The sequence below is a fragment of the Streptococcus sp. 27098_8_91 genome (assembly GCF_041432385.1).
GTDB lineage: Bacteria > Bacillota > Bacilli > Lactobacillales > Streptococcaceae > Streptococcus.
On the sequence record NZ_JAPVZN010000001.1, the window covers coordinates 173,014 to 288,356 of the forward strand.

Annotated in this window: 111 protein-coding genes, 2 tRNA genes, 3 pseudogenes and 1 riboswitch (2 of these 117 only partly in view); of the genes and pseudogenes, 17 read left to right on the top strand and 99 right to left on the bottom strand. The window is 39.6% G+C overall.

The features are described from left to right. The 13 genes from whiA to rlmD all read right to left on the bottom strand — a co-directional run. Positions 1-758: the 5' portion of a DNA-binding protein WhiA gene (gene whiA / locus O3611_RS00790; protein WP_371607504.1), read on the bottom strand. The gene continues 154 nt to the left of window position 1, outside the view; the window shows 758 of its 912 coding nt (coding positions 1-758); the start codon lies at positions 756-758; its stop codon lies beyond the left edge, outside the window. Beyond that, positions 755-1,732, bottom strand: a complete 978-nt coding sequence (locus tag O3611_RS00795; protein ID WP_049527543.1) for a YvcK family protein — start codon at positions 1,730-1,732, stop codon at positions 755-757. Before O3611_RS00795 ends, whiA begins: the two co-directional genes overlap by 4 nt. After that, on the bottom strand, positions 1,729-2,619 hold the full coding sequence (gene rapZ, locus O3611_RS00800; protein WP_261067721.1) for an RNase adapter RapZ: 891 nt from the start codon (positions 2,617-2,619) through the stop codon (positions 1,729-1,731). Before rapZ ends, O3611_RS00795 begins: the two co-directional genes overlap by 4 nt. A 51-nt stretch (positions 2,620-2,670) precedes the next feature. Next, the gene (locus tag O3611_RS00805) at positions 2,671-3,051 is read right to left on the bottom strand and encodes a RidA family protein (protein ID WP_371607505.1); all 381 of its coding nucleotides are present in this window, start codon (positions 3,049-3,051) and stop codon (positions 2,671-2,673) included. Between the two features lie 9 nt (positions 3,052-3,060). Beyond that, on the bottom strand, positions 3,061-3,648 hold the full coding sequence (gene yihA, locus O3611_RS00810; protein WP_371607506.1) for a ribosome biogenesis GTP-binding protein YihA/YsxC: 588 nt from the start codon (positions 3,646-3,648) through the stop codon (positions 3,061-3,063). 8 nt (positions 3,649-3,656) lie between these two features. After that, positions 3,657-4,889, bottom strand: coding sequence for an ATP-dependent Clp protease ATP-binding subunit ClpX (clpX, locus tag O3611_RS00815; protein ID WP_006145154.1), 1,233 nt, complete (start codon positions 4,887-4,889; stop codon positions 3,657-3,659). Between the two features lie 31 nt (positions 4,890-4,920). Beyond that, the gene (locus O3611_RS00820) at positions 4,921-5,091 is read right to left on the bottom strand and encodes a hypothetical protein (RefSeq protein ID WP_004252181.1); all 171 of its coding nucleotides are present in this window, start codon (positions 5,089-5,091) and stop codon (positions 4,921-4,923) included. Then, positions 5,091-5,597, bottom strand: a complete 507-nt coding sequence (locus tag O3611_RS00825) for a dihydrofolate reductase (RefSeq protein ID WP_371607507.1) — start codon at positions 5,595-5,597, stop codon at positions 5,091-5,093. The genes O3611_RS00820 and O3611_RS00825 overlap by 1 nt, the downstream gene beginning before the upstream one ends. A gap of 127 nt (positions 5,598-5,724) precedes the next feature. Beyond that, a complete protein-coding gene (locus O3611_RS00830; RefSeq protein ID WP_371607508.1) occupies positions 5,725-6,243 on the bottom strand; it encodes a DNA starvation/stationary phase protection protein in 519 nt (172 codons plus the stop codon). Positions 6,244-6,392: 149 nt separating this feature from the next. Next, positions 6,393-8,174, bottom strand: coding sequence for an ABC transporter ATP-binding protein (locus tag O3611_RS00835; protein ID WP_371607509.1), 1,782 nt, complete (start codon positions 8,172-8,174; stop codon positions 6,393-6,395). A 10-nt stretch (positions 8,175-8,184) separates the two neighbouring features. Then, on the bottom strand, positions 8,185-9,921 hold the full coding sequence (locus tag O3611_RS00840; RefSeq protein WP_371607510.1) for an ABC transporter ATP-binding protein: 1,737 nt from the start codon (positions 9,919-9,921) through the stop codon (positions 8,185-8,187). Between the two features lie 124 nt (positions 9,922-10,045). Further along, positions 10,046-10,804, bottom strand: coding sequence for a triose-phosphate isomerase (tpiA, locus tag O3611_RS00845; RefSeq protein WP_371607511.1), 759 nt, complete (start codon positions 10,802-10,804; stop codon positions 10,046-10,048). A gap of 116 nt (positions 10,805-10,920) precedes the next feature. Continuing rightward, on the bottom strand, positions 10,921-12,288 hold the full coding sequence (gene rlmD, locus O3611_RS00850; protein ID WP_371607512.1) for a 23S rRNA (uracil(1939)-C(5))-methyltransferase RlmD: 1,368 nt from the start codon (positions 12,286-12,288) through the stop codon (positions 10,921-10,923). A gap of 37 nt (positions 12,289-12,325) precedes the next feature. Here rlmD and recX point away from each other — a divergent pair, with 37 nt between their 5' ends. Both recX and O3611_RS00860 read left to right on the top strand, forming a co-directional pair. Next, positions 12,326-13,102 (top strand): recombination regulator RecX, encoded by a 777-nt coding sequence (recX, locus tag O3611_RS00855; RefSeq protein ID WP_371607513.1) that lies wholly within the window; start codon positions 12,326-12,328, stop codon positions 13,100-13,102. Between the two features lie 87 nt (positions 13,103-13,189). Next, a complete protein-coding gene (locus O3611_RS00860) occupies positions 13,190-13,723 on the top strand; it encodes a DUF402 domain-containing protein (RefSeq protein ID WP_049504712.1) in 534 nt (177 codons plus the stop codon). Here the strand turns inward: O3611_RS00860 and O3611_RS00865 are convergent. The 8 genes and pseudogenes from O3611_RS00865 to O3611_RS00900 all read right to left on the bottom strand — a co-directional run bounded on the left by O3611_RS00865 (position 13,680) and on the right by O3611_RS00900 (position 22,905). Next, a pseudogene (locus O3611_RS00865) lies at positions 13,680-15,207 on the bottom strand (IS1182 family transposase). The gene O3611_RS00860 and the pseudogene O3611_RS00865 sit on opposite strands and share 44 nt — an antisense overlap. 445 nt (positions 15,208-15,652) lie before the next feature. Beyond that, on the bottom strand, positions 15,653-16,510 hold the full coding sequence (locus tag O3611_RS00870; RefSeq protein ID WP_371607514.1) for a helix-turn-helix domain-containing protein: 858 nt from the start codon (positions 16,508-16,510) through the stop codon (positions 15,653-15,655). A 12-nt stretch (positions 16,511-16,522) separates the two neighbouring features. Next, positions 16,523-17,296 (bottom strand): class I SAM-dependent methyltransferase, encoded by a 774-nt coding sequence (locus tag O3611_RS00875; RefSeq protein ID WP_371607515.1) that lies wholly within the window; start codon positions 17,294-17,296, stop codon positions 16,523-16,525. A 298-nt stretch (positions 17,297-17,594) separates the two neighbouring features. Then, on the bottom strand, positions 17,595-18,362 hold the full coding sequence (locus tag O3611_RS00880; RefSeq protein WP_045763552.1) for an epoxyqueuosine reductase QueH: 768 nt from the start codon (positions 18,360-18,362) through the stop codon (positions 17,595-17,597). A gap of 67 nt (positions 18,363-18,429) precedes the next feature. Next, positions 18,430-19,629, bottom strand: a complete 1,200-nt coding sequence (locus tag O3611_RS00885; RefSeq protein WP_371607516.1) for an MFS transporter — start codon at positions 19,627-19,629, stop codon at positions 18,430-18,432. 118 nt (positions 19,630-19,747) lie between these two features. Continuing rightward, complete coding sequence (gene asnS, locus O3611_RS00890; protein ID WP_045763626.1) at positions 19,748-21,091, bottom strand: asparagine--tRNA ligase; 1,344 nt, start codon at positions 21,089-21,091, stop codon at positions 19,748-19,750. A 150-nt stretch (positions 21,092-21,241) separates the two neighbouring features. After that, the gene (locus O3611_RS00895; RefSeq protein ID WP_371607517.1) at positions 21,242-22,420 is read right to left on the bottom strand and encodes a pyridoxal phosphate-dependent aminotransferase; all 1,179 of its coding nucleotides are present in this window, start codon (positions 22,418-22,420) and stop codon (positions 21,242-21,244) included. Beyond that, positions 22,417-22,905, bottom strand: coding sequence for a DUF5590 domain-containing protein (locus O3611_RS00900; protein ID WP_371607518.1), 489 nt, complete (start codon positions 22,903-22,905; stop codon positions 22,417-22,419). Before O3611_RS00900 ends, O3611_RS00895 begins: the two co-directional genes overlap by 4 nt. A 261-nt stretch (positions 22,906-23,166) precedes the next feature. Between O3611_RS00900 and O3611_RS00905 the strand changes: the two genes are divergently transcribed. Then, positions 23,167-23,715, top strand: a complete 549-nt coding sequence (locus O3611_RS00905; protein WP_371607519.1) for an NADPH-dependent FMN reductase — start codon at positions 23,167-23,169, stop codon at positions 23,713-23,715. 52 nt (positions 23,716-23,767) lie between these two features. On the opposite strand, the gene O3611_RS00910 is transcribed toward O3611_RS00905, so the two are convergent. Beyond that, on the bottom strand, positions 23,768-24,958 hold the full coding sequence (locus tag O3611_RS00910; protein ID WP_371607520.1) for an O-antigen ligase family protein: 1,191 nt from the start codon (positions 24,956-24,958) through the stop codon (positions 23,768-23,770). A 210-nt stretch (positions 24,959-25,168) separates the two neighbouring features. Here O3611_RS00910 and birA point away from each other — a divergent pair, with 210 nt between their 5' ends. Continuing rightward, complete coding sequence (gene birA, locus O3611_RS00915; RefSeq protein WP_371607521.1) at positions 25,169-26,104, top strand: bifunctional biotin--[acetyl-CoA-carboxylase] ligase/biotin operon repressor BirA; 936 nt, start codon at positions 25,169-25,171, stop codon at positions 26,102-26,104. Between the two features lie 56 nt (positions 26,105-26,160). Here the strand turns inward: birA and O3611_RS00920 are convergent, their stop codons facing one another. The 6 genes from O3611_RS00920 to O3611_RS00945 all read right to left on the bottom strand — a co-directional run bounded on the left by O3611_RS00920 (position 26,161) and on the right by O3611_RS00945 (position 33,530). Further along, positions 26,161-27,351: an acetate kinase gene (locus tag O3611_RS00920; protein WP_371607522.1), complete on the bottom strand. Its 1,191-nt coding sequence runs from the start codon at positions 27,349-27,351 to the stop codon at positions 26,161-26,163. 48 nt (positions 27,352-27,399) lie between these two features. Then, complete coding sequence (locus O3611_RS00925) at positions 27,400-28,353, bottom strand: class I SAM-dependent methyltransferase (RefSeq protein ID WP_371607523.1); 954 nt, start codon at positions 28,351-28,353, stop codon at positions 27,400-27,402. A 294-nt stretch (positions 28,354-28,647) separates the two neighbouring features. Next, positions 28,648-30,255: a CTP synthase gene (locus tag O3611_RS00930; protein WP_371607524.1), complete on the bottom strand. Its 1,608-nt coding sequence runs from the start codon at positions 30,253-30,255 to the stop codon at positions 28,648-28,650. A gap of 317 nt (positions 30,256-30,572) precedes the next feature. Further along, positions 30,573-31,148 (bottom strand): DNA-directed RNA polymerase subunit delta, encoded by a 576-nt coding sequence (rpoE, locus tag O3611_RS00935; protein ID WP_049502915.1) that lies wholly within the window; start codon positions 31,146-31,148, stop codon positions 30,573-30,575. A gap of 292 nt (positions 31,149-31,440) precedes the next feature. Further along, the gene (locus O3611_RS00940) at positions 31,441-32,640 is read right to left on the bottom strand and encodes an ABC transporter permease (RefSeq protein WP_371607525.1); all 1,200 of its coding nucleotides are present in this window, start codon (positions 32,638-32,640) and stop codon (positions 31,441-31,443) included. Further along, positions 32,637-33,530 (bottom strand): ABC transporter ATP-binding protein, encoded by an 894-nt coding sequence (locus O3611_RS00945; RefSeq protein ID WP_371607621.1) that lies wholly within the window; start codon positions 33,528-33,530, stop codon positions 32,637-32,639. The genes O3611_RS00940 and O3611_RS00945 overlap by 4 nt, the downstream gene beginning before the upstream one ends. A gap of 327 nt (positions 33,531-33,857) precedes the next feature. On the opposite strand from O3611_RS00945, the gene O3611_RS00950 reads away from it, so the two are divergent. Then, a complete protein-coding gene (locus tag O3611_RS00950; protein WP_371607526.1) occupies positions 33,858-34,763 on the top strand; it encodes an alpha/beta fold hydrolase in 906 nt (301 codons plus the stop codon). A gap of 115 nt (positions 34,764-34,878) precedes the next feature. On the opposite strand, the gene pheT is transcribed toward O3611_RS00950, so the two are convergent. The 11 genes from pheT to O3611_RS01005 all read right to left on the bottom strand — a co-directional run bounded on the left by pheT (position 34,879) and on the right by O3611_RS01005 (position 46,513). Beyond that, entirely contained in the window at positions 34,879-37,284 is a 2,406-nt protein-coding gene (gene pheT / locus O3611_RS00955) for a phenylalanine--tRNA ligase subunit beta (RefSeq protein WP_371607527.1), read from the bottom strand. 130 nt (positions 37,285-37,414) lie between these two features. Then, positions 37,415-38,461 (bottom strand): phenylalanine--tRNA ligase subunit alpha, encoded by a 1,047-nt coding sequence (gene pheS / locus O3611_RS00960; RefSeq protein ID WP_315639499.1) that lies wholly within the window; start codon positions 38,459-38,461, stop codon positions 37,415-37,417. A 276-nt stretch (positions 38,462-38,737) separates the two neighbouring features. Continuing rightward, positions 38,738-39,454 (bottom strand): LD-carboxypeptidase LdcB/DacB, encoded by a 717-nt coding sequence (gene ldcB, locus O3611_RS00965; RefSeq protein ID WP_315639506.1) that lies wholly within the window; start codon positions 39,452-39,454, stop codon positions 38,738-38,740. 11 nt (positions 39,455-39,465) lie between these two features. After that, positions 39,466-39,927, bottom strand: coding sequence for an HIT family protein (locus O3611_RS00970; protein ID WP_371559449.1), 462 nt, complete (start codon positions 39,925-39,927; stop codon positions 39,466-39,468). A gap of 53 nt (positions 39,928-39,980) precedes the next feature. Continuing rightward, on the bottom strand, positions 39,981-40,832 hold the full coding sequence (locus O3611_RS00975) for a hypothetical protein (RefSeq protein WP_371607528.1): 852 nt from the start codon (positions 40,830-40,832) through the stop codon (positions 39,981-39,983). A gap of 121 nt (positions 40,833-40,953) precedes the next feature. Then, complete coding sequence (locus O3611_RS00980) at positions 40,954-41,991, bottom strand: M42 family metallopeptidase (protein ID WP_371607529.1); 1,038 nt, start codon at positions 41,989-41,991, stop codon at positions 40,954-40,956. A 97-nt stretch (positions 41,992-42,088) separates the two neighbouring features. Further along, positions 42,089-43,414 (bottom strand): branched-chain amino acid transport system II carrier protein, encoded by a 1,326-nt coding sequence (gene brnQ, locus O3611_RS00985; protein WP_248035664.1) that lies wholly within the window; start codon positions 43,412-43,414, stop codon positions 42,089-42,091. 164 nt (positions 43,415-43,578) lie between these two features. Next, a complete protein-coding gene (locus O3611_RS00990; protein ID WP_371607530.1) occupies positions 43,579-43,860 on the bottom strand; it encodes a rhodanese-like domain-containing protein in 282 nt (93 codons plus the stop codon). After that, positions 43,857-44,447: a uracil-DNA glycosylase family protein gene (locus tag O3611_RS00995; RefSeq protein WP_371607531.1), complete on the bottom strand. Its 591-nt coding sequence runs from the start codon at positions 44,445-44,447 to the stop codon at positions 43,857-43,859. The genes O3611_RS00990 and O3611_RS00995 overlap by 4 nt, the downstream gene beginning before the upstream one ends. Before the next feature lie 50 nt (positions 44,448-44,497). Continuing rightward, a complete protein-coding gene (pepV, locus tag O3611_RS01000; RefSeq protein WP_371607532.1) occupies positions 44,498-45,898 on the bottom strand; it encodes a dipeptidase PepV in 1,401 nt (466 codons plus the stop codon). A 9-nt stretch (positions 45,899-45,907) separates the two neighbouring features. Continuing rightward, entirely contained in the window at positions 45,908-46,513 is a 606-nt protein-coding gene (locus O3611_RS01005; protein ID WP_371607533.1) for a nitroreductase family protein, read from the bottom strand. Between the two features lie 253 nt (positions 46,514-46,766). Here O3611_RS01005 and O3611_RS01010 point away from each other — a divergent pair. Both O3611_RS01010 and O3611_RS01015 read left to right on the top strand, forming a co-directional pair. Next, a pseudogene (locus O3611_RS01010) lies at positions 46,767-47,505 on the top strand (transporter substrate-binding domain-containing protein). Between the two features lie 132 nt (positions 47,506-47,637). Next, complete coding sequence (locus O3611_RS01015) at positions 47,638-49,023, top strand: IS1182 family transposase (RefSeq protein ID WP_371607534.1); 1,386 nt, start codon at positions 47,638-47,640, stop codon at positions 49,021-49,023. A 118-nt stretch (positions 49,024-49,141) separates the two neighbouring features. Here O3611_RS01015 and O3611_RS01020 read toward each other — a convergent pair whose 3' ends face one another. Next, a complete protein-coding gene (locus O3611_RS01020) occupies positions 49,142-49,975 on the bottom strand; it encodes a metallophosphoesterase (protein ID WP_371607535.1) in 834 nt (277 codons plus the stop codon). Positions 49,976-50,192: 217 nt separating this feature from the next. On the opposite strand from O3611_RS01020, the gene O3611_RS01025 reads away from it, so the two are divergent. Genes O3611_RS01025 through O3611_RS01040 form a run of 4 tightly spaced genes read left to right on the top strand, consistent with a single transcriptional unit; the run spans position 50,193 to position 51,849 of the window. Further along, on the top strand, positions 50,193-50,387 hold the full coding sequence (locus tag O3611_RS01025) for a helix-turn-helix transcriptional regulator (RefSeq protein ID WP_001082470.1): 195 nt from the start codon (positions 50,193-50,195) through the stop codon (positions 50,385-50,387). A gap of 15 nt (positions 50,388-50,402) precedes the next feature. Next, a complete protein-coding gene (locus O3611_RS01030) occupies positions 50,403-50,945 on the top strand; it encodes a DUF3278 domain-containing protein (protein ID WP_371607536.1) in 543 nt (180 codons plus the stop codon). A 10-nt stretch (positions 50,946-50,955) separates the two neighbouring features. Continuing rightward, positions 50,956-51,297: a hypothetical protein gene (locus O3611_RS01035; RefSeq protein ID WP_371607537.1), complete on the top strand. Its 342-nt coding sequence runs from the start codon at positions 50,956-50,958 to the stop codon at positions 51,295-51,297. A gap of 12 nt (positions 51,298-51,309) precedes the next feature. Then, the gene (locus O3611_RS01040) at positions 51,310-51,849 is read left to right on the top strand and encodes a DUF3278 domain-containing protein (RefSeq protein ID WP_371607538.1); all 540 of its coding nucleotides are present in this window, start codon (positions 51,310-51,312) and stop codon (positions 51,847-51,849) included. A gap of 180 nt (positions 51,850-52,029) precedes the next feature. Here the strand turns inward: O3611_RS01040 and O3611_RS01045 are convergent, their stop codons facing one another. From O3611_RS01045 to O3611_RS01065, 5 genes are all read right to left on the bottom strand, one after another. Then, positions 52,030-52,926: a TDT family transporter gene (locus O3611_RS01045; protein WP_371607539.1), complete on the bottom strand. Its 897-nt coding sequence runs from the start codon at positions 52,924-52,926 to the stop codon at positions 52,030-52,032. Positions 52,927-53,034: 108 nt separating this feature from the next. Then, on the bottom strand, positions 53,035-54,099 hold the full coding sequence (locus O3611_RS01050) for an acyl-CoA dehydrogenase family protein (protein ID WP_371607540.1): 1,065 nt from the start codon (positions 54,097-54,099) through the stop codon (positions 53,035-53,037). Positions 54,100-54,113: 14 nt separating this feature from the next. Further along, entirely contained in the window at positions 54,114-54,662 is a 549-nt protein-coding gene (locus O3611_RS01055; RefSeq protein WP_371607541.1) for a carboxymuconolactone decarboxylase family protein, read from the bottom strand. Between the two features lie 227 nt (positions 54,663-54,889). Next, the gene (locus O3611_RS01060; protein ID WP_371607542.1) at positions 54,890-56,068 is read right to left on the bottom strand and encodes a ryptide export MFS transporter; all 1,179 of its coding nucleotides are present in this window, start codon (positions 56,066-56,068) and stop codon (positions 54,890-54,892) included. Positions 56,069-56,461: 393 nt separating this feature from the next. After that, positions 56,462-57,784 (bottom strand): alanine/glycine:cation symporter family protein, encoded by a 1,323-nt coding sequence (locus O3611_RS01065; protein WP_371607543.1) that lies wholly within the window; start codon positions 57,782-57,784, stop codon positions 56,462-56,464. Positions 57,785-57,874: 90 nt separating this feature from the next. Next, positions 57,875-57,963, bottom strand: a riboswitch (glycine riboswitch). A gap of 407 nt (positions 57,964-58,370) precedes the next feature. Between O3611_RS01065 and O3611_RS01070 the strand changes: the two are divergent. Beyond that, positions 58,371-58,598: pseudogene (locus O3611_RS01070) on the top strand (helix-turn-helix domain-containing protein); the annotation flags it as partial. A gap of 579 nt (positions 58,599-59,177) precedes the next feature. Here the strand turns inward: O3611_RS01070 and O3611_RS01075 are convergent. The 15 genes from O3611_RS01075 to O3611_RS01145 all read right to left on the bottom strand — a co-directional run bounded on the left by O3611_RS01075 (position 59,178) and on the right by O3611_RS01145 (position 72,691). Next, positions 59,178-59,250, bottom strand: a tRNA-Thr gene (locus O3611_RS01075). Between the two features lie 47 nt (positions 59,251-59,297). Further along, positions 59,298-59,759 carry a GNAT family N-acetyltransferase gene (locus tag O3611_RS01080; RefSeq protein ID WP_371607622.1) on the bottom strand — a complete coding sequence of 154 codons (462 nt, stop codon included), beginning with the start codon at positions 59,757-59,759 and terminating at the stop codon, positions 59,298-59,300. Positions 59,760-59,797: 38 nt separating this feature from the next. Next, positions 59,798-60,583, bottom strand: coding sequence for an ABC transporter permease (locus O3611_RS01085; protein ID WP_371607544.1), 786 nt, complete (start codon positions 60,581-60,583; stop codon positions 59,798-59,800). 59 nt (positions 60,584-60,642) lie between these two features. Continuing rightward, a complete protein-coding gene (locus O3611_RS01090) occupies positions 60,643-61,461 on the bottom strand; it encodes an ABC transporter permease (protein WP_371607545.1) in 819 nt (272 codons plus the stop codon). A 1-nt stretch (position 61,462) separates the two neighbouring features. Beyond that, positions 61,463-62,455 (bottom strand): ATP-binding cassette domain-containing protein, encoded by a 993-nt coding sequence (locus O3611_RS01095; protein WP_371607546.1) that lies wholly within the window; start codon positions 62,453-62,455, stop codon positions 61,463-61,465. 284 nt (positions 62,456-62,739) lie between these two features. Next, positions 62,740-63,621 carry a class II fructose-bisphosphate aldolase gene (locus O3611_RS01100; protein ID WP_049549139.1) on the bottom strand — a complete coding sequence of 294 codons (882 nt, stop codon included), beginning with the start codon at positions 63,619-63,621 and terminating at the stop codon, positions 62,740-62,742. A gap of 113 nt (positions 63,622-63,734) precedes the next feature. Then, positions 63,735-65,087: a sensor histidine kinase VncS gene (vncS, locus tag O3611_RS01105; RefSeq protein WP_371607547.1), complete on the bottom strand. Its 1,353-nt coding sequence runs from the start codon at positions 65,085-65,087 to the stop codon at positions 63,735-63,737. Continuing rightward, positions 65,084-65,740, bottom strand: a complete 657-nt coding sequence (gene vncR, locus O3611_RS01110; RefSeq protein ID WP_371607548.1) for a response regulator transcription factor VncR — start codon at positions 65,738-65,740, stop codon at positions 65,084-65,086. The genes vncS and vncR overlap by 4 nt, the downstream gene beginning before the upstream one ends. Positions 65,741-65,810: 70 nt before the next feature. Then, on the bottom strand, positions 65,811-67,190 hold the full coding sequence (vex3, locus tag O3611_RS01115; protein ID WP_371607549.1) for an ABC transporter permease subunit Vex3: 1,380 nt from the start codon (positions 67,188-67,190) through the stop codon (positions 65,811-65,813). Positions 67,191-67,237: 47 nt separating this feature from the next. Further along, positions 67,238-67,885 carry an ABC transporter ATP-binding protein gene (gene vex2 / locus O3611_RS01120; protein WP_248035985.1) on the bottom strand — a complete coding sequence of 216 codons (648 nt, stop codon included), beginning with the start codon at positions 67,883-67,885 and terminating at the stop codon, positions 67,238-67,240. Between the two features lie 13 nt (positions 67,886-67,898). Next, on the bottom strand, positions 67,899-69,176 hold the full coding sequence (locus O3611_RS01125) for an ABC transporter permease (protein WP_281334751.1): 1,278 nt from the start codon (positions 69,174-69,176) through the stop codon (positions 67,899-67,901). 135 nt (positions 69,177-69,311) lie between these two features. After that, positions 69,312-69,397, bottom strand: a tRNA-Leu gene (locus tag O3611_RS01130). 81 nt (positions 69,398-69,478) lie between these two features. Beyond that, positions 69,479-70,054 carry an isochorismatase family cysteine hydrolase gene (locus tag O3611_RS01135; protein WP_281334752.1) on the bottom strand — a complete coding sequence of 192 codons (576 nt, stop codon included), beginning with the start codon at positions 70,052-70,054 and terminating at the stop codon, positions 69,479-69,481. Next, positions 70,054-70,842: a GTP-sensing pleiotropic transcriptional regulator CodY gene (gene codY / locus O3611_RS01140; RefSeq protein ID WP_248035987.1), complete on the bottom strand. Its 789-nt coding sequence runs from the start codon at positions 70,840-70,842 to the stop codon at positions 70,054-70,056. Before codY ends, O3611_RS01135 begins: the two co-directional genes overlap by 1 nt. 271 nt (positions 70,843-71,113) lie before the next feature. Continuing rightward, on the bottom strand, positions 71,114-72,691 hold the full coding sequence (locus O3611_RS01145; RefSeq protein ID WP_248035988.1) for a DEAD/DEAH box helicase: 1,578 nt from the start codon (positions 72,689-72,691) through the stop codon (positions 71,114-71,116). A gap of 339 nt (positions 72,692-73,030) precedes the next feature. Here O3611_RS01145 and O3611_RS01150 point away from each other — a divergent pair, with 339 nt between their 5' ends. From O3611_RS01150 to O3611_RS01165, 4 genes are all read left to right on the top strand, one after another. Continuing rightward, positions 73,031-74,347: an FAD-containing oxidoreductase gene (locus O3611_RS01150; RefSeq protein WP_371607550.1), complete on the top strand. Its 1,317-nt coding sequence runs from the start codon at positions 73,031-73,033 to the stop codon at positions 74,345-74,347. A gap of 87 nt (positions 74,348-74,434) precedes the next feature. Continuing rightward, positions 74,435-75,778, top strand: a complete 1,344-nt coding sequence (gene murT / locus O3611_RS01155; RefSeq protein WP_371607551.1) for a lipid II isoglutaminyl synthase subunit MurT — start codon at positions 74,435-74,437, stop codon at positions 75,776-75,778. Beyond that, on the top strand, positions 75,778-76,560 hold the full coding sequence (gene gatD / locus O3611_RS01160; RefSeq protein WP_248035991.1) for a lipid II isoglutaminyl synthase subunit GatD: 783 nt from the start codon (positions 75,778-75,780) through the stop codon (positions 76,558-76,560). Before murT ends, gatD begins: the two co-directional genes overlap by 1 nt. Positions 76,561-76,675: 115 nt before the next feature. Continuing rightward, complete coding sequence (locus O3611_RS01165; RefSeq protein ID WP_371607552.1) at positions 76,676-77,758, top strand: M24 family metallopeptidase; 1,083 nt, start codon at positions 76,676-76,678, stop codon at positions 77,756-77,758. A 46-nt stretch (positions 77,759-77,804) separates the two neighbouring features. On the opposite strand, the gene O3611_RS01170 is transcribed toward O3611_RS01165, so the two are convergent. From O3611_RS01170 to O3611_RS01260, 19 genes are all read right to left on the bottom strand, one after another. After that, entirely contained in the window at positions 77,805-78,347 is a 543-nt protein-coding gene (locus O3611_RS01170) for a GNAT family N-acetyltransferase (RefSeq protein WP_371607553.1), read from the bottom strand. Between the two features lie 57 nt (positions 78,348-78,404). Continuing rightward, entirely contained in the window at positions 78,405-79,229 is an 825-nt protein-coding gene (nadE, locus tag O3611_RS01175) for an ammonia-dependent NAD(+) synthetase (RefSeq protein ID WP_371607554.1), read from the bottom strand. Continuing rightward, positions 79,226-80,686: a nicotinate phosphoribosyltransferase gene (locus tag O3611_RS01180; RefSeq protein WP_371607555.1), complete on the bottom strand. Its 1,461-nt coding sequence runs from the start codon at positions 80,684-80,686 to the stop codon at positions 79,226-79,228. The genes nadE and O3611_RS01180 overlap by 4 nt, the downstream gene beginning before the upstream one ends. Positions 80,687-80,793: 107 nt before the next feature. Next, complete coding sequence (locus tag O3611_RS01185; RefSeq protein ID WP_281334761.1) at positions 80,794-81,282, bottom strand: DUF6773 family protein; 489 nt, start codon at positions 81,280-81,282, stop codon at positions 80,794-80,796. Beyond that, positions 81,272-81,481 carry a helix-turn-helix transcriptional regulator gene (locus tag O3611_RS01190; protein ID WP_070837358.1) on the bottom strand — a complete coding sequence of 70 codons (210 nt, stop codon included), beginning with the start codon at positions 81,479-81,481 and terminating at the stop codon, positions 81,272-81,274. The genes O3611_RS01185 and O3611_RS01190 overlap by 11 nt, the downstream gene beginning before the upstream one ends. Before the next feature lie 147 nt (positions 81,482-81,628). Next, on the bottom strand, positions 81,629-82,225 hold the full coding sequence (locus O3611_RS01195; RefSeq protein ID WP_371607556.1) for an HAD family hydrolase: 597 nt from the start codon (positions 82,223-82,225) through the stop codon (positions 81,629-81,631). A 56-nt stretch (positions 82,226-82,281) separates the two neighbouring features. Beyond that, entirely contained in the window at positions 82,282-82,692 is a 411-nt protein-coding gene (locus tag O3611_RS01200; RefSeq protein WP_371607557.1) for a GNAT family N-acetyltransferase, read from the bottom strand. Between the two features lie 100 nt (positions 82,693-82,792). Beyond that, a complete protein-coding gene (locus O3611_RS01205) occupies positions 82,793-84,166 on the bottom strand; it encodes an amino acid permease (protein WP_371607558.1) in 1,374 nt (457 codons plus the stop codon). An 82-nt stretch (positions 84,167-84,248) separates the two neighbouring features. Next, positions 84,249-84,731, bottom strand: a complete 483-nt coding sequence (gene greA / locus O3611_RS01210; protein ID WP_000818756.1) for a transcription elongation factor GreA — start codon at positions 84,729-84,731, stop codon at positions 84,249-84,251. 353 nt (positions 84,732-85,084) lie between these two features. Then, entirely contained in the window at positions 85,085-86,902 is a 1,818-nt protein-coding gene (gene mltG, locus O3611_RS01215) for an endolytic transglycosylase MltG (protein ID WP_371607623.1), read from the bottom strand. Positions 86,903-86,977: 75 nt separating this feature from the next. Then, the gene (locus O3611_RS01220) at positions 86,978-87,466 is read right to left on the bottom strand and encodes an N-acetyltransferase family protein (protein ID WP_371607559.1); all 489 of its coding nucleotides are present in this window, start codon (positions 87,464-87,466) and stop codon (positions 86,978-86,980) included. Further along, a complete protein-coding gene (locus tag O3611_RS01225) occupies positions 87,463-87,978 on the bottom strand; it encodes a GNAT family N-acetyltransferase (RefSeq protein WP_371607560.1) in 516 nt (171 codons plus the stop codon). Before O3611_RS01225 ends, O3611_RS01220 begins: the two co-directional genes overlap by 4 nt. Before the next feature lie 8 nt (positions 87,979-87,986). Beyond that, a complete protein-coding gene (gene murC, locus O3611_RS01230; RefSeq protein ID WP_371607561.1) occupies positions 87,987-89,321 on the bottom strand; it encodes a UDP-N-acetylmuramate--L-alanine ligase in 1,335 nt (444 codons plus the stop codon). Positions 89,322-89,332: 11 nt separating this feature from the next. Further along, a complete protein-coding gene (locus O3611_RS01235; protein WP_049528575.1) occupies positions 89,333-89,929 on the bottom strand; it encodes a hypothetical protein in 597 nt (198 codons plus the stop codon). A 58-nt stretch (positions 89,930-89,987) separates the two neighbouring features. Beyond that, on the bottom strand, positions 89,988-93,074 hold the full coding sequence (locus tag O3611_RS01240; protein WP_371607562.1) for a DEAD/DEAH box helicase: 3,087 nt from the start codon (positions 93,072-93,074) through the stop codon (positions 89,988-89,990). A 92-nt stretch (positions 93,075-93,166) separates the two neighbouring features. Next, complete coding sequence (locus O3611_RS01245) at positions 93,167-94,333, bottom strand: MalY/PatB family protein (protein ID WP_371607563.1); 1,167 nt, start codon at positions 94,331-94,333, stop codon at positions 93,167-93,169. 4 nt (positions 94,334-94,337) lie between these two features. Next, positions 94,338-95,432 carry a cystathionine gamma-synthase gene (locus tag O3611_RS01250; protein ID WP_371607564.1) on the bottom strand — a complete coding sequence of 365 codons (1,095 nt, stop codon included), beginning with the start codon at positions 95,430-95,432 and terminating at the stop codon, positions 94,338-94,340. Between the two features lie 145 nt (positions 95,433-95,577). Further along, positions 95,578-97,536 carry a peptide ABC transporter substrate-binding protein gene (locus O3611_RS01255; RefSeq protein WP_248034779.1) on the bottom strand — a complete coding sequence of 653 codons (1,959 nt, stop codon included), beginning with the start codon at positions 97,534-97,536 and terminating at the stop codon, positions 95,578-95,580. A gap of 200 nt (positions 97,537-97,736) precedes the next feature. Further along, entirely contained in the window at positions 97,737-99,359 is a 1,623-nt protein-coding gene (locus tag O3611_RS01260; RefSeq protein WP_371607565.1) for an oligosaccharide flippase family protein, read from the bottom strand. A 105-nt stretch (positions 99,360-99,464) separates the two neighbouring features. Here O3611_RS01260 and O3611_RS01265 point away from each other — a divergent pair, with 105 nt between their 5' ends. Next, entirely contained in the window at positions 99,465-100,910 is a 1,446-nt protein-coding gene (locus tag O3611_RS01265) for a UDP-N-acetylmuramoyl-L-alanyl-D-glutamate--L-lysine ligase (RefSeq protein WP_371607566.1), read from the top strand. Between the two features lie 26 nt (positions 100,911-100,936). Here the strand turns inward: O3611_RS01265 and O3611_RS01270 are convergent, their stop codons facing one another. From O3611_RS01270 to upp, 20 genes are all read right to left on the bottom strand, one after another. Next, positions 100,937-101,593 (bottom strand): DUF1803 domain-containing protein, encoded by a 657-nt coding sequence (locus tag O3611_RS01270; protein WP_371607567.1) that lies wholly within the window; start codon positions 101,591-101,593, stop codon positions 100,937-100,939. Further along, positions 101,577-102,089, bottom strand: a complete 513-nt coding sequence (locus tag O3611_RS01275; protein ID WP_371607568.1) for a YiiX/YebB-like N1pC/P60 family cysteine hydrolase — start codon at positions 102,087-102,089, stop codon at positions 101,577-101,579. The genes O3611_RS01270 and O3611_RS01275 overlap by 17 nt, the downstream gene beginning before the upstream one ends. 63 nt (positions 102,090-102,152) lie before the next feature. Next, the gene (locus O3611_RS01280) at positions 102,153-103,088 is read right to left on the bottom strand and encodes a manganese-dependent inorganic pyrophosphatase (protein WP_009731484.1); all 936 of its coding nucleotides are present in this window, start codon (positions 103,086-103,088) and stop codon (positions 102,153-102,155) included. A gap of 84 nt (positions 103,089-103,172) precedes the next feature. Next, the gene (locus tag O3611_RS01285; RefSeq protein WP_248034773.1) at positions 103,173-103,457 is read right to left on the bottom strand and encodes a GIY-YIG nuclease family protein; all 285 of its coding nucleotides are present in this window, start codon (positions 103,455-103,457) and stop codon (positions 103,173-103,175) included. Continuing rightward, positions 103,447-104,193 (bottom strand): tRNA1(Val) (adenine(37)-N6)-methyltransferase, encoded by a 747-nt coding sequence (locus O3611_RS01290; RefSeq protein WP_248034772.1) that lies wholly within the window; start codon positions 104,191-104,193, stop codon positions 103,447-103,449. Before O3611_RS01290 ends, O3611_RS01285 begins: the two co-directional genes overlap by 11 nt. A gap of 49 nt (positions 104,194-104,242) precedes the next feature. Next, a complete protein-coding gene (locus tag O3611_RS01295; protein WP_000689622.1) occupies positions 104,243-104,605 on the bottom strand; it encodes a S1 RNA-binding domain-containing protein in 363 nt (120 codons plus the stop codon). Position 104,606: 1 nt separating this feature from the next. Continuing rightward, the gene (locus O3611_RS01300) at positions 104,607-106,007 is read right to left on the bottom strand and encodes a bifunctional Cof-type HAD-IIB family hydrolase/peptidylprolyl isomerase (RefSeq protein ID WP_371607569.1); all 1,401 of its coding nucleotides are present in this window, start codon (positions 106,005-106,007) and stop codon (positions 104,607-104,609) included. An 81-nt stretch (positions 106,008-106,088) separates the two neighbouring features. Next, complete coding sequence (locus O3611_RS01305) at positions 106,089-106,598, bottom strand: GNAT family N-acetyltransferase (protein ID WP_371607570.1); 510 nt, start codon at positions 106,596-106,598, stop codon at positions 106,089-106,091. 296 nt (positions 106,599-106,894) lie between these two features. Next, positions 106,895-107,134 carry a 30S ribosomal protein S18 gene (rpsR, locus tag O3611_RS01310; protein ID WP_000068664.1) on the bottom strand — a complete coding sequence of 80 codons (240 nt, stop codon included), beginning with the start codon at positions 107,132-107,134 and terminating at the stop codon, positions 106,895-106,897. Between the two features lie 31 nt (positions 107,135-107,165). Beyond that, positions 107,166-107,636, bottom strand: coding sequence for a single-stranded DNA-binding protein SsbA (ssbA, locus tag O3611_RS01315; RefSeq protein WP_000609604.1), 471 nt, complete (start codon positions 107,634-107,636; stop codon positions 107,166-107,168). 11 nt (positions 107,637-107,647) lie between these two features. Beyond that, positions 107,648-107,938, bottom strand: a complete 291-nt coding sequence (gene rpsF / locus O3611_RS01320; RefSeq protein WP_001151786.1) for a 30S ribosomal protein S6 — start codon at positions 107,936-107,938, stop codon at positions 107,648-107,650. Positions 107,939-108,066: 128 nt separating this feature from the next. After that, positions 108,067-108,723, bottom strand: a complete 657-nt coding sequence (locus O3611_RS01325; RefSeq protein ID WP_371607571.1) for a CBS domain-containing protein — start codon at positions 108,721-108,723, stop codon at positions 108,067-108,069. A gap of 246 nt (positions 108,724-108,969) precedes the next feature. Continuing rightward, positions 108,970-109,680, bottom strand: coding sequence for an ABC transporter ATP-binding protein (locus O3611_RS01330; RefSeq protein WP_371607572.1), 711 nt, complete (start codon positions 109,678-109,680; stop codon positions 108,970-108,972). Beyond that, entirely contained in the window at positions 109,680-110,444 is a 765-nt protein-coding gene (locus O3611_RS01335) for an ABC transporter ATP-binding protein (protein WP_049503117.1), read from the bottom strand. The genes O3611_RS01330 and O3611_RS01335 overlap by 1 nt, the downstream gene beginning before the upstream one ends. Then, positions 110,444-111,400, bottom strand: coding sequence for a branched-chain amino acid ABC transporter permease (locus O3611_RS01340; RefSeq protein ID WP_371607573.1), 957 nt, complete (start codon positions 111,398-111,400; stop codon positions 110,444-110,446). The genes O3611_RS01335 and O3611_RS01340 overlap by 1 nt, the downstream gene beginning before the upstream one ends. 3 nt (positions 111,401-111,403) lie before the next feature. After that, positions 111,404-112,273, bottom strand: a complete 870-nt coding sequence (locus O3611_RS01345; RefSeq protein ID WP_000941435.1) for a branched-chain amino acid ABC transporter permease — start codon at positions 112,271-112,273, stop codon at positions 111,404-111,406. Between the two features lie 115 nt (positions 112,274-112,388). Further along, positions 112,389-113,549, bottom strand: coding sequence for an ABC transporter substrate-binding protein (locus O3611_RS01350; protein WP_153225537.1), 1,161 nt, complete (start codon positions 113,547-113,549; stop codon positions 112,389-112,391). Between the two features lie 87 nt (positions 113,550-113,636). After that, a complete protein-coding gene (locus O3611_RS01355) occupies positions 113,637-113,906 on the bottom strand; it encodes a YlbG family protein (RefSeq protein ID WP_000486587.1) in 270 nt (89 codons plus the stop codon). 75 nt (positions 113,907-113,981) lie between these two features. Beyond that, on the bottom strand, positions 113,982-114,572 hold the full coding sequence (clpP, locus tag O3611_RS01360) for an ATP-dependent Clp protease proteolytic subunit ClpP (RefSeq protein WP_000613459.1): 591 nt from the start codon (positions 114,570-114,572) through the stop codon (positions 113,982-113,984). Positions 114,573-114,744: 172 nt separating this feature from the next. Further along, positions 114,745-115,343: the 3' portion of a uracil phosphoribosyltransferase gene (gene upp, locus O3611_RS01365; protein WP_000517029.1), read on the bottom strand. 31 nt of this gene lie beyond the right edge of the window; only the last 599 of its 630 coding nucleotides appear in the window; its start codon lies off the right edge, out of view; its stop codon occupies positions 114,745-114,747.

The window sequence follows — 115,343 nt, forward strand, 5'->3', positions numbered from 1 at the left end:
TTATCCAAGCCAATTCTATCTTTGATTTTACTGATATTGTTGATGGTTTTCATACTCGCTGAAACCGTACGAGCGATATTTGCTGTCTCCGCATTATTAGCACGATTGAGATCATTCCGAGTTTCACGTAAGATTTTGATGCCTTCGAAAGTATCACGCGCCTGCATGGCTCCAATAACTATGAGAAAGTCCATGATATCCTCAGCACGCTGAAGATAGGTCACTGCACCTTTTTTTCGTTCGATAACCTTGGCATCTAACAAGAACTGCTGCAAGAGCGAAGCAATCCCTTGGGCATGGTCCACATAGACGGAACTTATTTCTAACTGATACTTGCCTGACTCAGGATCCCGAATACTCCCATTTGCCAAAAAAGCTCCACAAAGGTAAGAACGTCCAGCTTCCTCATCTCCTAAAATCTCTGGATCAATCCCAGTCTCCAAGCCAAAGAAAGAATCAGCCAAACGCAAATCTGCTAAAAGTTCTTGGACTCGCTCATCCGTAAATACAGTATACACGCGATTTTTCCGTAGATTACTTCTCTGGTGGTGACGAATCTCCGACTTGATACCATAGAAGTGTAAGAATGATTCATAGAGATGACGAGCCAACTTAGCGTTTTCTGTAATGACGGACAAGGTCAAACCAGAACTAGATAAGCCAATACTACCAGACATCTTGATAATAGCTGACAATTCATGACGACTCAGGTAATGCTGACTTAAAATTTCTTCTTTTACTGCTACTGTAAAACTCATTTTCTCACCTGTATGATTCGCATGAGCTCATCTACGATTAAATCACCATCGTGAAAGGCTCCGCCATTTTCCAAACGTAGGAAGTTGGATGAAATGACACGGGGGACTTGCTTACGTAAGCCTTCAAAATCATGCTCAACCTGAACTAGATACTCATCGAAACGGTTGGTGTCCATATAGTCTCTTGGAACCTTTTCGATATTAACAAGTACGGTATCAATAAAGGGGCGACCAAGATGACGATGCAAGACTTCCACATGATCACTATCTGTAAAATGCTCAGTCTCACCACGTTGGGTCATGATATTGCAAACATAAGCCACCTCTGCTTTGGTTTCAAGAAGGGCTTGTCCAATCTCTTCAATGACAATATTCGGCAAAATGGAGGTAAAGAGTGAACCAGGCCCTAAGACAATCATATCACTCTCAAGAATTGTATTAACAACTCGGCGACTTGCTTGGGGTTTCTCATCATTCAGGGTATTGGTGACATAAACATGGTCAATCATGCCTGGATGGTCTGCAATGTGACTTTCCCCAGCTACTTCTGAACCATCTTTAAAGACTGCATGGAGTGTCAAAGGATGATCACTAGATGGATAAATCTTTCCAGTCGTATGGAAAAACTTACTCAGCAATTGCATGGCGTTATAGGTTGAACCCTGCATTTCAGAAAGCCCTGCTATGAGAATATTCCCTAGCGGATGTCCAGCAAAGGCACCTGCATCTTCCGAGAAGCGGTATTGAAAAACCTTTTCATAGAACTTTGGCATATCTGACATGGCAACAAGCACATTGCGTAAATCTCCAGGTGGTGTCAACTGCTGCATATTTTTACGCAGTTCACCTGAAGAACCTCCATCATCAGCAACAGTTACAATGGCTGCAATGTCAACATCTCTTTCCCGCAAACTTTTTAAAATAACAGGGATCCCAGTACCTCCACCAATCACCGTTATCTTTGGTTTTCTCATGAACGGTTTACCGTTTCCTTTCTTCGGTCTTTGTCACGATGCCCTTCATTAACAGGCCAATTCTTGGATAAGTCCTGCGCCAAGCGTTTGGCAAAAGCCACACTACGGTGTTGACCACCCGTACAACCCATGGCAATGGTCAAAACAGACTTCCCTTCCTTTTGGTAACTTGGCAAAATCGGCTCAATCAAGGCCAACAAATGTTGATAAAAGTCTTCTGACTCAGGATGGTTCATGACATAATCATAAACAGGTTCATCCACACCCGTTTGGTTTCTCAGTTCTGGAAGGTAATATGGATTTGGCAAGAAACGAACATCAAATACCAAGTCAGCATCAATAGGAATGCCATATTTAAACCCGAAAGACATAACCTCAATACGGAAGGACTGAGCCTGTTCTTGATCTGAAAACTGCTCTGCAATGGTCTTACGGAGTTCACGAGGAGTTAACTCTGTTGTGTCAACCACGTTTTGACTCATATTTTTCAAGGGTGCTAAGAGTTCGCGTTCCAACTTAATCCCGTCCAAGATACGACCATCTGCTGCTAGAGGGTGACTTCTTCTAGTCTCCTTGTAGCGTGCCACCAATTCCTTATCGGCTGCATCCAAAAAGAGGATTTTAAAGTCCAAATCATCTTGGTTTTCCAATTCATCCAAGACAGCCTGAATCTCTGAGAAGAAAGAACGACTACGCATATCAACCACTAGGGCCAACTTGTGGTCATCATCCTTGGTCTCGACCAACTGTAAAAATTTTGGTAAGAGGGCAGGTGGCATATTATCAATGGTAAAATATCCTAAATCCTCAAAGGATTGAATAGCTACAGTTTTTCCTGCACCACTCATCCCTGTCACAATCACCAGGTGAAGTTGTTTCTTTGTCATCATTGTCTCCTTATATCAAAAGAAGTTTGGAAGAACCAAACTTCAACTCGCTTATCCAATCTCTGCGATGACTTCAATTTCGACTTTTACATCGCGAGGAAGACGAGCTACTTCTACAGCTGAACGAGCTGGAAATTCCTTGTTAAAGGCTGTTTGGTATACATCATTGAAAGGTACGAAGTCGTTCATATCACTCAAGAAACAAGTTGTTTTAACAACATGGTCAAAATCTGTTCCCGCTTCTGCCAAAATAGCTCCAATGTTTTTCAAAACTTGTTCAGTCTGTTCTTGAATCGTTTCTCCTACGATTTCTCCAGTTTCAGGAGATAGAGGAACTTGACCGCTAGCAAACAAAAGGTTGCCAACGATTTTTCCTTGAACGTAAGGTCCGATTGCCTTTGGAGCTTTATCTGTATGAATTGTTTTTGCCATTTGTATTCCTCACAATTTTTCTAAAATAGCATCCCAAGCTTGATCCATTCCTGCTTTTGTTACGGATGAAAAGAGGATAAAATCATCGCTTGAATCAAAGTTTAATTTCTTTTTAATAGCTGATTCGTGCTTGTTCCATTTACCACGCGGAATCTTGTCTGCCTTTGTCGCTACAATGATGACAGGAATCTCATAATACTTAAGAAATTCGTACATCTGTACATCATCAGCCGTCGGATCATGTCGAAGGTCTACAAGACTGACAACTGCTCTAAGATTTTCTCGAGTAGTTAAATATTCCTCAATCATACGACCCCATTTTTCGCGTTCCTTTTTGGAAACACGGGCGTAACCATAACCAGGCACATCAACAAAACGCATCTTATCATCAATGTTAAAGAAATTGAGTAGTTGTGTTTTTCCAGGTTTTCCTGAAGTACGAGCCAGATTCTTACGATTAAGCATGGTGTTGATAAAGCTTGACTTCCCAACATTTGAGCGACCTGCAAGAGCAATCTCAGGAAGTTCATCCTGCGGATAGTGGGACTTGTTGGCTGCACTCAGCAAAATCTCAGCATTGTGTGTATTGATTTCCATAGTCACCTCTAGGCTGTCTCTAGGATTGGCTTAGCTGTTCCGTCAACTGCTTCTTTTGTGATACGAACTGTTTTCACATTTTCTTGACTTGGAACCTCAAACATAACATCTAGCATAGTTTCTTCGATGATTGAGCGAAGACCACGCGCACCTGTTTTACGTTCGATGGCTTTGTTTGCAATTTCCTGGAGTGCTTCGTCGTCAAATTCTAACTCAACATCATCATAAGAAAGCAAGGTCTGGTATTGTTTGACCAAGGCATTTCTTGGTTCCTTCAAGATGCGAACCAAATCATCCACAGTCAACTGCTCCAAGGCTGCAAAGACAGGCAATCGTCCAATCAACTCAGGAATAATACCGAATTTTTGAATATCTTCTGCAATGATTTCTTGCATGTAAGAGCTGTTTTCGTCAATAGCCTTGTTGTTTTGTCCAAAGCCGATAACTTTTTCACCAAGACGCTGTTTGACTATTTCTTCGATACCATCGAAGGCTCCACCCACAATAAAGAGGATGTTTTTTGTATCCACTTGAATCATCTCTTGTTGAGGATGTTTACGTCCGCCTTGAGGTGGTACACTAGCTACAGTTCCTTCGATAATCTTGAGAAGGGCTTGTTGCACCCCTTCACCAGAAACATCACGTGTGATAGACACGTTCTCGCTCTTCTTAGCAATCTTGTCGATTTCGTCTACGTAGATAATTCCACGTTCTGCACGTTCGATATTAAAATCAGCTGCTTGCAAAAGTTTGAGAAGGATATTTTCCACGTCCTCACCCACATAACCAGCCTCAGTAAGGGCTGTTGCATCTGCAATAGCAAATGGTACATTCAAACTTCTAGCAAGTGTTTGAGCAAGGAAAGTCTTCCCTGAACCAGTTGGACCAATCATCAAAATGTTTGATTTTTGCAAATCCACATCTTCTGACTCTTCACGAGTGTCATGGAAATTGATGCGTTTGTAGTGGTTATATACAGCTACTGCCAAGGCACGTTTGGCACGATCTTGACCGATCACATAGTGGTTCAAGATGTTTAAGAGTTCGATTGGTTTTGGTACTTCAGACAAGTCTGCCAAGACTTCCTCAGCCAACTCCTCACGAATAATCTCCTGAGCCAACTCCACACATTCATTACAGATAAAGGCGTTGTTCCCAGCGATTATTTTTTTTACTTCTTCTTGGCTTTTGCCACAAAATGAGCAATAAACCATCATATCATTTTTCCTATTTGTAGGCATGATTCCCTTCCGTTCTAAATGATTTTTCTATCTAAAATAAGGTCATATAAAAAGCATGAATGCTATTCACCAAGTTTGTAAAAGCATTAAGCCAAAGCAGAGTAGCAAGTCCATAGCGCTTTTTACGAAAAGCGTGTGATCCAGCCACAAGACAGACAGCACACAAAAGAGCTGTAAAGAATCCAAAAATACTGCGCTCCATTAGACTTCCTTTCTCTTTCTATATTCGATGGTAAAATCATAGGCATTTTTCTCATCCTTGGTATAAGATTTACTTGCAACGGTCTCAAAAGCAGTCAAATCAAAATCCTCTGGGAAATAGGTATCTCCCTCAACTTGAGCATGAATTTGCGTCACGATAATCTCATCCAGATAAGGTTCAAACAGCTGAAAAATCTGCTTGCCACCAATGATATAGAGATTCTTAGCCTGATGATGATACCAGTCTAAAACATCCTCAACATTTTGGAAAACCAGTGCTCCTTCAATTGACTCTTCAGGATTGCGCGTCAAAATCAAGGTTTCACGTCCAGGCAACAAACGTCTGCCCATTCCATCAAAGGTTACACGACCCATTAAAATGGCATGATTCAAGGTTGTTTCTTTAAAATGTTTTAACTCTGCTGGCAAATGCCAAGGTAAACGATTCTCTTTCCCAATTACACCCTTTTCATCTTGAGCCCAAATGGCTACGATTTTCTTTGTCATGCTTTCATCCTTTTCATTGATAGTTCTATTTTATCAAAAATCTTCAAAAAAGACTGTTTTGGAATGCCCTCCTGAATAGAAAAAATCCGTAGAAAACTTCTACGGATTTTTAGAAAAATACAGTATCTTACAAACCAGGTGTTTGTCCTAATTCTGCTGCAAGCATCCAGACTGTTTTTTCAAGATCTGCCTTAGCACCAACGAAGATATCATTGGTTACATCATCACCTTCTTCATCAGTTACATCCAAAGCTCTTTGGAAAAGAGTGATGAGGTAACGATAAATTTCAAGAACACGCTCCAAGCTTTCTTCAACGTTACGGAATTCTCCTTCTTCTTCTTCGATTTCACTGTGTTGAAGGAACTCTGTCAGAGTAGAGTATGGTTTGCCACCAAGTGTAATCAAGCGTTCGCTGATTTCATCAAGGTAACCATCTAGGCTATCCATGTATTCATCCATCTTAGGATGCCATACTTGGAAACCACGACCACGCATGTACCAGTGTACTTGATGAAGAGCGATATGTGCTACATACAAGTCTGCTACTGATTGATTCAAAACTTCCTTTGTATTTACTAGCGCTTCTGCCGCTGGTTTAGATAATGTTGTTACATCTTTTAATGCATCTTTTTTCAATTCTACCATTTTTCTCACCTCATAATATTATTTTTGCAACCATATTTATTGATTACTATCCCAGTATACTACACCTAGTAGACAAAAGCAAGAAAATTAACCCATATTAAAAAAGTTCTAATTGACTGATAATTTAAGAAAATGAGTGGCTATTTATCCTAGCTATTTTCACTGTTTTTACTAGAAAATTGACTTTGATAAAGGTCATAATAGAATCCTTTTGCAGCTAAGAGACTTTCATGATTTCCTTGTTCGATAATCTGTCCATCTTTCAGCACCAAAATCTTATCAGCTTCCTGAATAGTAGAAAGTCGATGGGCAATAACAAAGCTTGTTCTTCCCTTCATCAAACGCTTCATAGCTTTTTGAATCAAAAGCTCTAAGCGTGTATCGACTGATGATGTCGCTTCATCAAGGATTAGAATTTTTGGATCTGCCAAGAGGGCACGCGCAATGGTTAACAACTGCTTCTGACCAAGAGAAATATTACTTGACTCTTGGTTCATTTCCATATTGTAGCCACCAGGAAGGGTGCGGATAAAGTGGTCAACATTGGCCGCCTTAGCAGCTTCAACGATTTCTTCATCTGTTGCCTCAAGATTTCCAAAGCGAAGATTTTCCTTGATACTGCCTTCATAGAGCCAGGCATCCTGTAAGACCATCCCAAACTGACGACGGTAGTCCTGACGAGACAGGTCACGAATATCTTGCCCATCCACTAAAATGGCACCAGCTGTCACATCGTAAAAACGCATGAGCAGGTTGATCAAGGTAGTTTTACCTGCTCCAGTAGGTCCAACGATTGCTACCATCTCTCCAGGTTCAACATCTAGGTTGAAATTGCGAATCAATGGTTTGTTTTCTACATATTGGAAATCAACATTCTTAAAGCTAACTTGCCCAGTCACTGGTGCCAGTTCTTTTACTTTACCAGTTTGAACTTCTTCCTGTTCATCCAAAACTTCAAAGACGCGGTCAAGCGAAGATTTAGCACTTTGCATTTGTCCCGCTAATTGAGTGATATTTTGGATCGGTTGACTGACTTGCCATACATACTGAACGAAAGCCTGCATATTACCGATGGTTAAGCGGCCTGCAATAACCTGCAAACCACCTAATACAGCAACAATTAAGTAAGTTAAATCAGACACGATATGAAGGGCAGGCATCATCAAACCTGAAATAAAGCTAGCCTTGAATCCAACTTGTTGCAATTCATCCGTAATCTTTTCAAATCTCTCTTGAGAGTTCTCTTCACGACCAAAAAGTTTGAGGACATTGAAACCTGTCAAGTTTTCCTGTACAAATCCATTCATACGTCCTAGAATGGCTGCCTGCTGTTTAAAGTATGGCTGCGAACGATTCAGAATTGTTTTAGCCCCAAAATAAGTTATCGGAATCGACAAGATAACAATGATAGCCAACTGAAGATTTAGATAGAGGACCATTCCCATAACAAAAAGAATGGTAAAGACTGCATTGACAATCTGTAAGAAGGATTGTTGAAGAGCATTGGAAACAGTTTCAACGTCACTGGTAAAACGACCTAGTAAATCCCCAAACTGGTGCTTATCAAAGTAGGACACAGGGATGCGGTTGATTTTTTCGCTCATCTCATTTCGCAGATCCTGTATCATGGACTGCACAGCATTGGTCATAAAGTAATTAGAGTAATAAGAACCTAATTCGTAGAGAAGCCCACGCAATAGATAAATCACTAGAATTACTGCGATATAGCTGGTATTGATACCCGCTCCTGCAACACCATTAGCCATGGCAAGGAGGTTGCTGGTTAATTCTGTGATGGCAAGCCCCAATACGAAAGGCTCGATAACACTCATAATGACGCTGACTATTTTCAAGAAGACTGCAAAGAAAACAGAGAATCGGTAGGCTTTTAAATAGCTCCATAGACGAGCTAGACTAGATTGTTGTTTCATCCCTTACCTCCTATTCTTCTGTTAGAGACGCATTTTTCAGCTGCGACTCAGCAATTTCTCGATAGATGTCATTGGTTTCCATCAATTCCTCATGACGGCCACGACCAACGATTTCACCCTTATCAAGGACGATAATCTGGTCAGCATCCATAATGGTTCCAACACGTTGAGCGACAATCAATACTGTAGCATCTTGAGTCACTTCCTTGAGACGACGGCGTAAGATAGCATCTGTACGGTAGTCCAAGGCTGAGAAAGAATCATCAAAGATGTAGATGTCTGGCCCCTTGATGACTGCGCGGGCAATCGACAAGCGTTGCTTTTGACCACCTGATAGATTGCTTCCCCCTTCAGCTAGATGCGTTGCAAAACCTTCTTCTCGACTTTCGATAAAGTCTTTGGCTTGGGCTACATCAGCTGCTTGGTGCAAGTCCTCATGACTGGCGTCCTCTTTTCCGTAACGGAGATTATCTGCGATAGTCCCTGTAAAGAGCAAGGCTTTTTGTGGAATAAATCCAATTTTCTGGCGGAGTGATTTGAGATGGTAATCCCGGACATCAACACCATCGACCTTAATTTTCCCCAGTGTAACATCATAAAAACGAGGAATCAATTGAACCAGAGTAGACTTACCTGAACCAGTTGAGCCGATAAAGGCAATGGTTTCTCCCGGTTTAGCAGTAAAGGAAATATTATGCAAAACAGGGCTTTCTGTTTCCCCTGGATAGGCAAAGGTCACATTATCAAATTCTAAATAACCATGAGTTTCTGTTTCTTGAATTCCATCCTCGTTTGGATCAATGGAAATTGGCATATCCATGATTTCCTTCAAACGCTCGCTAGATACGGCCGTTCTAGGGTACATTGTAAAGAGGTTTGACAAGAAAAGGAAGGACAAGAGAGCATGGAAACTATACTCGATGAAGGCCACCAAATCCCCAATCTGTAAACTTCCCTGTTTGAGAGGATCCAAAGCAAACCAAACGATAGCTACAATCATAGCGATAATGATTTGCACAAATAGTGGTTCCGTCAAACCAGTTAATTTGAACAAGCGATTGGAATTATCCGCATAGATTGCATTTTTCTCTTCGAAACGTTTTTCTTGGAAGTCTTCACGAGCAAAGGCACGAATCACTCGTAGCCCCATCAAATTTTCACGGACATACTGGTTAATCTTGTCCAGTGTTTTCTGTTGTTTTTCAGATAAAGGACGCGTTTTGACCGCCACATAAAGGACTACTACAGCTAGAAAAGGAACGGAAAAAGCGACAATCCAGGCTAGTGAAGGACTCGTCAAGAAAATCATGAGAATACTCGACAACATCATCATGGGAGTGATAACACCCAACTTAAGCGTTTGTTCCGCAAACTGCATGAGGACAAAGGCATCACTGGTAATACGAGTAACTAGTGAAGATACACCGATTTGTTCATATTCGTGATGAGAATACTCTTGTAATTTAGCATAGACATCATTTCGCATGTCCTTAACCATATTAGTGGTCAATTTACTAGCCGCATAAGCCAGAACAACCCGTCCAAATGTTCCCAAGACGATAATAACCAACATGATTACGGCCCAAAAATAGAGTTTATCCTGATCACCTTGGTTGATTCCCTGGTCAATCATGCGGGCCAAAACTGTTGGTAAACCTAGATTGACAATGACAAAGAAAATTGCCCCGAGAAAGTCTAACACTAGCCACTTGGGATAACGTTTGAGATAAGACCAAATATAAAGCATAATTCTCCTTTCTTTTTCATTCAAAATGCAGAAAAGAGCGTGCTTACGCACGCCTTTTTACTAAAAAGAAGACAGGCAGTCTTAACCTCGAGAGAGGGAACTGTCTGTCTCAGATATTTGATGCTTATTTTACAAAGTCAAGCAATGCCAAGAAGCTTTCTGGATCAAGTGATGCACCACCTACAAGAGCTCCGTCAACGTCTGGACAAGCCATGTATTCAGCAACGTTTTCAGGTTTAACTGAACCACCGTATTGAACACGTACTTTGTCAGCTACTTCTTGACCGAAATCAGCAGCTACAACGTCACGAACAACTTTACACATTTTTTGTGCGTCGTCTTGTGAAGCTGATTTACCAGTACCGATAGCCCAGATTGGCTCATAAGCGATAACTGATGAAGCTACTTGTTCTGCAGTCAATCCAGCAAGAGCAGCTGAAACTTGAGCACCTACGAATTCTGCTGCTTTTCCTGCTTCGTAAGTTTCAAGTGACTCACCACAACAGATGATTGGAAGCATACCGTTAGCAAAGATTGCTTTTGCTTTTTTGTTGATGTCTTCATCTGTTTCGTGGAAGTAGTCACGGCGTTCTGAGTGACCGATAACAACGTAGTCAGTACCGATTTCTTTCAAAACTTGTGGGCTAGTTTCACCTGTGAAAGCACCTGCTTTTTCAAAGTAGCAGTTTTGAGCAGCAACTTTAAGGTTTGAACCTTTAGCTGCAGCAAGTACAGTTGTCAAGTCAAGTGCAGGAACTGCGATACCAGCTTCAACAAGATCAGCTGAAGGAAGTTTTGATGCTACTGCTTCAACAAATGCTTTTGCTTCTTCTGGGTTTTTGTTCATTTTCCAGTTACCAGCGATAAATGGTTTACGTGACATTTCACATACCTCTTTTTTCATTTTATTTTCTATTATTTTATCATATTTATAGATAGCTTGCAAATCTTACTCTGTAACTAGAAGCCTTATTTTCAAAAACTTTCCAGTTGCCGTTTTTATCTGGAAGCTGGCTTTCTCCTAGTTAATTTGACCACTGCTTCTGTTCTAGCCGTGTGTGGAAACATATCAACGGACTGGATATAATGCAGGTCATAAACCTCTAGCAAACGGACTAAATCACGCGCCAAAGTAGACACATTACAGGATACATAAACCATCTTTTCAGGAGCGTATTTGACAATGGTATCCAAGAGCTTGTCATCTAAACCGGTACGAGGCGGGTCTACAATCAAGGCATCGGCACGATAGCCTTCCTTGTACCATCTAGGGATAATCTCTTCTGCTGTACCTGCCTCATAGTATGTATTGCTATACCCCATGCGCTGGGCATTTTCTTTGGCATCCTCAATAGCTTCTGGAATAATATCCATCCCTCTCAGACTTTTGACTTTTTTGGCAAAGGCAAAACCAATGGTTCCAACACCACAATAGGCATCAATCAGATGGTCATTCTCACTTACATCCAAGGCCTTAACGGCTTCACTATAGAGAATTTCTGTCTGTTCAGGATTGAGTTGGTAAAAAGCTCTTGGTGAAAGAGAAAATTCATAGTTTAGAACACCTTCGCGTATACTATCTTGACCCCAAATAATCTCAGTTTTGTCCCCATAAATCTCACTAGTTTTAGCAGTATTGGTATTGACTGCGACAGTCACTACTTCAGGATAATCCTTGACTAAATCTTTCACAAATTGAGTCAAATTCAATTGGCGATTGGTGACGATAATGATTTGAACTTGCCCAGTTTTCCGTGCTCGACGAACCATGATAGTCCGAACTCCAAGAATTTTACGTTCATCTGTAATCGGAATTTGATGATAAGTCAAGAGTTCAGCAATGCGATTGGCAATCGCTTGTGTCTCCTTGTCTTGAACAAGACAGTCCTTTAACTCGACTAAATAATGGGAATTCTGAGCATACAAACCTGCCTTGACTTGACCTTTAAACTTTCGCGTTTGGAATTGCAGTTTAGCCCGATAATACTTAGGTTTCTGCATGCCAATAGTTGGTCTAATTTCAAAATTTTCGTAGCCTGCAGGTGCAAATTTTTTCAGAGCTTGATGGAGGAGATCTGTCTTGAACTCCAACTGCTTGTCATAATGTAGGTGCATAATCTGACAGCCACCACACTCATTATAGATAGTACAGTCTGGGACTACTCGAAACTTGGATTTTTTATTGACCTCAAGCAGTTTAGCCTCAACGTAGTTGCGCTTGACAGAAGTAACCTGACAATAGATATCTTCTCCCTTGAGGGCACCTGGAACAAAAACGAGGGTTTTCTGAAAAAAACCAATTCCTTCCCCGTTAATCCCCATGCGCTTGATTTTTAATGGAATTTTTTGTTTGACTTTTAGATTCATATCCCTATCTTATCACAAATTGCGCTATAATAGAAACATGAAAATCACAAAACTTGAAAAGAAAAAAAGACTCTATCTGCTCGAACTTGATAGCGACCAAACCTGCTACATTACAGAGGATACCATTGTTCGCTTTATGTTAACAAAAGGGAAAGAGATCTCAGCTGAGGAACTAACTGAGATTAAATCCTTTGCGCAATTTTCCTACAGTAAAAATCTAGCTCTCTACCACTTATCCTTCAAGGCCCGTACTGAAAAAGAAGTTAGAGATTATCTTGCCAAACATGAAATTGATAAGAAAATCATTCCCCAAGTCATTCAGTCTCTAAAGGACGACAACTGGATCAATGACCGCCAATATGCACAAGCTATCATCAATTCCAATCAGCTTTCAGGGGATAAGGGAAGCTATATGCTGATGCAGAAGATTTCTCAAAAAGGAGTTGCTAAGGCCGTTATCCAAGACGTCTTACAAGAATTTGATATGACGGAAGTCGCAGAGCGCACAGCTAAAAAACTATTGAAAAAATACCAGGAGAAATTACCTGCCCGTGCTATACAGGATAAGATTATCCAAGGCCTAACCAATAAAGGATTTTCCTATACAGAAGCCAAGTCTGCCTTTGATCAACTAGATAACCAGGTCGATGAAGAAACTATTCAGGAGCTAATTTTTAAAGAGTTGGATAAGCAATACCCCAAATACTCACGAAAGTATGAAGGATACGAACTCAAGCAACGTTTGACCCAAGTTTTAGCTAGAAAAGGTTACGATTTTTCGGACATAGCAAGCGCTCTCAGAGATTATCTGTAACTTTTTCATGAAAAAATAGCGTTTTTAAGCAAATTTATGGTACAATAGTAAACGATAAACTTATAAATTGTAGAAAGTTGGTTAGTTATGAAACTTCCAAAAGAAGGCGACTTTATTACAATTCAAAGTTATAAGCATGATGGGAGTCTTCACCGCACTTGGCGAGACACCATGGTACTAAAAACAACAGAGAACGCTATTATCGGCGTCAATGACCATACACTCGTTACCGAGAGTGATGGTCGTCGTTGGGTGACTAGAGAACCGGCTATTGTTTACTTTCACAAGAAATATTGGTTTAATATTATCGCTATGATTCGGGATAATGGTATCTCCTACTACTGCAATATGGCAAGTCCTTACTATCTAGACGAAGAAGCTTTAAAGTACATTGACTATGATTTGGATGTTAAAGTTTTTACAGATGGTGAGAAACGCCTCTTGGACGTTGAGGAGTATGAACGACACAAGCGAAAAATGAAGTATTCTTCTGACTTAGACTATATTTTGAAAGAGCATGTCAAGATTCTTGTTGATTGGATCAACAATGAACGTGGCCCCTTCTCAGAAGCCTATGTCAACATTTGGTACAAACGCTACGTAGAACTAAAGAATCGGTAAAGTTGTCAGAGGTCAGGATTAAAATCCTGACCTCAGAACGAAGACAAACGTCATTGTTGGCGTTTGTCTTTTTGTATTTTCCAAAATAGTTTGTCTCATCATCTACTAATCTATCCAAAAATTTGAATTTGAGAAAAATAAAAAGGGATATTCTCTATCCATTTCACCAGTTTTTTGATATTTAAACACGCCAAAGTAAGCCCAACCTGATCCTCCATTTTGGACTTTCCTTTCTCTCTAGTGTATCTCAAATTATGGTACTCCTTAGCCGTCCCAAAGAGCCGTTCAATTGTTTCTTTGCGCTTCTTATAGAGCTCTTTCATTTCTCTTTGGTGACGAATCTCCTCACAAAATTCAAGGGCATCTTTCCAGACATGTCTCGTTACTACTTTTTGATGATTTTGGCTTTGGGTACAAACGGATAATAAAGGACAGGCAACACATACTTTGGGATTACTCTTATACTCACGGTAGCCTTCTCGAGTGGTTGTGCGATAGCTTAATACTTGATTCTCTGGACAAATATAAGAGTCATGACTTGCATCATAAACAAAATTACTAGGTCTTAAGTTCCCCTTTACTCCCTTTGGACGAGTATAAGGAAAGACAGGGATGATGTTACGTTCTAATAAATAATGGGCAATAGTTGGGGTCTTGTAGCCTGAATCCGCAATAATATAGCGTGGAGAGAAAGGTTCTAACTTTGAAAATAGGGCAGGGAAAGCCTGGCTATCATGAACATTTCCTGCTTCAACCGTATAAGCTAAGGCCCATCCATGCTTATCGCAAGCCACTTGGGCAGAATAGGCAAATACTTCCTTGTGTTCGCCCTTATGGAACCAACCACATTCGGGATCTGTCGTTGAGATTTTCTTTTCCTTAGCCTCACTTTCTTTTGCGGGCTTTAAGGACTTTTTTTCGTGTTTTTTCCGATCTAAATCAATCTCAATTTCCAATTGTTCACTCATAAACTTAGCTTGTTGGTTCACCATTTCCTTACGATACTTGTGACTATTAGCCGCTGCTTTGATATGGGTACCATCCACAAATATTTCAGAAGGATCAATTAAGCCAGCATACAAAGCTTGGTTGAGAACTTGGGAAAAAATCTCAGAAATGAGTTCTTTATCTTGAAAACGACGACTGTAATTTTTCCCATAGGTAGTAAAATGAGGAACCTTATCATCTAAAGTTAGTCCGAGAAACCAACGATAGGCCACGTTTACTTCAATCTCTTTCATGGTTTGGCGCATGGAACGAATGCCATAAAAACATTTGATTAAAGGAATTTTGACTAACATGACGGGATCAAGACTAGGACGACCGTTATTTGGACTATAGGTATCTTCTACCAAATCATAAATAAAGTCAAAGTCAACCTTGGAATCTACTTGTCGAAGAAAGTGATCTTTAGGGACCAATTCGTCTATTGTATAGAAACCATATTGCTTACGATTATAATCAGGTTTTTCTTTGTGAAACATAGGGATTACCTCACAACTCTTCTTACCTCTATTATACGACTTTACACAAAGAAAAGCCCTTAGAAACTTGAGTTCTAAGGACTTTGTCTTCAATCTGAGGTCAGGATTAAAATCCTGACCTTGTTTTTTTGGTTGTGTAAAATATGTTGTGTAAACACAAAAAAGGAATAAAACCGCTATAGTAGAGTTGCAATACATTACTAGAAAGAGATTTATGCAGAATTCACGTGATATACAAAACAAATAGATATACTGATATTTTTTAATTTCTTTGTTCTTGTAAGTTAAGAACAATCTTCTATCGTTTAATACAAAAAATACGAAGATAATCGGTATAAAAAATACAAATCACCTTCGTATCAAAATATTTAGTATTGTCTTTCTACATAGCATCAATCCTTTAGAACAATCTTTGGAAAAAATGACTTAACAGAGAAAATGCTATTTAATCTACCAGCTCATTTAATCGTTTTTGAAAATATAAAGCAATATTTTTAGACTCAATAAACTCAAAATATTTAATGACATTTTGCATTTGCTTAATTCCAGATTCTTTAGATTCAGTCAGATATATTTTATATCCTTCTACAAATTTGAATGTAGATTTTTCAAAAACTTTTGTGTCATCTTTTAATAATTTTTTTAATTTCATTTCAAAGTAGTCCGCATATATTAGATGTGAATTTTCAAGGCAACAGAACCAAAAATTTAAACAAGCTGACACAACTAAATGTCTATTCTTGCCGATTTTTTCGTAATAATGTGTACGCTCTAGTATTTCTTTTCCGACCATGTAAATATAATCTATTTCAAAAAGATGATATAAATTACCAATCAGCGTTATCTCATAGGACTCCCATCGTTCCTTCTGGAATAAATAGTCATATACTAAATTTAGATCATCTCTACTAACTACATGATTACAATCTATCTGATTTAATAATCCCTGAACCATAATTGTATTTATTTTATGAGTTTTTTCCCCACTCTTCTCAAAAAGTTTTTGTTGCTCATTTTTTATTACCTCCAATCCTTTAATATTCAAACTATAAAAATTTGGAGATAAATTAACCAAAAAATCATCACGCTCCGATCTTTTATAATGTTCTAGATGATTACAAAAATTCTCTATCGAAACATTGATATTTGATAATAATTCAAAAAATGTTGAAAGAGAAATTTCATTTTCTCCCCTTTCAAATCTAGAAAGTTGAGATTTTGATATAGAATCAGCTGCAGCATACTCTAAAGAATATCCGTTTAATTTTCTAAAATATCGAAAAGCTTCTCCGTAATTTTTCACACTTTCATTCCCTTAACTTTCTTTTCGAGCGATAAACATACCATATTCTTTAGGAATGATCAACATACCATTATTAAACTCACTTGCCAATCTTTTACGTATTATTTCCTCTTCTAGTGAACCTATTTCGGAAATTCCTTTAAACGATTGGATATATTTAACTAGGTCATCTATTCTAGTTACCTGTAACTCATCATCATAGAGTAATGTATCGACAGAGTTAAAATACCTACTCAGGTACCTTTTACCATTTTGTAAAGTAAACGTTTTATTTTCTAAATCTTGATTAACTTCATCTCTAAATAAACTTGCCAAATAATCTACAACCCCATTTTCACCAAATGTAGCACAGTAAAAAATGCCTCCTGTTTTTAAGACTCTATTCACCTCAGAAAGAGCTTTAGGAATATCATTCACATGATGTAGAAGCATATTAGCAATAACAATATCAAAGGTTTCATTCTCAAAAGAAATCTTTTGAATATCCATTATTTCATAGTTGACATTGTCTCTATTTCCAATCACTGATTTCGTTGTTTTTACCATATCTTTAGAAAAATCTGTAACAACCAACTGCTTCATTTTATCTATAGAATCACTATTACTTTTCCACAGTTCTCCTGTACCACATCCTAATTCTAGCACCTTCACTTCATCAGTGATTTGATAGTTAGAAAATATCCAATCATTAAATCCCAGTTTATTTTTTGAATACTTCGTATGCAATTCTACTCGAATATCAAGATTATCATGACTTTTATATTGTTCAATTACTTTATCAATCATTTTAAATGACCTCCACTCTATAATGTGACATTATATCACAAGAATAAAGGTAGTGTAAAATAAGTTGTATAAATGCAAAAAAGGAATAATTTTACCACAGTATTGAACTATTTTGGGGTCTTCTAAATTCCCAAAAGCTCCTTTGAGCAAAACTTCATTTTTCATCCACAAGTTTTAAGTCTCAACTGATTTATTGAAGTCTCGCAAGTCATGGGCTAGGAATTCATAGATCGGTCCATCGACTTCTCTCCATCACCTTTTTCTAGCAAAAAACCTGCCACATTGGGCAGGTTTCCCTTTAAATATCTAACTTCGTAACAGTGAACTTGATATGCGAATAGTCTTTTTCGATATCCTTATCTACCATAAAGGCTGTTGCATCCTTCTTGACCTGTACCAAGTCAATATTTTGGGCTTGAGCTGCATAGACACATCCACAGTAACATTGACGATAGATGTCATATTCTTCACACATTTCTACAGAGCGTTTATAGCCTTGATTTTTCTTAAAGTCACTCGGAAGATAATGAGTGGTGTAAATTTTCTGCACATCAATCCCGATACTATTGATAGTTTGCGAATTTTTGTGAGGACTGATGGTTAGGGCTGAACCAAAGTAATCAAACCCTAAGTCCATAGCCACCTGTGCTGTCTTATCCAAGCGATAGTCAAAACAAACCTTGCAACGATCGCCACCTTCCGGTTCTTCTTCCAAACCTCTAACCAGTTGACGGTATTCATTAGGCTCATAAGGTGCTTCTAGGTATTGGACATTATTGCCAGTTCGCTCATTGAAATCACTGACAAACTTTTTGGTCACATAAGCACGCTTGTGATATTCAGCTTTGGGATGAATATTTGAATTTGCAAAATAGATAGTCACATCCGCATACTTGGTCAAATACTCTAGAGTGTAAGTGCTACAAGGAGCACAACAGACATGCATGAGAATGGTTGGTCTCTCTTCATTTTTTTCCCAAACTTGGACCATCTTTTGCATGACACGGTCATAGTTGATCTTTTGATTGGGATTCATCTTGCTTAGAATTTCTTCTACATCGATCATACTCTTCTCCTTTTCCTCATGCTATTGTACCACAGGATGATACTTTGGGCAAATAGGGTTTCGTGCTTTATTCAGTTTTTAAGTCCTTATCTAATAGCTTACCCATCCTTGTCAGACTGATTATTAAGATAGGGGAGGTTAAAAGCAAGATAAGACCTAGAACTAAAAAGACAGCTACAAGACCCCAACGATCGATAAACCAACCTGTCAATGGGAAAATGACAATCATAGATAAACTAAAGAGCATAGAATTGATACTAAGCATAGTTGCTCTGACACTAGAAGGTAAATAACCTTGTAAATCATTGAAGTAGATTGGCTGATAAACTGCATAAAGTGTATCAGTTAAAAGATATACGAGAAGAAAGGCAAAGGGGGTCCCAGAAAACACCAATAGCATTGCTAGGCCTGTCAGTGCAACAAGCATCGGAAAAACTTGATTGCTATTCCATTTTTTCCCGATTTGACTGGCTATATAAACCGCCAATAGATTTAGCAAACTACCAATCAGCATAACCAGTGAAACCTGCCATCCTGCTAAGTCACTTATTTTCTGCTGATAGTAAAAGTAAAACATACACATGAGTGTCCCGACTAGCTGGTAAGTCAGCATCCAGTAAAAGAGTACTGGTTTTGCCTGCCATTCTTTACGAACTTGCTGGACAATCATTTTAAAGGTTAAGACTTCATTTTTCTCTCTCTTGGCCATTGGTTCTTTCATAAAATAAATCAAAATGATAGAAAGAAAAGATAATCCAATAGCAATTAGATAGGTCCAAGCCAATGCTCCGTGAATAAAGAAGCCTGCGACAACTGTACCTAGGGTTCGGGTGACTTCTGCCACACCAGACAAAAAGCTAGAAATCTGAAGATATCGGTCCTTTTGACCCGCTTCAACCGCCGAATCATATAAGAAAGCGGTACTGGTTCCCGAGTCAAAATTATAGGACCAAGCATTAACCATCATGGCAATCGCATAAATCCAAAAATTACCCTGACCAAACAAAATCAAGATAGAGGACACAATACTGGCCAAGCGAGCCAAATAGAGATTGGTCTTGTAACTAAATCGATCAGCCAACATACCAGAGGGGATTTCACACAAGAGACTTGTCCCATGAAAGATACTCTCTAATAGGCCGATTTGAAGCAAGGATAGACCATTTTGGATGAAAAATAAAATCCAAAAACTGGTAATCCCAAAATAAGAAGTGAATTCCAGACCTGCTAGGAGTGGAATATTGCGTTTGTAAGTTCTTTTAAACATTGTTTTCTCTCTTTCAATATGTAATATGAGTTTTTCTAAAAGACTTACTTAGAGTTGCCTACATTTTCTCCACCTCTTTCATTTAAAGTAAAAACGCCAGACGGCGTTTTTATGGTTATTAAGGTTTGATACGGTGCAACATACGTGGGAATGGAATAGCTTCACGGATGTGTTTTGTACCTGCTGCGAAGGTTACCATACGCTCGATACCGATACCAAATCCACCGTGTGGTACTGTACCGTATTTACGAAGATCAAGGTAGAATTCATATTCTGTACGATCCATACCAAGAGATTCCATCTTCGCTACAAGGGCATCGTAGTCTTCCTCACGCATTGAACCACCGATGATTTCTCCGTAACCTTCTGGTGCGAGCAAGTCTGCACAAAGTACGCGATCTGGGTTACCAGGAACTGGTTTCATGTAGAAGGCCTTGATGTCTGCTGGGTAGTTAATCACGAAGGTTGGTACACCAAAGTGGTTTGAAATCCATGTTTCGTGTGGTGAACCAAAGTCATCACCATGCTCGAGATGTTCGTAGTCTGCATCTTCATCATTTTCATGCTCTTGCAAGAGGTCAATGGCTTGATCGTAAGTGATACGTTTGAATGGCTCTGCAATGTAGCGTTTCAAAAGCTCAGTGTCACGTTCCAATGTTTCCAAGGCTTGTGGAGCACGGTCAAGAACGCCTTGAAGAAGAGCTTTGACATAAGCTTCTTGCAAGTCAAGTGACTCATCATGTGTCAAGTATGAATACTCTGCATCCATCATCCAGAATTCAGTCAAGTGACGGCGAGTTTTTGATTTTTCAGCACGGAATACTGGACCAAAGTCAAAGACACGACCAAGAGCCATAGCACCAGCTTCAAGGTAAAGTTGACCAGATTGACTCAAGTATGCTGGTGTTCCGAAGTAGTCTGTTTCAAAAAGTTCTGTAGAATCTTCTGCAGCATTTCCTGAAAGAATTGGGCTATCAAACTTCATGAAGCCATTTTTATCAAAGAACTCATAAGTTGCATAGATGATAGCATTACGGATTTGCATGACAGCTACTTGTTTGCGTGAACGAAGCCACAAGTGACGGTTGTCCATCAAGAAGTCTGTTCCATGTTCTTTTGGAGTGATTGGGTAATCTTGAGATTCACCGATAACTTCGATGTCTGTAATATCCAACTCGTAACCAAATTTAGAACGCTCGTCTTCTTTAACAATCCCTGTCACGAAAACAGATGTTTCTTGACTTAGACGTTTGATGGTGTCAAATTTTTCAAGACCTACTTCTTCTCCAAATTTTTCGATAAAGTTTGGTTTAAAAGCTACACCTTGGAAAAAGGCTGTTCCATCACGCAATTGCAAGAAAGCAATTTTCCCTTTTCCTGATTTGTTGGCAACCCAAGCACCGATAGTGACTTCTTGACCAACGTAATCTTTTACTTCGATAATTGTTACACGTTTTGTCATCATTTATCTTCCTTTTTTCGTTTAACTTGTCCAAAGACATTATTACCCACTATTGTACCACAAATAATGGCTGATAGCTAGCTTGTTTGATAGAAATTCATAAGTTTTTAGCTACAAAAACCTCCGCCAAAAGGACGGAGGTTTAACTTCTTATTTTTCCATAAATTTGTGCAAACGACGAATGGCTTCTTTAAGTGTATCTAGATCTGTCGCATAACTGAGACGAACATTTTCTGGTGCTCCAAATCCGGCTCCTGTAATCAAGGCCAGACCAACTTCTTCAAGAATAGCCGTTGTAAATGCTGTTACATCGCTATAACCTTTCATCTCCATAGCTTTTTTGACATTAGGAAAGAGATAGAAAGCTCCTTGTGGTTTGACAACTTCAAAACCAGGAACTTCACACAAGAGTGGATAGATGGTATTGAGACGTTCCTCAAAAGCTTGACGCATGGTTTCTACAGAGTCTTGAGGTCCAGTTAGCGCCTCGATTGTTGCGTATTGTGAAACAGCGGTTAGGTTAGAAGTTGTTTGACCAGTCAATTTGCTCATGGCAGCGATGATTGCTGGATCACCCACTGCATAACCTACACGCCAACCTGTCATGGCATAGGCTTTTGAAACACCGTTAATGACAATGGTTTGCTTACGAATAGCTTCTGATAGACTAGAGATTGGGACGAACTCATTTCCATTATAGACCAAACGACCATAAATATCATCTGCTAGGATGAGAATGTCATGTTCAACAGCCCAATTCCCGATGGCCAAGAGTTCCTCACGAGAATAAATCATCCCAGTCGGATTAGATGGGGAATTGAGAACCAAAACCTTGGTCTTATCTGTGCGAGCCGCTTCTAATTGCTCCACAGTTACTTTAAAGTGATTGTCTTCCTTGGCTTGGACAAATACTGGAACACCTTCTGCCATCTTAACCTGATCCCCATAGCTAACCCAGTAAGGAGTAGGAATGATGACCTCATCTCCAGGGTTGACTACAGCCATAAAGAAGGTGTAGAGAGAGAACTTGGCACCTGTAGCAAAGGTAACTTCGTTAGCTGCTACAGAATAACCATAATAACGTTCAAAATAGGTATTGACTGCTGCTTTTAACTCAGGCAAACCTGAAGCTACCGTATAGAAAGAAGCACGTCCATCTCGAATGGCTGCAACAGCAGCATCTTGAATATTTTCAGGAGTATGAAAATCGGGCTGACCTAAAGTTAAGAAAAGAACATCTTTTCCTTCAGCTTTTAACTTCTTTGCTCTTGCATCACTAGCCAGAGTGACACTTTCTTCCATTTCTAAGACACGTTTAGATAATTTCATAGCTTCTCCTTTTCGATTAGGGCACCAGTTTCAAAATCTACTAGATAATAGTCTCCTCCAGACTTGATTTCCCAAACAGGCTTTTCAGCATAGCGTCCAAAGGTAACCGTATCAATTTCAGTAGCTCCTTTTTCTCTAACAACTGCTTCTGCTTTTTCTTGTGAAATACCATTTTCTAGTTGATATACGTAAATATTGTTATTACTTTTCTCTATTAAAACAGCAACTTGTTTCTGATTCTTATCTTGACCAAGAACGCTATAATAGCTTTCTAAACCATTAAAGAAATCAACCTGACTGACCGTTTCTAGATTCGCATACTGCTTAGCCAGTTTTTCCCCTTCTACCTTTGCTGTCTGATAAGGCTTCATGCTAAGCCACACCAAATAGAGAAAGGAAGAAGTCACAACTAGAGCCAACAGGGTCAAGCCAATGCTGTACTGAAATAATAAGGAATTTTTTTCTTTTTTCTGTCTCATTTTCACTCGTCTATTTTACCATCTATCCAAGTGAATTACAAGTGAATAAAGGAGGAGGATTTTGCTCGGAACTTTTCTTATGACAGGAGTATATGAAGCTTGAATCATTGATTTCACAGACTTTTCATAATCTCTACTCCTAAAAATAATCTTGACTATCATCGATTTTTATTTTCTGAGCAGATTTCTTGCAAATGATTTTGTTTTGTTGTAACATTGTTTATAACAACAGAGATAACTCTGATTAAAATCTAAAGGAGACTCCCTATGTCTAAAAAAGTATTATTTATCGTTGGTTCACTTCGTGAAGGTTCTTTCAACCACCAAATGGCGCTAGAAGCTGAAAAAGCTCTTGCAGGTAAAGCTGAGGTTAGCTACCTTGACTACTCAGCAATCCCACTTTTTAATCAAGAACTTGAAGTTCCAACTCTTCCAGCTGTAGCAGCAGCTCGTGAAGCTGTTCTAGCTGCTGATGCTATCTGGATTTTCTCTCCAGTCTACAACTTCTCAATCCCTGGAACAGTGAAAAACTTGCTTGACTGGCTTTCACGCGCAATTGACTTGTCTGATACACGCGGAGCATCTGCTCTTCAAGATAAGATTGTAACAGTATCATCTGTAGCCAATGCTGGTCATGAACAACTCTTTGCAATCTACAAAGACCTCTTGCCATTCATCCGTACAAAAGTTGTTGGTGAATTCACTGCAGCTCGTGTCAATGATTCTGCTTGGGCAGATGGCAAATTAGTCCTTGAAGACAGTGTTGCTTCTTCCCTAAAACAACAAGCTGAAGACTTGGTTCAAGCTATTCAATAATTGAATTGAAAAAGAAAGATAGTAGAAAATGTTAGTTTCTACTATCTTTTTCTTAATCAACAAATTCATCAATCATACTATGTTTTAGTGGTAAACTACACATCACTAAAAGGAAAATAAAGGATGATTGAATCCAAAAGAGAGCCAAATCAAAAATTCCGTGCACAGCTACTACTGTCAAGAAAGAGAGGTAAAGTCCAAGGATAGGACGCTTACTAGGTACTTGACTCATATCAATCAACATTCGTACTGGAGTGGAAGAAGCAATCCCCAAGAGAACTGTACCAACAACTCCATAACTCAAAATCGTATCTATATAAATACTATGAGCATGTTCATGATAAGGTGCTCCAATACGAGGGAAAGAGTGCATATAGGTTAGCGGTCCTTCACCCCAGAATGGATTTTGCTTAAACAAGGCCATCCCAGCATTCCAAATAGAAACACGCTCTTCCATAGATGAATCTAAGGTTCCCATTCGAACACCCAAATCACTTGAAAATAGAAAGGCTAAACCAACCCCAAAAACTCCAACACTAAGCCAGAAAGCACGCCAGTTCTTAATAGTTGTGAAGAGATAAATAATCGCTCCAAAGATGATGGCTGGAAAAGCTGTGCGATTCTGCGTAAAGTTTAAACCGAATAAATTAGCAAAGATGGCAATCATAGAAAAGATTCGTAACCATCTTAACTTCGTTGTGCTAATCAGATAAAAACCAATCATGATACAGAAACAACAGATAATTCCATAGTAATTGGGATTAAAGAAGGCAACCTCCGCTCGATTCTGATGCCAAACCTGCATTCGTGGTGAGAGGAAGGTATAATCAAATTTCTTTACAATTTGGAAATGTTCCAAGGCTGCAAAGGCTGCTGCAAAGACACTTAAGGCTAATATTCCTTCAATCGTCAACCTGAAAAATTTAGGAGTCAACTGGGATTGATAGTAGTAAAAGAAGATGGTAAACAGAAACATGGCCACCGAAGAAACTACTCCCATCACATTTTGTGCCAGAAGAGAAATTGCAGTGCTATAAGCAATAAAAAAGAGCAAGACAGGGTGTTGAGACAAACGTTTCAAGATCCCCTTCATCTCCCCAGTATATACTAACCAAAGTAAGTAAGAGATAAAAATAACAACAAAAAGATAAAAAGGAAGAAAAATACTCAGAATAACTCCTAAAAGAAGTCCTTCTTGTTTCGATAAACTTTTTAACTTTTCAATGACACCTATTGATTTCACAACAGATCCTTTCCTTCTGAATATCACATTCAGATAAATAAGCTATTAAAACATTTTACCATTTTTCAAGCGATTTGAAAACCTCTTTACCTCTATACTCCTAACTAAAACTGGGTAAAATTTTATAGTTAGCTAAGATTACTTGAAAATCGCTATTCCTTTTTTAAAAATATGGTACAATAAATCTAATTATTCCAGAAAGGGTCTAGCATGAAATCCTACCAAGAAGTCTATAAAATACTAGTTACTGAGACTGATTATCTAAGCGGAGAAAAAATAGCTGAGAGATTAAACCTATCTCGAACTTCCGTATGGAAGGCGATCCAACGTCTCCAACAAGAGGGACTGGAGATTGACAGTATCAAAAATCGTGGCTATAAACTTCTGGACGGAGACCTTATCTTGCCTCAGGAAATCGAAGCGAATAGTCCCATTACTGTCCAGTTTAAACCCTCAACAAAATCTACCCAAACTGATGCTAAAGAGGCTATGGAAGCTGGTGCCAAAGGGGATAAACTCTACCTTTCCACTAGCCAAACTATGGGACGTGGCCGTTTTCAACGTCCTTATTACTCACCTGATAGGGGGGGAATTTACATGTCCCTTCACCTACAACCCAATCTCCCTTATCAGAATCTTCCAGCCTATACACTTCTGACAGCTGGAGCTATCTACAAGGCTATCAAAAACCTTAGTTTAATCGACGTCGATATCAAGTGGGTCAATGACATTTATCTGAACCAGAAAAAAATTGCTGGTATTCTAACAGAAGCCATTACCTCTGTCGAAACTGGACTCGTTACAGATGTTATCATTGGGGTCGGAATCAACTTTTCGATCGCTGAATTTCCCAAGAATCTACAAACTAAAGCTGGAAGCTTATTTTCTCAACATATTCCCATTACTCGCAATGAATTGATTGCTGAAATCTGGAAATGTTTCTACGAAACAGAAGCCGATGAACTCCTCTATCTCTATAAAAAACGCTCAATCGTTTTAGGAAAAGAGATTTCTTTCAAGAAGGATCAAGAAATAATCACAGGAAAAGCCTGTGACATCTCTGACCAAGGCCAACTGCAGATAGAATTAGCAAACGGTGAAAAGATTTGGCTTAATAGTGGCGAAGTTTCACTGACTAAATGGTAATTCTACTAGATCAAAAAAATCGACCTTCAATAAGAAAGGTCGATTTTTTTGATCTGTTATTTTTTCAAACGTTCAACGTCACGCGCAATGACCAATTCTTCATCCGTTGGAATTACCAGTACACGAATTTTTGCTGCTTCTGTTGAGATATCTCCAGTCACACCAAAGACATTTTTCTCTGGATCTACATCACAACCGAACCAAGAAATACCAGTGATAACTTTTTCACGCACACCAGCTGCATTTTCACCAACTCCTGCAGTAAAGATAATGGCATCTGCTCCGTTTAGGACAGCCAAGTATTGTCCGATGTGTTTCTGGATACGGTCAACGTACATTTCAAGAGCCAAGGTTGCATCAGGATCACCTGCTTCCATTGCCGCTTGAACATCACGCATATCACTAGACTTACCTGAAACACCCAACAATCCTGACTCGCGATTGAGGATGCGACTGATATCTTCAGGCTTGTTAAAGTCCTCTGTATATTGCATTAAATAAGGAATGATGGCCGGGTCAATATCCCCTGTACGAGTTCCCATCATAACACCACCAAGTGGAGTGAATCCCATTGAGGTATCAACAGATTGACCACCCTTAACAGCTGTAATAGAAGCACCATTACCGATGTGACAGGTAATCAATTTCAATTCTTCAAGTGGACGTCCCAAGAGTTTCGCTGCTTCTTGTGCAACGTACTGGTGGCTTGTACCGTGCGCTCCGTACTTACGAACCTTGTTTTCTGTATAATACTTAGTTGGTAATGGATAACGGTAGGCTTTTTCTGGCATACTTGTATGGAATGATGTGTCAAAAACTGCTACACTTGTGATCTCTGGCAACAATTCTTTGAAGGCACGAATTCCAGCAGCATTTGCAGGGTTGTGCAATGGAGCAAGAAGTCCTAGTTCTTCGATTTTTTCTAGAACATCCCCTTCAACAACTGTAGACTCTTTGAAGTATTCTCCACCTGCAACAACACGGTGTCCAACACCTGTAATTTCATCATAAGATTTGATAATATCAAAACGAATCAAGTCATCAAGCAAGATTTTTACAGCTAAAGTGTGGTTTTCAATGTCAAGAACTTGCTGTTCTGAACGACCATCGAACTTAACTGTAGAAATAGAATCTTTCAACCCAATGCGTTCAATCAAACCTTTTGCAAGCACCTTTTCTTCTGGCATTTGGTAAAGTTGCCATTTCAAGCTAGAGCTTCCAGCGTTAATTGCAATGGTTTTTGTCATAATGTTTCCCCTTTTTAAGCGTTTTCAACTATTATATCAAAATTTATACTAGATTTCATGTTCTTGACACCAATTTTGAAAATTTTCCTTAAATTCCAACAAAATTTCAGGATCACGAAGACTAGCAAGTGGATAAACGAATGGCTCAAAGCCTTCTACCACTTTCTTTTGTAGAACAAAAATGGTCTTAGACTGGGCCCCTTGAGCGAAGAGATCCTCTGGTAAAGCTACGATAGCTACTAGTTGAGCCTGGTCAGTCAGCCAGGATTTCAAGAGGTCACTCTGGGGACTCGTCAAAAGATCTGTTGGAGCAAGGAAAATAGCATAACCTCCCGTCTTAAGATACTTGAGAGATTGCTCCATTAATAGATGATGAGCATAAGTATGTTCATCCTTTGCTGCCACTTGGTAACGAGAGGCAATCTGATCGTCCGGGTAGTAGCCAATCGGGAGGTCGCTCACAATAAAATCACTTTCTTTTAATACTTGTGGACGTACTGCATCTCCTTGGACAAAGCCCATTTGCAGATCCATAACTTCCGCCATGCTTGCTGCCAGATCAATCAAGAGGTCGTCTATCTCAATCCCTAGGTAATCTACCTTTTTGTTCATGGACGTTAAAAAGCTAGCACCCAGAATTCCCATCCCAGAGCCCAATTCTAGTAGACTTAGATCTTTAGCAGGCCACAATTGCTCCATCAAAAAAATCATCAAGTGACCAATCGCATCTGGTGTAAACTGGTGGTTGGCCTGAAGAGGTTCCGTTTGCGCTGCCTTCATTAATAAGAATTGGTAGGTTCGTAACCACTCTTCTTTTCGAAGAGCCAATCGTTTTAAAGCTTGATTGTTTTTCTTGATATCTTCCAGATTCGTCTGACCATCCAGATAGATTCCATTTTGCTCAATTAAGGCATCGTAAAAATTTGTCGTCAAATCATTTTGAATGATTTGGACATTTTCTAGTAAATAGGTATATGCTTGTTCAATTTTTTCAAAATCCATACCCTTATCTTACCAAAAATAATGTCCTTTTTCCAGATTTTCATAATGCTAAAAATAAATAAAAGAGACTGGTGAAAAACTCAATTTTACATTAAATTGAATATAGAACAGTACAATTTAACTTCTAAAGCCTTCCTATAAATTGATTGGACTTTCCTAGTTGATTTGTTCAGATTTTATTTCATTCTACTATATCAAAAAATAGTGAAAATAAAATGCATACTATCAAGTTTTTTTAACCTGACAATATGCATTTTCTGATTTTAAGACTTTTTGCCCAGTCTCTTCATTTACCTATTTACTATTTTCGACAGCTGCTGTTACAAAAGCAGTGTAGAGTTCTTCTGGGCGGTTTGGACGACTTGATAGCTCTGGATGGTACTGACAAGCTACAAAGAATTTATTTTCTGGAATTTCCACAATTTCTACCAAACGATTATCTGGTGACACTCCTGAAAAGACAAAACCTGCTCCTTCAAACTGTTCACGAAAAGCATTGTTAAACTCATAACGGTGACGGTGACGGCGTTGCACCACCTCTTTGTTATGATAAGCTGCCGCTGCCTTAGAACCACGTTTTAACTTAGAAGGATAAAGTCCCAAACGAAGGGTCCCACCCATGTCCTCAACATCAATCTGATCACGCATGATATCGATGATAGGGTATTTGGTATCAGGATTTAGCTCTGCTGAATTAGCTCCTTCAAGACCTAAGACATTACGTGCAAACTCGATACAGGTCAACTGCATACCCAAGCAGACTCCAAGCATTGGTACATCATTTTCACGCGCATAGCGAATCGCTTCAATCTTACCTTCTGTTCCACGTTGGCCAAAACCACCTGGAACGATGATTCCGTCAGCGTCAGATAGAAGTTCTGCCACATTGTCAGCTGTCACATCGTTAGCATTGACCCAATCAATCTTGACTTCTGCATCATTGGCATAACCAGAGTGTTTCAAGGCCTCTACGACAGAAATGTAGGCATCTTGCAACTCGACATACTTACCAACAAGAGCAATTTTGACTTGTTTTTTTAGATTCATAACCTTGTCCACCATGGCTGACCATTCTGTCATATCTGCTACTGGTACGTCTAATTTCAGGTGGTCACAGACAATTTGGTCCATACCTTGTGCCTGCAAGTTCAGTGGAATTTGGTAAAGATGATCCACATCCAAGGACTCGATAACTGCTTCTGGCGCCACATCACAGAACTGGGCTAGTTTATTTTTAATCCCTTGTCCTGCTGGTTTTTCTGTACGAATGACTAACATATTTGGCTGGATTCCCAAACCACGCAATTCTTTGACAGAGTGTTGAGTCGGCTTGGTCTTCATTTCTCCAGCTGCCTTGAGGTAAGGAAGCAAGGTCGTATGGATATACATGACATTATCTGCACCCACATCTGCCTTCATCTGACGAAGAGCTTCTAAGAATGGAAGGGACTCGATATCGCCGACTGTTCCACCAACCTCTGTAATAATAACGTCAGAGTCAGTCGTTAGGGCAGCACGCTTGATTTTTTCTTTCAAGGCATCTGTAATATGAGGAATAACTTGGACAGTTGCTCCAAGGTACTCTCCACGGCGTTCCTTACGAAGAACTTCGCTGTAGATTTTACCAGTTGTCACGTTTGAGTATTTGTTGAGGTTGATATCGATAAAACGTTCATAGTGGCCCAAGTCCAAATCTGTCTCAGCCCCATCATCAGTTACAAAGACTTCTCCGTGCTGGTAAGGGCTCATGGTTCCTGGGTCGATATTGATATAAGGGTCAAATTTTTGAATGGTCACCTTCAAACCACGGTTTTTTAAAAGACGTCCAAGACTCGCTGCAACGATCCCTTTTCCAATAGACGACACCACACCACCAGTGACAAAAATATATTTCGTAGACATAGATTCCTCTTTCTAAAATGCTCAAGGTCTTGTTCACTAACAGGGGATTGAGAAAACAAGACCTTCATCAATAACTACACCCCAAGAAGAAAAGCTTCCTGGAAAAACAAAAATAGCTCCCTAATAACTAGGGAGCTCCGACCTCTAAAAGAGGTGCCCGAACAATATATTACCTCAAAATGAACCATTTGTCAAATAGAACAAATCGTTGACTTGGCGCATTCCAGCTTACAAAACTAATTCAAATTAATACAAAAAAGCTGGACTAGGAAATCGAGACTTGATAGACCGATTCCAGCTCCAACTCCTTTTTATTTTTATTCTTCCTCTTCTTCAGAGTCTTCGTCGTCTTCTTCATTAAGATCGACTTCTTCGTCTAGATCATCTGGGGCGATTTCATTGATTTCAGCATCGTAGGCTTCCACTTCATTCTTCTCATCATCTGGATTTTCATCATCATAAGAAAGAGCTGGATCTTCTTCGTAGGCGTCTTCATCCTCTGGATCATCTGCACTGTAATCAATAGCATCTGTATCACCATCCATAAAGGCGTTGACACGTTTTTTCTTAGCCTTAGGTGCTACTTCTTCATCATCACTTTCTTCAAGAGCAATGATTTCCTCATCGATTTCATCCACTCCATACCATGAACGAAGGCCCCATTTGTTATCTCCAAGTGAGATAAAGCTACCGTCAAAGTTCAACTCTGTATAGAACAAAGGCAAAGCTTCACGAATATCGCTATTAGAGGTACCGAGATAGTTTTGGATTTCATTAACCAAATCACTAAAATGCATTTCGTGATCACGACCACGGAGTTCCAAGATGGCACGAGCCACCTCAATCATAGATAGTTCACTTTTTTCTTGCCCAGCAAATACTTCTAATTCCAAAGCGTTTCTCCTCATTTTTTACTACTAACGCCAGAGTGGATAAACTCCGGTCTCATTTTATCATATACTCTTTATTGTACGATAATTTTGCCTAATAGTCAAAGGTTTAGGAGAAATAAATGTGAAATATTTCAGCTAATTAATACTCAATGAAAATCAAAAAGCAAACTAGGAAGCTAGCCACAGGCTGCTCAAAACACTGTTTTGAGGTTGCAGATGGAAGCTGACGTGGTTTGAAGAGATTTTCGAAGAGTATAAAAGACCTGGGAGATACACTCACAGGTCCGTGACTTTATTTATAACTTAAAGCTCGTTTAAAGGTTTTCCAGATCCCCAAATCATCCGTTTGAAGGACCAGACTAGCATACATCCGTCCGATAAAGACTGTTGCAGTTACTGCAAAAATGACTGTTATAGCAAGCGAAATCCAAGCTTCTAGTCCATTTGCATAACCATTGATAGCTCTGAAAGGCATAAAGAAGGTTGAGACGAATGGAATGTAAGAACCGATTTTCAAGATCAAATTGTCCCCAGAAGTTCCTAATACAGTTACCCCAATGAAACCTACCATAATCAAAAGCATCAAAGGCGATAAGGCCTTACCAGAGTCTTCAGGTCGAGAAACCATAGAACCTAAGAAGGCAGCCAAGACCACATACATAAAGAGACTAACCAAGACAAATAACAAGGTATTGATCGAAAATGCTTCTCCCAAGTGATTTAGAATACCTGAATTAGCCAAGATAGGCATATCCTTAAAGAAGAAAATAGCTCCAAGACCACCTACAACATAAATACCAATATGAGTCAAAATGACTAGAAGTAAGGCAATCATGCGTGCGTAGAAATAATGGCTAGCACGAATGCTTGAGAAGACCACTTCCATGATTTTGGTTCCTTTTTCACTAGCTACCTCTTGAGCAGTGACACTAGCATAAGTAATCAAAATCATATAGAGAAAGAAACCTAGTCCTGCAGCCGCAAAGGTTTGGACCATCTTTTTATTTTCCTTGGCTTCATCAATCTGTTCTGTGAATTGAATTGTTTGAGCCAAGCGTTTTTCCTGTTCCTGAGACAAATTTGCTTCTGAACGGTTGAGTTGGGATTGAAGTTCATTCAACTTAGCGGTCACTGCTAACTTAATGCCACTCTCTAGTGAAGTCTCACCATGATAGACTGCCTTGAGGATACTATTCTCCTGGTCAATGGTTAGATAGCCTTTTATTTTTTCATCCTTGATGGCTTCTTTGGCACTTGCTTCATCCTTATAGTCAAAGTTAAGACCATTGGTCAATTTAAGTTCTTCTGTAACAAGAGGAACAGAACTAACTACTGCTACCTTACTATTTTGAGCCAAGGAAGAACCTTGGAGAACACCAATTCCTCCAGATAGACCTAAAAAGAGGAAAGGCGAAATCACCATAAAGAAGAAACTCCAAGACTTGACATGTCTTAGATAGGTTTCTTTGATTACAACCCACATATTTCTCATACTTCCACCCCTGATTCTAATTTAAAGATTTCATCGATTGTTGGAGCTTGTTGATCAAAAGTCGCGATATATTGACCTTGAGTCAATATTGGGAAGAGTTCTCTACCTGCACTTTCATCATCTAAAATCAACTTCCAACTACCTTGCTTGGTCAAGCTAACCTGTTTGACATGAGGAAGGCTCTCCAGTTCTTCCTTGCTTCGGTCACTTGAAACAAAAAGTCGTGTTTTGCCGTATTGATTGCGGACTTCTTGAACCGGTCCATGCAAGACCACACGCCCATCACGAATCATGAGGATATCATCACAAAGTTCTTCAACATTGGTCATGACATGGTCAGAAAAGATAATGGTCGCGCCACGTTCTTTTTCTTTCAAGATAACCCGCTTAAGAAGTTCGGTATTAACTGGATCCAAGCCACTAAAAGGCTCATCTAGGATAATCAAATCTGGTTCATGAATCAAAGTGATAATCAACTGAATCTTCTGTTGATTTCCTTTTGAGAGACTTTTGATCTTATCCGTCAGTTTCCCCTTGACTTCCAATTTTTCCATCCATTGAGGGAGTTTTTCTTTGATTTCCTTGGTGTCCATGCCTTTTAGGGTCGCCAAGTAACGAACTTGTTCAAGGACTGTCAATTTAGGCATAAGACTGCGTTCTTCAGGGAGATAACCAATGCGAGTATAGGTCTCCTGACGAATGTCTTGACCATCAAGCTCAATCTCCCCTTGATAGTCTAAAAATTTCAAAATACTGTGAAAAATAGTTGTTTTCCCAGCTCCATTTTTCCCGACCAGCCCTAAAATACGCCCTGGTCTTGCTTGAAAGTCAACACCAAACAAAACTTGCTTAGGCCCAAAACTTTTCTCTAGATTTCTTACTTCGAGCATCATCCACCTCCGAAATTTATTGCACTCATTATACTCCTTTTTGATAGCATTTACAATGATTTATGTACATTTTTAAATCTTGATTTCAAGAAGGATATTTATTGGATAAGGACTTTATTGGCTCATCACCAAGCATTTTTGTCCTCCAGATTTTAAGTGATAAATTTATTATACTCATTTCTTGATAAATCCGTTGGCTATGTCCTCAAATGTTCATTTTCAGTCCTGAATTGTTACTACTAATCTTCATCATTCAGCCTAGCTTATTGTACTCTTTTATGGTATATTTTTGATAGACTATAGATTATCATAAGCAAGGAATCTGATATGAAAAAAAGACTTAAACTCGAACCAAACAACAATAACTTAATCATTTGGGAAGCTGAACAACCAAAAGCCATTCTTCAGCTTGTACATGGTATGGTAGAATACGTAGAACGATATGAAGAATTTGCTCTAGCCATGAATAACGAAGGCTTTACTGTTATCGGCCATGATCATCTCGGCCACGGCTATACTGCTCAAAATCCAAGTCAACTCGGAGTCTTTCCTGAATCTCCCGAAGAACTCATCGATGATATTGAAAGAGTGTCCTCTTTTATTCAAGAAAGCTATCCAGAACTTCCAATCGTCCTTCTAGGGCATTCTATGGGGTCTCTTATGTGTCGCTATTATGTAGCTAAGCGAAAACCACCTATCAATGCCTTGATTATCATGGCGACTGGTCAACAGCCTCAGTTTCTAACTCGATTGGCTCTCATCCTAACAGAATGCATCCGACTTATAAAAGGGAATAAACACCGTAGTAAACTCTTGACTTATCTATCAACTGATAGCTTTAATCGAAGTATTAAAAATCCTAAAACATCTGTCGATTGGCTCTCAAAAAATGAAGAATCTAACCAAGCTTATCTGAAGGATCCATTCTGTCAATTCATACCTACTATTCCCATGTACAGATCTATTTTTTACTTCTCTAATCAAGTAGCTAGTAAAAAAATGATAGCCGAGATTCCAGCCCAACTTCCTATTCTCGTTATTTCAGGACAAGAAGACCCTCTGGGAGAAAATGGTAAAGGTATAGAAAGATTTGTAAAAATCCTAAAGGCTTCACATTCGAAAGTAAGTCTTCGATTAGTTAAGGATGCTCGTCACGAAATTTTAAACGAGAATAATCGAAACGATACCTATCACTTCTTAGCTGATTGGATGACAAAAAACATGGATGGCTAACCTAGATATAGCAGTATTACATAGAACTTATTCCCCAAGTTGATTCAATCATCAGGCTAAAGCTTGATGATTTTTTCTACTAAAAAATCCATCCCTAAGGATGGATTTTAGACTGTTAACGCACTTCTGCATTCACTTTTTCTTCGAGTGATGCTTGGATTTTTTCCATGTAGCGTGCGACTTCTTCGTCGGTTAAACTATCTTCTGGATTTTGGAAGGTCAAGCTATAAGCCATAGACTTCATTCCGATACCCAGTTTTTCACCTGAGAAGACGTCGAAGAGTTTGATATCTGTCAAACGTTTCACGCCTGCAGCTTGGATAGCGTCCACAACTTCTTGGTGAGTGACTTCTGCCTTGAGGAGAAGGGCAACGTCACGACTGACTGCTGGGAATTTAGTAATTTCCACAAATGGTGTGGCTGGTTGAAGGGTTTCTTCAATAGCTGAAAGGTTAAGCTCAGCTACATAAGTCTCTGGAATATCGTAAGCCTTAGCCGTCACAGGGTGCACTTGACCGAGGAAACCAAGAACTTGGTCCCCTAGTGAGACCAAGGCTGTACGTCCTGGGTGGAGGCTAGTGATTTCAGAGGTTGCTGTATAGGTCACTTCAAGACCCAAGCGAGCAAAGAGGGCTTCCAAAATTCCTTTGGCATAGAAGAAGTCAACTGGAACAGCTGCAGTTTGGAAGTCTTTTTCAGCGACTAAACCTGTCAAGGCAAAGGCAAAGCTGTTGATTTCAGTTGGCAATTCTTCTTTTGGATTACCAGTTTGCTCGAAGACTTTTCCAATCTCATAAAGAGCCAAGTTTTTATTCTTACGTGCTACGTTGTAGGCAACTGTATCAAGGATACCTGAAACCATATTTTGGCGGAGAACTGAACGGTCCACAGTCATTGGCCACATGAGCTCTGTTAAGTTGCTTGGCTGAATCGTAAATTCAACGGCTTTTTCAGGAGTTGTAAGAGCATAGGTGATAATTTCTGTCAAACCTGCTCCCTCAGCGATGGTACGAACTTGACGGCGGAGTTTTTGTGTCGCAGTCAATTCACCAGCTGTTCCATCATCTTTTGGAAGACTAGTTGGCAAGCGGTCATAACCATAGATACGAGCGATTTCTTCAAAAAGGTCCGCTTCGATAGTGATATCCCAACGGCGACGTGGAACGCTAACTGTGAAGGCTTCTGCATTTCCAGAAAGGCCAAAGCCAAGACGACGGAAGACATCCTCTACATCTGCGTAGGAAAGCTCTGTACCAAGGACACGATTAACGTCAGCAAGAGTTGAAGAAACTTCTACATCAGATGTATCCAACTGGCCTGCTGAAACAATGCCCTTACGCACGGTCGCACCAGCCAATTCAGCAATCATACTTGCTGCTGCATCAAGGGCTTCATTAACGGTTGCCACATTGATACCTTTTTCAAAGCGTGAAGATGATTCTGAGCGAAGGTTGAGACGACCACTTGTCTTACGGATAGATTTGCCATTGAAGATAGCAGCTTCAAGAACTACACGAGTAGACTTTTCAGAGATTTCTGTAGCTTGTCCACCCATAACACCTGCAAGAGCTACTGGTTTATCAGCAACAGTGATCACTAAGTCATTTGTTTCCAAGTCACGCTCTTCACCGTCCAAGGTTACCAATTTTTCACCTTCACGCGCTTCACGCACACGGATCTCGCTTCCTTCAAAGGTATCGAAGTCAAAGGCATGCATCGGCTGACCAAAGTAAAGCAAGATATAGTTGGTCACGTCGACCACATTATTGATTGGACGGATACCTTCGTTCATGAGAAGGTTTTGCAACCATTGTGGACTTGGTGCGATGGTCACATTATCCAAGATACGAGCAGCATAGTAAGGCGCCTTGTCTGTCTCAATGCTGACAGAAAGAGCATCGGCTGCAGCTTGGTCTGTTTCTGTTAAGGTAAATTCTTTAAAGTTGACTGCCTTGTCATAGATAGCGGCTACTTCGTGCGCTACCCCACGCATAGAAAGAGCATCTGCACGGTTTGGCGTGATAGAAAGTTCGATGATTTCATCATCCAAGTCTAGGTAAGAGAATACTTCCTCACCTGGAACGGCATCTTGAGGCAAGATTTGGATGCCATCTGCGAATTCCTTTGGTACAACTGAGTCAGAAATCCCCAATTCACCAAGTGAGCAGATCATTCCGAGAGATTCTAAACCACGGATTTTCCCTTTTTTGATTTTGTAATTGTCAGCGATACGAGCTCCCGGAAGAGCCACCATGACCTTGATGCCTGCACGCACATTCGGTGCACCACAAACGATTTGACGGGCTTCTTCTTCGCCAACGTTAACCTGACAAACATGGAGGTGAGTTTCTGGCACATCTTCGCAAGACAAGACCTCACCGACGACAATTTTTGAGAGACCAGCAGCAGGTGAGTCGACACCTTCTACCTCAATCCCTGTAGTTGACATTTTCTCAGCCAACTCTTGTGATGGCACATCAATGTCCACCAATTCTTTTAACCATTTGTATGATACTAACATAATTCTGATCGTAAGATCTCATCAATCGAGACCTTTTCAATTCCTTTCTTTTTCTTCGAGTAAGCTCTTGCCATTTCTCACCGAGAGGAAATGACTAAAACTGTATAGGATTGTGTTTCAGGTTTCAAGCTTATTTAAACTGTTCTGAGAAGCGGACATCTCCTTGGTAGAATCCACGGATATCGTTGATTCCGTAACGAAGCATAGCTACACGTTCTTGTCCAAGACCAAAGGCAAAGCCAGAGTAGACAGTTGCATCGATACCACTCATCTCAAGGACACGTGGGTGAACCATACCGGCACCCATAATCTCGATCCAACCAGTTTTCTTACATACGTTACAGCCGCCTCCTCCACACTTAAAGCATGAAACATCAACCTCAACAGAAGGCTCTGTGAACGGGAAGTAAGATGGACGCAAACGGATTTGGCGCTCTTCACCAAACATTTTTTGTACAATCAACTGGAGGGTTCCTTGAAGGTCAGCCATAGAGATGTTTTTCCCAACAACCAAACCTTCGATTTGGTGGAATTGGTGACTGTGGGTCGCATCGTCCGTATCACGACGAAACACACGTCCTGGTGAGATCATTTTCAAAGGACCTTTAGAGAAATCATGAGCATCCATTGCACGCGCCTGAACTGGAGATGTGTGGGTACGGAGCAAGATTTCTTCTGTGATGTAGAAAGTGTCCTGCATATCACGGGCTGGGTGGTCTTTTGGAAGATTCATACGTTCAAAGTTGTAGTAGTCTTGCTCCACTTCAAATCCATCCACAACTTGGTAACCCATACCAATGAAGATATCTTCGATTTCTTCACTAGTTTGTGTAAGAACGTGACGGTGACCAGTCGCAACTGGACGACCTGGAAGTGTCACATCGATGCTTTCACTTGCTAATTGAGCTTCCACTTTCTTTTCTTCCAAGAGCTTAGCTGTTTCTTCAAAGGCAGCTGTTAGGACATCACGAGCCTCATTGACGTGTTTTCCGATAACAGGACGCATTTCTGCTGATACGTCCTTCATCCCTTTGAGGATTTCAGTAAGCGACCCTTTTTTACCAAGGACAGAAACACGCAATTCTTGCATCTCTTTTTCATTTTCAGCAGTAATCTGCTTCAAGCTAGCTAGCGTTTCTTCACGAAGCGCTTTTAATTGTTCTTCAATAGTTGACATAATTCCTCCATCAGTCTCTCGTAGATAAAAAGAAAACCACATGCCAAAAACTCCATTCGGAGCGTTGACACGCGGTACCATCCGTTTTTATCTGACAAGTCAGACCTTTATTTCTGAATCCATAGGCAAGTGAATTCACCCAGCTTTCATATAGAGAGCTTTCAGTCACGGCTCTCCTCCCTGATATACTTCCCCTGAGATACTAGTCTTGCAGATTCCTATTTAATTATTATTCATTTTATCAAATTTTAAGTAATCTTGCAAGATGTTTTGCGACTAATCAACATAGTCTCCACCTTCAAAACCGTAATACTCTTCCAAACTGAGGCCACTTGCTGCAATTTCTTTGGCTTCTTTGCCAACATAGCGAAGGTGCCATTCTTCAGCCATATATCCTGTTTCTTTTTCCTTACCTTTAAGATAACGAACTACAAAGCCATAGTCAGCAGCATGATCCAAGAGCCATTGAGCTGCTTTTTCTTCTGTCACTAAGTCTCCATCTGTGCCGATAAGGTCGAAAGCAAGACCAGTTTGGTGTTCACTATATCCAGGTCGTGCAGAATAGCGGTCAGCCTCTGCCTTTCCGTCTTGATTGACATAATCTTGATACAATTTAACCTGAGTCTCATAACTTCTAAATCCACTATAGTGGTCGCTGATTGGGAAACCTGCTTGCTGCATAGCTGCAATAAGTTTCAACAGTTCTGCCTTAGCGGTAGGATTTTCTCCTGGATTATAATCTTTAGATAAGGGATAGTGTTTATTAGCGATAACAATTTCATCGTACTTGCCTTGAATGCTATAGTAATCTCCCTTATTGACCACTTCCGCTTTCTTTTGACTAGCTTCCTGAGATTTACTTCCCGCGGTTCCTTCTTGTACAGTCTTTTGCTCTGAAGAAGCTTTTGCGTCAGAAGTTGCTGGTTTTTCTTGCGAACAAGCCGCCAATGTTAGGGCTAGTAGTCCAGACAAGATAAGGTATCTTTTTTTCATGATTTATCCTTTCATATGATAACTTTATCCAATTCAACGGATAAAGTTTGGATTAAGTTTTCTAATTGTTTCGGTTGCACTTGGCAATCTTCTGCTGCCATTTCTTCCCAAGGAACCCACCAGACTGGACCACGACCATTAAGACCGTGCCCCTTCATATCACCCTCACGTCTCGGAAAAATATGCCAGTGGGCATGGGCATCCTCATTTCCAAGCAACTCTACATTCATCTTTTCAGCAGAGAAGGCTTTAGAGACAGCTTCCTGAACCATACTCATTTCCTCTAAAAAACGAAGTTTAACACTTGGATCTAGATGATGTAGTTCTGTGACATGTTCCTTTGCTAAAAACAGAGTGTAACCTTCAAAGTACTGGTGGTCACCAATCACAACATAGCCTGTTTCTAATTCCTTGACAAAGTAGGGATTATTACCAGACTTGATGAGTTCAATTCGTTGACAGATGAGGCACATAAGTTTCTCCTTTCAACTCTAAAAGGGTGTGATTAAGGTCAAAGAGTCGGTGTTTATAGGTCATCATTCCCCTCCCTCTTATCTTTATGAAATAAAATCTTAATCTTATTTAAAAATGGAATAACTTTAAAATAATTTCTTAAGCGTCTCTCACTTAACTTAGGTCCCTGTAGTTTTCTATATTCTTCGATATAAATTGTAGATACTTTACCAATTTCACTTTCCCCGAAAATAATAGCTTTTGAAATTACTTCACCAAGACTTAGACAAAATGAAACCATTCCAACAAGCAGAGCAATAAAAGAATTATTATACAAATAATACGCTATTCCAGCATCAACTGCGGCAATAACGAAAAGGAGTACTGTAATGCGTATTTCAGATTTTCTATCATCGCTTTCATTAATACTCAATTCTGGGAGTAAAAAAATTAAGGTTACAATAACAATCAACCAATAAGCTAATAACAAAGAGAATCCAGTGGGTTGTTCGATAAAACTCTTATACCCAGAGTATATGAAAAATAGCTGAAGTAATAACATCGCATACTGAAATAAATTAAACCATATTTTAGCTGAATTTATGAGCGGAATATTATTTTCTACTTTAATATCTAGTAATCGTTTAGAAATTTGTATCCGATGAGCTAGTTCTTTTAAATCTTCTATTTGAAGTATTTGAGAAGCAAGTTTTTTCTCTATAATTTCTATTTGATACCACACATATCCATCATCTTCTATCCACTGATATTTTCCAAAAGTTTTTATTTTTCGTCCATACGGATTAATCTTTTGAGAAATTTTAAAAAGTAGTTTTTCTAGATCTGGATTAGTAATTCCTTTATCGACCAGTTCATCAGCATAAACAACTAGTTCTTTAAAGTTTTCTTGTTTATTTTCATACACATACTTACGATAGTCCTCTTTTTCTTTTGAAAATAAGCATACAAACTCGAAATCAACCCTGTTATTATAGCAGGCGTTGCTATTTGTTTCAGTATTTCATACATAGTACTTTATCGACTCTTCAGTCCACCAACTCACTCTTGAGATAAGCATCCACCATACGCTCAGTAGCCACTACAGAATCAATATGAGTACGCTCATAAGAATGGCTTGATTCAATACCTGCTCCTAGAAGAGCGTGCTTAACCTCTGCTCCAGCTGACATCGCTGCAGAAGCATCCGAACCGTAAAATGGATAGATATCTAGTTTAAATGGAATATCTTGCTCTTTTGCGAGAGCTACCAAGTGTTGACGGAATTCATAGTGGTAAGGTCCAGAAGCATCCTTAACACAGATAGAGACTGTGTACTCATCCGTCTGCTGGTCATCTCCCATCGCTCCCATATCCACAGCTAGATATTCGACAACTTGACTAGGGATGCTTGAGTTAGCACCATGCCCCACTTCTTCAAAGACTGAAAAGGCAAAATGCGTAGTGACAGGAAGTTCAATTCCTTCTTCTTTGTAGACTTTGAGGAGATTAAGGAGAATAGCTGCGCTGACCTTGTCATCCAAATGACGAGACTTGATAAAGCCTGTCTCAGTCACGACAGTTCGTGGGTCAAAGCTGATAAAATCACCAACCTCGATACCGAGTGCGCGTGTTTCTTTTTCATTGGTCACTTTTTCATCCAAACGAACTTCCATATTGTCCTGTGTACGTTCCGCAGTTCCAGCATCCTTATAGACATGGCAAGAAGTTTGGTGGATCAAAATCGTACCTGAAACAGTTTTCCCTGTACTAGCTACATGGACCGTACAGTTTTCGCCTTCAATCATGTTCCAAGGATAACCACCGATACGGTCCATCTTGAGACGACCATCTGGTTTAACAGCGCGAACGATAGCTCCCAAGGTATCCACATGAGCAGTCACATAGCGTTGTTGCTCGTCATTTTTCCCTTTAATGGTAACGTTCACTCCACCCTTAGCCGTGCGGACTGGTTGATAGCCTAGTTTTTCAAGCGTCTCAACTAAATAATTCGTAATTTCACGCGTAAAACCTGTTGGTGACGCCATAGCAGTTAGTTCTTTGATATATTCTACAGTTTGATTCATTTCTTCACCTCTTTTGCTACCTATTATAACACATTTATCATCGGATAAAAAAAGAAAATCACTCCTGTAGACTTAGCTACAAAAGTGATTTTAGTGATTATTCCATTTCAAAAGCTTCACTTTCTTGTTTATTTGGAAGAACAAGAGAAAGTAGAATACCGATAATAGCTGGTACTAACCATGGCAGAGAAGCCTCCGCAAATGGTAGAGTGTTCACGATATTTGCAAGGACCTCAACTTTAAAAGTAGATCCTAAAACACTTGCAATGGCAATGGCTGTGACAATACCAACCGTTAATTGCATTCCTGGTTTTGAAAGAGCAACAAACTTGTTCACAATCACAATCATGACAATGGCAATCGTAATTGGGTACAAAATAACGAGAACTGGTACAGAGTACTTAATAATAGCACTCAAACCAAGATTTGCAATGGCAAAACCAATCAAGGTAAAGACAGTCGCATAAACCTTGTAGCTGACTTGTGGGAAACGTCCGTTAAAGAACTCGGCAGTTGATACAATCAACCCTACAGTCGTTGTGAAGCAAGTAACGGTTACCATAGCCGCAAGGAAAAGCTGAGCAGTAGAACCAAAGATTTCTTGAGTAGCTTGAGACAAGATATAAACTCCAGGAGTTCCACTCTTCATTGCTTCTTCTGTTACTGGGAAATGATTGCCCAAGAAACCTAGACCGATGTAGAGAGCACTAAATCCGAGTGCTACAACGATTCCAACAACCCAAATGGTTGAAATGTACTCTTTCTTGTTTGAAAAACCAAGTTGTTTCAAGGTTTGTACTGCAATAACACTGAAGGCAACCGAAGCAAGCGCGTCAAGTGTATTGTATCCTTCTAAGAAACCAGCTCCAAAGGCGGAAGCTTGATAAGCTCCTGAAGCTGCTTGTGGTGCGTTCCCAGCATACTTTAAAGCTCCAAGGATGACCAGAATAACAATTAAGATGGCAAAAACTGGAGTCAAGACTCGACCAATACGATCCAAGATTTTTGAAGGATTCAGCGAAATTAGGTAGGCAGCTACAAAGTATAGAATGGTGAAGACAATCAAACCTAAACCTTTATCTGCTTGATCTAATAGCGGACTAATACCAACTTCAAATGATGTCGTTGCTGTACGTGGAATGGCAAAGAATGGACCAATCGACAAGTACAAAGCTGCGAGATAAATTGTCGCAAACCATGGTGAAATTTTCTTAGAAATTTCATAGATATAGCCCTTTGGATTAAGGGTTCCAATGATTAAGGTTAGGACGGCAATCCCAACACCTGAAAATACAAATCCTGCAATGGCAGGGAGAAAGTTTTCTCCAGACTGTGCGCCTAGAGTTGGAGGGAAAATCAAGTTACCTGCTCCAAAAAATATTCCAAACAGGAGTAATCCTGTTAAAGCACCTTTTTTAGCCATAAACTCTCCTTATAAAAAATAAAATACTTTCTTAGTATAACATGATTAAAGGCTTGAAAAGGCTATCTCGAAATAATTTTAAAATGTTTTCAATTTTCTGATTTTTAGAGCAAATAAACTCCCTTTAAAACCTTTCTTATTTTCGGTCTCAAAGGGAGATTTTCTTATTCTAAGGCATCCATGCCACCTTGGACATTGATAACCTCATATCCTTGTTCTGCTAAAAATTGACAAGCGCGTGCTGAACGCATTCCTGATTTACAAATCACGTAGTAAAGATTATCTTTATCTAGTTGTTTATAAGTATCAGCTAATTGGCTGAGAGGTAAATTACGAGCGCCTTCTAAATGAAGAGCCTCAAATTCCTCTACTTCTCTCACATCCAATACAGAAAGCGACTCTTTCTGATAAAGCTGATAAAAATCGTCAAAAGTAATTTCGTTCATTCTTTTTCTCCTAAAATAGTTTTAATTCTTTTTTTCAAATCTGGAACCACTTCTTCCTCAAACCAGGGATTTTTTTTCATCCAGATTTGATTACGTGGTGATGGGTGGACCAGAGGGAAAAATTCTGGTAAGTAATCCTGATAGTGACGAACCCGATCTGTTACCTTGCCACTGACTTTCTCATTTAGATAGTAGGCTTGGGCATACTGCCCTATCAAGAGGGTTAATTGAATATCTGGTAATTCATGTAATAACTGTGGATGCCACTTTTCTGCAAAACCAGCTCTAGGTGGCAAGTCTCCGGATTTCCCATGTCCTGGAAAATAGAAATCCATGGGCATGACTGCAAAATATCCTGACTTGTAAAAGGTATCCTCATCCACACCCAACCACTCTCGCAAGCGGTCCCCGCTTTTATCCTTCCAGTAAAGGCCAGCTTCCTGGGTTTTGAGACCAGGTGCCTGACCAATGATATTGATGCGAGCAGTTTTTGGTGCCGCAAAGAGAGGCTTGATACCTTGATCAGTATAATGTTGATTTTGTGGATCAGCCATGATGGCTTGCTTGATTCTTTCAATTTGAGACATTTTCTCCTCCAAAAAGAAGTCTAAGCATTAAATCTCAGACTTCTATATCATTATTTGATCAATTCATAGATAGCTTCAGCGTAGATGGCTGCTGCACGGAAGAGATCATCCAAGGCGATAAATTCGTTGGCTTGGTGCATAGTATCGATAGAATCTGGGAACATAGCACCGTAAGCAACACCACGCTCTAACAAACGTCCAAATGTTCCACCACCGATGACTTGTTCGTGACCTTTAAGACCTGTTTGTTTTTCATAAACATTCAACAAGGTTTGAACGAGTGGGTCTTCCATTGGCACATAGTGAGGAGTGTGCCCATGTTCAGAAAGGCTAACTGAAGCAACAGGCAAGTTTTCAAGAACTGACTTGATTTGCTCTGGGCTTGTTCCTTTTGGATAACGGAAGTTAAGGGCAATGGTATTATCAGTACTTGTTTCGTCAAAGCGGAAGACACCAGCATTCATAGAAAGAGCACCCATCTTTTCATCCACATGAGCTACTTTCAATTTTTTCCCTTCATGGTCATTCAAGAGAATCTTACCAGCAATATCGAGGTAGTCTTTTGCAGGTCCTTCAAAGGCAAATTGGCTGAGGAAAAGAGCAAGATAAGTCGCACCATTGACACCTGAAGCAGGCATAGCACCGTGGGCTGATTTACCAATTACAGTTACCTTGTACTGACCATTCTCTTCTTGAATGTCTCCTCTGAGTTTGTGCTCTGCTACGAAGGCATCTAGTTTAGCTTGCAAGTCAGCCAAGTCACCTGAAACAACTGCCGTTGCTGACTCAGGTACCATGTTTTCACGCAAGCCACCTGTAAAGCTATGAAGACGAGCTGCACCAGTATTTTCACCTGCAAAATGAAGGTACTCTGTGATATTTCCTTTTTCACCATTGATAATAGGGAATTCAGCATCTGGAGAGAAGCCAAAGTCTGGTTTTGCAAGTCCTACATGCTCAAAGTAGTAGTCCATATCTGCCCAACCTGATTCTTCATCAGTTCCGACAATAAAGCGAACTTTTTTAGAAGTTGGAAGTCCCAATTCTTTGATGATTTTCAAACCATAGTAACATGCTGTTGTTGGTCCCTTATCATCAGAAGCACCACGCGCATAGAGACGACCATCCTTGATGGTTGGAGTATAAGGATCAGTGTCCCAACCGCTACCTGCTGGCACTACGTCCATGTGGGCAAAGATACCGAGAACTTCTTCCCCTTCACCAAACTCAAAATGTCCTGCATAGTTGTCAACATTTTTTGTTGGGTAACCATCACGGTCTGCGATTTCAAGGAATTTCTCCAAGGCTTTTACTGGTCCAGGACCAAAAGGATGCTGCGCATCAGCCTTACTGTCATCACGTTCTGAGTTGATTTCCAAAAGGCTAAACAAGTCAGCCAAGAGGTCTTCTTTACGTTTTTCTACTTCTGCTGTAAAATCAATAACTGTCATTTTTTCTTCCTATCTTTTTTCGATAATTTCATCTACTGGCAAGCGGTAGCTTGGTTCCAACTTCTCGTCTGTGTATCCTACTGTAATCAAGAGCTCTGGACGGAAGCGCTCTTCAATTTCCAAGACTTCATTAGTTTTTGATTTATCAAAACCAAGGATAATGTTTGATCCGATTCCTTGGTCAGTCAATGCAAGGACCAAGTTCATAGCTACAAGCCCAGCATTAAGAGCCAAGTAGTCACTGACTTGCTGTTCGTTATAACGTGCAAATTCTGCTGGAAGATTTTTCATAAAGTACTGTAGTTGTTCTTCTGAGAAATTATTGGCACCACCAATTCGAGCAATCTTGCGGGCGCGTTTGGCTAGGTCTGTATCAGTAAACAAGGCAATGGTCACAGGTGCAGATGCTACCTGTTCAAAGTTTGAACCGTAAGCCAATTTTGCTAGTTCAGCATTTTTCTCACGAACCACGACAAATTTCCAAGGCTGACTGTTGTGAGCGCTTGGGGCCAAGGTTGCGATTTCGATAGCTGTACGAACATCCTTAGGATCAACTGGTTTATCAATAAAATGCTTGGTCGCATGACGTTTTTTATTTAACTCAAGAAATTTCATAAGCAAGTTCCTTTTCTAATTCTACTGCTTCCATTCTACCATATTTTGAAAGAGCTTGCAGAGATTTTTCATTGGTGAAACAAATATCTTTTTTCTTACTTGAGTTTCTTACTACAGATTCAAACTGGAAATTATAATATTTTTCTATCATCTCCATAAAAAATATATATTAGATATCTGATTGATTGTCTGGTAAGTTAGATACCATTAAGTAAAGGAGACTCTTATGAAAAAATGATTCTTAATATTAGCCATTAGTCCCTTGTTGGTCGCCTGTGGACAAGCCAAACAAGATAGTACTTCTACTGCCACTGCTAGTCCTAAAACCATTGTCGTAGCAACTGCTGGAGACATCCCTCCTTTTGACTTTGAACAAGATGGTAATTTAACTGGATATGATGTTGAAGTTTTAAAAAACTGCTTGGGAAAGTATCTTCCCTGGAGTGAATGCTGGCCGTTACCAAGCTGCTACCAACAACTTGAGCTACACCAAAGAGAGAGCCGACAAATACCTCTACTCGATACCTATCGCAAAAAATCCTTTGGTTCTTGTGAGCAGACAAGACAAGGCTCTTACCTCTCTTCAAGATATAGCTGGTAAAACAACCCAGGATGACACTGGAACTTCTACTGCCAAGGTTGTTACGGACTGGAATCAAAATCACTCCGACAATCCTGCTACCATCCAATATTCTGGCGAAGATGTGGCTAAGCGTCTGACTGACCTCGCCAACGGTGAATTTGATTTCCTAATCTTTGATAAAATCTCTGTTCAAAAAATCATCCAAGACCGAGGTTTAGACTTGAACCTAGTCGACTTAGAAAGCAATGACAATCCAAACAACTACATCATCTTCTCAAGCGACGAAAAAGAATTTAAAGAACAATTTTACAAGGTTCTCAAAGAACTCTACCAAGATGGAACCCTTGAAAAACTCAGCAAGACCTACCTCGGTGGTTCTTACCTACTAGATCAATCTCAATTACAATAAGATATATTAAAAACGATTGGCTCGTCCAATCGTTTCAGATTGAAGACAAAGTCCTTAGAACTCAAGTTTCTAAGGGCTTTTCTTTTTGTAAAGTCGTATAATAGAGGTAAGAAGAGTTGTGAGGTAATCCCTATGTTTCACAAAGAAAAACCTGATTATAATCGTAAGCAATATGGTTTCTATACAATAGACGAATTGGTCCCTAAAGATCACTTTCTTCGACAAGTTGATTCAAAGGTTGATTTTGACTTTATATATGACTTGGTAGAAGATACCTATAGTCCAAATAACGGTCGTCCTAGTCTTGATCCCGTCATGTTAGTCAAAATTCCTTTGATCAAGTGTTTTTATGGCATTCGTTCCATGCGCCAAACCATTAAAGAGATTGAAGTAAATGTAGCCTATCGTTGGTTTCTCGGACTAACTTTAGATGATAAGGTTCCTCATTTTACTACCTATGGGAAGAATTACAGCCGTCGTTTTCAAGATAAAGAACTCATTTCTGAGATTTTTTCCCAAGTTCTCAATCAAGCTTTGTATGCTGGCTTAATTGATCCTTCTGAAATATTTGTGGATGGTACCCATATCAAAGCAGCGGCTAATAGTCACAAGTATCGTAAGGAAATGGTAGAGCAACAAGCTAAATTTATGAGTGAACAATTGGCAGTTGAGATTGATTTAGATCGGAAAAAACACGCAAAAAAGTCCTTAAAGCCCGCAAAAGAAAGTGAGGCTAAGGAAAAGAAAATTTCAACAACAGATCCCGAGTGTGGTTGGTTTCACAAGGGCGAACACAAGGAAGTATTTGCCTATTCTGCCCAAGTTGCTTGTGATAAGCATGGTTGGGCCTTAGCTTATACGGTTGAAGCAGGAAATGTTCATGACAGTCAGGCTTTCCCTGCCTTATTTTCAAAGTTAGAGCCTTTCTCCCCACGCTATATTATTGCGGATTCAGGCTACAAAACCCCAACTATTGCTCATTATTTATTAGAACGTAATATCATTCCTGTCTTCCCTTATACTCGTCCAAAGGGAGTAAAGGGGAACTTAAGACCTAGTAATTTTGTTTATGATGCAAGTAATGACTCTTATATTTGTCCAGAGAATCAAGTATTAAGCTATCACACTACCACTCGAGAAGGCTACCGTGAGTATAAGAGTAATCCCAAAGTATGTGTTGCCTGTCCTTTATTATCCGTTTGTACCCAAAGCAAGAATTTTCAAAAAGTAGTAACGAGACATGTCTGGAAAGATGCCCTTGAATTTTGTGAGGAGATTCGTCACCAAAGAGAAATGAAAGAGCTCTATAAGAAGCGCAAAGAAACAATTGAACGGCTTTTTGGGACGGCTAAGGAGTACCATAATTTGAGATACACTAGAGAGAAAGGAAAGGCCAAAATGGAGGATCAGGTTGGGCTTACTTTGGCATGTTTAAATATCAAAAAACTGGTGAAATGGATAGAGAATATCCCTTTTTATTTTGTTCTAAATTCGATTTTTGAATGGAATATCAGATGATGAGACAACATATTTTTGAAAACAGAAAAAGACAAACACCAAAAATGACGTTTGTCTTCGTTCTGAAACGATTGGCTCGTCCAATCGTTTATTTAGTATCTGTTAGTTAAAGCAACTCTTACAAAAAATCAAAATAATTTTTCACATCCTCTACATAGCCATGCTTGTCAATTAAACTAGCTAACAAATCTCTATTATGTCCTTGATAGTTGTCCTCACGTCGTAATTCCTCATACATTTCGATAAAAGGAAGGCCTTTGGTCTTAGCTGATTCTAGCTCTGCTTCATAGTCATAGGCAACTTTTCGAAATTGGATATTGACCAATTCACCATTTTCAAGCTCAAGTAAGGTATACTGGGCTCGGTGATTTTTCAGCCCTTCCCAGTCAAAATAAGGCATACCAATCGAACCTGGATTGATGATTTGTTGGCCTTGGCTACCATAACGTAGGAGCTGTTTATGGACATGCCCATAGACGGCTACATCCGTAGTTTCATCAAGTAGCTGGTCAAATTTTTCGGTATTATTTTCAACCAGCAAATCACCACCATAATTTTTCTCAGGCAAATTATGTGAAAGAGAAAAGCGCAAGCCTTCGACTTCTTTCTTGGCTATCATAGGTAGCTTTCTCAACCAATCAATATGCTCGGGGTTTATGCGCTCCATCAGGTACTGAGTCATCCTGAGAAACTGAATTTCTTCGGGATCTTCTAGACCATATTGCCCACTTAAAGCCTCTAAAACACAATCATCCCAGTTCCCTCGAACGGATGCTGTAATGGGAAGGTCTTTCAAAAGAGCCACCAAGTCATTTGCTCCCGGCCCAGGAAGAAAAATATCCCCCAAAAGCCAATATTCAGTCGCCCCTAAATTTTTAGCGTCCTCAAGCACTCCAGCTAAGGCCGTCGTGTTACCATGAATGTCTGATAAAATTGCAATCTTATGGTTCATTTTCTGCTCTTTCTTTAGTGGATAGCTTTCAGTCTATCCAATTCACTCTTATAATTCTGTACTCTTCTCCATTATAGCATAAAATTGCTAAAAGATTTTATAATGGAAATATTCTCATCAACTTTCTCTTAAAAATATGTCAAAAATAGTTGACATTTTATTTTCAAAAGAATATACTATAGTCAAATATATGTGACATAAATAAAAAGGAGGAAGCATGAATCGTGTAAAAGAATTCCGCAAGGAACTGGGCATTTCCCAACTCGAGCTCGCCAAGGATATCGGTGTCTCGAGGCAAACTATCAACATGATTGAAAACGACAAGTACAATCCCACCCTGGAACTTTGTCTAAATCTCGCCCGCAGCCTCCAAACTGACCTCAACAGTCTCTTTTGGGAGGACGATTTTTAAAAAAGGAGAAGAAAAATGAAAAAAGAACCCCTCAATGAAAAACTGATCAAACGTATCTATGGCATTTCAGGTCCCCTTGATGAACACAAACGGCGCGAAGCTGAGCACATCGGAAATAAAATCTTTATGATTCTCTTTTACCTCATGACTTTAGGCAATCTTATTCCCTTTGTCCTTGCTTTTAGATATCCCCAAGTAGTCGCTTTTGGATATCCAATCATTATCTTTCTAATTTCCATGGTTTGTGCTATCTATGTCACTAGTCAAACTACAAAAACTGGTATTGCTTCTATTGATCCTGACGTGTTGAACCAGAAAGAAAAGAAACAGTTACGTAATCCTGGTCTTAAAGCTGGTCTTGGCTATGGAATAGCCATGTTGTTTGGAATGCCACTTCTCCATATCCTAATGGATGATAGCAAGAGCTATCTTACCTCTCTTCTGAATACCAGAAGTATCTTGTCTACCATCGTTGCAGCCTTCTTTTTCGGATTAACAGTGCATATTGTCGTCACTCTTCGCATTCAAAAAGCTAGAGAAAATCAAGACGACGATTAGGAGGAAACTTATGAAATCACTATTAACTTTAATTCTCAGCCATATTTTGATCAGTATCTTTATGACAGTTTTCCTAGTTTATGGCCAAATTACGCGTCCTTTTCTGATCATCTTCCTCTTAGCCCTTCCTGTCTTGAACAAAGGACAAAGATTTCAGAAAATCACATCAAAAAAAATACGCCTCTTAAACGCATCACTCTGCTTTATCCTCGTATCTTTCCCACAACTGTTAACGAATTCTATGGATTGGAGATATCTACTATTTCTAACCATCTGTATCGTTTTTAGTCTAGTCTACTTCTATACTCTCTATCAACTCTTTAAAGAAGCTAATCAAAAACAATGTTATTAAGAGGTCCCTACCATGAAAAAAGAAGACTTAACAACTCGCTTAGTTCGAAATTTCTTTCATATCCAAGGACCCTTTGATGAATGCCGTCAAGAGGTCATCTACAAGGCTTGTGCCCGTTCCATGGTCCAAATCTTTTACTCTTCCTTCCTTCTCTTCCTGTTCTATCTGTTGTTTGGGCGCTTTATAGAGATAGTTCGAATGGCTATGCCCTATCTCTACTTCTTGATGATTTTTGCCCTCAGTCTCAAGGCAAGATATTCTACTAGAGGGCTCCACTTAGAAGATGATGATCAATCCGAGATTCCACAAATCACTTACAGCAAGCAGCAAATCAAGTTAAGAAGTTGGTTAGTTGGAACTAGCATCCCAACTCTCTATTTATTTATACTATTTTCCAAAAAAGTACTTCTTGAAAATCACTCGATTACAGATTTCTTCTTGCAATTTCTAGAACTCAAAATGATCGCTTTTTTCCTACTAGTAGGACTTGGAGTAGGATCAATCTTTGGGACTATGACTTATTATTTTTTATCCGAACATGAAGAACAGTAGGAGAAAGCTGAACTAATTGATACTCAATGAAAATCAAAGAGCAAACTAGGAAGCTAGCCGCAAGCTGTACTTGAGTACGGTAAGGTGACGCTGACGTGGTTTGAATTTGATTTTCGAAGAGTATGATTCTGTCTATTATCGACAACAACCCCCTAACACTTCTCAGTGCTAGGGGCTTTTTTAGTTCCTTAAATACCGCATATATTCTACTAATACATAGACAAGGATTGTTAAACAAATGATCGTTTCCAGCCAAACGAGGAGGTTAAGGACTGGAAACTGCAGAATGCCTTGGGCCATTTTCAATGAAGTTGCTGTGATGATAGTTGGGAAGGTTAGGGCTGAAAAAGCTGGTTGAAATCCCTGTTTTAAAATCCTTGGTAAACGACTGAGGACAAAGAAAAAGAAAGTTTGTGAAGCAAGGATCATGACTAGCAAAATCCAGCCATGAAGACCTGAACCTCCGATCCGAACGAGTGCTGCTAACAATAGAGAAAAGGGAGCACAGTAGATTCCTTCTTGCCCCAGTAAAGCCCGTGGCAATGGATTACTTTTCAAATCTTGATAAATCAGAGGATAAAGGAAAAGGGTTAAGGTAAAGCCAAAAATCCAAGCGCCATAGGCAATCTCGACTATGCCCACGACTGGGTAGGTCAAGCTTGCTACTGCAATTCCCACATAAAGAACTGTCCAACTTGGCGTTGCGCTCGTTCTTGGTTTAGTCTGCACATAATTTTTAGTGAAGTAGATGATTAAACCTACATCCAGTAGAAAGGCAAACCACCAAAGAGCTTGCGCTATGATACTCATACTCATAGGTAAGATTCGCAGTAAGTAGGTTGATAAAATCATCCCTGCCATAGGAAAGGTCGCCATTCCCGATAATAGAGGAGCTTTCTTAAGTTCTTGCTGGCTTTCTTGCCAATCACTAAGATGACTGTATAAAAAATAAAACCATAAAATCAAGCCTGACAAACTAAAGACATGGGATAATAATGGAAAAATATCCAGGATGAGATTACCTGCTCCAGCCAATCCCAATAAGCACCCTGAAAAGGCCAAGGGGAGTTTTTTCATGTGAACCTCCAATAGTCATGTTATTATCAGTATAGCATAAAAGCGCTTAAATGAAGTATTAAAAAACGAAGTTTAAAAAGATAAACCTCGTTTTTATTTTCTTTATTGTTAGTTTGTCGCTAGAATATGTCGCAATTGCACTGCACTAGGAGAAACAATTGGCAAAAAGGCACCTTCATTCCAACGACGTATGAAACCGGATGTCGATTTACTAAAATATCCTCTACCGCCACCAGCTTGTAGTTCTAATAAGAGACTTTGGGCAACAACATCAACAATATCAATTCGTAACTGGAATAGCTCACGCGGATTTCTAACGAAATAGGACTCTTCAGATAGTCCTTGATAGAGAGAATGTCGAATATCATCTAACTGTTCGACCTGATGCTGCCATTCTTCCTTCAAGACACCTCGTTTCCCCAATTCTTTTTCGACTTCTGAGAGTGAACGTTCAGCCAAACCAAAGGCTAGGCCAAATTGGTAGCCTAAAAAGGCTGGACGATTTTGCGCTAAAAATTGATGGGCATCCCTCGATAGAATCCACTCTTCCTTTAAAGATACCTTGTTAAAAGTCAGAGCTGCTGTATTCCCTCCTTGGAGAGAAACAAATTCCAAATCTTCGGAACGACTAAAGTTTTCTGCGTCCGATGGTACGGCTACTACATAACTTGTACTCGGATCATCTGCAAATCCTGCTACAAAAATAGTGAGGAAGCGATCCTTACGAGCATTGGTTACCCAAGGAAGTCGTCCTTTAAGATAATAATTTCCATTTTCTTCAAGGATACGAACATTTAGTTCCTCTAAGTCAGATAGATACTTGACCGCATTAGATAAGGCCGTAGCACCTGCATATTCTCCTGATAAGAGTTTTTCCAAGTAAACTTCTTTGAAATAAGCATTATCAGTATGAAGAATATTGTCTATTAAAGTTCGTTGCCCCCATGAGATGAAGGAGGCTGTTAAGGAATGTTGAGCGAGTTCAGCAAGGATATCGATAACATCTTGGTCATTTCCACCTAGCCCTCCAAGAACTTTTGGTACTCCTACACGAAAGGCACCTTCTGCAGCAATTTTCTCAATCAGTTCTTCTCCAGCTTGACATGATTTTTTGTCAATTTCATCGGCGTGCTGGTCTAACCAGCTTAAGAATTCTTCTGAAAAAAATCCCATACTTTGTCCTCCTCTTATGCATAAGGTTGTAATTCTGGATTAATCGGTGTGTTAGCTAGGTTGTTAGCATAGTTACAAAGACTTGCTAAACTTACACCGAGAATAACATCCAAGGCATTTTCTTGCGTATAGCCAGCTTCAAGGAATTCTCCAAGAGCTTCATCTCCTACGCGCCCTTTGGTATTGATGACTGCCAAGGTAAACTTAGCTAGGGTATCCAGCTTAGGATCGCTTTCGATTGGGGTACGATTGCGAAGGGCTTGGAGAAGGTCATCATTCATCTGGATTTGCTTGATAGAAAAGGCTGTGTGACCAGCGACGCAAAAGGCACAACCGTTGGTTACGGCTGCAGTGATTTGCACCACTTCGCGCTCTACAGGTGTTAGACTATTGCGACGGTTAATAGCGCCAACAGTGCGATAAGCTTCTAGGGCTGTAGGGGCATTGGCTAAAAGACAGATAAGATTTGGGATATAACCATTGTTGTCCTTTTGTACCGTTTCAAGAACTTCTTTCACTTCTGCTGGCGCTGATTCTACTGTGTAGATAGTAAATGTTGTCATAAGGGGACCTCTTTTCGTTTTGTAATTGAATGGTTTCTGCGAAAATCTTTCGAAATCTCATCAGCCTATTGAACAAATCCTTGCCTTGATTGATGATTCATTAGCTTTTCGTTGACAATAAGTCTAACACAGAATCTATACCTTGCATAATATATATTTTAAATTGCACTGATAAAAAATTTTTATGAAAACAAAAAAAAATCACACCAGATGTGTGATCATAACTGTTAATTTATCTGATGCTTGTTTCTTAAAACTAAGATGGACTCTACTAGCAAGCAGCATATAGCCAAGCCAAAGCCAGTAAATACTCCAAAATATTCTGTGATGGTACTCATTAGAAAAACAGAAGCAGAAAAGGCCAATGTAGAGACAACTTCAATAACGGAGTAAACATTCACAAGTTCCTCCTCATCAACCGATTCCTGTAATAATACACTCTCAGGGACTTCCTTGATTTGAGATAGAAAACCAATTACTAGAGATAGGAATAGAAAAATAGGTGCATTTGGAAATAGCACTATCAACAGAGTTACTAGTGCTGTCGCTAACAAAGAAAAGATCATAGTCTGATATTTATAGGTAACAACTTTCTCTGCTAGACGGAAGATAATAGCTCCTCCCAAGATAATCCCCAAGGAATAGGAGGTATTGACGTAGCCCCAATAGCTTTCTGACCGATGTAAAATCTCAGTCACAAAAACAAGTAAAACAGAAGATACCCAGATAGCATTAGCTAGAATTTCTAAAAGATTGGCTCGGACAATAAAGCCTAATCTTGATTCTTTAGCCACCAATCGCCAACCTTTTGTTAGAGTCTCAAGACTTGTTTCAGAGGACAACTCTTCTTTTTCGACTAGTGGCAAACCGAACATCAAAATCGTCGAAAGTGTAAACAAGACTAACACAATGAGCAGGCTAGGATTCATTCCCAGACTCGCAAATAAGAAACCTCCTAGGCCCCAACCAACGAGTTGTACACTTTCTCCACTCATAGAAATAGCTGCGTTCGCTTTAGCTAAATCACTTGCATAGCGTGGAACAATCGCATAGGAAACAGGTGCTGCAAAACCATCCAAAACGGAGATTAAGGTAACAATAGCATATAAAAGAGGGAGGGAAATAGTTTCAGATTGCTTGAGTAGAAAAAGTAAAATCGCTAGCAGAATCGTCTTACCAAATTGAGTCAAGAAAAGAACACGATTTAAAGCTAGTCTCTTCGTTACTAATGGAACTAAGAAACTGGCTAAAAAGGAGGATAGACCAATCAGAATTGGCACTAGGGAGGTTGAAATAACCGAACCAGATAAGACAAACACATTTGCAATCACAACAACTCTAAAAAAGACATCTGCTAGATTCGCAATCGCCTGTGAAACCATTAGTTTTCGAATATCTTTTGACATATACACCTCCAGTTTATTTTTCTTTCTCACATAGATGAAACAAGACATATCAGAACAAAAACAGATTTATGCTGACTATTATACAATAAATAAAAGTGCAAATAAAGAATATCATAAAAGAGGTACTCTTGAATTTCATTCATCTTATGACATAATACTCTTCGAAAATCTCTTCAAACCGCGTCAACGTCGCCTTGCCGTATATATGTTACTGACTTCGTCAGTTCTATCCACAACCTCAAAGCAGTGCTTTGAGCAACCTGCGGCTAGTTTCCTAGTTTGCTCTTTGATTTTCATTGAGTATAAAATAAAAGACTAGCCCTAGTAGTGAAAAAACTAGCATCTCACAAACAGATGCTAGTCTTATCTATAAATGGGAATATCAACCATACATTATTTATCAAAATACTTCTTAGTCTCAGCGATAACAACTGGTGATAAGGCTAAGAGTGCAATCAAGTTTGGTAGAGCCATGAGGGCATTAACAATATCCGCAATGACCCAGACCATATCCAGCTCGATAAATCCTCCCAGCAAGACCATGAGTACAAAGACAACACGATAAAGCCAGATAAAGCGAACGCCAAAAAGAAACTCAAAACAACGCTCTCCGTAATAGTTCCATCCCAAAATCGTAGTAAAGGCAAAGAGTACCAAGAAGATTGTTAGAAGAGCAGGTCCAAAGAAAGAAAATACTGTAGAAAAAGCTGACTGAGTTAGAGCAACACCATCTAAATTACCATTCCAAACCCCAGTCACCAAGATTGTCAAACCAGTCAATGTACAGATAATCAAGGTATCAATAAAGGTCCCTGTCATGGAAATCAAACCCTGCTCCACCGGTTCGTTGGTCTTAGCTGCCGCAGCCGCAATGGGAGCTGAACCCAATCCCGACTCGTTTGAGAAGACACCACGCGCCACACCATTTTGAATAGCAGTTCGGATACTGGCTCCTGCAAAGCCTCCTACTGCAGCCACTGGACTAAAAGCTGATGTAAAGACCAAGGCCAGAGTTGCAGGGAGTTTCTCGATATTAAAGAAGATGACTGTCAAAGTTCCCAAGATATAGACAATAGCCATAAAGGGAACAACTGTAGTTGACACCTTAGAAATAGACTTGAGCCCACCAAAGACTGCGATCCCTACGAAAATAGATAAAACAAGTGCAGTAATTGTCGGATCAATACTAGCCGTATTTTGCACGGATTCTGTAATGGAATTCACCTGGGTAAAAGTACCAATCCCTAAAAGTGCAACTAGTACTCCAGCTACAGCAAAGAAGATTGCAAGGGGACGCCATTTTTCGCCCATCCCTAGAAGGATATAGTGCATCGGTCCTCCTGCTACCGCACCATGATCATCCTTGGTTCGATATTTGATAGCAAGTAGTCCTTCTGCATACTTGGTTGCCATTCCAAAGAAAGCAGCCACCCACATCCAAAAAAGAGCCCCTGGTCCTCCAACCTTGATAGCCGTTGCGACCCCGATGATATTTCCTGTACCAACAGTTGCTGCTAGGGCTGTACACAAGGCAGCAAAGCTGGAAACATCACCATGTCCCTTGTCTTTGGTAAAAATAAGCTGGAAGGCCTTACGAAGACGCAAAATTTGTAAGAGTCCTAAACGAAGAGTTAAATATATTCCTGTACCAACCAATAAGATCAAAAGGGGTGGTCCCCATACCAGAGCATCCAGCTCTTTTAGCAAATTTAACATACCATTCTCCTATCTATTCAACCCCAAAAGAAAGAGTACATGTTAAAAACATGTACTCTGGAATGCATCGATAAATGCTAAAAAGCGCTCTATCATTGCTCTGTCCTTTTACCTGAGAGTTTGAGCAGTTGCCTGCCTTGCCCCTTCGGTGCCTTTACGGTCTCTCCAGAGTTCCGTCCATTTACAGTCATGAAAAATCAAACGATTTTCCACTTCTATTAAACTTCATTCGGTGTTGTATTTAATTTTTTCTTATTTTACAAGAAAATTTAGCTCTTGTCAATTATTTTCAGAAAATTTTATTATACTTTTTATGATTTTTGCTTTACTGAAAGTTCTATAATGAAGTTAGCCATCCAGCTCTCCTAAAAATTAGATGCTTCAACTAACTTATAGCTAGTACCCGATTTCATTTGATATGAGGCTTGATGATGTTAAGCTGGTGTCCAAGGCTAAGACTAGCCTTGCTTTAGCTGACAAAACAGCTTCAAGGGGTCCTCTTGTCACATGAAAGCTCTTATAGGCATAAGAAAACAGCTCTGTGTTATACTTGCTGTTCAACCACAAACACAAGAAAGGCACAGAGATTCAAAGCTATTATACTACAAAAGCCAAACATTTGACAATCGATAGCCGTCGCTTAATCGAACGATGGAAAAAGGAAGGGAAATCAAATAGAGAAATTGCCTCTCTACTTGGAAAAACTCCTCAAACTATCCATACTGAAATCAAGCGCGGGACAATTCTGCAATGTGTTGGAAAAGGGCGCTTCAAAAAGGTTTATTCGGCCGACTATGCTCAACAGTCTTATGAAAGTGCTGGCATTAAGAAATCCTCACACATCACGCAAGGAAATCGATATATCAAGCAAGCTTTGACCATGTCGGGATTGATTGCAGCAAATTCTAAGGATCCAGCTTTTTCTTCTTTTTACAATCGAATTTCCCAAAGAGGAAGCAAGATGAAAGCCATCATTGCTTGCGCCCATAAGATTCTCATACTCTTCGAAAATCTCTTCAAACTGCGTCAACGTCGCCTTGCCGTATATATGTTACTGACTTCGTCAGTTTCATCTGCAACCTCAAAACAGTGTTTTGAGCAACCTGCGGCTAGTTCCCTAGTTTCCTACTTTGCTCTTTGATTTTCATTGAGTATCAGAATCATTTCTCCACCAAACAAACTTATCAAAAAGAAAAGGCGCTAGGACTGAGGAAACAGTTCTAACGCCCAAAATAAAAAATTTTCAATTACAGTGTAGCACAGGAAGTGATTTTTTGCGCTTTTTACTGTTTTTTTCAAATAAAATACTAAATTATTTTTAAAAATCAACTTGTGATAATGGCCTTCAAATAAACATTTTGAATTTTCTTTGTCTTTCTTTACATTTCTAAAATGCCGATTGCAGGGATCGAACCTGTGACCTTCGCGTTACGAGTGCGGTGCTCTACCAACTGAGCTAAATCGGCGATTCCACTTATAGTATAGCACTATAAGGACGGATGTCAAGAGATTCTTAACCTATCTTTTTAATCAAAATCTGACAAGGATTCTGAGGTCCCCAAAGTTGCGGAAAAATCTCTAGTTTTTTAAAGCCAAGACTGCGATAAAAGATATTGGTTCGGTCATAATCCTTGTTAGAACCTTCTGCCACAGTTTTTACCTGCAAATAGTCGACTTTTTTGCGTGCTTCACTTTCTAAAGTAGCAAGTAATTGGCTCCCAATTCCTCTACCTTGATGAGCCTTTTTTACTCCGAGACAATCAATCTCTGCACAATCTTCACTAGAATAGGACAAGCTTACAAAGCCAGTTAAATCACTCTCCTGATAGGCAGCCCACACTTGCAAGTCCTTGGCTCCTTCGATATAGGCTTGCGTACTTTCTGGAATTCCAAACCATTCTGGCAAATCCTTTAAAACATCAGCGACAGCTGCCATTTTTTGATTATCATCCTTGACTTCTTCAATTACAAACATCATAAGTTCCTTTCTTGATTTTAGTCCTACTTTACCTCTTACGAACCAGCACTTTCGTAGGCATCTAACCCCCTGTCCCAAAGTTTTAAAGAGATGCAAAAGAAGATAAGAGAAATCAGAATCAAACCACCAATATTCCAGAGCCCATCCTTGTCCTGCAAGAAATAGCTGGCAGGATAGTAGGCCGTAAAGGCGAAAGGAACGATAAAACTGATCAACCAACGAAGAAGTGAATTGTATATAGAAATCGGGTACTTGGCAAAATCATTAAACATATAGAAAATGTAAATCATTGCTCCTGACTGCTTGGTCCAAAAAGCGATGCTGGCTGTCGCGATTTTCAAGGAAGTATAAATCAAGGTCGCAAAAGGAATGCAGACTAGGAAAAGCAGGAATTTGGGAAGAGTCCAAGCAATGCTTGATACAGTTGTCGCTAGTAAAATTCCACCGACCAATAGTTCGCCCAAGGCATCAATCTGAAAGGTCTCAACGAGGATGTGAAAGAGAGGATTGATAGGACGAGTCAGATACTTGTCAAACTCACCTTTTCGCACCAAGCGTTGCCCTAACGCCCAGAGATTGTCAAAAAAGAGATGGTCCAGTCCCTTGGGAATCAAGGAAAATCCATAGATAAAGGCGATTTCTTGAAAAGTCCAACCTTCTAGTGATGGAATGTGTTGAAAAATGACATTGAGAAACAAGAGGTTCAAGCCTTGAGTTAGAAAAACTCCCAGCACACCAACCACAAAATCCACCTTGTATTCCATGATTTGTTTGATGTATTGTCTGATAAAAATCAGATGCATACGTTGATATTTTTTCATACTAACCTCCCTGAATGGTTCTGATAAAAATCAGATGCATACGTTGATATTTTTTCATACTAACCTCCCTGAATGGTAATGAATGACTGGACTCGTTTCCAAATCAACTGAGACAAGCCCACCATCACTAAGAGCCAGAAAAACTGTACCAAAAGCGCCTGAAGAATCTGATTGGTATCGTATTTCCCAACGATAATCATGACCGGAGTGTAAATCAAGGATGAAAAAGGCAGGAAGGACAGAATATCTGCAACAACCTTTGGAAAGAAAACCAAAGGAATCAAACTTCCAGACATAAAAGCCACTATGGAAGTTTTGAGGAGATTGGAACCCCATAGATTTTTAAACACAAAAGCTGAAAACCCAAAACAGATATTAAAGAAAAAATTAATCAGGTATGCCAGCGTCAAGCTAAAAAGATAAAGAACAGTTAAGCCCAACATTTCTACGATTCCTTGTCCAGATAAGATTTTCATCAGCACAATGACACTTAAAAATGGAAGTCCAACAGAGATAAAAATCAACCACTTGGAACCAAGCTCAGTGAAAAGATAGGAGGCTGCAAAATGCACTGGTCGCAACAATCGCATAATAATGGAACCATCCTTGACCTCCTCCCCAATCATAAAGGACGAGTCTGATCTAGTCAGAAGATTGGTCACAAAACTCATGATGATGTAGAGGGTGATATCTGCCATACTGAAACCCTGAATCAAGGACTCCTGCGATGAGTCAAAGACAGCCTTCCAAAGATAAAAAGCCACAAAAGCCCCCATGACATCGCCAATCCGATAGAGAATAAAGTTGACTCGATAGGTAATCAATTCCTGAACACCTGCATTGATAAAGGGTTTATAACGTCTCCACAATTTGACCATCTTAGAGCTCCTTTCGATAGAAGCGACGGATAATATCCTCTATATCCGTATCCACCATCTTCAAATCGCGGATTTCAAAATCAGACAGGGTTTGCTTGATAATGTCCGCCGACTGGTAGCGTGAACTATCAAATTCAATGTTGAGGCTATTTCCTTGTCTATCAATAGACATATCAGGTAGGCCTTCATAGTGAGAAGCGAGATGACTTTGCCCTGGCACTAATTCAAAGGATAGAGTCTTCATCTTGCCAAAGGTCTCCTTGAGCTGGCTCACCGTTCCATCAAAAATCTCCTGCCCCTTATCAATCATAAAAATCCGATCACAAAGTTGCTCAATGTCACTCAGATCGTGAGTGGTCAAGAGAATGGTTGTTTCTTCCTCTTGATTGATCTGGGTAATGGCGCGACGAATGTTGTCCTTGACCGAAACATCCAAACCAATAGTCGGCTCATCTAAAAAGAGAACCTTGGGATTGTGAAGCAAGGAAGCCGCGATGTCCGCCCGCATCCGTTGACCCAATGAAAGAGTTCGCACGGGATCCTTGATAAAGTCCTTCAAATCCAAGACTTCATTCAAAAAGTCCATTCGCTTATGAAAGAGCGAATCTGGCACATCGTAAATCTCTTTCAAGACCGTGTAGGTCTCTTGCAGAGCCAAATCCCACCATAGCTGGGTCCGTTGTCCAAAAACAACCCCAATATCCTTGACATAATCTTGGCGATTGTCTTGCGGAATTTTGCCGTTAATCCGGCAAAAACCAGATGTCGGCTTTAAAATCCCGGTCAGCATTTTGATGGTTGTCGACTTTCCAGCACCATTTGCCCCAATAAAGCCTAAAATTTGTCCTTTTGGAACCTCAAAGGTCAAATCCTTGACCGCTTCAAAGGTCTGCTTTTCAGGATGAATAAAGGAGCGCAAAGCCCCCTTCAAACCTGGCTCCTTGACCGTCTTCACAAAATTTTTCTGAAGATGTTCCACTTCTATCATTGCCATATCTATCTCCCTATGGTAAGGAAGAGCAATATTGTATTATTGACTACAAATATTCTAAATCCTTACTTTCTAAACCTTCTACATTTTATTATTACAAAAGGCTTTATACCAACCTATTATAGTCTAATAAAAAATGGAATGCAAGCGTTTGCCTACAGATTATGAAATTAGAGATTTCTCTCATAAAATAATGGTTTTAATCCAATATTCTGGTTTAATAGTTTTCTGTAAACACAAAAAACCCACCCAATGGGTAGGTTTCTGTTTTATATGGTTAAGCTAGATTAAGCTTTACCTTCTGAACCAAATACGTCGATACGTTCTTCAACTGATGCTTGGATAGCTTTTACACCGTCAGCCAAGAATTTACGTGGGTCGAAGAGTTTCTTCTTGTCGTATTCTGCTTCGTTTGCTTCGTAGTCACGAGCAAATTTACGAGTTGCGTTAGCGAATGCGATTTGGCATTCAGTGTTAACGTTAACTTTAGCAACACCAAGTTTGATAGCTGCTTGGATTTGCTCATCAGGAATACCTGAACCACCGTGCAATACGATTGGGAATCCTGGTACAGCTTCAGTCAATTTTTGCAAGTGGTCAAGGTGAAGACCTTTCCAGTTTGCTGGGTAAGGACCGTGGATGTTACCGATACCAGCTGCCAAGAAGTCGATACCAGTTGCAACCATTGCTTTAGCGTCTTCAATTGGAGCCAATTCACCGTCACCGATGATTCCGTCTTCTTCACCACCGATAGTTCCAACTTCAGCTTCTACTGATACACCATTTGCGTGAGCAAATTCTACAACTTTACGAGCTTTTTCAAGGTTTTCTTCAACTGGAAGGTGTGAACCGTCAAACATAACTGAAGTATAACCAACTTGAATACACTCAAGTGCATCTTCGTAGTGACCGTGGTCAAGGTGGATAGCTACTGGTACAGTGATACCCATTGATTCAACAAGGTTAGCGATCAAGTTGCGAGCAACTTTGTAACCACCCATGTATTTAGCAGCACCCATTGAAGTTTGGATCAAAACTGGAGCTTGTTTAGCTTCTGCTGCACGCAAGATAGCTTGAGTCCACTCAAGGTTGTTTGTGTTAAATCCACCAACTGCATAACCGTTGTCACGAGCTGCTTGGACAAATTTTTCTGCTGAAACGATTGCCATTTTATCAGGCCTCCTGTATATTTTTATGGGATATCCCATTTACATTGTTCATTTTATCACTTTTTAGCAAAAAAAGCTAGTTTTTCCCATACTTTAGATTGAATTTCTTCCAATCAGATTGATGTAAACCCTTTCTTAATCACTTCCGGCTCGGTCTGTGGTAGCTTCATGAAAAATGCTAGGTTATCATCGTCTCTTTCAAAATGATAGTCAATTTCTTCGTTTTCTAATAAACTTTTGACGACGAATAGTCCCAAGCCAGCTCCCTTACTTTGTCGACTAGAAACCGCAAAGGATTGTTCAAATTTATCTTGTTCCTCAAGTGTACAACTGTTCTCAATAAATATCCAGCCATCTTTTACTCCAATTTTTAGATAACCTCCTTGGACAGAGTGTTTCACAGCATTACTGATCAGATTTGAAAGAATCAGCTTGAGTACTGAAGGATTTAGATAAACGTGCTGATCAGTTAGCTGGTTCTCAACTGAGATTTCTCTCTCTTTGGCTAATAAGTCATAGTCCTTCAATAGAAGATTGGTCATATCCAGAAGATTGATTTCTTCCTTCTTATCTCGCAGTTCCTGTACCGAAGAAAGGGATAGGATTTGCTGAACATGATGACTCAAATCATCTACGATCCCCAAAGAAACTCCCAAATAATGGTCCCGATCTTTATAGCGTCCAATATTGGCTTTCATATTCTCCAGAAGAATCTTCAGACTAGCTAGAGGTGTTTTCAGTTCATGGGAAGCACCTCGTAAAAACTCGACCTTCATCTTTTCTAACTGGAGGATGGCTTCATTTTTCTCATGCAAATCCGCAATGACTGTCAAGAGATGCTGATAAAGGCTGTTGATTTGTTCTTTAAGATCGCCAATTTCATCCTTAGAATCCACGCGCAACCTCACTTCTGTATCCAAATCCATCATCCGTCGAGTCACTCGTTTGATTTCCAAAATCGGTGCAACAATAGTCCTAGCATAGATAAAGGCGATGAGGAGCGAAATGATGAAAGACGCTAATAAAGTATAAGGCAGAAATTGAAGACTGATGTCTTCTGCTTCTTTCTGCAAATCCATAGAAGCTAAAAACTGTAAGGTCATCGTCTGACCATCCTTAGTTTGAACTTCTCTTTCCTCAATAACCAAAGAAGCCGTCTGTCGTTCTTTATCAATGGGAAGATTATCCTTGACCTCCAACTTGTCCTGGGTCATTTCTCCCTTGATGGCTCCCTTAATATCGCTACTTTGAGAATAAAGTTCAAGGACTTCCTGAATAGCTTGTCTGTCCTTTCCTTGGAGAGTTTGAGCAATTTCTGTAGCCTTTTGCCCGATGCTCTCCTGACGATGACTTAGATAGGTCGGAGGAAAGAGGAAATAGATGGCCAAATGCAAACAAATGACCAAGGTAGAAAATACCGAGAAGGTATAGATAAAAATCTTTTTAAATAAACCTGAACGTCTCATTTTCTCTCCAATTTATAACCAACATTGCGCACGGTAAGAATACAGTCTAAATCCAATTTTTTCCGTAATTCCTTGATGTAAACGTCAATAACACGATCGAAAGGTACTTCATCTGTCAATTTCCATACAGCATCGATAATCTGAGCTCTAGTCAAAGCACGACCTTCATTTTTAACTAGATAGTCTAGGATTTCCAATTCTTTTGCATTCACAGGAACATTTTGGCCGGCCACTGTGGCACTATAACTGTCAAAATCGACCTTGGTATCCTTATAGGTAAAGCTACGACCGGTATCATAATAACGTTTAAAAATAGCATCCACCCGAACCTTCAACAGAGATAGGGAAAAAGGCTTTTCAAGATACCCATCTGCTAGTGAGGCAAAGGCGCTCATCTTATACTCCTCATCCTGAAAAGCTGTTAGCATCAAGACCGGAACTTGACTGCTTTTTCGGATTTCTGACAAAACCTCTAAACCATTGAGTTTAGGCATTTGAATATCTAGGAGAACCAAGGCAACCTGATGATGAGAAAATTGTTCTAAGGCCTCAAGGCCATCTGCTGCCTGAATGGTTTCATAGCCACAATCCGTCAAGTAATCACTAATTCCCTCACGAATCATGTCTTCATCTTCTACAATTAGAATTTTCATATAAATCCTTTTCTATCAAAAATGCTACCTATATTATATCTCATTTGAAAGAGAATAGGTAGCACGATTCTTATTCACCGTCTATCAAAAGTTCTTTTGGTTGCTTAAAGAGGAGATTGCTTGAAGCAAGTGCCATAACAAGTACTACCAGTACCAATCCAAGAACAAAAACGATAGCAAAGTCTGATGGTTGAATGGAAATATCAAGACTAGAAAGTGTTTTACTAAAGCCGTCAACTTCTGCACCACCACCGAGATTGGAAGCTTGGGCTGCCCTACTTGCCTGCTTGGCCACATCTGATGTGACATTTGCAAGAACAGTATTTCCAATGGCACGAGCAGTATAGTTGGCTAGGAAGTAAGCTGAGATCAGCGCTGGAATAGCAATCATAACTGCTTCTGTGATAAATTGACCTAAAATACTTGCTTGTTTTAGACCAATTGAAAGGAGAATTCCCACTTCTTTGCGACGGGCATTGATCCAAAGTGTCAGTAAGAGACCAAGTAGGAGAACAGAGAAGCTCAAGCTACCCCAGAAGAGAAGATTAGCCATCTTGTACATGCCTGAGATAGATTGTTCGAGGGCAGGATAGTTAGATGAACTCTTAATCAAGCTATACATCTTCCAGTTGATGCCGTTGATAGACCCTAATTCTTGCATGACACTATCTAAGTTCTTATCTCCAGCCACAAAGAAGGTAGCATCGCCATAAATAGCTGTATCTTCTGTATAACCATAGAGTTGGGCTGCTGTGTGAATATCTGTGATAGCTGTATTCTCATAAAGTTCTTGTGAGTAGGTTACAGCAGATTTATTATGTCCATCAAAAAGTCCTTTAATAGTTACTTCTACTGTTTCCTTGGCTCCTTTTTCATTATCGGCATCGTAGATATTAGAGTTAAGTTTAACCTTATCCCCTACCTTCCAGCCATGTTTTTCAGCCAAGTCTTTGTGCATGAGAATTTGGTATTTGTCATCGTTTGTTAAATGCTCACCTTCGACCAGTTTGTAAGAGCCTGACACAAACTTGTCTTCTTTAGAAGAGTCATTTACACCTGTTATCATCAAGCTACTTCCAAAACGTTGAGCTCGATCTGGCGTTAGATTTTTCTTGGTTTCAGGTGTCTCAATCAATTCGTAGCCTGTCAAATCACCGATAGCATTAATCCGTTTGATGTAGGATTCAATAGCCTTATTCTCGGTAATTTTTTTGATATCTTCACCCTTGATATTCCCTGCACCACGTGGAGTTCCTTGGTTGACTCTACGATTGATTTGCATAGAAAAACTATTGGTGATATTTTTAAAGGTTTCTTGAGAAGCCTTAGCTGTCGCCCCCTTGATAGACAAGCCGACCAAACTCAAACTAGCCATCAAGAGAATGATAAGAAAGATCACAAGCGACTTAAAAAATTTTCTTGTGACATAGGCAAATGCGTTGTGTAACATAAGATTCCTTTCTAGATTTACTTCAGTTTTTAATATGTTTAAAAGTTTTAGTTACTATTTTTTCTTGTTTCAGTCAGTTTCTTATCCTTCAATTCAAGTGTAATATCTGACGCCTGTGCTACTTCCTTGCTGTGGGTCACAACGATCACACACTTGCCTGTTTTCTCAGCGAGAGATTTGAGCAAATCGATGATATCCCCAGCAGTCTTAGGATCTAGGTTTCCTGTTGGTTCATCTGCTAAAATCACTGGCGCCTCAGATACAAGACTACGAGCAATGGCAACCCGTTGTTGCTGTCCACCTGATAATTGGAGAACATTCCGCTTGATCTGACTTTCATCTAAACCAAGTTCAAGAAGGGTATCTTTGCCAGCTTTTTTATTAACCAAGCGGATATTTTCCAATGGAGAAAGATAATCAATCAAATTATAGTTTTGGAAAACCAAAGAAATATGGTGCATTCGGTGATAAGAATAACCTTGTTCACGAATATCCTTGCCTTCGAATAGGATAGCACCTTCGACTGGGCTATCAAGTCCTGCTAATAGAGATAAGAGTGTTGACTTCCCAGCTCCTGATTCTCCGATAATACTATAAAACTTGCCTGGTTCAAAATCGTAATTGATTTTATATAATACAGCTTCTGCAGTGTTCTTGTAACGATAAGTCAGATCTTGTAATTGTAGTAAAGTCATGATTTCTCCTTTATTAACTAATAGATGATAAAATTTCCTTAGGTGATTTTCTAAATAAAAATAGGAAACAAAGTGCAACTGACAAGCAACTAATGATAAGTAGGAAGATATAAGATTCTCCAAATGATAAAAGACTTGTTGAAAGATTCGTTGCTTTTGCTAGCGTATCTTGTAGGGCAGCTTGGTCGCCACTTGCTAGTACAGTTTTTAAAAGATAGGAAGTAATGGCATTTCCTGCAAGAAATGCTGGTAGAATTGCTGCCAATGAAACCAGAATGACTTCTAGACAGAATTGGCTATAGATTGCTCCTTTTCCCTTACCTAGCGCCAATAAAATACCAACCTCGTAAACTCGCTCTCGTAACCAAAGGGACAAGACCAAGACCAGAGCTCCTACACCAGCAATCATAATGCCATAGAGGAAAATTTGGAGGAAGGTTTGGAAGGTCGAAACGGAATCCTTGATTTGTTCAAAAGCCTTATTTTCCTTTTCAACTTGGAAACCTTGGTTTTCAAGGGATAACTTTTCAACCTCTTGAATGATGCTATCCATATCTTTGGGATTTTCTAGATAGAAACGAGCGGCAGTAACTTGAGCTTCCTTATTTCCAAGAAGAGTTTGGCTACTTTCGTAGTCTGTATAGACCGTGTTTTCACTAAAATCTGAGCTAAGACCAGTGAATTTTTCTTGCTTCTTACCTGAGAAAATACCTACGATTTCATAGTCTAGCCTTTGTCCACTATTTCCTTCTACTTGACCAAGATTTAAGCTAATCTTATCTCCTACTTTTAGATTGTTTTTCTTGGCTAAATCTTCATGGATTAAGATTTTTTTGCTATCTCCTTTTTCTAAATGCCTTCCTTCTTTAAGGGTAAAGGCAGAGCTAGTAAAGGAGACATCCTTAGAGGAATCTTCTAAAGCTATCAAACTGATGAGATTTTTTTCAGCCTCTGTCAAATCATCCCTTTGAATACTTTGTTCTCCAGTAACGACTTCTTTGTCAGTTAACTTGGCTATTGTTTCTAGCTCAGGTGAAATCTTCTCAAGACCCTTTATCTTTTTAAGGTCATCTAGTTGAGACAGTTGAAAAGTCTGATCTGCTTCTATTCTTTTAATAGAAAAAGACGTATTCAATGAGCGATAGAGATTATTTTCTACTGTTTTGTTGGACTTCATAAGCGTCAGACAAGCCGATATTCCAGCCAATAAGACAAATAGAATCAAGAATAATATGAGACTTCTCAGTCGTTTTCTGCTGACGTAAGCCCAAGCTCTTTGAGTGGGATTCATATAGCACCTCCATATTTGTAAAACCATTATAATATTCAAATATGAAATGTTTATGAAATCACAAAAAAAGAGCAAAATCTTTGCCCTCATTTTGATAAAAAAATAAAGAGCTAGCCAAAGCTAACTCTTTTCCTATGCGGAGAGAGGGACTTGAACCCTCACGACCTAAAGCGGTCACAGGATCCTTAGTCCTGCGCGTCTGCCAATTCCGCCATCCCCGCGTCGATTACTTTACTAGTATATCAACTTTCACAAACTTTGTCAACACTTTTTTCAGATTTTTTTCAGATTTTTTGAATACATTATTCTTTGATTTCAACTAGGTTTTCATCAAGGAGTTTCGCTCCTAATGTATTCTTAAAATGTCCAAGTGCAAACTGGTGATTTTCAGGCCAAATGGATGCGACTGCTGGCTTAACAACTTCTATCTGATACCCAAGATTATAGGCATCAATAGCCGTATGCAATACACAGATATCTGTCAGAACACCTGTTAAGATGACTGTATCCACGCGACGCTCTCTCAGACGGATATCCAAATCTGTGCCAGAAAAAGCCGAATAGTGACGTTTATCCATCCAGAAAACACGACTATCCTGGGCCTGTTCCTGATAAAATTCAGCTAACTTACCATATAGATTACGCCCACTAGTCCCAATAAGGTTATGAGGGGGAAATAGTTTACTTTCTGGATGAAAGACATCATTTTCCTCATGAGCATCAATGGTAAAGAAAATATAATCTCCACGGTCAAATGCTAATCTAGTTACCTGATTGATTGCTTCTGATATTTCTTGAGCAGGAGCTCCTGCTGTCAATTTTCCATAATCCGCTACAAAATCTTCTGTATAGTCAATCGAAATTAAAGCCTTAGCCATTAATAGTCCCTCTTTTTCACTTCTTCAAAGATATCTGGGATCAAGACCTTAAGATAAGTTCCCTTCATCCCCAGTGAACGACTTTCAATAATTCCTGCTGATTCGAGTTTTCGAAGGGCATTGACAATCACAGAGCGCGTAATACCGATACGGTCTGCAATGACTGATGCAGTTAATTGTCCTTCATTGCCATTCAATTCACCCAAAATAGCTGATACTGCTCGTAACTCAGAGTAAGAAAGAGTATTGACTGCCATTGTTACGGCTGTACGACGACGGATATTTTTCTCGTCTTCTTCACGTTGAAAGTTCAAAAGCTGGATACCAACCACCGTACTAGCAATCTCAACAAGAATCAAATCCTCATCTTCGAATTTCTTATCATTACGCCAGATAATCAAAGATCCCAAACGAATCCCAGAAACATGGATTGGAGCAATAGTTGTTAAACCATCTGGGAAGTCTGAGCGACTTTCAATTGGGAAAATAGTCAAATCATGTTCCACAGGGAGGTTGGCCTCCGTATCGTAGATCATATTTGCCCCTTGGATATAGTCCTCAGGGAAAATCTTTGTTTGGAAGAACTGCTCTACACGATCGGTGTTTGTTTTATAGCGCATAAAGTAGCCCAACAAACGCCCCTTACTGTTAACAATACAAGCGTTGCAATCAATAATATCCGCTAATTGGCGTGTGATGGCATTATATGGAAGATCATCTTGTAATTTCTCCTCCGCACGCTTCAGGATAGACGTAATTTTTCTCGTTTTTTCTAATAAATGTGCCATTTTTCACCTCGTATTCAATCGCTTCGATTATATCATAAAATGGCCATTATTTCAATAATTATCTGAAAATTGTTTATTGAATTGCAATTCTCTTACATTTGCAATTTTTTATATTTTTTTCAATTTTCTTGTTGACAGGTTCCTAAATTTTTGATAATATAATATTATAAGATATCAAATATATAAATCTATTTTCTCGTATTAAACTTTTCTTGACTCTCGGTCTCCTTATATATTAAAAGCGATCCACCTCAGTGAACCGCTTTTTTTATTATTTATCGCCCTTGTTACGGATTACAAAACCAGTTTTCTTCTCGCTTGAAGTATTGCGTGGTTTTTTATTATCCTTACGGTAACGTTTTTCCTTCTCAAAGCGGTCGTTTTTGCGACCACCTTTTTTGAAATCATCTCGACGTTCACCACGACGATTGTCGCGACGGCGATCACGATCTCGACGATCCTCACCACGACGTCCTCCCTTGCCTTTACCACCGAAGCCATTACCTGATGGTTTAAATGGCAGTGGTTTCTCACGCGCAATTTCAACTTCTGGAAGACTATCTGGATCCTGAACTGTCAAACTTAGGATGTACATTGCCAATTCTTCTGGGCTGAATTCAGCTGCCAATTTACGGGCATCTTTTGCGAATTTATCAAAGTTACCACGAACAGTCTCATCGGCAAAGTCACGTTCAATTTTCTTAAGTGCAACATGCTTTTTAGCTTGGAAGGCTTCTTCTGCTGTCGCAGGTTTCAAGCCCTTCATGCGTTTCTTGGTCAAGTTTTCGATGATTTGGAGGTAGCCCATCTCATTTGGTGCTACGAAAGTAATCGATTGACCTGACTTCCCAGCACGACCTGTACGACCAATACGGTGAACATAGCTCTCTGGATCTTGTGGAATGTCGTAGTTATAGACATGAGTCACACCTGAGATATCCAAACCACGTGCTGCAACGTCTGTAGCTACTAGGACATCAAGGTTACCATTTTTAAAATCACGAAGGACACGAAGACGTTTGTTTTGGTCAAGGTCTCCATGAATCCCTTCTGCACGGAAGCCACGGATTTTAAGTCCACGAGTCAATTCATCCACACGACGTTTGGTACGACCAAAGACAATAGACAACTCAGGTTGTTCAACATCCATAAGACGAGTCATGGTGTCAAATTTTTCTTGTTCCTTGACACGGATATAGTACTGATCAACTAGTTCAGTTGTCAACTCTTTAGCCGCAATCTTCACATGCTCAGGTTCTTTCATGAACTGAACCCCGATACGTTTGATAGCTTCAGGCATAGTTGCTGAAAAGAGCAAGGTTTGACGATTTTCTGGGACACGAGAGATAATGGCTTCGATGTCTTCAAGGAAGCCCATGTTAAGCATTTCGTCCGCTTCATCAAGAATAAGAGTTTCAATATCTTGCAATTTCAAGGACTTGCGTTTGATCAAATCTAGGAGACGACCTGGTGTTCCAACTACGATATGAGCACCTGATTTAAGAGCCTTGATTTGTTTTTCGATACTTGAACCACCATAAACAGAACGGACTTTTACACCCTTGCTTCGACCAAAGCGGAAGAGTTCTTCCTGACTTTGCACAGCTAGTTCTCGGGTTGGTGCAATGACCAAAGCTTGAATGGTTGCTTCTTCTGTACGAATTTTTTCAAGGGTTGGCAAGCCAAAGGCAGCAGTTTTTCCTGTACCAGTTTGGGCTTGTCCGATAACATCTTTTCCTTCAAGAGCCAAAGGAATGGTTTGCTCTTGGATAGGACTTGCTTCTACAAATCCTGCTTTTTCAATTTCTGCCAATAAATCAGCAGAAAGATTAAATTCATTAAATTTCACGTTATTCTTCTTTCTAAAGATGGTGCGAAGCCATCCTATAGCGCTTAGTTTATACTTTTCTTGTCATGACGTACTTTCATATCTTTTATGAAAGACCGTGTTGCTTCTTTTCCACTAAAGAAAAGTACTGCTTTTTTGCAACTTATCTAGTATAACACAAGAGAGGGTCAAAAGATAGTCTAACCTCCTGATTAAATCATGTAAACGATTTTTCTATCGATTTGCTTCACTCAAAAAGTATTTGTTAGAGCATTCGGTTCCTGAAATGATTTTCCGTAGCAGATTTGTGCAAAAGTTTTTTTCTTATGCTAGAATGAAATTCGAACAGGAGGAATAAAAATGTTAACATACGATTTAATTGTCATTGGTTTTGGTAAGGCAGGTAAAACGCTTGCTGGAAAACTAGCTTCAGCTGGTAAAAAGGTTGCCCTTATCGAACGTAGTAAGGCGATGTACGGCGGTACTTGTATCAATATCGGTTGTATCCCAACTAAAACCTTGTTAGTTGCTGCTGAAAAAGACTTGTCATTTGATCAAGTCATGGCTACTAAAAATACGGTTACTACACGCCTCAATGGTAAAAACTATGCGACTGTTGCTGGTACAGGCGTCGATATCTTTGATGCGGAAGCTCACTTCCTTTCAAATAAAGTCATCGAAATCCAAGCTGGTGAGGAAAAACAAGAATTGACTGCTGAAACTATCGTCATCAACACTGGTGCTATTTCAAACGTCTTGCCAATTCCAGGACTTGCTACAAGCAAAAACGTCTTTGACTCAACAGGTATCCAAAACTTAGACAAATTACCAGAAAAACTTGGAATTCTTGGTGGTGGTAATATTGGTCTTGAATTTGCTGGTCTTTTCAACAAACTTGGAAGTAAGGTAACAGTCCTAGATGCTCTGGATACTTTCTTGCCTCGTGCTGAACCTTCTATCGCAGCTCTTGCTAAACAATACATGGAAGAAGACGGCATTGAACTCCTTCAAAATATCCATACTACTGAAATCAAAAACGATGGTGACCAAGTTCTTGTCGTGACAGAGAATGAAACCTACCGTTTCGATGCCCTTCTCTACGCAACTGGACGTAAACCAAATGTAGAACCACTTCAACTTGAAAATACAGATATTGAACTAACTGAACGTGGTGCGATTAAGGTGGACAAACACTGTCAAACAAACGTTCCTGGTGTCTTTGCAGTTGGAGATGTCAATGGTGGACTTCAATTCACTTACATTTCACTTGATGACTTCCGTGTTGTCTACAGCTACCTTGCTGGTGATGGCAGCTACACACTTGAAGACCGTCTCAATGTTCCAAACACCATGTTCATCACGCCTGCACTTTCACAAGTTGGTTTGACTGAAGCCCAAGCAGCTGATTTGAAACTTCCATACGCTGTTAAGGAAATCCCTGTTGCTGCTATGCCTCGTGGTCATGTAAATGGTGACCTTCGTGGAGCTTTCAAAGCTGTGGTTAATACTGAAACCAAAGAAATTCTCGGGGCAACCATCTTCTCAGAAGGTTCCCAAGAAATCATCAACATCATTACTGTTGCTATGGACAACAAAATCCCATACACTTACTTCACAAAACAAATCTTCACTCACCCAACCTTGGCTGAAAACTTGAATGACTTGTTTGCGATTTAAGTTAATTCAGGCAGCCCTCCTTGGGCTGTTTTTCTTTTTCTAAAATCTCAAATCTGTCTTTTTCAGCTTTTATGATATAATAGAAACATGAAATTAGAAACTACTTTTGGGCTCCTTGCTGGACGTTCTTCTCATTTTATTTTGAGTCGTCTCGGACGTGGAAGTACGCTCCCCGGAAAACTTGCCCTTCAATTTGATAAAGATATTTTACAACATTTAGCGAAGAACTACGAGATTGTTGTGGTAACTGGTACCAATGGAAAAACCTTGACAACCGCTCTCACTGTCGGTATCCTAAAGGAAATTTATGGTCAAGTGTTAACTAATCCTAGTGGTGCCAACATGATAACAGGAATCACGACTACTTTCTTGACTGCAAAATCTTCAAAAACTGGAAAAAATATAGCAGTACTTGAAATCGATGAAGCTAGTCTCTCACATATCTGTGACTACATCCAGCCTAGTCTTTTCGTTATCACTAATATCTTCCGCGATCAGATGGACCGCTACGGTGAGATCTATACGACCTACAACATGATTTTGGATGCTATTCGAAAAGTTCCTACTGCTACTGTTCTGCTGAACGGTGATAGTCCACTTTTCTACAAACCTGCAATTCCAAATCCTGTTCAGTATTTTGGCTTCGATATGGAAAAAGGTCCAGCACAACTGGCTCACTACAATACTGAAGGTATTCTCTGCCCTGAATGTCAAAGTATTCTGAAATATGAACTCAATACTTATGCTAACTTGGGAGCTTATATCTGTAATAATTGTGGATGCAAGCGTCCTGACTTGGACTACCGTCTGACAAAATTGGTTGAGTTGACTAACAATCGTTCTCGTTTTGTTATTGACGGCCAAGAATACGGTATTCAAATCGGTGGTCTCTACAACATCTACAATGCTCTGGCTGCAGTTGCTATCGCCCGTTACCTAGGCGCTGATTCTCAACTGATTAAACAAGGATTTGACAAGAGTCGTGCTGTCTTTGGACGACAAGAAACCTTCCATATCGGTGACAAGGAATGCACACTGGTTCTTATTAAAAATCCTGTTGGTGCTACTCAGGCCATCGAAATGATCAAACTAGCTCCTTACCCATTTAGTCTATCTGTTCTCCTCAATGCTAACTATGCTGACGGTATTGATACCAGCTGGATCTGGGATGCGGATTTTGAACAGATAACTGACATGGATATCCCAGAAATCAACGCCGGTGGCGTTCGTCATTCTGAAATCGCTCGTCGTCTTCGAGTAACTGGTTATCCAGCTGATAAAATCACTGAAACAAGTAGTCTGGAACAAGTTCTTAAAACGATTGAAGCCCAAGACTGCAAACATGCTTATATCCTTGCGACTTATACTGCTATGCTGGAATTCCGAGAACTACTAGCCAATCGTCAGCTTGTTAGAAAGGAGATGAACTAATGGTTTATACTTCACTTTCCTCAAAAGACGGCAACTATCCTTACCAGCTAAATATCGCCCACCTCTATGGTAACCTCATGAATACCTACGGAGATAACGGGAATATCCTTATGCTCAAGTATGTAGCTGAAAAGCTGGGTGCTCATGTTACAGTTGACATCGTTTCTCTCCACGATGATTTCGATGAAAATCACTACGACATCGCCTTTTTCGGCGGTGGTCAAGACTTTGAACAAAGCATCATTGCTGGTGATTTGCCTGCTAAAAAAGAAAGCATTGGCAACTTTATCCAAAATGATGGTGTCGTCCTAGCTATCTGTGGCGGTTTCCAATTACTGGGTCAATACTATATCGAAGCTTCTGGAAGACGTATCGAAGGTCTAGGTGTCATGGGACACTACACACTCAACCAAACCAACAACCGCTTTATCGGTGACATTAAAATTCATAATGAAGAATTCGATGAAACCTATTATGGTTTTGAAAATCATCAAGGCCGTACCTTCCTCTCAGATGACCAAAAACCGCTCGGTCAGGTTGTTTACGGAAATGGAAATAATGAAGAAAAAATCGGTGAAGGTGTTCACTATAGAAATGTTTTCGGTTCTTATTTCCACGGACCTATTTTATCCCGTAATGCAAACTTAGCCTATCGCTTAGTAACCCTTGCCCTCAAAAAGAAATACGGTCAGGATCTTGTCCTTCCGGCTTACGAGGACATTCTCAATCAAGAAGTCGCTGAAGAATACAGCGATGTGAAAAGTAAGGCAGAATTCAACTAAACTTCCTATTCCAGCATGCCATCGGCTGTTGGAATTTTTTTAAGCTCTTTTCCCCTTCTCCCTTGCATTTTCTACTATTTTTTGCAAAAATAGAGGGGTAGAAAGAAGGTAACATATGTCTAAATTACAACAAATTGTAACATATCTCGAATCTGAAAAGTTAGACGTCGCAGTCGTATCTGACCCCGTCACTATCAATTACCTCACTGGTTTTTACAGTGATCCACACGAACGCCAAATGTTCCTCTTTGTCCTTGCTGACCAGGAACCACTCCTCTTTGTTCCAGCTCTTGAAGTTGAGCGCGCAACTAGCACTGTCTCTTTTCCAGTCGTTGGTTATGTGGACTCTGAAAACCCTTGGAAAAAAATCCAAAACGCCTTACCACAGATTGATTTCAAACGTGTCGCAGTTGAGTTTGATAATCTCATCTTAACTAAATACCACGGTTTGAAATCTGTCTTTGAAACTGCTGAGTTTGAGAACTTAACTCCATTAATCCAACGCATGCGCTTGATCAAATCAGCTGACGAAGTACAAAAGATGATGGTAGCAGGTGTCTATGCAGACAAGTCTGTTAAAGTTGGTTTTGACAATATCTCTCTTGATAATACGGAAACTGATATCATTGCACAGATTGATTTTGCCATGAAACGCGAAGGCTATGAGATGAGTTTTGATACTATGGTTTTGACAGGTGATAACGCTGCAAATCCACACGGTATTCCTGGAGCTAACAAGGTTGAAAACAATGCCCTTCTCCTCTTTGACCTCGGTGTAATGGTGAATGGTTATGCATCAGATATGACTCGTACAGTCGCTGTTGGTAAACCTGACCAATTCAAGAAAGACATTTACAACTTGACTCTTGAAGCCCAACAAGCTGCCCTTGATTTTATCAAACCTGGTGTCACTGCGCATGAAGTAGACCGTGCTGCCCGTGAAGTTATCGAAAAAGCTGGCTATGGTGAGTACTTCAATCACCGTCTCGGTCATGGTATCGGTATGGATGTCCACGAATTCCCATCTATCATGGAAGGAAACGACATGGTTATCGAAGAAGGCATGTGCTTCTCTGTTGAACCTGGTATCTATATCCCTGGTAAAGTCGGTGTTCGTATCGAGGACTGCGGTGTTGTTACGAAGGATGGCTTCGACCTCTTTACAAGTACCAGCAAAGACTTGCTTTATTTTGATTAAAAAGTATATTACAAAAAATAAGATGGAAAAGTTATTCTTTTCCATCTTATTTTTTGATTTGATAATAAATTTTATCGGCTATATAACCTTTTCGTTCAACTGCATTTGGAATCGTCTTCCAAAAAGTCATACCCGCCTTTTCCATAACACGACCAGATGCTGGGTTTAGACTTACATAGCAAGCATCAACCTCTTCAAATCCAATCTCATCTAGACAGTATGATAAAACTGCCTTCAAGGCTTCTGTCATGAGTCCTCGTCCCCAGTAGTCCATCCCTAAGATATATCCGACTTCACAGCTAGAGTTTTCTTCATCCACACTGACCAGACTAATATCTCCAATGACATATTCTGGATTTTCTTTGAGACTAATGGCCCATTTGTAGTAATTTGGATTGTCATAGGATGCTACCCAAGTTCTTATTGAGTTCTTTGTAAAATCAACATTTGGATGAGGATCCCAAGTAACATAGGTTAGATTATCTAGACTAGAAGCCCAATTTTCAAACATGGCTTGAGCATCAGTTTCACAAAAGCGTCGCAATAGCAACCGTTCAGTATGTAATGTCTTTGTACCTATGGATTTCATAATTCAACCTCGCTTTTTTATTTTCAGGCTCGGGCTAAAAAAGTCCCCCGGACTTTTTTACTCCCAAAACGTATCAAACACTGTGATTGGTAAGTGGCGTTTGTGTTGGCCTTTATACCACCATTTTTCAATGGTTGCTTGGGCTTCTTGGCTTACTTGCTTACCTTCGAGGTAATCATCGATTTCATTGTAAGTGACTCCCAAGGCTACTTCATCTGCCAATCCTGGTTTCTCTTCTTCTAGGTCTGCGATTGGTACTTTCTCATAGAGGGCTGGATCAGCTCCAAGTTCCTGCAAGAGTTGTTTTCCTTGACGTTTATTGAGGCGATAGAGAGGAAGGATATCTGCACCGCCGTCACCAAATTTGGTAAAGAAACCTGTGACATTTTCTGCAGCATGGTCAGTACCAATAACTGCTCCACTATGAGCTCCTGCGAGTGCATATTGGGCAATCATCCGGCTTCTAGCCTTGATATTCCCTTTATTAAAGTCTGACATTGGACTACCAGTAGCCTCTACTGCCGCTGCCATTGCATCTACAGAATCTTTGATATTGACCACCAAACTCACATCTGGCTGGATAAAAGCTAGGGATTTTTGAGCGTCATCCTCATCTGCTTGAATTCCATAAGGCAGGCGAACCGCTATAAATTTATAAGAATCATCACCAGTTTCAGCTCGCATTTCTTCCATGGCTAGTTGAGCCAAGCGTCCTGCCAAGGTCGAGTCCTGTCCCCCAGAAATTCCTAAGACAAATGTCTTTAAAAAAGGATGTTTTTTCAAGTATCTTTTCAAAAAGTCAATCGAACGATGGATTTCTTCCTGGGCATCAATCACTGGTTTAACTCCCAGTTCTTGGATAATGGTCTCTTGCAAACTCATTCTTCTTCTCCTTCACCTAGAGCTTCCTTACGCATCTTATCAATCAAGTCCATCTTATCTTGCCATACATCACGAGCCAAATCGACAGGGTAATGTTGTGGGTTCAGAACACGCTTGTATTCGTCCCAGAGCTTGTCAAATTCCTTACGAGCATAGGCTTGAATTTCAGGTAAACTTGGTAAATCATAGACTAGCTTACCTTCCTTGAAAATGTCTACCAAGAGAGGAACAGCATCAAAATTACGGACAGTTTTCTTGATGTAAGTATAGGTTGGATGGAACATCTTGATTTCAGTCATGCTAGCAACATCGACACCATCATAGGTAATGTAATCGCCTTCTGACTTGCCTTTTTCACGGCTGGTGATACGCCAAACTTGTTTCTTACCTGGTGTTGAAACCTTCTCTGCATTGTTTGAAAGTTTGATAGTACTGCGCATCTGACCATTTTCATCTTCAATGGCAACAACCTTATATACTGCCCCAAGTGCTGGTTGGTCATAGGCTGTGATGAGCTTAGTTCCTACACCCCAGACATCAATCTTAGCTTTTTGCATCTTGAGGTTAAGGATGGTATTTTCATCAAGGTCATTGGATGCATAGATTTTGGCATCCGTAAATCCTGCCTCGTCCAGTTGCTGACGAACTTTTTTAGAAATATAGGCGATATCTCCAGAATCAATGCGGACACCAAGAAAATTAATCTTGTCACCCAGTTCACGAGCAACCTGAATCGCTGCTGGAACACCGATACGAAGAGTATCGTAGGTATCCACTAGGAAGACACAGTTTTTGTGCGTTGAGGCATACGCCTTGAAAGCCTGATAGTCATTCCCATAGACTTGTACCAAGGCGTGAGCGTGAGTCCCTAGTACAGGAATTCCAAAGAGCTTACCAGCACGTACATTACTAGTCCCATTGGCACCACCAATGACAGCGGCGCGCGTTCCCCAGATAGCTGCATCCATTTCTTGAGCACGACGTGTACCGAACTCCATCAAAGGCTCATCTTCAATGACTGAACGAATACGAGCAGCCTTAGTCGCAATCAAGGTTTGAAAGTTGACGATGTTCAAGAGAGCTGTTTCAACCAATTGACACTGAGCCAAAGGACCTTCCACTTGAACAATCGGTTCATTGGCAAATACCAAATCCCCTTCTTGAGCAGAACGTACAGTCAATTCCAACTTGAGATGACGGAGATATTCCAAGAAGGCGCCATGATAGCCAAGTGATTCCAAATAAGCAATATCGCTATCTGAGAAACGCAAGTTTTCAAGGTATTTCACAATTCGTTCCAAACCTGCAAATACAGCATAACCGTTTTTAAAAGGTTGTTGGCGGAAATAAACTTCAAAAACCGCTTTCTTGTTATGAATCCCTTGGTCGAAGTAAACCTGCATCATGTTAATCTGATACAAATCTGTGTGCAATGTTAAACTGTCATCTTGGTACATATACTGTCCTTCTTCCTTATTTGCAAAAAGATGAAAATCTTTCTTCTTTTCTCATAAATTAATACTATTATATCACATTTTAGCTGGATTGAGAAAAGAGTAACAAGCTATTCTCCACTCTCCAGTTCATCCATGTCTTGCTCAAATTTTTTCTGAGCCCATTCGCCATAGCTCTTCAGACCTAGATTGCCAATAAAAACCCAAGGAAGGTAAATAACATAAGTAATTGCCCAAGCAGACAAGTATTTAACGTTCAGAGGATTGTGCTGATAAATTTCGATATTGAATTGATAATTCTGCAACATCAAAAGAGTCGTAATAGCGAGAGTTACCAGCAAACACCCTATAATTGTAAAATGAAAACGACTATAGTAGTTCACACCCAAATCTCGAGCACGGCCGAAAAAGTAAGAAGTTCCAATAATGATAATGATGAGAATCATTCTCGGATTAAAAAGACTTGGTGCTAATACTGTAATCATATAAGATAAAAGCAAGAAAGCTATAGAGATATAGAAACTTTCAGCCCCCGCTTTATTCATCAGTTGCTCTTCTCTTTCATCTAATAATTGGTAATAATAAAATCTATTTTTCATCTTCTTCCTCCCAAAATAATTGGTCTAGAGTTTTGCCTAAGCATCTGCAAATAGACTGGCAAAGCGAAAGCGAGGGATTGTATTTCCCAGCTTCTATCAAGCCGATAGTCTGCCTAGTGACACCCACAGCTTCTGCCAAATCACCCTGTGTCATATCTCGCTCTACTCGAGCGAGTTTTAATTTTAAATTCTTAGCCACTTCTTACCTCCTCCTTAATTTTAAAAGTCGCGATTCTTTCTAAGTTCATTATATCATATATTTTACATTATGCAATATATATCTTTCATTTTGTGCGATTTTTTTAACAAAAAATCTCTACCACCTATATGATAGAGACTTTTATGTTTATTCAAATCTTGGTAAAATATCTACGATATCGCTTCTGTGTTTTACTTGATAGGCTTTGATACCTAAACTTTCAGCCATCTTAGTGTTGTCTGCTATATCATCAAGAAAGACACAATTTGCTGGGTCCAACTGATATTTATGGAGGATTTCTTCAAACATTTTTCGATCAGGTTTGATGACCTTGATATCACAGGAAAGGACGAAACCATCTAAGATTCCATTTAAAGGAGATAGTTGGTCTTTCAATAATTCATAAAAAACTGGTGATGTATTTGACAAAACAAAAATACGATGACCTTTTTCCTTTAAACGTGCAAGCAGCGGAAAGACTTCCATGTAAATATCGATATAGGCTGGCCAATTCCAAATGACTTCTTCAACCTTTTTCTGATAGCAATCCCCTATCATAGAAAGAACCTTATCAACCAATTCTTCTCGAGTCAAGGTCCCCAGGTCCAATCTTTCCCAGAGCCCCGACTGAAAAATAGCCTTGTCTAAAATTAGATAATCTTTCTGAGTTTTAGCTACAGCTTTCAAAATCTTATCCTTATTCCATTCTAATAAAACATTTCCCATGTCTAGTATAATATCCATTATCCACCTCTATTGTTAATCGAATAGCAATCTTTACTTCAATCTCTATTTTTATGTTATAAATCTTTTTGATAATAGTGCCTTTGTCCAGTGTATGGATAATCCTTCAATGTAAAAACTTCCTTATAGTCATACTTCTGATAAAAGGCTGGCGCTTGAAATTGATACGTATTCACAAAAGCAAAGCGACAGTTTCTCTTTTTAGCTTCACTCTCTGCTTGCTGCAATAGTTGGGAGCCGATTCCTTGTCCTCGCAACTCCTCTTTCACAAATAAATACTCGATTTCTAGCCAATTTCCAAAGGTCTCTGCTACTAAACCAGCCAGGAGTTGACCATGTTCATCTTCGACATAAAGGTTTAGTGGCTCACATTCAGCTGCTTCCCTTTTGGAACGATTATAGGAGCGAATCAAATTCCCTATCTCCTGTGCTTTCTGAGACTCTGTATTCTCCAATCTAATGTGCATCAAAACCTCCTCAAAGACACTTATGCCTTGATTATATTCCTATTTTGAAGAACTGTCAAACTTAAAAAAACTCACCAACCTGAGTTGATGAGAATATAACTTATTTTCTAAACTTCCATTGGCTGTAAATACCAAATGCAACAATCCAGATAGCTGAACCTCTAGCTCCCATTACAGTTGACTCTTGTAAGAAGAGAGTTCCAAATACAAAGATAAAGAAGAGCATAGTCAGAGGATTTAGCAAGCGATATTGAGGCATAAGATAGCCATCTGCCATAAAGTCTTTAGACTTACGATATTTGAGATGGGCTACCATGATCAAGATGTAGATGGCGATATAAACACCTGATGAAGAAGCCGTAATCAAAGCAAAGGCATCTGATACGCCTGGAAGGACATTGATGAAGGCTGCAAAACCAATCAATACGGCAGAAGCAATGATAGCATTCTGAGGAACGTTGTGGCGTGAGAGTGTGTCTGCCTTAATAGCTTTCAAGAAATGATTTGGTGAATCATGGGCAATTTGGTACAAATGACGACCTGTTGAGTAAAGGGTTGAATTCAAGGCTGATGCAGCTGAAGTCAAAACTACAAAGTTAATCAAGGCCGCTGCCCACTTAAGACCAACAAGTTCAAATACCGTTACAAATGGTGAATCTGCTGCAGAAAGCTCACGCCAAGGAATAATAGACATGATTGCTAAGAGAGCTCCACCGTAGAAAAAGATAATTCGCAAGGGAATTTCCTTAACAGCCTTAGGCAAGACTTTTCTTGGATCCTTGGTTTCAGATGTGGTAACACCGATAAATTCAATCATTAAGTAAGCAAAGAAAACCATCTGGAAGGCCATGACAAAGTTCATAGCACCATTTGGGAAAAGTGAGAACTGCTCACTAATATTAGCGAGACTTGCTGAACCATATGGAGTTTCAAAACCGGTCAAAACAAGAAAGACCCCTGTTGCAATCATAGCGAGAATGGCCACGATTTTGATCATAGCAAACCAAAATTCTACTTCACCAAAGATTTTAACGGCAATCAAATTCACCAAGCCGAGTATTGTCAGAAATACAACCTGGATCAACCAAGATGGCCAGGATGGAAACCAAAACTGAACATAGTGAGCAATAGCTGTAATCTCAGCCATACCGATAAAGACTACTGAGAGCCAGTAAGACCAGACTGAGAAGTAACCCCAACCCTGACCTAGATAACGAGTAATAAAGTTGATAAAGGTATGTTGCTCCGGATCTTGGTACAACATTTCCCCGATAGCACGCATCATAAGATACATAAAACCACCCGTAATCATATAGACCAAGACGATTGACGGACCTGTCAAACTAATAGAACGTCCAGCTCCTAGAAACAGTCCTGTTCCAATTGTTCCTGCAATCGCCATAACCTGAACATGGCGATTGGTTAACCCACGTTCCATTTTATTTTTCTTTTTGTGCTTATTTTCTGAATTCATATAGTCTCCTCTAGTTTTTAGAATTAAGAAAAGGAGTAATGGGAAACGCTTTCCCTATATCTACTCCTTCTTTTCATTCCTATTAAACTGTTTTTTCTACTTTTAAGATTTTAACATCATAGCTTCCTACAGGTGTTTCAATCGTAGCAGTATCACCTGTTTTCTTACCAATCAAGGCTTGCCCAATTGGGCTTTCATTTGATACTTTACCTGCAAAGGCATCTGCACCCGCTGATCCCACGATGATATATACTTCTTCGTCGTCTTCACCAATTTCTTGGATAGTTACTGTTTTCCCGATAGCAACTTCATCTTGAGCAACCGCATCGCTATTGACAATCTCAGCATAACGGATTTTTGTTTCCAAGCTAGAGATTTGTCCTTCAACGAAGGCTTGCTCGTCCTTAGCTGCTTCATACTCACTATTTTCTGACAAGTCACCGTATGAACGCGCAATCTTGATGCGTTCTACAACTTCTGGACGACGAACTAGTTTCAACTCTTCTAATTCTTTTTCGAGTTTTTCCTTTTCTTCAAGGGTCATTGGATATGTTTTTTCTGCCATTTTTCTCAACTTTCTTTTGATTAAATTTAAATTTCTTTAGGTAGTAAAGCAAAATTATGTGGTAAACCACATAATTTTACAATGAAGACAAAGTCTTTTTAAAGCTTTCCTTGAATGATTTTAGTCAGTATCGACCTTTTAAAATCTGTGCCTAAACCTAATGATTCTATCACTTCTAGACTCAGGTTCAAATAAGAGGTAAGTTTTTACTTTCGTAATTTCCGAACGCCTAAAACTTGTGAATTTCAGGCGTTTCTAATCATAGCGGAAAGACTGGTGTGACTTGCTATTCCCGTAAAAAGAGAGTTTCTCTTCTACACTCACGGATTTAATAGCAAATCTTGTTCTAAGAGTTAGTTTGAACTGCTTGATTGTGTCAGTTTACTGTTGACATGCTCTGCAACGTTTCGATCATGTTCTTCTCGTGTCGTTGCAAAGTAAACCTTACCATCTTGTACGTTGGCTACAAAGTAGAGATAGTCGCTCTTAGTTTGATTGATACTTGCTTCAATTGCATCCAGACTTGGACTGTCTACTGGGCCAGGCATTAAGCCAAGGTTCGTATAATCATTATACGGTGAATTGATTGTTGTATCAATTGCTGCATCATCTGCCAAGCTAATATTTTGTCCTAGCTTACCTTCTGCATAGAGAATAGCAATGTTACTTTGAAGTGGCATACCAAGGTTCAAACGATTATAGAAGACTCCAGCGATCAGTTTGCGATCGTCAGTTTTCAATCCTTCTTTTTCCACAAGTGATGCGATGGTGAGGAGTTCATTCACTGTCAAGTTCTTTTCTTTGATTGCAGTGTAATGTGCTGACAAGTTTTTGTCCATAGTTGCCACCATTTCATCAATCAAGCTTTCAATAGTTGTGCTTTCTTTGATAGCATAAGTTGCTGGGAATAGGTACCCTTCTAAACGATAACGAACACCACTTTCTTTAGTTGGTAGACTTCCGAGAAGGGTTGGGTACTTAGCAACTAATTGAGAGATGAAGGTTTCATCTTGCACTTTTGCCAAGAAGGCATCAGCAGTCAAAGGTTCTTTAAAGTCTCCTTGAAGCTGACCAACTGTTTGTGCGATTTGATCAAGGGTATATCCTTCAGGGATTGTAAGATTTGCAAGTGCAACTTCTTGAGGTTGAGGCGTTCCACCCTTTTGCAATTCTTTGATGATATCATCTGTACTCATGCTCTTTTGCAAATTATAGTAACCAGATTTCAAATCATTGTAGTCTTTATACTTAGCATAAAGGCTAAAGATAAAACCGTGTTTTACCAATTCAGATTTTTCTAAGGTATCACCAATTTGCTGAAGATTGGCCCCTTCTGGAATCTGAACCGTAACATACTGTTTTGAATTAGCATCAACCGGTTGGAGTGCAGATTCGACATAACGGTAACCAAAGAATCCACCCACACCTAGTAAAATCAATAAAACAAATACTGTTATGAAAAATCCTTTCAAGCGTGATTTTTTCTTTTTCTTGATTGGTTTCACTGATTCTTTACGACTTCTTCTAGGAAGCTCCGTTCTAGTTTCAACTGGAGCAACTGGTTCTTGACTTGGAGTTTCTTTTGCAAGAACTGTTGGTTTCGGTTGAGGTTTAATATTCTTTCGAGCAGGACTTGGTTTGGCCTGATTCGTACGATAAGAAACTGGAATCCTTGTCGAATTAGCATTGAACTCTTTCTCTTCTTGAACCGGCTGAGCAGGCACATGAGATTCAACTCGATCTACAGTAGGTACTACTGGTTCTGTAGCTACTGCAGATTCTGCAGGTGTAACTTCTGCTGGAACTACAGCTGGTTCTGCAGGTGTAACTTTTTCTGGAGCCACAGCTGGTTCTGCAGGTGTAACTTTTTCTGGAACTACAGCTGGTTCAACTGGTTCTTCTGATGACAAAGATGGACGTGGTGGAACTGTTGGAGCATTAGCAAATAGTTCATCCACTAGTGAAACTGAATCTTCCATCAAGTCTTCTACAGACGGCTCTTTCACTAATTCATCTGTCTTTGAAAGATTACTGAAATCAGAGAAAAGCTCATCCTTACCACTCTCGGTAGCGTTAACCTCTTCTTCTCTTTTCAATCTTTCTAAGTCTCGTAAAATTTGTTCTTTAAAACTTAACTTTTCTTCTTCTCGAGAATTTTCGCTCAAAGGTATTACCTCCTTGTTGATAATCTATAATATTATATCTCAAAAACTAAAGAAAAGCAACCATAGATGCCTTTCTGATGCCTAATTCGTGTTTTCCCAGACCATATCATACCATTCTTCACCAGCAAAAGTCGACTTGGATTTTCCTTCATTCACAAAACCATGTTTCTCATAATAGCCAATAAGATAGTCATGGCAGGTTAGATTGATTCCCTCACGCTCAAGAGCGAGATCTTTTAAAGCGGTCAATAATTTTCGTCCGACACCCAAAGCTTGAGCTTTCTTAGCAATGGATAGACAAGTCACAGAGATATAGCCACCTTTTTGACGGCTGTAATCTTTAATGTCTTCTGTAAAGGACTGGTCTTGTAAATGTCGATGAGGAACTACTGGTCCCTCAATATAGCCTAGTATTTCCCCCTCTTTTTCAGCCACTAAAAAACTAGTCTTAATTTCCTTCAGATGAGCTTCAAAAACAGGACGAGGAATGGCTTCTTCAATTGAAAAATTTTCTAGCTCAATTTCAAAGATACGATCTAAATCTGTCAATCTAGCTGGTCTAATAATCATAGTTCCTCCTGATAATAGGGATTATGCCATCGCATGAGAAAGGCAACTTCACTGCTCCTTTCTCCATCTACGATCCCTTGTTCCACAAATCCATTCATTTCAAAGTAGGCCAGCAACTCATCCTCACAAAGCAGATAAATACCTGGTCTATTTTGCTGACGGGTAACTTCCTTCAAAGCTGCTAGCAACAAGGTTCCAAAGCCTTGCCCCTGGTAATCTGGATGAACAGCTAAATCTTCAAGGATGATTGCGTTCTCACTAATGAATTCCTCATCTCCGATCTCAAGCATCCATTTTCTTAAAGAGGGAATAGGAGGTGTCGTCGCAGTGATATAGGCAATCCCTTGATCATCCAGGCTAGCTAAGAGAAACGTACCCGCATGGTTGCGGATACGTTCTTCTATTATTTCTCTATTCATTATTTCTATGGAGTTTGAAATACTTTCTTGTATCAAGCAAATCTGATTTATATCTGATTGCTGTGCTTCCCTGATTTTAATTGGAAATTCCATGATCTTCCTTACTGAACATTGCTTGTCAAATTAGACAAGAGACGTTCGAATGAATATTCATAAGTTTGGATATCGCCAGCTCCCATGAAAACATAGACAGCATTGTCATGGTCTAGGAGTGGAGAAACATTTTCAACTGTGATAACTTGATGTTTCTTGTTGATTTTATTGGCAAGGTCTTCTACCTTGACATCACCATGGTCCACCTCACGAGCTGAACCGTAGATTTGTGCGAGGTAAACTGCATCAGCCTGATTCAAGGCTTGGGCAAAATCATCCAACAAGGCGATGGTACGAGTAAAAGTATGCGGTTGGAAGATAGCCACGATTTCCTTGCTTGGGTATTTTTGACGTGCAGCATCAAGAGTCGCTACGATTTCAGTTGGATGGTGAGCAAAATCATCGATGATAACAGTGTCATTGACAATCTTTTCTGTAAAGCGACGTTTCACTCCACCAAAAGTCTTCAAGTGTTCACGCACTAAATTCAAATCAAAGCCAGCAGTATAAAGCAAACCAATTACTGCTGTGGCATTCATGATATTGTGGCGACCGAAAGTTGGAATATGGAATTGGCCCAACTCTTGACCACGGAAGTGAACGGTAAAGGTTGAACCTGTTGTAGAACGAAGTAAATCGCTGGCTACAAAGTCATTGTTGTCTGCTTCAAAACCGTAATAATAAATTGGAGCATTAGCCGTAATCTTACGCAACTCAGCATCTTCACCGTAGACAAATAAACCTTTGGTAATTTGTTTGGCATAATCATTGAAGGCGTTGAAGACATCTTCCAAGCTTGTGAAATAGTCAGGGTGGTCAAAATCAATGTTAGTGATGATAGAGTACTCTGGGTGATATGGCATGAAATGGCGCTCATACTCGTCTGATTCAAAGACAAAATACTTGGCATTTGCAGAACCACGACCTGTACCATCTCCGATCAAGTAGCTAGTGTCAGTAATGTGTGACAAGACGTGAGAAAGCATACCAGTTGTTGAAGTCTTACCGTGTGCACCAGCAACTCCCATACTGATAAAGTCACGCATAAAACTACCAAGAAACTCATGATAACGTTTATAGCTGATACCATTTTGGTCCGCATAAGCAATTTCAACATTGTTATCTGGACGGAAGGCATTACCAGCGATAATTTCTAAGTCACCTTGAAGATTTTTTTCATCAAAAGGTAAAATTGTAATCCCTGCTTGCTCTAGTCCACGTTGTGTAAAGTAGTACTTTTCAACGTCAGAACCTTGAACTTTATGCCCCATTTGGTGCAACATCAAAGCCAAGGCACTCATACCTGATCCCTTGATTCCGATAAAATGATAGGTTTTTGCCATTTTCTTCCCCTCTATTCGCTCATTCTAGTCAAGTTAAGCTCTTGGGCCACTTGACGTTCTTGTTCTTTTTGTTTACTTTTTTTGTTATAAATTTGGCTTTTCTTTAAAAAGTCATAATTGTTTTTCTTGGAATGACTTGTCTCACCATCTGAAATTGGATGTTCCACTTGAGAAACTGTTTCTGCCAAAATATAGTGAGACTGACCTAACTTCTGACTATATTTCGCAAATTCTCCTGGATTTTCCTTTTGAAAAGGTGCTGTCGGTTGATTTGCTGGACGCACATGGCTTGTCTTCGGTTGACGTCTCGTATGACTTACATCCTGAGTCAAATATCGAGCCGATCGCTTCTTTTTCAAATCCGCGCGAGCTTCTTCACGCGCTAATTCAGCATAGGATTTTTCTTTTTTCTCAATCGATTTTACAAGAGGCTTGGCTTCCTCTTGCTTTTTGTCTTCAGTGATTGGAGACCATTCCAAGTAGTTTTTGTCTTGGTAATCACCTTTTATATTACTGATGAAATCAGACTCATCATAGAGATTCATAACTGGCATTTCTGTCAACATGACTTCATCATCTGCCACTATTGGAAATCGTTTTTGTGTCATATTTATTTCCTTTCAATACTCCATTATAGCGTAATGTCTTGATTTTTCAAGTATAGGCTCATGAAATCCCTAAAATTTCTCGTATTTCAGCTAGACTCAGACTGCCACGAGACTCTGTTCCATCCAAGATTTCAGAAACAAGATTTTTCTTTTTCTCTTGTAATTCTTGAATCTTTTCTTCAATTGTACCTCGAGTCACAAGACGATAAACTTCAACAGCTTGCTCTTGCCCCATACGATGTGCGCGACCGATAGCCTGCGATTCAACTGCAGGATTCCACCATAAGTCTACTAAAATGACTGTATCGGCACCAGTGAGATTGAGACCGACCCCGCCAGCCTTTAGGGAAATTAAAAATACATCGCGCTCTCCTTGGTTAAAGGCCTTGGTCATTTCCTGACGTTCTTGTGAAGGTGTTGAACCTGTAATTTTAAAGGAATTCAAGCCTAAGTCAGGCAGCTCTTGCTCAATCTGATCCAGCATACCTCTAAATTGTGAGAAGATAAGTACACGATGCCCACCTTCAGCAATCTGAACCAGCAAATCTCGTAAACTATCCAGTTTCCCGCTCTCTCCTTGGTAGTCCTCCATAAAGAGCGCAGGTGTATCACAAATCTGACGCAGACGCATGAGACCAGTCAAAATTTCGACGCGATTTCGTTGAAATTCCGAATCGCTTACCTGTCCCAGACGATCCTGCATCTGTTGCAGTTGAGCAAGATAGATAGCTTTTTGTTGATCCTCCAGTTCATTCTTATAGACAACTTCAATCAAGTCAGGCAACTCTGTCAAAACCTCTTCTTTCTTACGTCTCATGACAAAGGGTTTGATAAATTGAGCCACTCTCTCAGTTGATAGTTTCATAAACTCCTTCTTAGCAGGTAAGAGGCCTGGTAAGACAATCTGAAAAATTGACCAAAGTTCTCCCAGATGGTTTTCAATCGGTGTTCCTGATAGTGCAAAGACAGATGGAACCACAAATCGTCGTAAACTTTGAGCAATCTTCGTTTGTGCATTTTTCATGACTTGAGCTTCATCTAGAAAAAGAAAATCAAAAGATAGGTCTCGATAAATTTCACTATCTTGACGGAAAGTAGCATAGCTTGTCACATAAATCTGATGATTTTCTGCCAAAATTGACTCTCGATGAGATTTTAAACCATGCACTACCGCGACATCCAAATCTGGAGCAAACTTTTGAAATTCATCAGCCCAGTTATAGATTAAGCCAGACGGAGCAAGGATTAGGACACTAGTATCTGCTTGAACCTGACTACTTAAAAAGGCGATAGTTTGCAAGGTCTTCCCAAGTCCCATATCATCTGCTAAAATCCCACCAAAGCCATAATGGTGAAGCATTTGAAGCCACTGAATTCCCTTTTTCTGATAGTCTCTAAGTTCTGCTTGGATATTCAGCTCTTTCATCGGAAAATCTTCTGAATGCGTCAAATCATGGGCCAGATTGCGAAATTCTTCGGTGAAAGAAATTTGATCCTGGTCCTTAAATAGATGAGATAGAGTATAAGCTAGGGATTTACGAACTCGAAAAGCTCCATCTTGTAGGTCCTCTATCCCTAATTCTTCTAAATTCTGACGGATACGCTTGGTCTGATCATCGAAATAGTAAACCTGATTCGAAGAGCTGATGTAATAATCCTGCTTCTCAACTAGAGCTTTCATCGCTCGATCGATTTCTTCTTGATCTATATTTTGAAAATCAAATTGAATTTCTAATAGGCTTCCCTTGGATGAGATGTGAACTTGAGGCTTCTGAACCTGATAAAGGTCTTGCAAGCTCTCAGAAATCTTTAATTCTCCAAGTGCTTCAAAAGCTGGTAGCGTCTCATGAAAGAAAGCATAGACTGCTTCAGCCTTGAGGTTTTGACGCCAAGAACGAAAGTCAGCTTCAAATCCTGCAGATAGAGCTAGTTGAAAAATCTCTTTCTCTAGTTGAATATCACTAGCAAAAGGAAGACTCTCTAGTTCATTGCGATTTGTTACTAAGCAAGTTTCATACTGAAACTGCATATCCAAACGGATAGAACCGTCCTCTTCTCCTTCCATGTAGAAAGAAGGACGGAAAGACTGAATTTGAAGCGCATCAGGGGCTTTTACCTCTCCTATGTCTTTAAACTGCGACAAGGTCGAAGCTAAAAGATCTCGATCACTAGTATCAAATTGTAAAATCTTTCTACCACTTTTATCGATAGATACTTTTTTTAATTTTTCTATAAGTCTAGCTTGTTCTTTTGACAGAAGATAAAATGTACCTTTAGTAAACAAGACTTGTCCCTTATAAAACGAATTAAGCCCTACCTGTTGAAAAATTTCCATCTCATAATAGTTGGATTTTTCTTCAATTTGAAAGGTAAATAAGCCTGCTTGACCATCAAAATCTTGAAATACAAGATGAGGATAGCTTGAAATCTGATGGTCAAATTGGAATTCATCTAAGCCCATCAGCAGACTAACACCCTGCTCAAAAAAAGACAGCGGGAAATAGAGATGACGACCTTGATTTTGGAAAAAGAGGGCATTTTCAACCTCATCTTCTACAATTCCCTGAAGGAAATTCAGAACAAATTGGCTACTTTCATCAAACTGACGAATATTCAAGGAAGTTTCATATAACTTTCCAATCATGTAGGGTTTACTAGTTTCTAAAACCTTCAGAAAAAGGGGAATATCTCGGATTACATAAAATTTCTGCGTCTGGATAAGACCGACTCTCAAAGTCCAAATAATGCGATTAGTCCCTGCTTCAATCTGCCCTTGAGCAGACAACTGATAGATTTCAGAAAGACTAGGAATTTGAATGGATTCTAAAAACTTTCCTCCAAAAGTAACCTGAGTTTCAACTTCTTCTTTCTGTTCGTGCACATTTTCCAGATTTCCCAAGAGTTCCTGACCAATGTGATTATTTTTCAGGTAATGCTCTAGTGCTGCCAAATGCACACAGAACCCTCTTTTTTGGAAAAAATCACAAGCACAAAAAACCAAATCATCATCTAAGCTATAGCGAATTTCTTCATCTGCTACACGCGCATAGAGGCGATGATCTTTCTCTTTGATAATTTCAATCTGACTAGTTTCGTAGAGTTGAGCTCCCTCCATTCGAAGCTTCCCTGGAATCAATTTAGCCATATTTTCCCCTTTACTTTATCTCTTAATTATACCACATTTCTTCTTACGAAAATAGCCTTCTAGGAGTACTTTTCTCCTAAAAGGCTAGCTTGTTAAAATTTAGCGAAAGTAGCAATGATTCGTTGGCAGACTTCTTCCAAGACAGATGTCGGCATGGCTACATTTAAGCGAGCGTGGAGGGCTCCTTCTTCACCAAAGTCCAAGCCTCTGTTCAGGATAACCTTGGCTTCGTCTCTTAAAAGGCTTCTTAATTCTTCATCACTAATATCGTAGGCTGAAAAATCAAGCCAAATGAGATAGGTCCCTTGAGGTTTCATGACCTTGATCTTAGTTTCTTTACCAAACACATCGACGACATAATTGATGTGTTTCTCAATCAGTTCTTTGAGTTCTGTTAACCAATCTTCACCAGAGCGATAGGCTGCTTCTGTTGCCAAATATCCCAACCCTGAGATTTCATGTTGATTATTAGCCAGCTGGCGCTTTTGAAAAGCAACTCTTAACTTAGGATTCTCGATGATAGCATAGGAATTCTTTGTTCCAGCAATGTTGAAGGTCTTGGTAGCGCTGCTTAAAATCAGTGAAAATTCTTTAAAATCTTCATTTACCGTATTGAATGACTGGTGCTTGTTCCCAAACAAGGCCAAATCTTGGTGAATCTCATCAGACACCAACAAAACTCCATGTTTTTGACAAAGTTGTCCAATCTTCTCTAAGACTTCTTTTTCCCAAACACGTCCACCAGGATTATGAGGATTGCAAAGAACGTAAAGTTTTACATCCTCTTCAACAAAGTCTTTCTCCAATTGATCAAAATCAATCTCAAAAAGTCCGTCTTTTTCTACTAGAGAGTTGGTGATTAGTCTACGATTATTGAGCTTAATGCTGCGAGCAAAAGGTGGGTAAACTGGTGTGTTAATCAGAACTGCCTCGCCTTCTTTTGTAAAGGCTTGAATAGCTGTTGAGATGGCTGGTACCACACCCTCGATAAAGACAAGAGCCTCTTTGTCAAAGTGGTAACCGTGTTGTGTCGCTTCCCACTTTTGAACTTCCTTAGTTAACTCTTCACTGGCATAAGTATAGCCATAGACTAATTGCTCTGCATAGTCATGGACAGTCTGACGAATCTCAGGTAACACTTCAAAGTCCATATCAGCAATCCAGGCTGGCAATACTTGACGGTCAGTCTCTGCTTCTTTCCATTTGTAGGTATGATGTCCAAAACGATTGGGCAAAGTCGTAAAATCATATTTTCCCATAGTCTTATCCTTCCAAAGCTTGACGCAAATCTTCAATCAAATCTCTCGCATCCTCAATACCAATAGACAAGCGTAAAAGGTCATCTGTTAATCCATAAGAATGACGAACCTCTGCAGGAATGTCTGCATGGGTTTGAGTAGTTGGATATGTAATTAGACTTTCAACACCACCCAGGCTTTCAGCAAAAGAGAATACTTTCAAAGTGTTTAAGATATGAGGGATACGCTTTTCATCCGCCACTTTAAAGGAAATCATTCCCCCACGACCTGTATACAAGACTTCTTTGACTGCAGGTGATTGTTCCAAAAAGGCTACAATCTCTTGAGCATTAGCTGTTGAGTGCTCCATACGAAGTGACAAGGTCTTGAGACCACGAATCAATTGATAACTATCAAATGGTGACAAGACAGCCCCTGTCGTGTTGAGATTATAAAAGAGTTTTTCGTACAAATCAGCATTATCTGTCACAACTACCCCAGCCAAGACATCATTATGACCTGCAAGGTATTTGGTCGCCGAATGAAGGACAATATCAGCTCCTTCTTCTATCGGGCGTTGATAAATCGGGCTATAGAAAGTATTGTCAACGACAACTTTAGCACCCTTAGCATGAGCTAATTTTGACAATTTTTCAATATTAAATTCCAACATCAAAGGGTTGGTTGGTGTTTCGATATAAAGTACATCCACATCCTTTTCTAGCTCGGCAATTAGCTCTTCTTCTGTGTTGGCATAGGTAAAGTGGAATCGTCCTTCTTGCTCAACTTGATTGAACCAGCGGAAAGAACCACCGTAAAGGTCACGAACAGCCAAAACCTTGCTTCCTACTGGAAAAATGCTAAAGGCCAACACAATCGCAGACATACCTGAACTAGTTGCTAGAGCATAGTGGGCTGATTCAATTGCTGCCAAAACTTCCTCTGCCTTGCTACGAGTTGGATTTTTGGTGCGGGTATAGTCAAATCCAGTTGATTGACCAAATTCTGGGTGCTGATAAGTCGTTGAAAAGTGAATTGGTGTTACCAAAGCACCTGTCGCTTTATCTGACTTGATACCTGCTTGTGCTAAAATTGTGTTGATGTGAAATGATTTGCTCATACTTTACCTCCAAATCTATAGTAACTATTGTACCACTTATTTTGTATCCTTCGTTTTCTTGTTTTCAAGAGCTAGTTATAGTTTCAAACTATATAAAAACGATAGCTTCTTAAGAAACTATCGTTTTTCCTGTTGAATAGACTGATTATTTAATGTGTTTAGCTAATTCTTCTTGGGCTTTTTTATTAGATTCTTCTTTTTCTTTCAGCCATTTTTGTCTAGCTTTTTCATACTCATCAGCCGTTACAGTCTTATCTTGCAACTTGAGGTACTTGTATGATTCCACCCCCTTATTTCCAGCTTGTGAGAATGGTGATGAGAATGGAACTGTCTTTCTCAAGGTCGGTGTTCCACCAAGGGAAACGTTTGGAATTGCAAGGGCGCTATCAACGAGCCAAGCTTGAACTTCAGCATATTTTTCATAACGCTTCGCTGGTTCTTGCTCCTTGTTCGCTTCTTCTAACATTTGAGTGTAAGTATCGAGTCCAACTGCCTTAGCCTTGTCATTGACCTCACCTGGTTCTAGACCAATGTTTTGCAACATACCACCGTTATTGACATTTAAGATATCAAGATAACTTGATGGATCCAAGTAGTCAGCACTCCAACCACTATTATAGATGTCAAAGTCTTTTTGAGCTGCGGTTTGAGCGAGGTAGCTAGAGTTATCAAAGTCGTCTGTTGATAATTGTTGGATATCGATAACCACATTCTCAGCCCCTAAGACAGATTCGATGGATTGTTTCAAAGAACTTGCTTCAAGTACACCTTTTTTAGCTGATTGGTCAACTGATACATCCAAGTGGATTGGGAACTGCACACCCTTAGCTTCCAATTCTTTCTTAGCTTCTGCAAACTTAGCCTTAGCCTTGTCAGGATTGTAGTATGGGTCTTGCGCATCTGCAAAGTTGATTCCTTGCCATTCTTGGCCATAGTTGACCATCTTTTCTGAAACAACATCTCCAAAGTCTTTCCCGTTGATACTTACAAATGTAGGAGGTACAACCAGGTTACGAATAATCTTCGTTGCTCCGTCTTCCCCTTGAGATTGAGCTCCATAGGCTGTACGGTTATAAGCATAGTTGAAGGCTTGACGAAAGTTTTTATTCAGAACTGCTTCTTGAGTTGATTTCTTTTCGATATCTGAGGATTTAGACGTGAAGTTATAAGATTTTCTGTCCAAGTTGAAGTTCAAGTAATAAGAAGTTGCGGTTTGCATACTATAAATGATGTTATCTTTGTTCTTCTCTTTAATTCCTTCAAAGCTTGAGCTATTTGGATAGAGACGTGCGTAGCTGTAGACTCCTTCTACAAAGTTACGAGCTAGTGCATCTTGGTCACTACCATCATAATAGGCCAATTTCACATCATCTACAAAGACATTTTTTTCATCCCAGTAGTTGGGATTTTTCTTGAATTCGATAACAGATTTTGAAACAAAGGATTTCATCAAAAAAGGTCCATTGTACAAAATACTAGAAGGATCCACCTTACCAAAATCATCCCCTTTTGATTTCAGGAAATCTGCATTGACAGGGAAGAGAATGGTTGATGTTGTTTTAGAATTCCAATAAGATTCTGGTCGTGTCAAAGTGTACTGAACTGTTTGGTCGTCAATCGCCTTAACACCGACAGTTGAAAAGTCAGTTGTTTTCCCGTTGATATAGTCATCCAAACCTGCTACAGAATCTTGAACCAGGTACAAAGCTTCGGATTTTTTATCAGCAGCATATTTCAAACCAGTTACAAAATCTTGGGCAGTTACTGGAGCATATTCTTCACCTTCAGAGGTATACCACTTAGCATCTTTACGAAGTTTATAAGTGTATGTCAAACCGTCCTGAGAAACACTCCAATCCTCTGCTAAGGATGGAACGTAGTTACCGTATTGGTCATTTTCCATCAACCCATCTACCAAATTGGTAACGATGTCATTGGTTGTTGCACGGTTTTCTGCAAGATAGTTCAAACTAGACGGATCGCTAGGATAGACATAGTTGTATGTTTTAGTTGAACTAGCTGAGTTGCTACAAGCCGCCAATAGTAGAGCGGCACTTAGGGCAAGGCCTGCCAGCGTCAGATATTTTGCCTTAGACTTTTTCATTTCCAGAACCTCCAAATTTAAATATTTGTATCATTATACAGCTATTGTTTTTTTTAGTCAAGCAATTTTATCTATTTTTTACCAAATTATAGATTTTTTTCTACTAATTTTATATTTTATCCTATTTTTTAAATAAAAAATGAACAATTTAAACTTTTTTAGAGTTGAAAGTTCAAATTGTTCATTTTATTTATAAACTATTATGATATTTTCAAGCGTTCTCGCAAATGGTCCGCTTTTGCCTGTCCAATAACCTTATCCAAGAGACGAGTATAGAGACACATGACTCCGTAGAGACCACCACCGATTGTTCCGATTAGAAGAACGTAAAGGAAACTCCAGAAACGTCCAGTTGGATGGAAAACAAATCCAAGAATCCATTGTAAGAGGCCTACCAGAATAAACATGACTAAAGTCAAAATTGTGACTAAAATTGTTCTCTTCAGAATAATCTTTCGACGTGCACCTGTCACCTCACAGATATCTCGGTACATCAAGACATTTGGAATGATGAGACCAATTGTCGTTGAAATTAAAGGACCATAACTATGGAAAATCGCTATCGATGGTAATTGTAGAACAATTTTGGCAATGGATCCATAGACAAAGTAAAGAACTGCCTTGCGATTTCTAAACATGGCTTGAAGCATTGGTGACAAGACCATGTACAAACCTAGGATTGTTGACTGCAAGACTGCAAAGACAAACAAGCCCATAGCCAAACTATCTGGCTTACCGTAAAAGACTGTATAGAGAGGTTCACCAACCATGACTACTCCAACAGTTGCTGGAAGTAAGAATAAGAAGAGCATGGTGATACTATCTTGAACGAGACGAGAAGCCGCTGGCAAATCACCCTTGACATAGTTCTCTGTCAAGAGAGGTAGCCCAACGCTACCAATCGAAACTCCAACCGAAATCAAAATCATGGTGATTTTATTAGGATTGGCGGAGAAATAAGAAAACATGACAACCAAGTCTTCATTACTGTAGTTGGTAAACCACTTCATACTATTGATAAAGGTCATTTGGTCCAAGATTTGGAAAAGCTGAATAGCCGAACCAGTCAAGATAAACGGAATTGCTTCCTTAATCGTATCCATTAACAGGTGTTTGCTATCAATCTTATCTCGCGTTTCAAAAACTTTTTGAAGCATCCCTTCTTTAAAAAGGAAATAAAGTAAGACAGCAAAGCTGGCTACCATTCCCACAAAGGCCGCAAAGGTAGACTGGGTGACTGCTGATAGATAATCTTTTGAACCTAGCTTCATGATAATAAAGGTCGCTAAGAGCATCCAGATGACACGGATAACCTGCTCAGCAATTTGGCTCATGGCATAGGGCTTAAGATTATTCATCCCTTGGAAAAATCCACGGATAACACTCATAGATGGGAATATCAAGACAGCCCACGCTAGACTTTGCATAATGGGGATCAAGTCCTTACCGACTCCAGAAAGGTCCGCCAACCAAGGTGCAAAGAGGTATAAAATCAAGGCAAAGGCAAGTCCTAGCACAGTCATAAAGCCTAAGAAGCTCCGAATCAGGGCAAAACTATGCTCTTCCTCATGCATGGTATTGTATTTAGCGACCTGCTTAGCGACCGCTACCGGGATACCTGCTGTTGAAATCAACAAGAACCAGGCGTAGATATTGTAGCCCATGGTGAAGAGGCCATTAGCCTTAGCTGCATAAGTCCCCATCCAGATATACCAAGGGATGATGTAGATAGCCCCGAGCAGGCGACTGATAAAGTTACTAGCCGTTAGCCAGGCAGTCCCTCGTAACATCTGGGCCTGCTGATGATTATTTTCGTTAGACATAACTTCCTCATTCAATTTTAATAACTAGGAAATGTTCCTTATCTTCCATTATAAACTTTTCCTTGTTACTTGTAAAATTCAGACTTTCGGTTTACAATAGAAAGTATGATAAAGATTGAAACCGTATTAGATATTTTAAAGAAAGACGATCTCTTCCGTGAGATTATTGACCAAGGACATTACCATTATTATCACAGTGATGTCGTTTTTGATAGCATCTGCTACGATAGCCGAAAAGCTCGAGAAAATAGTCTCTTTTTTGTCAAAGGAGCAACCTTTAAAAAAGAATTTCTCCTTTCTGCAATTGAACAAGGACTTGAATGGTATGTAGCGGAACAGGACTATGAAGTCGGTATTCCCGTTATTGTTGTTAGCGATATCAAGAAAGCCATGAGTTTGATTGCTATGGAATTTTATGGCAACCCTCAAGAAAAACTAAAACTCCTTGCTTTCACTGGTACTAAAGGAAAAACAACGGCAGCTTACTTCGCCTACAACATCTTAAGTCAACAACATCGTCCAGCTATGTTATCAACCATGAATACAACCTTGGACGGTAAGACTTTCTTTAAGTCTGCCCTGACTACTCCTGAGAGTATCGATCTCTTTGACATGATGGCCCAGGCTGTTGATAATGGAAGAACTCACCTTATCATGGAAGTATCCAGTCAAGCCTACTTGGTTAAACGAGTCTACGGACTGACCTTTGATGTCGGTGTCTTCCTCAACATTAGTCCTGACCATATTGGTCCTATTGAGCATCCAACCTTTGAAGACTACTTCTACCACAAGCGTCTCTTGATGAAAAATAGCCGAACAGTTGTGATCAATAGTGATATGGACCATTTTTCAGTCTTGAAAGAACAAGTAGAAAATCAAGAACATGACTTCTATGGTAGCCAATCTGATAACCAAATTCAGAACTCCAAAGCCTTTAGTTTCTCAGCTACTGGTAAATTAGCAGGAAACTATGATATCCAGCTAATTGGGCACTTCAACCAAGAGAATGCTGTTGCTGCAGGACTTGCTTGTCTTCGTTTAGGTGCTAGTCTTGAAGATATCAAAAAAGGGATTGCTTTTACTCGCGTCCCTGGCCGTATGGAAGTTCTCACACAGAAAAATGGCGCAAAAGTTTTCATCGACTACGCCCACAACGGTGACAGTCTTAAAAAACTAATCGCTGTGGTTGAAACTCATCAAACTGGAAAGATTGCTTTAGTACTTGGTTCAACTGGAAACAAGGGAGAAAGCCGTCGTAAGGACTTTGGACTTCTCCTCAATCAACATCCTGAAATTCAAGTCTTTCTAACAGCTGATGATCCAAACTACGAAGATCCGATGGCCATTGCAGATGAAATCAGTAGCTATATCCATCATCCTGTTGAAAAGATTGTCGATCGCGAGCAAGCTATCAAGGCTGCTATGTCTGTTACAAGTCAAGAACTGGACGCTGTTATTATCGCTGGTAAAGGAGCGGATTGCTACCAAATCGTCCAAGGCAAGAAGGAAGACTACCCTGGAGATGCAGCTATCGCAGAACGTTATCTATAAGAACTTAAAGAAGGCTAGGAAAATCCCTAGCCTTTATTTTTTATAAAGATAAAGCGTTCTTTATCAAATTCTACAGCTAACTCATATTTCCCATCTTCATTTTGAAGGATGTAACCTAATAAGACTAAACTATCAACAAAGATATCTCGACGCTTCTGCATAAGCTCGTCTTTTTTGAGAAACTTGAGCAAAAAAGTCGTCATGTACTTGAGAGCATACTCAGGATTGACATCCCCCAAAACAGCATAGAGTTTCTGTTGATCTTCTGTCAGCGGATACTGATGTTTTACCTTGTAAAAATAATTAGACAAGGTCATCTTTTCCCTAGCAAAATCCGTATACTCTTCCAGTATAGCCGCATTGGTTTGATTACATAATTCTGTCTGAAAATCTTTCTCCAAGATTTCTTGATAGATTGGACTATCATCTCTCACAAAGACTTCTTGGTCTAGTTCAAGAGAATCTGTAGATTCTAGAAATGGGAGATTGAGATAATAGCGTTTGTTTTCTCGAAGAATGAAACCAGCTTTAATGTATTCCTCCAAGTACTTGTCAACTGCAACCCCTGGAAACTGAGCCTTGATTTCACGGAGGATAACATCATCATGCTGATCAAGATAGTCTACCAAATCCCTAAAGAATGGTTGACGCGTCAAGCGAGATGGATTAAAAATCTGAATCATGAAGATTCCTTTCTTTACAAACTAAAAGTGGTGATGCTGCTAATTGACTAGGGTTAGTGCCAGGCTGATCCAAAGGTACAGAAAGCCCCAACTCTCGATAATATTTTCTCCAGAAATCACTAATTTCCTGTGTATCGTTCCCAAACTTCATGGGAATAGTCTCAAAAATAGGGAGAATTTCTGCTACAAACTGGGAACAGTAATAACCATCTCCATCCGGGTAAAAGGAAGCATTGTAGGGTGACCCCAAAAGGCTCTCTGCCCGCTTTTTGACTTCTTTTTGATCCATTTTTAGATAGCGATAAAGGTCATAGACTTTCTCAGCTTCAAAGAAATCTTCAGGAGATTGGGCAATGACTCCGCCTTCCGTAGTTGCATGATAGACCTGTCCGTCCAAAAAGATGGCCACATGGCTATAGTTACCAGTAGATTCCTGAATGGCCTTCCCCATATCTGAAGCTTCCCTCACAAAAATCAAATCACCAGATTCTAACATACTTCTCTCCTAGCAAAAAAGGAGTCGAAACTCCTTTTTAATAATGGGCTTTCCCATCTATGATTATGCATTAAAGCTTTCAGTCAATTGTGGTACAACTTGTTTCTTACGTGAAACAGCACCTGGAAGGAAAGCGTGGTTGTTTTCAAGTTTGAAGTTGAAAGCTGCTTCGACCTTGTCCATGTTGGCACCAAGAGCCAAAATTTCTGAGTTTGAGTTGACGATGTCTGTAATCATCAAGACAAAGTCAGAGTAGCCGTTAGCTGCATTTGCGGCTTGGATGGCTGCTTCGATTTCAGCTTGGCGTTCCAAGACTTCAGCAATATCAACTGTGTTCACTTGAGCCACACGAACATTGTTTCCGTTGAGTTCAAATGTCTTAGCATCGATATCAATCAATTCTTCAGCAGATTTGCTTGCCAAGTTTGTACCAGCCTTGAGCATAGCAAGACCGTATTCTTCCAAGTTCACACCAGCCAATTCAGCCAATTCAGGCGCAATCACCTTATCAGATGGGTGTGTTGTTGGAGATTTCAAAAGAAGGGTATCTGAAATCAAACCTGAAAGCATCAAACCTGCAATTTCTTTTGGAACAGCTACGCCATGCTCTTTGAACATGCGGTAAACGATAGATGATGCTGATCCAACTGGTTCCAAACGCATGTAAAGTGGGCTGGCAGTTTCAAAGTTAGCCACACGGTGGTGGTCCACAACACCATAAACTTCAACTTCAGCAATATCTGAAACTGATTGTTGGAATTCATTGTGGTCTGTTAAGATGACTTGTTCTGCACCTTCTGCTTTAGCAGATGTGATCACGCGCGGTGCTTCCACACCAAAATAGTTCAAAACAAAAGCTGTTTCTTCATTTGGAGTCCCAAGAGCTACCGCTTCTGTATCCAAGCCATAAGCTTCTTTTGCAAGATAAGCAAAGGCTACAGATGACCCGATGGCATCTGAATCTGGATTTTGGTGACCAAATACTAGAATCTTAGACATGATAATACCTCGTTTCTTTATTCTCTTTATTGTAGCATTTTTTTCAATTTTTGACAAAAGTAAGAGGAGTCAAAGAACTCCCCTCTACTCTTCAAAATAACTGATTAAATTTTTTTCTTGGTTTTCAGATAAAAATCTTTCCTTCTGCGGCCTCTTCTTACGTTTTAGAAGCGCTTCGGCTGACATGGCTTCTTCTTTACTATCGAAACCTTCTACATAGATAAGTTTTACTGGCAACCGAGCTCGTGTGTACTTGGCTCCCTTACCACTATTGTGAACGGCGATTCTTTTTTTAACATCCGTTGTATAGCCAGTATAGTAGGTACCATCACAACATTCTACCACATACATGTAAGCCTTATGATCCATAGTAAATCTCTTGAATTTCTGGAGTATAGGAACCATCATCATTATGAACAATGAGTGGTGGCAGAACCTTAAAACCACTAGTGGAGCCGTCCTTGATAGCCTCGATCAAAAGCATATTGGCTTCCTTCTCCCGTTTAGGGTAAACAAATTGCAGACGCTTTGGAGCCAAATTGTGTTGTTGAAGCGTTTCTAAAATATCTAACAATCGATCAGGACGATGGACCATGGCTAAACGCCCATTGGATTTGAGAATACTTTGAGCACTACGGCAGATTTCCTTAAGATTGGTCGTAATTTCGTGCCGAGCCAACAAATAGTGCTCACTCTCGTTCAGATTAGAATTTGGGTCCACCTTAAAATAGGGAGGGTTGCATAAAATCAAATCAACCTTACTCCCCTGAATGTAAGCAGACATATTTTTCAAATCATCACAAATGACCTGCATCTGTTCTTCTAAGCCATTTAAACGAACAGATCTTTCAGCCATATCCGCCAATCTTTCCTGGATTTCGACAGACAGGATTTTAGCCTTGGTCCGGCTGCTGGCAAAAAGGCCAACAGCTCCATTACCCGCACAAAAATCCACTATCAAGCCATTTTTAGGAAAGCGAGGAAAGCGTGACAAAAGGACACTATCCACCGAATAGCTGAAAACCTCTCTATTTTGAATAATCTTAATATCTGTAGAAAAGAGCTGGTTGATTCTCTCTCCTGATTTTAATAATTCTTCTACCATACTTCTATTATAACAAACTATATTAACATTTCAAGAGAGAAAAAATCAATTAAGACTTTTTCTTATTTAGATTAGAGATAGCTTCCTTGGTCCAGATAGGCATCATGCGAGCCAAAGGAGCAAATCCGTATTTGACACGGTCACTTGAAAAACGTCTCCGTCTCGGTAATTGATGTTTCTCTTCTTCCAAAGTCCGAATAGAAAGACTTGCTTTCCCTGTATATTCGTCCAAATCGACAACCTGGACTTGAACTTCTTCACCGATTTTCAGTACATCATAGATATTCTCAATAAATCCTGTACGAATTTCAGAAATATGAATCAAGCCTGTGATACCAGTCTCTAACTCCACAAAGGCTCCATAAGACTGAATCCCTGTAATTCGCCCTGTTAGCTTATCACCTATTTTCATCTTAGTCCTCGATTTCAATCGTTTCGATGACGACATCTTCAACTGGCTTGTCCATTGCACCTGTCTCAACTCCTGCGATAGCATCCAGAACTTCATAAGAAGCTTCATCTGCAAGCTGTCCAAAAACTGTGTGACGACGATCAAGGTGAGGAGTTCCACCTTGTTCTGCATAAATCTCCGCAATTGGCTCTGGCCAACCACCACGAGCAATTTCTTTCTTAGAGTATGGCAAGTGTTGATTTTGCACGATAAAGAACTGGCTACCGTTAGTATTTGGTCCAGCATTGGCCATAGAAAGGGCTCCACGGATATTGTAAAGTTCTTCTGAAAATTCGTCTTCAAATGACTCACCATAGATAGATTCGCCACCCATACCAGTACCAGTTGGATCTCCACCTTGAATCATAAAGTCTTTAATAATGCGGTGGAAAATCACACCATCATAGTAACCGTCTTTAGACAGAGCAATAAAGTTGGCAACTGTTTTGGGAGCCTGTTCAGGGAAGAGCTTGATACGCAAGTCTCCATGATTTGTCTTAATAGTCGCAATCGGACCATCTACTGTTTCAATGTCTACTTGTGGCAAATGTAATTCTTTTTCTACCATACCAAATCCTTCTAAGGCATCAAAAATGCCATCCTCTTCTAATGTTTTTGTAATATAATCTGCTTTTTCTTTGATTTTTTCATGAGATATTTCCATGGCAATGCTGACACCTGCATAATCAAAAAGCTCCAAATCGTTCAGTCCATCCCCAAAGACCATGACATTCTCAGGTTTAAGACCTAAATGTTCTACAACTTTTGCTACACCAGCTGCTTTTGAACCTGAAATTGGTACAACATCTGACGAATGTTCATGCCAGCGTACCATACGCAAAGTCGATGCTAAACTTTCAGGCAAAGTCAGGTCATCTCCCTGATCCTCAAAAGTCCACATCTGATAGATGTCTTCTTTTTCATAAAAATCAGGATCAACATCCAAGTCAGGATAAATTGGATCAATGGCCTCACTAATTAACTCAGTTCTAGTGGAGAGTTTAGCAGTATGACTACCAACTAAACCATATTCAATCCCCACTTCCTTAGTCCAAGCAATATAGCTTTCAACCTTATCTTTAGCGATTTTGTTACTATCAATCACATTGCCTTTTTTATCCTCAATATAGGCACCATTCAAGGTAACAAAAAGGTCAGGTTTTAGCTCGCGAATCTCTGGCACAACACCGAAAATCCCACGCCCGGTCGCAATCCCAGTTAAAATACCTTTTTCACGCAATTGTTTAAAAACAGTTGGAATTGAGGTTGGGATAAAACCAGTCTTTGAGTTTCTCAACGTATCATCAATATCAAAAAAAATAACCTTTATCTTTTTTGCCTTATATCTTAATTTCGCATCCATCACCTTTCCTCCTTCAATTCACTCTTTCCATTATACCATAAAGTAGAGAATTCCCCTATCTTCAAAGAAATTTGCTACCTCTTATTCGAATCCCTTAGACAAATACAAAACTAAATCATCATTGTTTTGACTAGTAGCGTTCATTTCTAAGGGTTGATTTCTATACCAAACACCCGTCCCATCTGGAATATAGCCTCGTTTGATGTACAATCTCTGGGCGGCTCCATATCCTGAGTGCAAGCCTACGCCTAGACTTACCTTAATCGAAACAAGCTTGACTCGTTTTTCTGCTTCTTCTAGCAGTTGATTCCCAACTCCTTGATTTCGAAAAGGCTCAAACACATTAAAATCTGATAATTCTGGATAGACTTCTGCAAAAGGACCATGTTTAGCAGAGGGCAAAATGGTAATGTAGCCCGCTACAGCAACCTCAACCTCTGCAACTAAGACTTCTCTCTCCCCACTTTCTTGCTCCTTAAAGTATCGAGTTAAAATCTCCTCTCTACTTGGCCAACCTTGGCTGATAAATCCTCGAGATAGATTTTTTATGTCAGATTCTTGCATTTTTCTAATTGAACATGTCGTCTTCATAAGCTTCTCCTTTATAGCTTTCTCCTACCATTATAGCACGCCAAGGTCAGAAAAAAACTATCTCTTGAAAAAAGACCCGTCGGGGTCTTAATTCGCTTTCTTGTTTTCATGCTCATGAAAAAGAGGTCCACCCGGACCTCAACTCGCTTTCACATTTCTATGCTCGTGAAAAAAAGACCCGTCGGGGTCTTAATTCTCTTCCTTGTTTTCATGCTCATGAAAAAGAGGTCCACTGGACCCAAACTCGCTCTCTCATTTCAAAGCTCGTGAAAAAAAGACCCAACCGGGTCTTTTTTTTAATCTTCGTTTACGAAAGGCATCAAAGCCATTACGCGAGCGCGTTTGATAGCTGTTGTTACTTTACGTTGGTTTTTAGCTGAAGTTCCTGTTACACGACGAGGAAGGATTTTCCCACGTTCTGAAACGAAACGGCTAAGAAGCTCAGTATCTTTGTAATCAACATATTCAATTTTGTTTGCTGCGATGTAATCAACTTTTTTACGGCGTTTGAATCCGCCACGACGTTGTTGAGCCATGTTTTTTCTCCTTTATAGTATTAATTGTCCATTAAAATGGTAAATCATCATCTGAAATATCCAAAGGATTCGTTGTTCCGAATGGATTTTCATCACGTGAAAAGTCAGGTACTGATTGAGTTGGTGCTGAATAGTTTGAACTTGGTGCAGAATAAGCTCCACCAGTATGTCCTTCACGCACACTACGGCTTTCCAACATTTGGAAATTCTCAGCCACGACTTCCGTCACGTAGACACGTTGTCCTTGCTGGTTATCGTAACTACGAGTCTGAATACGACCTGTCACCCCGATAAGTGAGCCTTTTTTAGCCCAATTAGCAAGATTTTCAGCCTGTTGGCGCCACATAACGACATTGATAAAATCAGCCTCACGTTCGCCATTTTGACTCTTAAATGTACGGTTTACTGCAAGAGTAAAAGTCGCAACTGCTACATTTGATGGGGTATAACGCAACTCAGCGTCACGAGTCATACGCCCTACAAGTACAACATTGTTAATCATAATCTACCTTCTTACGCGTCAGTTTTGACGATCATGTGACGAAGAATGTCAGCGTTGATTTTTGAAAGACGGTCAAACTCTTTAAGAGCTGCATCATCATTTGCTTCAACGTTAACGATGTGGTAAAGTCCTTCGCGGAAATCTTGGATTTCGTATGCAAGACGACGTTTTTCCCATGTTTTTGATTCAACAACAGTTGCACCGTTGTCAGTCAAGATAGAGTCAAAACGTGCTACCAAAGCGTTTTTCGCTTCTTCTTCAATGTTTGGACGAATGATATAAAGAATTTCGTATTTAGCCATTGATATGTTCCTCCTTTTGGTCTAATGACCCCAAGACATTGCAAGGGGTAAGTGAGGTTTGCTCACAATAAATTATTATACTAGAAAAAAATTTTTTTAGCAAGTAAAAACTGCTTCTATTTTATTTTTTACAGTTTTTTTGCTGAAGTTTGTGTAATTTCTTCAACCTGAATATTCTCAGATTCAAATTTCTGTTTAAAGGTAGCTAGATCAACCGTTCCCTCAATTTGAACTTCGATAACAATCTTACCATCTTTACGTGGAATATTAATAGTATGAGAAATATTTAGATTTTCCTCAACGATTAAAGAAACAATCTTACCAAGTACCCCAACTTCATTTTCTGTGATAAAACGAACACGGATTCCCTCTTCGCCATAACCAGAAATTTCAAGAAATGCTCTGAATACATCACGGTCAGTAATGACACCATAGACTTGTCCATTATCGACAACTGGCAAGATTCCAATCTTATTTTTCAGCATAAGGTAGGTTGCATCTTCCAAACTTGCATAACCTGAGACAGTTACAACATCACGAATCATGACGTCTTTTACTTTTGTTTTATTGAGCAAGTAATTCATCTCAAAGATTGATAGACTCGTTGCTTTTGATGGACTGGCTTCAGCAATTGTTCCTTCTGTTACTAGACCAACTAATTTATCATTTTCAATAACAGGAAGACGATGCAAACCTTGTTCGCGCATCAAGTCTGCTGCATGTGCTACAGTCGTATCTGGGCTAATATATACGACCTTTCGTGTCATAAAATCTTTAACTGCCATAGGAACTCTCCTTTATGTTTATAGCTTTATTATACACTTTTTACGAAAATCAATCAAACGCTTTCATCTCTTTTTCAAGATTCTGAAAACTCTGAAATACTATAAAAAGAGCCCTAGATTAGAGCCCTCAATCTTATGATTATGTATTTTGTTTGGTAATCTTTCCCGCAGACTAAGACAACCTTCTAGACTTGATGATTCCCAAGCAATCTTTATCTGCCGACTAAAACAATCCACTGGATTGTTTTAGCCACCTAGATATGCTTTTCTGACTTCATCTGATGCTGCGAGCTCTTTACCTGTTCCTGAAAGAACGATTTTACCTATTTCAAGAACATAGCCTCGATCTGCGATGGCAAGTGCTTTATTGGCATTTTGCTCAATTAAGAGAACGGTTGTACCTTGTTTTTGAATATCTTGGATGATATCAAAAATTTCTTGGATGAAAATTGGTGCAAGCCCCATTGAAGGTTCATCTAACAAAAGAAGTTTAGGCGTTGACATAAGCGCGCGTCCCATAGCAAGCATCTGCTGTTCTCCTCCCGAAAGGGTAGCTGCATCTTGGTTTTTACGTTCTTCCAGACGAGGGAAACGTGAAAAGACTTTCTTCAAATTTGCTTGATTCTCTTCACGATTTTTCTTAAGAAAGGCTCCCATCTCCAAGTTTTCCATAACTGTCAAACCAGGGAAGACGTGACGTCCTTCTGGTACTTGAGAAAGTCCTGATGCCACAATTTTTTGTGCAGGCATCTTTTGGATTTCTTGTCCCAAAAATTCAATTTTACCAGAACTCGGACGAACAAGTCCTGATAGGGTACGGAGGATGGTTGTTTTACCAGCCCCGTTGGCACCGATAAGGGAAACAACTTCTCCTTCATTTACTTCAAAGCTCACATCACGTACAGCTTGAATCATACCATAGTGTACTGAGAGGTTTTCAACTTTTAACATAGACATTAGGCTTCACCTCCAAGATAAGCTTCGATAACACGTTTATTACTCTTGATTTCATCTGGTGTTCCATGAGCAATCAAACGACCGTACTCAAGAACATAGATACGCTCAGTAACTTCCATAACCAAGTTCATATCATGTTCAATCAGCATAATAGTAATGTTGAATTCATCCTTGATACGACGAATCAACTCAGTCAATTCTGCAGTTTCTTGTGGATTCATACCCGCTGCAGGCTCATCCAAGAAAAGGATTTTAGGTTCTGTAGCAAGAGCACGAACAATTTCCAAACGACGTTGTTGACCATAGGCTAAATTTTTAGCTAGAGTTTCAGCATCTCCATCCAAATCAAAGATTTTTAGTAATTCTAAGGCTTTAGCCTTCAATTCTTTTTCATTCTTATAAAAAGCTGGTAAGCGCAAGAAACTTGCAAAAACATGTTGTTTATGATGATTGCTAAATGCAATCAGAACGTTATCCAAAACTGTCAAGTCTTTAAAAAGGCGGATATTTTGGAAGGTACGCCCTAAACCTAGAGATGCGATTTTATAGGGTTGCTTGCCATTTAACAAGTGACCATCCAAGGTTACTGTCCCTTCGCTTGGTTCATAAACACCTGTCAACAAGTTGAAGAGGGTTGTTTTCCCAGCACCATTCGGTCCAATCAAACCAACAAGTTCACCTTCGTTCAATTCGAGAGTGACGTCCCCAACGGCTGTCAGACCACCAAAATGTTTGGTTAAATTTTTTACTTCAAGCAATGCCATTAGTTTTGTCCCTCCTTCTTACCTTTTTTAAAGAGACTTGATAGGCTCAATTCCCAAGTCCCAAGAAGACCACCTGGTCTGAAGATCATAACGAGTACTAAGGCCAAAGCATAGATAATCATACGAACGCTGGCCACGTCTTGAAGGAGCATGTTCAAGATTCCAAGTACGATTGCAGCAACAATTGCCCCTGTAATGGATCCTAAACCACCAAATACAACGATAATCAATACATTGATAGAGTTGATGAACGTATAATCTTTTGGTACGACTGATCCGATAAATCCTGACTGAAGACTACCAGCGATACTTGCAGTAACAGCACCAAAAACAAAAGCAATGATTTTAATTTTTGTAGTATTTACCCCTACTGACTCAGCAGCAATCTCATCTTCACGAACTGATAAGGTTAAACGTCCGATAGGACTACGAAGGAAATTGAGAGTAGCAATCGTTGTAATCACAGCAAAGAAATATACCATTTGCCAGGTTGTAAAGTTAGGAATCCCCAAAATACCAGCAGCACCGTTTGTAAGGCTTCCACCATTAATAATGAAAATACGGATAATTTCAGCAACCCCTAAAGTTGCAACTGCAAGGTAGTCACCCTTCAAACGTAGGGTTGGAATTCCAACGATCAAGGCAACCAAACCAGCAATGATAGCACCGAGCAACATAGCTCCAAAGAATGCACCATAGGTTGGAGTTTTAGAACCAATAATAGCTGCTGCATAGGCACCAATAGCCATAAATCCAGCATGTCCAAGTGAAAACTGACCAGAGAACCCAACGATTAGGTTAAGACCTACTGCTAGAATAATATTGATACCGATTTGTTCAATAATCTGAATATGGAAAAGGTTCAAGACTCCTACTGAAACCAATAGGCTAATTAAACCATATCCAAGCAACAAAAGGAATAACCATAGAATATTAACTTTTAAATTTTCTTTCATTGTTTACACCTTCTCTTTCACATTCTTACCGAGGATACCAGCTGGGCGAACAATCAAGATTAAGAGCAAGATTCCATACACGATGGCATCACGGAAATCTGACATTCCGAAGGCGGTAGCAAATGTCTCCAAAAGACCAATAACAAAGCCACCCAGAGCTGCACCAGGGATGATTCCGATACCACCAAGAACGGCAGCCACAAATGATTTAATACCTGGAGTCATTCCCATCAATGGTTCAAGAGAGTTATAGTAAAGTGCAATCAAGACACCCGCTGCACCAGCTAGAGCTGAGCCCAATGCAAAGGTAAAACTGATTGTACGGTTCACGTTAATCCCCATCAGCTGAGCAGCATCACTATCTACAGAAACAGCACGCATGGCTTTCCCCATCTTGGTTTTTTGTACGATGAGTTGTAGAAGAACCATCAAAACAAGTGAGACAGTCAAAATCAACAATTGAATATTTGTTAAACTAATTGGTCCCAAGTCATAACGAACTGTTTGGATTGCTTGAGGGAAGGCACGTGTATTGGCGCCTACCAGATAGACCATCCCATACTCCAGTAAGAAGGAAACCCCGATGGCTGTAATCAATACAGAAATACGAGTTGAATGACGTAATGGACGATAAGCAAGAAACTCAATGATAACACCGAGAATTGCCGTTCCGATCATCGATAAGATCAAGGCAACAAAGAAATTTAATTGCAAGGAATTAATCAAGAAATAACCCATGAAAGCACCCATCATATAAATATCACCGTGGGCAAAGTTAATGAGCTTGATAATTCCATAAACCATAGTATAACCTAGGGCTAGCAGCGCATAGACACTCCCCAAGATTAGACCATTGACAAGTTGTTGAAGCATATGGTTCACTCTTTCTAAGTTTTATTTTTTAGGATTTTTATAAAAAAATAATCCTTTCATAAACACCGAAACAGGGAGTGAGTAAAAGCTCATTCCCCATTTCCTGTATCTATAATTATGGTTTTACGACTTCTGCCGCTTCTACTTTACCATTATTCATGGTCATCATGAAGGCTGTTTTCACAGTGTTGTGATCTGCATCAAAGCTTGTTTGACCTGTAACACCTTCAAAGTTTTGTGTTTTAGCAAGATTGTTCTTGATATCAACTGAAGTTTTCGCACCTTTTGCTGCGTTAGCTACAAGGTAAACTGAGTCATAAGCAAGAGCTGCAAATGTTGAAGGATCTTCGTTGTATTTTGCACGGTAAGCTTCAAGGAAGGCTTTTGCTTTATCTGATACATCAACAGTAGTTGAGAATCCTGAGATGAAGTAGATATTTGATGCGCGTTCGGCTGTTGCTTGTTGAACAAACTCTGCACCGTTGAATCCATCACCACCAATGATTGGTTTATCAATTCCCATACCACGAGCTTGGTTTACAATCTTACCAGCTTCTGTGTAGTAACCTGGCAATACGATTGCATCAAAGTCTTTATCTTTGATTTTTGTCAAAGCTGCTTGGAAGTCAGTGTCACCTGATACAAACGTTTCATCTGCTACGATTTCGCCTGAGAATGAATCACGGAATGATTTTGCAATTCCTTTAGCGTAGTCGCTTGAGTTATCAGTATACAAGACAACTTTCTTAGCGTTCAACTTGTTTGTAACATAGTTAGAAATAATTTTCCCTTGGAAGCTATCTTGGAATGTTCCGATGAAAAGGAAATCTTGACCTTTTGTCAAACCATCTTGAGTAGCACTTGGAGAAATCAATGGAACCCCAGCTTGTGTAGCATTTGCTACTGCTGCTGCAGTTGCACCTGAAGTTGCAGGTCCTACGATTGCTGCTACTTTAGATTGAGTAACAAGGTTTGTTGAAACAGAAGCAGCTTCAGCAGTTTCAGATTTGTTATCTTTGTCTACTACTTCGATTTGTTTTCCATCGATACCACCTGCTGCGTTGATTTCATCAACTGCAAGTTGAGCACCCTTTTGCTCAGATGTACCGTAAGATGCTACAGCACCAGTTTCTTCAAAGTTGAAACCGATTTTAACAACTTTCTCATCCACTGGGTTACCAGTTGAATTTGAAGCTCCTGTCTTCACTTCTCCACAAGCTGCTAAAACAGCTACACTTGCAAGAGCTACAAGTGATAAGGCAAATTTTTTCTTCATCTTTTTTGTCTCCTTATTTCTTAAATAAATAGCATGTTAAGAATATACCGAATTATCTGAAAATTGTCAACACATTTATCTTAATTTTTACATGATAACGTTTTCGCTATTTCTATAGAGACTACCAACAAAGGGAGTTTCCAATTCTTGGATATGACATCGTCGCACTTTTTTGATAAATCTCTCTTTTCCTAAACGGCTAACCAGTTCTTCCACTTCTTCTGTTGGGACATACAGTTGCAGATAACGGTGTTTTTTAGAGTGGTAACAAATATCACCATAATGATCGAGTTTTTTTGCATCACGATTATAGTATAGGTAGATAATCAGACCAGACCGATTCTCTTTTTGAAACATATTACAACTTCCTTCTAACAATCTTCTTACTATTATATCAAAAAAAGCAAACTCAGTCGAGTTTGCTTCAAAAGATTAATTCAAAGAATTATTAGCCATGATTTCATCAATGAAACCATATTCAAGTGTTTCTTGAGCGCTCATCCAGTAATCACGTTCAGCATCTGCATGGATTTGCTCAACTGATTTACCAGAATTATCTGCAAGAATTTGCTCCAAAGTCTTACGAGTTTTAAGCAAGTGTTCAGCAGCAATGGCCATATCTGTTTGCTGTGTACCACCACCTGTACCACCCATCGGTTGGTGAATCATGTATTCTGCATTCGGAAGCATGAAACGTTTGCCCTTTGCTCCACTTGAGGCAATAATTGTTCCCATTGAAGCAGCCATCCCCATAACAATGGTTTGGACATCTGCCTTGATAAAGTTCATAGTATCAACGATTGCCAAACCAGCTGATACAGAACCACCTGGAGTATTCACATAAAGGTAAATATCTTTTGTACTATCTTGGGCATCCAAGAAAAGCAATTGGGCGATAACTGAGTTGGCCATATTGTCTTCGACTGGTCCAGTCAACATGATGATACGATCTTTTAAAAGACGTGAGTAAATGTCATATGAACGTTCTCCACGACTTGTTTGTTCAATAACTACAGGAATCATTCAGTTCTCCTTCTGATTTCAATTTTTCTTAGTCAAACGACTCAATACAGGTCTATTATATCTTTTTGGTCAAAAAAGGTCAAATCTTTGCTCTATCCTAAAAACAGACACAAAAATTCAACCTCCTTTCGAGACTAAAACCAATGAACAGTTTTAGTTTATGCTTAGAATCTTATTTAGTACCGAACAAGCGGTCTCCTGCGTCACCAAGACCTGGAACGATATAGCCATGTTCGTTCAAACGTTCATCCAAAGCTGCTGTAAAGATTTCTACATCTGGGTGAGCTTCTTGAAGAGCTTTTACACCTTCTGGAGCAGATACAAGGCAGACAAATTTGATGTTTGATGCTCCACGTTTTTTGAGGGAATCAACAGCCAAGATTGCAGAACCACCTGTTGCAAGCATAGGGTCAACCACAAAAATTTGACGTTGGTCGATATCTTCAGGTAATTTTACCAAGTATTCTACTGGTTGAAGAGTTTCTTCGTCACGGTACATACCAATATGTCCAACTTTGGCTGCTGGAACCAAGCTCAATAGCCCATCGACCATCCCAATACCTGCACGCAAGATTGGAACAATTGCCAATTTTTTACCAGCCAATTGTTTTTGAACTGTTTTTGTGATAGGTGTTTCGATTTCAACGTCTTCAAGCGGAAGATCACGAAGTACTTCATATCCCATCAACATAGCAATTTCATCTACTAACTCACGAAAAGCTTTTGTAGAAGTGTCTGTACGACGCAAGATTGACAATTTGTGTTGAATGA

Coding starts and splice junctions, on each gene's coding strand:
- O3611_RS00795 (WP_049527543.1), bottom strand. CDS start 1,732: ATGAGAAAACCAAAGATAACGGTGATTGGTGGAGGTACTGGGATCCCT.
- rapZ (WP_261067721.1), bottom strand. CDS start 2,619: ATGACAAAGAAACAACTTCACCTGGTGATTGTGACAGGGATGAGTGGT.
- O3611_RS00805 (WP_371607505.1), bottom strand. CDS start 3,051: ATGGCAAAAACAATTCATACAGATAAAGCTCCAAAGGCAATCGGACCT.
- yihA (WP_371607506.1), bottom strand. CDS start 3,648: ATGGAAATCAATACACACAATGCTGAGATTTTGCTGAGTGCAGCCAAC.
- clpX (WP_006145154.1), bottom strand. CDS start 4,889: ATGCCTACAAATAGGAAAAATGATATGATGGTTTATTGCTCATTTTGT.
- O3611_RS00820 (WP_004252181.1), bottom strand. CDS start 5,091: ATGGAGCGCAGTATTTTTGGATTCTTTACAGCTCTTTTGTGTGCTGTC.
- O3611_RS00825 (WP_371607507.1), bottom strand. CDS start 5,597: ATGACAAAGAAAATCGTAGCCATTTGGGCTCAAGATGAAAAGGGTGTA.
- O3611_RS00830 (WP_371607508.1), bottom strand. CDS start 6,243: ATGGTAGAATTGAAAAAAGATGCATTAAAAGATGTAACAACATTATCT.
- O3611_RS00835 (WP_371607509.1), bottom strand. CDS start 8,174: ATGAAACAACAATCTAGTCTAGCTCGTCTATGGAGCTATTTAAAAGCC.
- O3611_RS00840 (WP_371607510.1), bottom strand. CDS start 9,921: ATGCTTTATATTTGGTCTTATCTCAAACGTTATCCCAAGTGGCTAGTG.
- tpiA (WP_371607511.1), bottom strand. CDS start 10,804: ATGTCACGTAAACCATTTATCGCTGGTAACTGGAAAATGAACAAAAAC.
- rlmD (WP_371607512.1), bottom strand. CDS start 12,288: ATGAATCTAAAAGTCAAACAAAAAATTCCATTAAAAATCAAGCGCATG.
- recX (WP_371607513.1), top strand. CDS start 12,326: ATGAAAATCACAAAACTTGAAAAGAAAAAAAGACTCTATCTGCTCGAA.
- O3611_RS00860 (WP_049504712.1), top strand. CDS start 13,190: ATGAAACTTCCAAAAGAAGGCGACTTTATTACAATTCAAAGTTATAAG.
- O3611_RS00875 (WP_371607515.1), bottom strand. CDS start 17,296: ATGATTGATAAAGTAATTGAACAATATAAAAGTCATGATAATCTTGAT.
- O3611_RS00880 (WP_045763552.1), bottom strand. CDS start 18,362: ATGATCGATGTAGAAGAAATTCTAAGCAAGATGAATCCCAATCAAAAG.
- O3611_RS00885 (WP_371607516.1), bottom strand. CDS start 19,629: ATGTTTAAAAGAACTTACAAACGCAATATTCCACTCCTAGCAGGTCTG.
- asnS (WP_045763626.1), bottom strand. CDS start 21,091: ATGACAAAACGTGTAACAATTATCGAAGTAAAAGATTACGTTGGTCAA.
- O3611_RS00895 (WP_371607517.1), bottom strand. CDS start 22,420: ATGAAATTATCTAAACGTGTCTTAGAAATGGAAGAAAGTGTCACTCTG.
- O3611_RS00905 (WP_371607519.1), top strand. CDS start 23,167: ATGTCTAAAAAAGTATTATTTATCGTTGGTTCACTTCGTGAAGGTTCT.
- birA (WP_371607521.1), top strand. CDS start 25,169: ATGAAATCCTACCAAGAAGTCTATAAAATACTAGTTACTGAGACTGAT.
- O3611_RS00920 (WP_371607522.1), bottom strand. CDS start 27,351: ATGACAAAAACCATTGCAATTAACGCTGGAAGCTCTAGCTTGAAATGG.
- O3611_RS00925 (WP_371607523.1), bottom strand. CDS start 28,353: ATGGATTTTGAAAAAATTGAACAAGCATATACCTATTTACTAGAAAAT.
- O3611_RS00930 (WP_371607524.1), bottom strand. CDS start 30,255: ATGTCTACGAAATATATTTTTGTCACTGGTGGTGTGGTGTCGTCTATT.
- O3611_RS00940 (WP_371607525.1), bottom strand. CDS start 32,640: ATGAGAAATATGTGGGTTGTAATCAAAGAAACCTATCTAAGACATGTC.
- O3611_RS00945 (WP_371607621.1), bottom strand. CDS start 33,530: ATGCTCGAAGTAAGAAATCTAGAGAAAAGTTTTGGGCCTAAGCAAGTT.
- O3611_RS00950 (WP_371607526.1), top strand. CDS start 33,858: ATGAAAAAAAGACTTAAACTCGAACCAAACAACAATAACTTAATCATT.
- pheT (WP_371607527.1), bottom strand. CDS start 37,284: ATGTTAGTATCATACAAATGGTTAAAAGAATTGGTGGACATTGATGTG.
- pheS (WP_315639499.1), bottom strand. CDS start 38,461: ATGTCAACTATTGAAGAACAATTAAAAGCGCTTCGTGAAGAAACGCTA.
- ldcB (WP_315639506.1), bottom strand. CDS start 39,454: ATGAAAAAAAGATACCTTATCTTGTCTGGACTACTAGCCCTAACATTG.
- O3611_RS00970 (WP_371559449.1), bottom strand. CDS start 39,927: ATGTGCCTCATCTGTCAACGAATTGAACTCATCAAGTCTGGTAATAAT.
- O3611_RS00980 (WP_371607529.1), bottom strand. CDS start 41,991: ATGAATCAAACTGTAGAATATATCAAAGAACTAACTGCTATGGCGTCA.
- brnQ (WP_248035664.1), bottom strand. CDS start 43,414: ATGGCTAAAAAAGGTGCTTTAACAGGATTACTCCTGTTTGGAATATTT.
- O3611_RS00990 (WP_371607530.1), bottom strand. CDS start 43,860: ATGAACGAAATTACTTTTGACGATTTTTATCAGCTTTATCAGAAAGAG.
- O3611_RS00995 (WP_371607531.1), bottom strand. CDS start 44,447: ATGTCTCAAATTGAAAGAATCAAGCAAGCCATCATGGCTGATCCACAA.
- pepV (WP_371607532.1), bottom strand. CDS start 45,898: ATGACAGTTATTGATTTTACAGCAGAAGTAGAAAAACGTAAAGAAGAC.
- O3611_RS01005 (WP_371607533.1), bottom strand. CDS start 46,513: ATGAAATTTCTTGAGTTAAATAAAAAACGTCATGCGACCAAGCATTTT.
- O3611_RS01015 (WP_371607534.1), top strand. CDS start 47,638: ATGTTTCACAAAGAAAAACCTGATTATAATCGTAAGCAATATGGTTTC.
- O3611_RS01020 (WP_371607535.1), bottom strand. CDS start 49,975: ATGAACCATAAGATTGCAATTTTATCAGACATTCATGGTAACACGACG.
- O3611_RS01025 (WP_001082470.1), top strand. CDS start 50,193: ATGAATCGTGTAAAAGAATTCCGCAAGGAACTGGGCATTTCCCAACTC.
- O3611_RS01030 (WP_371607536.1), top strand. CDS start 50,403: ATGAAAAAAGAACCCCTCAATGAAAAACTGATCAAACGTATCTATGGC.
- O3611_RS01035 (WP_371607537.1), top strand. CDS start 50,956: ATGAAATCACTATTAACTTTAATTCTCAGCCATATTTTGATCAGTATC.
- O3611_RS01040 (WP_371607538.1), top strand. CDS start 51,310: ATGAAAAAAGAAGACTTAACAACTCGCTTAGTTCGAAATTTCTTTCAT.
- O3611_RS01045 (WP_371607539.1), bottom strand. CDS start 52,926: ATGAAAAAACTCCCCTTGGCCTTTTCAGGGTGCTTATTGGGATTGGCT.
- O3611_RS01050 (WP_371607540.1), bottom strand. CDS start 54,099: ATGGGATTTTTTTCAGAAGAATTCTTAAGCTGGTTAGACCAGCACGCC.
- O3611_RS01055 (WP_371607541.1), bottom strand. CDS start 54,662: ATGACAACATTTACTATCTACACAGTAGAATCAGCGCCAGCAGAAGTG.
- O3611_RS01060 (WP_371607542.1), bottom strand. CDS start 56,068: ATGTCAAAAGATATTCGAAAACTAATGGTTTCACAGGCGATTGCGAAT.
- O3611_RS01065 (WP_371607543.1), bottom strand. CDS start 57,784: ATGTTAAATTTGCTAAAAGAGCTGGATGCTCTGGTATGGGGACCACCC.
- O3611_RS01080 (WP_371607622.1), bottom strand. CDS start 59,759: ATGTTTGTAATTGAAGAAGTCAAGGATGATAATCAAAAAATGGCAGCT.
- O3611_RS01085 (WP_371607544.1), bottom strand. CDS start 60,583: ATGAAAAAATATCAACGTATGCATCTGATTTTTATCAGACAATACATC.
- O3611_RS01090 (WP_371607545.1), bottom strand. CDS start 61,461: ATGGTCAAATTGTGGAGACGTTATAAACCCTTTATCAATGCAGGTGTT.
- O3611_RS01095 (WP_371607546.1), bottom strand. CDS start 62,455: ATGGCAATGATAGAAGTGGAACATCTTCAGAAAAATTTTGTGAAGACG.
- O3611_RS01100 (WP_049549139.1), bottom strand. CDS start 63,621: ATGGCAATCGTTTCAGCAGAAAAATTTGTCCAAGCAGCTCGTGACAAC.
- vncS (WP_371607547.1), bottom strand. CDS start 65,087: ATGAGACGTTCAGGTTTATTTAAAAAGATTTTTATCTATACCTTCTCG.
- vncR (WP_371607548.1), bottom strand. CDS start 65,740: ATGAAAATTCTAATTGTAGAAGATGAAGACATGATTCGTGAGGGAATT.
- vex3 (WP_371607549.1), bottom strand. CDS start 67,190: ATGTTACACAACGCATTTGCCTATGTCACAAGAAAATTTTTTAAGTCG.
- vex2 (WP_248035985.1), bottom strand. CDS start 67,885: ATGACTTTACTACAATTACAAGATCTGACTTATCGTTACAAGAACACT.
- O3611_RS01125 (WP_281334751.1), bottom strand. CDS start 69,176: ATGAATCCCACTCAAAGAGCTTGGGCTTACGTCAGCAGAAAACGACTG.
- O3611_RS01135 (WP_281334752.1), bottom strand. CDS start 70,054: ATGGCTAAGGCTTTAATTTCGATTGACTATACAGAAGATTTTGTAGCG.
- codY (WP_248035987.1), bottom strand. CDS start 70,842: ATGGCACATTTATTAGAAAAAACGAGAAAAATTACGTCTATCCTGAAG.
- O3611_RS01150 (WP_371607550.1), top strand. CDS start 73,031: ATGTTAACATACGATTTAATTGTCATTGGTTTTGGTAAGGCAGGTAAA.
- murT (WP_371607551.1), top strand. CDS start 74,435: ATGAAATTAGAAACTACTTTTGGGCTCCTTGCTGGACGTTCTTCTCAT.
- gatD (WP_248035991.1), top strand. CDS start 75,778: ATGGTTTATACTTCACTTTCCTCAAAAGACGGCAACTATCCTTACCAG.
- O3611_RS01165 (WP_371607552.1), top strand. CDS start 76,676: ATGTCTAAATTACAACAAATTGTAACATATCTCGAATCTGAAAAGTTA.
- O3611_RS01170 (WP_371607553.1), bottom strand. CDS start 78,347: ATGAAATCCATAGGTACAAAGACATTACATACTGAACGGTTGCTATTG.
- nadE (WP_371607554.1), bottom strand. CDS start 79,229: ATGAGTTTGCAAGAGACCATTATCCAAGAACTGGGAGTTAAACCAGTG.
- O3611_RS01180 (WP_371607555.1), bottom strand. CDS start 80,686: ATGTACCAAGATGACAGTTTAACATTGCACACAGATTTGTATCAGATT.
- O3611_RS01185 (WP_281334761.1), bottom strand. CDS start 81,282: ATGAAAAATAGATTTTATTATTACCAATTATTAGATGAAAGAGAAGAG.
- O3611_RS01195 (WP_371607556.1), bottom strand. CDS start 82,225: ATGGATATTATACTAGACATGGGAAATGTTTTATTAGAATGGAATAAG.
- O3611_RS01200 (WP_371607557.1), bottom strand. CDS start 82,692: ATGCACATTAGATTGGAGAATACAGAGTCTCAGAAAGCACAGGAGATA.
- O3611_RS01205 (WP_371607558.1), bottom strand. CDS start 84,166: ATGAATTCAGAAAATAAGCACAAAAAGAAAAATAAAATGGAACGTGGG.
- greA (WP_000818756.1), bottom strand. CDS start 84,731: ATGGCAGAAAAAACATATCCAATGACCCTTGAAGAAAAGGAAAAACTC.
- O3611_RS01220 (WP_371607559.1), bottom strand. CDS start 87,466: ATGATTATTAGACCAGCTAGATTGACAGATTTAGATCGTATCTTTGAA.
- O3611_RS01225 (WP_371607560.1), bottom strand. CDS start 87,978: ATGGAATTTCCAATTAAAATCAGGGAAGCACAGCAATCAGATATAAAT.
- murC (WP_371607561.1), bottom strand. CDS start 89,321: ATGGCAAAAACCTATCATTTTATCGGAATCAAGGGATCAGGTATGAGT.
- O3611_RS01235 (WP_049528575.1), bottom strand. CDS start 89,929: ATGACACAAAAACGATTTCCAATAGTGGCAGATGATGAAGTCATGTTG.
- O3611_RS01240 (WP_371607562.1), bottom strand. CDS start 93,074: ATGGCTAAATTGATTCCAGGGAAGCTTCGAATGGAGGGAGCTCAACTC.
- O3611_RS01245 (WP_371607563.1), bottom strand. CDS start 94,333: ATGGGAAAATATGATTTTACGACTTTGCCCAATCGTTTTGGACATCAT.
- O3611_RS01250 (WP_371607564.1), bottom strand. CDS start 95,432: ATGAGCAAATCATTTCACATCAACACAATTTTAGCACAAGCAGGTATC.
- O3611_RS01255 (WP_248034779.1), bottom strand. CDS start 97,536: ATGAAAAAGTCTAAGGCAAAATATCTGACGCTGGCAGGCCTTGCCCTA.
- O3611_RS01260 (WP_371607565.1), bottom strand. CDS start 99,359: ATGTCTAACGAAAATAATCATCAGCAGGCCCAGATGTTACGAGGGACT.
- O3611_RS01265 (WP_371607566.1), top strand. CDS start 99,465: ATGATAAAGATTGAAACCGTATTAGATATTTTAAAGAAAGACGATCTC.
- O3611_RS01270 (WP_371607567.1), bottom strand. CDS start 101,593: ATGATTCAGATTTTTAATCCATCTCGCTTGACGCGTCAACCATTCTTT.
- O3611_RS01275 (WP_371607568.1), bottom strand. CDS start 102,089: ATGTTAGAATCTGGTGATTTGATTTTTGTGAGGGAAGCTTCAGATATG.
- O3611_RS01280 (WP_009731484.1), bottom strand. CDS start 103,088: ATGTCTAAGATTCTAGTATTTGGTCACCAAAATCCAGATTCAGATGCC.
- O3611_RS01285 (WP_248034773.1), bottom strand. CDS start 103,457: ATGGATCATAAGGCTTACATGTATGTGGTAGAATGTTGTGATGGTACC.
- O3611_RS01290 (WP_248034772.1), bottom strand. CDS start 104,193: ATGGTAGAAGAATTATTAAAATCAGGAGAGAGAATCAACCAGCTCTTT.
- O3611_RS01295 (WP_000689622.1), bottom strand. CDS start 104,605: ATGAAAATAGGTGATAAGCTAACAGGGCGAATTACAGGGATTCAGTCT.
- O3611_RS01300 (WP_371607569.1), bottom strand. CDS start 106,007: ATGGATGCGAAATTAAGATATAAGGCAAAAAAGATAAAGGTTATTTTT.
- O3611_RS01305 (WP_371607570.1), bottom strand. CDS start 106,598: ATGAAGACGACATGTTCAATTAGAAAAATGCAAGAATCTGACATAAAA.
- rpsR (WP_000068664.1), bottom strand. CDS start 107,134: ATGGCTCAACAACGTCGTGGCGGATTCAAACGCCGTAAAAAAGTTGAT.
- ssbA (WP_000609604.1), bottom strand. CDS start 107,636: ATGATTAACAATGTTGTACTTGTAGGGCGTATGACTCGTGACGCTGAG.
- rpsF (WP_001151786.1), bottom strand. CDS start 107,938: ATGGCTAAATACGAAATTCTTTATATCATTCGTCCAAACATTGAAGAA.
- O3611_RS01325 (WP_371607571.1), bottom strand. CDS start 108,723: ATGGCAGTTAAAGATTTTATGACACGAAAGGTCGTATATATTAGCCCA.
- O3611_RS01330 (WP_371607572.1), bottom strand. CDS start 109,680: ATGTCTATGTTAAAAGTTGAAAACCTCTCAGTACACTATGGTATGATT.
- O3611_RS01335 (WP_049503117.1), bottom strand. CDS start 110,444: ATGGCATTGCTTGAAGTAAAAAATTTAACCAAACATTTTGGTGGTCTG.
- O3611_RS01340 (WP_371607573.1), bottom strand. CDS start 111,400: ATGAAAGAAAATTTAAAAGTTAATATTCTATGGTTATTCCTTTTGTTG.
- O3611_RS01345 (WP_000941435.1), bottom strand. CDS start 112,273: ATGCTTCAACAACTTGTCAATGGTCTAATCTTGGGGAGTGTCTATGCG.
- O3611_RS01350 (WP_153225537.1), bottom strand. CDS start 113,549: ATGAAGAAAAAATTTGCCTTATCACTTGTAGCTCTTGCAAGTGTAGCT.
- O3611_RS01355 (WP_000486587.1), bottom strand. CDS start 113,906: ATGTTTCAAAAAGAGAATCGGTCTGGTCTGATTATCTACCTATACTAT.
- clpP (WP_000613459.1), bottom strand. CDS start 114,572: ATGATTCCTGTAGTTATTGAACAAACAAGTCGTGGAGAACGTTCATAT.